Below are 115,343 nucleotides of genomic sequence, written 5' to 3'. Positions count from 1 at the left end.
GCGTAGCTACCGTAAGCCACACCGGCAATGTAGGATAGGTTATTTGGTTGTTCGCCCTTGGGGTTCGAGTAGGGTAGGTTATTTGGTTGTTCGCGTAGCGTGGCCGAAAGGCCAAGGTTGTTGTAAGAACGTTCAACCGGCAACCTGCCAACTTTCAACAATTCTTTAGAACCTTCAACGGGCAACCTACCAACTTGGCGGTTCAACAGCTTAGCTGCTCTTAGTTTGCTGACGGTGTGGTTATTGGTACCACCAGCTAACTGTACGTATCCTGGTAATCCAGCAGCGATGACTTTCTCAGCGAGTTTGATAGCAGCATGAGTTGTGCCCATGCCTATATCCCCACTCATAGGACGTCCATCGGTTTGCCAGATTAGAGGACAGGGTAAAGGCTGGATTAGTTGGTAGATTTCTTTTAGGTAGTCAATCAAATCTTTACCATCTGGGCAGCTAATGGCTAGGAGTTTGAGTTGAGCGCACCAGGGTGCGATCGCATGCCAGAGTCTTTTAAAATCTGGTAAATTCCCGACTTTGGTGTGAATTTCTATAGCATCAACGCCATTGCTTAGAATCAGGGGTGCGATCGCAAAAGGAGCTGATACGTATGACCGAGTAGTGATCAGCTGATGGGGGCAAACTGGCAGACAACGACCACAGCCATAACAGCGTTGGTCGAGCACACCAGAGTAAGCTTCACTGCCATTCTGGAAAGTAATTGCTTGTGCTGGGCAAATCTTTTCACAGGGACGAGGGCAGTCCCCTGGACACAAATCCGAGTCAAATTCGGCTTTCCGGAAATGGGGGTCTTCCCCATCATTCAAGCTCACCATCAGCCATGGTCTGCCAAGGAAGCCAAACCCTCGCTGTTTGGCTTCTTTTCCCATGGTGCTGGCGACTTGTAAGGCATCTTTCGCCGCCGAAATGACCGCCGGGTCAGCTGCCACATCAATACAATCGGCACCGGCGAGGGTGTAAGCCAAGGTTAGGCTTCTAACAGCAGGGAGGTGTTGAAAACTGGCTCCGCAAATGAGCTTGAACCAATGACCCTCCCTTAAGGAATGTAAGGGATAGTAAAGTTCAGTCACTCTTATATGCTAAATCTTTAAGCCGAAAATGGGGAGACTAATTTTACAATTCGAGTAATGAAAAAGGTTTTTTTTGAGGCGCTTACAAACCTTTCCGGGGGGGAAACTCCCTCAATTTTTTTCAAAAAATGCAGATTTAGGGTAGTTGGTTTTCTTCTTACACTAAATGTAGCGGTTGATTTTTTACAGCTGATCTCAATAAAATAATGGTGTCAATTAATTCAAAATTCTTTTGATTACAAGCCATCCCACGTGATAGTTAGTCGTGGGATGGAGTTTAAGCATTGGGAATCTTGGCGCTTATTTGGTTAATCAATAATCGCGTTCAGCAGGACCTCGGCTAAGGTCATATTCTCCATGTCTTCTAGAGTGACTGTATCCACGATGTCAAATTGAGCCCCAGCCCCTTGAAGGTCATCATCAAGTGCTTTAAGAAACCGAGTTGCCATGGCATCATTACCCACTTGGATCAGTGAAATGCCTAGTTCTTCATCCTTGTCTATTTGCCGAGATGCTTCAATGATCACTCGCATTACAGCTTTGCGGTCATCTGGCTCACCATCGGTTATCACCAAGAAGGTTTCCCCATTCGGTTTAGTTTGCCCAGCCGCTTTGCGCTTAAAGTAGTCATCGGTGGCATCCTTTAGCACACCAGCGAGATCGGTGCGACCCATGGGATCATTTTCTTGGAAAATTTGTTCTACTTTATCTGAGGTAACATTATCGTACCGTCTAAAGCGACTAGAAAACAGGTAAACCGTAATCCCATCTGGATCGAGCTGTTCACATTTTCTGGCCACTGCTAAGGTAGACTCTTGGGCAATCTGCCATCGACTTTTGCTCCTATCTTGGTAGTCTGGGCTAGACATACTGCCGCTTTTGTCGATGATTAACGTATAGTCACGGTCTTCCACGAGTGAACCTCCCACGAAAAAATTTCCTCCTTACCTTTAATTGCCACGATTTCTTAATCTAGCTTAGCTAATATTCCCACAGCTCATCTGAGTGTTTTTGCCCTAAGATTCTTGCCAGGAGTTTATGATGCCAATATCTAATTATTATTAGAACTATCCTTTAATAGCAGCACCATAGGCTTGATAACCATGAGACCTTAAGGTAGATGTATTCCCTTGACTATTTTATCTATTTACTATTCTAAACTTAGATATTAACAAATAGGGGGAGCGTGAGGGGGACGGAATTCCGCACCTTAACAGGGCAAACGCCTCTAAATTTTATTGACAAATTTTCTATTTTGTGATAATGGTGCATCTCACTTTTGCAATTAAACAAAAATTCTAATAAAATTCCCAAACTGCCTACACTACCCACCCTCCCTAAAATCCCCACGCTTCCGACACTTCCGGCACTTCCCTTGTTTTTTACAAAGATGAGATGCACCCTGTGATATAATAAATCCCGCAGCGAATTCATATTGTCAATAAACCCTGGCTTATAGTGCCGCCAAGTTGTGCTTGTTGAGAATGGATTTGTCACATATAGTGTTTTGTGGATTTAGCAAACACTATATATATCAAGTGTTCAGAAAATTAGATGCTTTCGTTTACCCTGCACTAAACGCCGGTTAAGTTGAGCACCAAATATGAGATAGTGATTTCATGACTAATTTTTAGCTGTCCGGCAAAAGAAGCCCCACATCCTAATGCGCAGCATAGGTGTGGGATGAATTTTGCACAGGGTATGCACGGAATGGGGAAACTAGCTATTAAGCTTGTGATCAATTCCGATTGAGTCATTCCTCTGAGTTCTGCTTCCTGTAGTAACTGTCTTTTTTCAAAATCGGTAAGCCTGATAATCAACTTTTTATTTGTAATTTTGACTTGTTATATGTATATACGTTTGTTATCATTATAGTAGGTCGATAAATAGGAGGCAAGTGATGAGGATAGCATATCAATACCGATTAAAACCAACCAAAGAGCAAAAAGCCACAATAGACAATTGGTTATCTATGCTTTGTTGTCAGTACAATTACCTTTTGGCTGATAGATTTAATTGGTATGAGCAAAATCGCTGTTCTATTAATGCCTGCCCCCTTGTTTGTTACCTTCCAGAATTAAGAGAAAATCCAGATTATTACAGTCAGAAGAAAAGCTTGCCAAACCTCAAAAAGACTCATCCTTGGTATAAAAACATGCATTCTCAGGTGCTTCAGGATGTGGTTAAAAGGGTGAAATTGGCTTTTGACAGGTTTATTAAAGGAGATAGTAACGGAAAACGTAGTGGAAGACCCAGATTCAAGAAGCGTCACCGGTACCGTACGTTCACTTACCCCCAAATGAAAGAAGGATGCTTGGAGGGTAACTTGATTAACCTGCCAAAATTAGGACAAATCAAGATTGTATTGCATCGTTCTATTCCTAATGGATTCAAGATTAAGACAGCTTCAATCACTAAAAAGTGTGATGGCTATTACTTGGTCTTGTCTCTAGAAGACAAGACCGTTCCCGAAGTGAAACCTGATATTAACCCTGATTTAATAGTTGGCATTGATGTTGGCCTAAAAGAATTCTTGACTACTTCTGAAGGGGAAACTATTGGCATTCCCCAGTATTACCGAAAGTGTCAAAAAAGATTAAAGGTTATCCAGAAGCGGATATCTCGACGGAAGAAGGGTAGTAACAATAGACTCAAGGCTATTAAGCAACTTGGTAGGCAGCACAAAAAAGTAGCTGATCAGCGAAAAGACTTTCATTTCAAGACAGCAAATTACTTGTTGTCCAAATATGATGTAGTAGCCCATGAAAAGCTAAATGTTAAGGGATTAGCTAAATCCCGATTGGCTAAATCTGTGTTAGATGCCGGGTGGTCACGCTTTCTGACAATTCTTTCAAGCAAAGCCTTAAATGCTGGCTTGTTGGCAGTTGCAGTAAGTCCCAAAAATACTTCGCAGAATTGCTCCAATTGTGGAAAAAAAGTTCCTAAAAAACTGCATGTTCGCTGGCATGATTGCCCTCATTGCGGATGCAGTCTTGACCGGGATCATAATGCGGCAATAAATATAAGAAATAGAGCGGCAGGGCAGTCCGTTCTTAAAGCCCAGCGCCTCCTAAGGGATGCCCGGATTGGCTGGGAAGCCTACACCGAACCTGAAAGGTCGGTGTAGGAGCTGTCACGAACGTCTTAAGTTGTCTGACAAATGACAAACGGCGTCTTGATGAAGTCGCTTATGGTTTTGGGTCTTTGTGCGGAACTTGTTTCGACACCCAGCCCGTCCATGGCAACAGCGCCAGTTGCTGATGGGGGTTCTCACGGGGCAAACAGCGGTGCTTGCATGTGACCCACGCAGCAACCTTAACCATAAACAACTATATCAAGACAATGAAACGCGCTTCGTGCCGCTATGGACAATAACTATAAGTTAATAATTTTGGTTCTTCAGTACCTACTATGCTAAATTTCTAGTTAAAAACCCCCGAAAAGCTTACTGTGTAATGGTTATGAGGCTATTTAACAATAAATTTTTCTGAATATTGCCTCTTCCTCCTGCTCCCTGCTCCCTGCTCCCTGCTCCCTTTGGCAAAGTGTTAATTTAGCATAACAAGTACGGAAGAGCCATAATTTTATAATCTACCAGTAACTAACTAGAGAATTATCAGTCAATTTTTGTCGAAGGAAATAAGCATAATAGTCCAGACTAGCCGTCTACATTGACGAGTTAAAATTTATTTCGGTAACTAATGGAGGAGGCTAGGAAAATTTTTAGTCAGCTGCAATAGCTTGATGATGACTAGCTAAAATTAAAAAATATAGCTAATGTTTTTTTGGTAAAACTTACTTAAGTTAGATGCGTTTACCCTGGATTTAAAAGTTATGTCTGAAAAAAACTATAGTAAAGGACAAAATCTGCCGATTATAACAACCGATGCGCAGCATAAGTTACTGGTTGAATGGAATGATACCCAGACAGATTATCCAAAGGCTCGGTGTATTCATCAATTGTTTGAAGAGCAAGTTGCGAAATCTCCTGATGCGATCGCACTCAGCTTTGAACATCAGCAGTTAACCTATCGAGAATTAAATGCCCAAGCTAACCAATTAGCCCACCACTTGAAATCTCTGGGGGTTGGTCCAGAAGTGTTGGTGGGGATTTGTGTGGGACGATCGCCTGAAATAGTCATGGGACTTTTGGCCATTCTTAAAGCAGGGGGAGCTTATGTTCCTCTAGATCCCACCTATCCAACAGAGCGTCTGAGCTACATGATTAAAGATGCTCAGATCAAAGTCCTATTGACTCAACAGCAATTAATTGAAAGACTCGGGCAAACTCAGCAGCAAGAAGTAAGAGTGGTTTGTTTAGAGGCTCAAAGAGATGCCATTAACCTGCACAGTCAGGAGAATCTCTCCAACACCACCACCTCAGAGAATCTGGCTTACGTCATTTATACATCTGGATCCACAGGTCAACCAAAAGGGGTTGCCGTGCCTCACCGGGCAGTTAATCGCCTCGTGATTAACACAAACTATATTCAGTTAAGCCCAAGGGACCGAGTTGCCCAAGCCTCTAATATTTCCTTTGATGCAGCCACTTTTGAAATTTGGGGAGCTCTCCTTCAAGGGGCTCAACTGGTGGGACTTCCAAAGGATATTCTTCTTTCACCCCAAGACCTAGCAGCACAAATCCAGACACAAAACATTAGCGTATTATTCTTAACTACCGCCTTATTCAATCAAGTAGCTAGAACAGTTCCCCAGGTCTTCCAGAATCTGGAGACTCTTTTATTTGGTGGAGAAGCTGTGGATCCTCAGTCAGTTAAAGAAGTCCTCAGAAACAATCCTCCCCAACGTTTACTCCACGTTTACGGGCCGACAGAAAATACGACTTTCTCTTCCTGGTATCTTGTCAAAGAAGTCCCAGAAGGAGCCACCAATATTCCCATTGGAAGACCTCTCTCCAACACACAGTTTTACGTGCTAGATCAGGCTCGTCAGTTAGTTCCTGTAGGAGTTCCTGGAGAACTATACCTAGGAGGAGAGGGTCTAGCCAGAGGATATCTTAATCGTCAGGCGTTAACGGAAGCTAAGTTTATTCCTAATCCTTTCACCACAGCACTGGAAGAAGCTCCTCAGAAACCTGAACAACAACGCTTATACAAAACTGGAGATTTGGTTCGTTACTTGCCCGATGGCAACATCGAATTTTTGGGGCGAATTGATAATCAGGTCAAAATTCGTGGGTTTCGGATTGAATTGGGGGAAATTGAAGCACTTCTGACCCAACATCCCACTATAGGAGAAGCCGTCCTAGTCGTTCGTGAAGAGCTCCCTGGGGATCAGCGTTTAGTCGCCTATCTTGTTCCCAGTGATCAACGACCCGTCCTCAGTGAAATTCGGGAATGGATAAAGGAAAAATTACCAGACTACATGCTCCCCTCAGCCTTCGTAGTATTGGAGAAATTACCCCTAACTCCTAACGGGAAAGTCGATCGCAAAGTGCTTCCTGCCCCTCCAAAAACTCGCCCAGATTTGGATGTCCCTTGGGTTGCCCCTCGTAACGGCGTGGAAGAAAAATTAGTTTCCATTTGGTCTGAGATATTAGGGTTTGAGGAGATCGGGATCCATGACAACTTATTTGATTTAGGAGGACATTCTCTAATCGCCACCCAGATTATCACCCGAATCTGGGATATTTTCCAGGTGAAGTTACTGCTTCATAACCTTTTTGAAGCAAACACAATCGCTCAATTGAGCCAACTCATTCAACAAGCACAGACCTCACAAGAAGAGTCCCAACTGCTTGCCATTCAACCGATGGTAAGGGAAGGCAATTTGCCCGTCTCTTTTGCCCAAGAACGGGTTTACTTCATCGAACAATTAGCACCCAATCGAGCTTACCAATTTCAGTCAACCCTAAGATTTAAAGGCCAACTTGATGTGAGTGTTTTAGAAAAGACCCTCACGGAGATAGTCAGACGCCATGAAATCTTCCGCACCACTCTGCCTGCTGTGGAGGGGCGACCTTTTCAAGTTATTCACCCTGCTCCCTCCATCCAATTACCAGTCGTTGACCTCCAGGCATTGCCAGAAAGCGATCAAGACTCAGAAATCCAAGGACATCTGGATGTCGAACTTCAAAAACCCTTCGACCTCACTCAACTGCCCCTCGTCCGGTGGACCCTCTTAAGGTTGAGTCCTCAAGACCATATTCTGCTTCACGTGGAACATCACATGGTTCATGATGGTTGGTCGTTTAATATCTTCCTTCGTGAATTGGTGGAACTATACAAAGCCTTCTCCACCGGTGATCTATCCCCCCTTCCCGAACCCACCCTCCAATTTGTGGACTTTGCCCACTGGCAGAGGGAGTGGGTCAAAGGAGAAGCTGCCCAACGACAACTGGCTTATTGGCAACAAACTTTATCAGGGAGTGCCCCCCTTCTGGAATTACCCTACGATCGACCTAGACCAGCAGAGCAGACTTATCAAGGAACGTCCATTAGAACTGATTTACCTTTGCACCTGTGTCAAGACCTCAGATGTCTGGGTCGTCAAGAAGGTTCGACCTTATTTATGACCATGTTTGCAGCCTTCCTGACCCTATTGCACCGCTACACCGGAAGGGACGACCTCAACGTGGGTACGGCAGTGGCCAATCGACGCATCCCTGGCACGGAAGGGTTAATTGGCATGATTGTCAATAATTTGGTATTGCGCACTGATTTATCAGGAGACCCCAGTTTCAGAACGTTACTCCATCGGGTTCGTCAAGTGACCCTAGAAGGTTACGCTAATGAAGACCTGCCCTTCGACAAGGTGGTAGACGCTCTCAATCCAGTGCGAGATCTGAGTCATAATCCCTTATTCCAGGTCATGTTTAGCTTCCATGACTCTCCCTTATCAGACTTGAAACTGCCAGGGCTGGAGATGAGTTTGTATGAGGCACTGAGTAATCAGTCTGCCAAATTCGACCTTGATGTGGTGACGATTCCTAGGTCTGAACAACGAGTGGGACAAGGTTCCACAGCCGAGGGAGAAGAAGGAATTACCATGATCTGGGAATACAACAGCGACCTGTTTGATGGTACAACCATTGAACGGATGATGGGACATTACCAAATCTTGTTAGAAGGGATTGTGGCTAATCCGAGTCAGAAACTGTCTCAAGTGCCAATCTTGTCCCCAGAGCAAGAACATCAGCTATTAGTGGAGTGGAATCAAACCCAGGCTGAATATTCTATTAACGGATGTATTCACCACCTGTTTGAAGCCCAAGTCCAAAATAGCCCAGAAGCTGTTGCTGTCAGCTTTGCAGGGCAGCATTTAACCTATGGGGAATTAAATGCTAAAGCCAACCAACTGGCGCGACACCTGCAAACCTTGGGAGTTAAACCAGAAACTTTGGTGGGATTGTGTATCGATCGCTCCTTAGACTTAATTGTTGGATTGTTAGGCATTCTCAAAGCAGGGGCGGCTTATGTTCCCCTGGATCCAGCCTATCCATCAGAGCGCTTGAGTTATATGGTCAATGATGCACAGGTGTCAGTTTTAGTGACCAAAAAGCAGTGGTCAACCCTAAAATCAGAACATCCAATGGCAGTGGTTTGTCTTGATACTCAACAGGATGTTATTAGCCAATACAGCACACAAAACCCAGAAAGTACAGTCACTCCAGAAGATTTAGCTTATGTGATGTATACCTCTGGCTCGACGGGACAACCCAAAGGGGTGATGATTGAACATCGATCGTTGGTGAATTTTACCCAAGCTGCGGTGATTACCTACAAAATCACCAAAAGCGATCGCATTCTCCAATTTGCCTCCATTAGCTTCGACACCGCAGCCGAAGAGATTTATCCTTGTCTGACTCAGGGGGCAACCTTGATTTTACGGACAGAAGAGATGATTCAATCCATCCCTGAGTTCGTGGATCAGTCCCAAAGATTACAGTTGACAGTGTGGAATTTTCCCACAGCCTACTGGCATTTACTATGTAGCGAACTAACCCAGGAGCGTCTGGTATTGCCAGAATCATTACGGTTAGTCATTATCGGTGGAGAACGTGCCTTACCGGAAAAAGTCTCACTCTGGCTAGAGTTTGTTGGGGATTCTGTAACCCTTGTCAACAGTTATGGACCCACAGAAGGAACAGTGATCGCAACCGTTAGTCAGTTGGTCAACCAACCACAGCAAGGACAACCCATTGCCATTGGACGACCAATTCCCAATGCCAAGACTTACGTGCTGGATGAATCCTTACAGCCAGTTCCTGTGGGTGTACCAGGAGAATTGCACATTGGCGGTGCAGGGGTGGCTAGAGGGTATCTCAATCGTCCAGACTTGACTCAAGAAAAATTCATTTCAGACCCTTTCAATCAAGACTCAAACAGTCGTCTGTATAAAACTGGGGATAAGGTGCGTTACCGAGCAGACGGAAACCTAGAGTTTCTGGGTCGCCTGGATAATCAAGTTAAAATTCGGGGCTTCCGAGTTGAGTTGGGAGAAATTGAGGCAGTCCTCAACCAACATTCCCAAGTCTTTCAATCTGTGGTGGTTGCCCGGGAAGAAACCCCAGGGAATAAACGTTTGGTGGGTTATGTTGTGCCCCACGACAAGGGTCAGATTGAGATCAATGCAGTGAGTCAGATGCTCAAACAGACACTTCCACCTTACATGGTTCCTTCTAGCCTGGTGATCTTAGATGCCTTGCCCCTAACCCCTAGCGGGAAAGTCAACCATCGGGCTTTACCAGTACCAGAACGCCTGAATTTGGGGAGCCTGGGAGACCTTGAGGAACCTCTTACCTGGATTGAGGGGCACTTAAGGAAGATTTGGGCGGAAGTGTTGGGAATAGCACAAGTGGGGATTCACGATAACTTCTTTGAACTGGGGGGAGATTCCATCGTCAGTATCCAGATGATTGCCCGTGCTGCACGGTCAGGGTTACAGTTTACCCCTAAACAGTTATTCCAACATCAAACCATTGCTGAGTTAGCAGAAGTGGTGGGAACCACCCGTAAAGTTGAAGCCAATCAAGGCGTGGTCACAGGGATGGTGCCTTTGACTCCCATCCAACAGTGGTTTTTCCAAGAGAATTTGCCTGATCCCCATTACTTCAATCAGTCCATCCTCTTGCACGTGACTTTAGACCTCAAAGCTGAGGTTTTGGAAAAGGCTGTTGGTCATCTACTGGTCCATCATGACAGTTTACGCTTACAGTTTGTCAAAGAAAAAGAACATTGGCAGCAAAGGAACACTAAACCCGATCAACCCACTCCCGTTGAGATTGTTGACTTATCTAAGTTAACAGCAGAAGAACAAGTTACAGCACTGAAGGAGAAAGAAGCCGAACAACAAGCCAGTTTAGATCTGTCTTCTGGTTTACTCCTTGGGGTGACTTGGTTTCAATGTGGGCAAGACCACTCTGACTATTTGTTATTGGTGATTCATCACTTAGCTGTAGATGGGATTTCCTGGCGGATTTTACTGGAAGATCTCGGAACCCTTTACCAACAGATCGATCGGGGGGAAGAGATTCAATTACCCCTTAAGACCACTGCTTTTCAAGACTGGTCAAACCAATTGGTAAATTATGCAGCTTCCCAAAAACTGGCAACAGAACTCAGTTACTGGTTATCTCAGGGTCAGGTTAACCAGCCTGAATTACCTGTGGATTATCCGGGTGACCCAGCAGAGCAAGAGAATAAAGCGATCGCATCCACCGCTAAGGTGTCCATTGCTTTGGCTGAGGAACTAACCCGCGCCCTGTTACAGGATGTGCCATCGGTCTATAACACCCGCATTAATGATGTGCTACTGACTGCTTTGGTGCAGAGTTTCGGTGGATGGACAGGGGAGCCTTCCCTCCTAATTGACCTTGAAGGACACGGACGGGAAGACTTATTTGAGGATGTAGATTTATCTCGGACAGTGGGTTGGTTTACCACCCTGTTTCCGGTACAGTTAACTCTAGAATCTTTAGAAGATCCTGGAGAAGCTTTGAAATCCATTAAAGAGCAACTCCGTCGTATTCCAAAAGGAGGCATCGGTTATGGGGTGTTGCGATACCTGCATCAGGATTCGGGGATAAAGCAAGAATTAGCAGCCTTAAAGCCAGCCCCTGTCAGCTTTAATTACTTAGGTCAGCTGGAGAGAATGCTTTCCACCTCCACTGGGTTGGGCGTGATTAAAGAATTAAAATCTGAGCAGAGTCCCAGGAGCTACCGGAGTCATTTATTAGGGGTGAGTGGGTTTGTCAGTGAAGGGAAGCTAGAGATGACCTTTGCCTATAGCGATCGCATTCATAAAAAATCCACCATTGAAGGGTTAGCCCATGGCTTTATCCAAGCCTTGGAAACCCTGATTACACACTGTCAAAGTCCCGATACTGGGGGCTATACGCCTTCGGACTTTTCAGCCAGTAATCTTAATCAAAAACAGCTTGACAAACTGATGTCCAGAATGAATAAGCGGAAGCGGAGGTAGTCTCATCATGGAGAACAAAAACATTGAAGAGATTTACGAACTGTCTTCCATGCAGCAGGGAATGCTCTTTCATACGGTGTATGAGCCGGAGTCGGAGGTGTATTTCGAGCAATTACTCTGCACAATCAAAGGAACATTGAAAGGTGCAGTGTTAGAACAAGCCTGGCAGCAAGTGGTGGCACGCCATCCTGTGTTAAGGAGTTCCTTTTATTGGGAAGAAGTGGATGACCCTTTACAAGTCGTACACAAACAGGTGGAACTCCCTTGGACATACCACCACTGGCAAGATTTGACAGCACAAGAGCAACAGTATCGTTTAGAAGGCTTATTAGACAGTGATCGTCGCCTTGGGTTTGATTTAGAACAAGCCCCCCTCATGCGGTTGAATTTGATCCAACTGGGTGATCAAACCTATCAATTGCTTTGGAGTCACCACCACATCCTCTTCGATGGCTGGTCGATGGCGATCGTTCTTCAAGAAGCCTTTGCCTTCTATGAAGCCACAATTAAAGGAGAAGCCTTACACCTAAAGTCTCCACGTCCCTACCGAGACTATATCAGTTGGTTAAAACAACAAGACCTAGAACAAGCCAAGACCTTTTGGCAGCAAAAACTCCAAGGATTTGAATCTCCCACAGTCATCAGGGTTAATCAAGGGAAACAACAAACCAAAGGCCACCAAGAACAACGCTTCTCCTTATCTCCAGAGAATACCGACCAACTACAATCGTTAGTTCGACAGCATCATTTAACCCTCAATACTGTGGTGCAAGGAGCCTGGGCAATTTTACTATCCCGTTATAGTGGAGAGTCCGATATTATCTTTGGTGCAACGGTTTCTGGTAGGTCTACAACTCTACCGGAGGTGGAATCCATGGTGGGGGTATTGATCAATACCTTGCCAACCAGGGTTGAGGTTGCCAGGGAAACTGAGCTATTACCATGGCTCAAGGAATTACAAGCCCAACAAATTGAACAAGAGCAATATGCCTACTATCCCCTGGCTGACATTCAAACCCTGAGTGATGTCCCCCAGGGAACGCCTTTATTTGAAAGCATTTTGGTGTTTGAAAACTACCCCATGAAAGAGTCCCAACAGAAAGGAAGTTTGGACGTTGGGGAGTTTCGGGGGTTTGGACATACCAATTATCCTCTGACGGTGGTGGCAGTTCCTGGTGTAGAGTTATCAATCAAAGTACTCTACGATACTGATCGCTTTAGTGCCAATACCCTTAACCGCCTTATGGAACATTTTCATACTTTATTGGTGGAGATAGGACAAAACCACCAACGGCAACTTGATCAAGTATCCATATTGACGGCAGAAGAAAGGCTCAAACTATTAGTTGAATGGAATAAAACAGAAAAAGATTATCCATGGGATCGATGTATTCATCACCTCTTTGAAGAGCAGGTGAATAAAGCCCCTAATGCAGTTGCAGTGGTGTATGAAGGGCAACAATTAACTTATTTTGAATTGAATCATGAGGCCAATCAACTAGCGCACTACTTGCAATCTTTGGGAGTAAAACCAGGGGAGTTAGTAGGAATTTGTGTTGATAAATCAGTGGAAGCGATCATTGGGATTTTGGGAATTCTCAAAGCTGGGGGTGCTTATGTCCCTCTAGACCCAACCTATCCAAAGGAACACTTAGATTATCTATTTAATGATTCTGACTTCTGTGTGTTACTGACTCAACAGACTTTAGTCAAGAATTTGCCAGACCACAAAGCACAGATTATCTGTTTGGATACAGAGCGAGACTTAATTCGCACCCATGGTCAAGACAACCTGACTTCCAGCATTGATGCTAATCATTTAGCTTATGTCATTTATACATCCGGTTCCACAGGAAAACCCAAAGGAGTCTTAGTTACACACCAAGGATTATGTAACTTAGCCCATGGACAGAAACACCTCTTCGAGATACAGCCTCACAGTCGAGTCCTGCAATTTGCTTCCTTGAGTTTTGATGCTTCCGTCTCAGAAATTTTCGTGACCTTGGTGGCTGGGGCAACTCTCGTTTTAGAGCATTCAACGTCTTTGTTGCCAGGGGCAGACCTAGTGCAAACCTTGAATCGGCACAAGATTACCCATGTTACCCTACCACCGTCAGCGTTAGCTGTTTTACCACCCGATGATTTATCAGCTTTGAAAACTCTGATTGTGGCTGGAGAGGCTTGTACAAGTCAACTGGTCAAAGAGTGGGGTAAAGGTCGTCGTTTTTTGAATGCTTATGGCCCTACTGAAGGAACCGTTTGCGCCACCGTTGCCGTGGTGAGTGGAGATGAAGAGAAACCTTCTATTGGTCGTCCCATTCCCAATGTAACGACTTACATCCTTGATTCTCATTTGGAACCGGTTCCTATTGGTGTAGCAGGAGAGATTTACATTGGTGGGGTGGGGTTAGCCCAAGGCTATTTAAACCGTCCTGAGTTAACTCAAGAGAAATTTATTTCTAATCCTTTTAGTCCAGAAATAGAAGGACGTTTGTACAAAACAGGAGATTTAGGTTATTATTTGCCAGATGGAACGATCGAGTTTTTAGGGCGAGTTGATCACCAGCTTAAAATTCGTGGCTTTCGCATTGAACCTGGAGAGATTAAAGCAGTTTTAACTCAACATCCAGAGGTAAAAGAGGCAGTGATAATGGCTTATGAAAAGCCTCCTGGTAATCACAGCCTTGTGGCTTATCTTGTTACTCAAAAATCGGAACTCGATCGGACTCAAGTCCGCAACTTCTGTAAACAGCAACTCCCTCTATACAAAATTCCTTCAGGGTTTGTATTTTTAGAAAAATTACCCCTTACTCCTAATGGTAAAATCGATCGTCGCGCTTTACCCACCCCCGACTTATCCCAGAGATATCTTGGAGGAAATTTTGTCGCGCCCCGCACCGCTACTCAAACTGAATTGGCAACCATTTGGCGTGAAGTTTTAAAGATAGAACAGGTTAGTATCAACGATAACTTTTTTGAATTGGGAGGACATTCTCTGTTAGCAACTCAAGTAATTTCAAGAGTTCGAGAAGCCTATTCTATTGAGTTACCTGTGAGTTGCTTGTTTGAATATCCAACTATTCTCGAACTGGGAGAGAAAGTGATTGAGAAGCAATTTGAAGTATCAGAACTGGATGACCTAGAGCAGATTTTAAATGAGGTTAATGAATTGTCAGATGATGAAGTGGATGAACAATTACTAATGAATAATTAGTAATTATATTACAGCGGTTTTAAATTAGGTGAGGTACTTTTTTATAGGGAGTAGGGAGCAGGGAGCAGGGAGCAGGGAAGAGGGAACAGGGAACAGATAGAAAATAATCTGTACCTTAGTAGACTATAAACCGCTAAAACTAAATCAGTAATTAATAATCATAAAACTTGTTTATATTAATTTAATTAATCAAAAAAACTGATGAGTGACTTACTAAAACGGCTGGAAAATCTCCCATTAGATAAGCGCGAGCTGGTGTTGCAAAAACTGAGGCAGAAACAAAAAAAATCAGTTATAGAAAAGGGAAAACAGAACCCCTCAATTAAACCCGTCTCAAGGGAACAACCTATTTCCCTATCTTTTGCTCAAACTCGATTATGGTTTCTCGATCGACTGGAAGAACAAAGTTCTCATTACAATGTTCCTTTATATTTAGAATTGAAAGGAGATCTTAATCCTGATGCTTTGACGAAAGCCATTACAGAGATTATACAACGCCATGAAGTTCTACGAACCAATTTTCGTATCATTGATGACCAACCTGTGCAGATCATAACGCAAAATGCACATATAAACTTGCCGATTATTGATCTAGACTATCAACCATTTTCAGAACAGATAAAAAAAGTAAAACAGTTAGCTAAAGAAGAATTACAAGAGTCTTTTAACCTCGAACACGATAGTTTATTAAGAGGTAAAATTATACGGTTGAATCACCAATATCATATCTTATTATTGGTGATGCACCACATTGTTGGTGATGCCTGGTCGATGGGTATTTTTACTCGTGAATTATCCACATTGTACGAAAGTTATTGTACAGGAACACTTCCCTCTTTACCCAAATTAGCGATTCAGTACGCCGATTTTGCTCACTGGCAACGTCAATGGCTCCAGGGAACCAACCTAGATCAACAACTGAATTATTGGCAGGACAAATTAGCAGGAATACCTCCAGTTTTAGAAATCCCTACCGATAAAACTCGTCCAGCTGTCCAGCATTTTCGAGGAAGCTCTGAATCTTTTGAAATTGATCGAGATTTAACTGAGAAGCTAAAAACCTTAAGCCAATCGTCAGGAACAACCTTATTTATGACCCTTTTGGCAGCTTTTTCAGTGTTACTATCACGGTATAGTAATCAAGAGGATTTAGCGATTGGTTCTCCCATTGCCAATCGTAATCATCATGAATTAGAAGCGCTTATTGGCTTTTTTGTTAACACTATTGTCTTCCGAATTAACCTAGAAAAAAAACCTACTTTTAAAGAGCTTTTGAGCAGGGTTAGACAAACGGCTTTAGAGGCTTATTCTCATCAAGATTTACCCTTCGAGAAGTTAGTGGAGGAATTGCAGTTAGACCGTTCTTTGAGTCATAATCCCTTATTTCAAGTGATGTTTACCTTAAACAATGCACCAATGGAAGAGTTAACCCTTAAGGGATTGACCATTCGTCCTTGGCCATGGGAAGATGTTACTACTCAATTCGATCTGACCCTATTGATGAAAGAAACCCAGCAGGGTTTAAAAGGAGAATGGGATTATAATAGCGACTTGTTTGAACCAGAGACCATTCAACGGATGGCAAGACATTTTAGCGTGTTACTCAATGGGATTGTAGAGAATCCTGAACAGGGTATTCATAGCTTTTCGTTGATGAGTCCAGAAGAAATTCAACAACTAAAAACTTGGAATTCCACAGACTGTGATTATCCCCCACAAACACTCGCTGATTTATTTGAGCAACAGGTCCTTAAAACCCCTAACGGAATTGCAGTAAGTTTTGGCAGCGATCGCTTAAGTTATCAACAACTGAATCAAAAAGCCAATCAACTAGCCCATTATCTACGCCAAAACCAAGCTATTGGGCCTAATACTTTGGTCGGAATCTGCCTGGAACGGTCTTTGGACATGATTATTGGTGTGTTAGGGGTAATCAAAGCAGGTGGGGCTTATGTTCCCATTGACCCCAATTATCCCCAAGAGCGAATTCGCTTGATCATCGAAGATGCAGCTACTCCAGTCTTATTAACTCAAACTACACTAACCAAGCATTTACCCCTGACTGAGTTGAAGCATTCCTGTCAAGTTCTTTGTCTGGATACCTTATCTTTTACCGAAGCCTGGATTGAGCCTGGAAGTGCTCACTGTGGGATGGAAAACCCCACTTTAGCAAGGACACCCCATGACTTGGCCTATGTCATTTATACGTCTGGTTCCACGGGGAAACCCAAAGGGGTTGCCATGCCTCAAGGGGCTTTGATTAACTTAATCAATTGGCAACGTAGTGTACCGGGTTTAGATCAACCTGCCAAGACTTTACAGTTTACAACCCTAAGCTTTGATGTTTCATTCCAAGAAATTTTTAGTACATTCTCGACCGGTGGTGAATTGGTGTTGATTGGGGATGAAACCCGCCGAGATGTTTCTGCATTACTGGATTATTTATCAGTACACCAGATCGATCGCCTCTATCTGCCCTTTGTGGCTTTACAACATTTGGCAGACTATGGCACCCAAGGGCTACCCTTGTCCTTAAAGCACGTCATTACTGCTGGAGAACAACTGCGCATTACCCCATCAATTCGGGCTTTCTTTAAGGCTTTACCCGATTGTCGGTTACACAATCACTATGGACCGAGCGAAAGTCATGTAGTGACAGCTTTGAGTTTACCGAAATCAGTGGAGGCGTGGGAAGATTTACCAAGTATTGGTCAACCCATTGCCAACAACCGCATTTATATCCTCGATTGTCACAATCAACCTGTGGCTGTGGGCATACCAGGGGAACTGTGTATTGCTGGGGTGGGGTTAGCCCAAGGCTATTTGAATCGACCTGACTTAACAAAAGAGCGATTCATCACCATCGACCTCTGGGATAAAACGGAGCAAGTTTACAAAACGGGGGACTTGGCCAGATGGCGACCTGATGGGAATTTGGAGTATCTCGGACGCATAGATCATCAAGTGAAGCTACGAGGCTTTCGCATTGAGTTGGGTGAGATTGAATCTGTTTTAGGTCAACATCCCCAAGTGCAAGAAGGGGTGGTGGTTGTACGGGAAGATAGCCCAGGGAATCCCCAATTGGTTGCCTATGTCACCCATCCCCAAGGCACAACCGTGACCCCCTCAAAAATACGGCAATTCCTGAAAGAAAAACTGCCGGATTACATGGTTCCCAGTGTTTTTGTGACCTTGGACTCTTTACCCGTGAGTGCCAACGGGAAGCTAGACCGTCGTGCTTTACCTGTACCAAGCCTAAGTCTTGAGGATAACGGGGGGAAAATCCCGCCTCGTACTGCTTTAGAGTTAGAGTTGGTGCAACTTTGGGAATCCCTGTTTAATGTGGCTCCTATTGGACTTCAAGATAACTTTTTTGACCTTGGGGGGCATTCACTCCTATCGGTTAGTTTGATCAGTCGTATTCAGCAACAGTTTGGTCAAAAACTACCGGTATCGGTCCTCTTTGAGGAAGGGACAGTGGAACATCTAGCCGCGCTTTTGAGTAAGGAAGGGAATTCGTCCCAGTGGTCAAGATCCACGGTAGTCCCTTTACAGCCCAAAGGAGTCCAGCCTCCCTTTTTCTGCGTTCATCCAGGGGCTGGAACTGTGGTTTGGTATCGAGAATTAGCCCGCTATCTTGCCCCAGAGTTCCCCTTTTATGCTCTAGAGTCCTTGGGATTGGATGGGGATCAAAAACCCTACGATCGAGTTGAAGACATGGCCGCCCATTACATACAAGGGATGCAGACCGTTCAGCCCCAAGGACCTTATCAGATTGGAGGGTGGTGTTTTGGTGCAGTAGTTGCCTTTGAGATGGCACAACAACTGCAAAGTCAGGGACATGAAGTGTCTAAACTCATCCTGATTGATATGAACATTGCTGACCCCATCGATCGAGAAGAGGCTCACACCATGGATGATGATGTTATCTTCTTGGTTCGCTTATTTAAAAGACATCTCCCTGATTTACCAGAGACCCTGAAAACCTTGGACAATCTGAGTCAGGAGGAGGAACTGTGCCATTTAATTGAACAGGTAAAAACAGCCCAAAAAATTCCCCCTGATTTTGGTGTAGCACAGGTTAAACGGTTACTGGAAGTGTTCAGAGGGCATCTTAAAGGTTTAATGTCTTACACCCCTAAGCCTTACAATGGCACAGGGATTCTTTTCCAGGCAACCGAAGGAGAAGCAGCCAACGCCCAAGATGCTAGTCTAGGCTGGGCAGACTTAGTAACTGGAGGCACCGAACTCCACTGGGTTCCTGGGAATCATACCACTATGTTTCAAGAGCCTAATGTTGAAGTGCTTGCCCAAACACTACGAACGACATTATTAAATTGAAGCACCCCATTGCAATACAGGTGGGGATTGCAAGAGAAATTGTGATTTAAACCGATGAGTATTTCTGTAGATAACAATATTTCTCAGACCGGACATTCTGAATCTTTCGATGGTTTACAATTCCCCACTGAGATCCATTTTATTTCTGGGCTGCCGAGATCTGGCTCAACCTTACTCTCAGCTATTCTTCGACAAAATCCTCGGTTTCATGCCACCATGAGTACCCCAGTGTTTGGTCTGATTCAACGGTTATTAGAAGGCATGAGTCGAAATGAACTGGCCAGTTTCATTTCACAACAACAAAAAAAAGACTTGTTACTGGGAGTCTTTGCTGCTTATTATCAACCTCAAATTCAGCAAGGGCAACTGGTTATTGATACCAGCCGTATGTGGTGCGCCCAGTTACCCCTAATCGATCAACTTTTCCCCCAAGCTAAAGTCATTTGTTGCGTCCGTAATGTGGCTTGGATTATGGATAGCTTAGAACGTTTAGTGCGAAGCAATCCTTGGGTTATTTCAGGATTATTTGCAGACTTTAGTGAATCTGCTACTGTCTACGACCGTACCCAAAAACTAGGGCAAAATCAGTATATGGTTGGTATGGCTTATAACGCTCTCAAAGAAGCCTACTATGGCGAATATTCAGATAAGTTGTTGTTGGTAGAATATGATTTACTAACGAACCAACCAACAGAAACCCTTCATAAAATTTATAATTTTTTAGGAGAAGCACCCTTTGAGCATAATTTTAAACATGTTGAATATGACGAACCAGAATTTGATTCCAAGTTAGGATTACCAGGTCTCCATAAAGTGCGTAAAAAAGTTGAGTTTGTGCCTCGTAATACAGTTTTACCCCCTGATTTATTTGAGAAATACGATAAACTTTCTTTTTGGCTAAAATCTAGTTAGAATAGTTCGTAGTTACGTCCCTACGGTAGACTACGCAAAGGATTTTATGGTCATAGTTGCGCTCAAACCCTTTGTTAACTTAATGTCCAAAACGTTTTCTGATTCTAAAGGTCTACAATTACAATCCCTAGGCCAAAGCACAGTTATTGCAATTGTGATCAGAGTGACAGGATTTATCCTAACTTATCTGTTACAAATCTGCCTAGCTCGTTGGATGGGAGAGACTCAATATGGAATTTACGCTTATGTTTTTTCTCTAACTTTTTTACTCAGTATATTGGCGTGTTTGGGCTTGCCTCATACTGTTTTGCGGTTTGTTTCTGAGTATAATGTTACTCAGTCTTGGGGTTTACTGCGAGGAATTATTAGATTCAGTTGGGTGATAAATTTGCTGTTAGGAATTGCCATTGCTTTGGTGGGGACAGGATTAATTTTTGGACTTAACTCCTATCACCGTTTTATCTACGCTAACCCATTAACAATCGGGATTTGGCTCGTTCCTCTGTTTGCTTTGACTTTGCTACAAAGGGAAACAGCTACAGCTTTAGGAGACATTAACCTCGCCTATACCCCATATTATATTTTTGTCCCTGTGTTGATTTTAGTCAGTGGTTTTGTTGTTTTCGAGGAATTTGGTGACCTGTCTGGTGTTCGCATTATTGATATTAATCTACTGGTCATCCTCGTTGTTGTACTAGGTCAACTGTGGCTAATTGGGGAGAGATTAAACCAGAGTGTAGAGCAAGCCGAACCAATTTATGCCTACAGAGATTGGCTGAAGGTCGGTGTTGTACTGTGGTTAATGAATGGCTTTGGCATTATCCTACAGCAAACTGATGTGATTATGGTCGGTTCCCTATTGGGGCCTCAACAGGCGGGAGTTTATGAGGTAGCAACTAAGACATCCCTTTGGGTAGGCTTTGTGCTACAAACGGTCACTATGGTCGTCGCCCCTGAATTTGCTCGATTATATAAACAGAACGATCGCCTTGGATTAAAACAGGCTATTTCCACCGCCAGTGTTTGGATTTTCTGGCCTTCCCTCCTTATCGCTGTTTTCCTCATCCTATTTGCCCCAGCAATCTTGAGTCTTTTTGGACCAGAGTTTGCCAGTGGAAATGGGACGCTCTTGATTCTGGTTATGGGGCAGTTAGTTAATTCTCTGTGTGGCTCAGCTGCTTTCCTGATGATCATGACGGGACATCAAAATCAAGCCCTGATTGTATATGGGACAGCTGCGGGTTTAAATGTTGTTTTGAATGGAATTGGTATTCTTTTATTTGGTATGATTGGGGCAGCACTATCTACTGCAATAACGTTTGCCTTGTGGAATATTTGGTTAAGTGTTCTTGTGGTGAGGTACTTAGAACTCAGTCCTATATTCTTCATTCCGCACCCTGACCTGTGAAAACCATGGAGAATTAAGCATTACTGGCCACATTCCGCACTTCAAAATGTAACAGAACTAATAACATCGATTAAGATAATCATTATAATTAAAAAAATTTGCTCTTAGGCACCTGCAGATGATACTTGAGGAGTCTTGCACTCAAGACTGAGTTTCTTTTAAGGCTTGCAAATAATCAATTGCTGCCTCCAGTTTGGAGGGATAGGAATCAGAAAATTCTTCAAACCATAAGCCTTCAGCTGAGTTTGGACTTAAGTTTTTTAGCCACTCAGTCGCTTGCTGAGTCAGGGCTTCTCGTTCTTTTTGTTTTTGCTGCTGAACTCGTTTTTGTTCAGCTTCTAGTTCCTGCTGTTGTTTGAGAGCCTCTTCTTGGTCTTTGTTCTCAAACTCTGTTCTCATCTCAGCCAGCTCCCGATCCTGAGCAGTAGATACCCAATCAGGTATTTTCGCTGGTGATTCACTGGTTGGTGGATCAGTTAGTGGCAAATCAACTAGTTGTTCCTGAAAAAGAGGTTTTTCTTGCGGTTGAACACCAGCATCTTTTTGTTGATACTCAGCTTTGAGTTGGGCTAACAAGTCATCCATTGATTCCACGACTTTGGTCTCCTATTACCTTGTTAACTGTTGAGGGATATTTTTGAAACAGTTAACTTAAAGCACCTCGAACCCTGACGGGAGAAATCCCACTAACCTATGCTAATCCTTTAGTCAATAATAGCATTGATCAAAACTTCAGTGAGAGTCATATCCTCCATCTGATCAATAGTTACGGTATCTACGATATCGAACTTAGCCCCAGCATTTTGCAGCTCATCATCTAATATTTTTAAGAATTTAGTTGCCTGGAGATCATTCCCGATTTGGATGAAGGAAATTCCTAGTTCTTCATCGACATCAATACGCCGTGATGCTTCTATGATCACCTTCATCACAGCTTTCCGTTCATCAGGCTCCCCATCAGTGACGACTAAGATAGTTTCTCCATTTTCTTTGGTTTGGCCACTAGCCTTACGTTTAAAATAGTCGTTGGTGGCATCGAGTAAAACACCAGCTAAATCCGTGCGTCCCGATGGTTCATTTTCCTGGAATATCTGTAGGACTTTATCTGCGGTTACATTGTCGTAGCGTTTAAAGCGACCAGCAAATACATAAACCGTGATGCCATCTGGATCTAATTCTTCACATTTACTGGCTAAAGCAAGGGTAGACTCCTGCATCATTTGCCAACGGCTTTTGCCAGCCAGTTGATCCCTAATCGACATGCTGCCACTTTTATCGATGATTAAGGTGTAGTCACGTTGTTCGAGCATTGCTAGTCTTACCCACTATCATCCTACACCTCTAGGGTATCAAACTTATCATTTTTGACTACTCACGGGGTTGGGTATCGAGAAATATCAGCATTCAGCTATCAGCTGATAGCTGATAGCTGACATCATTGATACTGATACTAGAAATTGGCTACAGAAATTAGTCCGGGCATTGTCTCTTTGAGGGGTTGCCAACGGAAAGCACGATCCCCTCCCATCTCTAGGATTACTTTTACTCGTGGTTCTTGCTGGGGCAATGTCGTTAAATACTCAACTTCTTGACTAGATAGAATAATTCCTTCAATAATCCACAGCACCAACCCTTTAGAGTTGGGAGATAGGGCTGACAGTTGGTAGTTTACCAAGGGCGGCAGGTAGTAAACATCACCGACTGCAGCTGATTTACCCATATTTTTCTTGCCCAGATGAGGAGGGCGAACACCGTGAATTCCAGTGAGATAAGCAGCTGGATCCCCTAGTCCTTTGGCAGTAATGGAAACGGTGGTATAGCCAGCAGCCCGCAAACGCCGCTGATAACGACCTTCAAACCCACCTTCTAATGGTGCATAAACTGCTAATGCACCAGACTTTTCTAGTGCCCGGATGAATGACTTGCCGGTGGTGATCAGTGCCATTGCTACCTCTGCTTCTCCCTTAAGTTTTGTTAACTCCTGTCAGCCTCCTATTATAAGGGACTGTTGGCAAATTACCTCCAAGGTGATGGCAAGAGGGCAAGGTATTGGAAGTGGGGCAACAGCAGCACAAATCTGACCGCTTTTCAAGAATCAATAAGGATTTCAGTATAAAAAAACCTGCTCAAAATTGCCAAATTCAAAAAAAACTATACTAGAGATAGTAGGGAAATTTACATAGATCTAGCAGATGGCATTGATAGTATCCCATGGATACATAGTATGTTTTCCGGTCCGGTGATGTCCGACCTGTCCGACGGTTCTGTTTGATAAAGCTATTATCTTTGATCGCAACTAAGTATTAGAAAACATAATTATGGCTCCCTTACCCAGCATCATGAAAGCTGTTGAGCAGCTAGACTACCGCGTCACTGTTGGGGATGTTGCTGCCCAAGTGGGTTTAAACATCCATCAAGCCGAGCAAGGTTTACTTGTCTTGGCCTCGGAAGTAGGTGGACATTTACAAGTAGCAGAGTCAGGGGATATTGCTTATCTGTTTCCCAAAAACTTTCGCGCTATTCTCCGCAACAAGTTCTTAAAGCTACGGTTGCAAGCATGGTGGGAAAAGGTTTGGGGTGTTCTGTTTTACCTGATTCGGATTTCTTTCGGGATTTTCCTAGTGCTTTCGATTGTGTTGATGATTGTTGCGATCGCATTTATTGTTCTGAGCCTCAAAGCTGGCAGTGACAATGATTCTGGCGGAGGAGGCGGAGGAGGAAATAGACGTTCTGGTGGTGGCGGCGGAATCCTGTTTTTGCCTCGTTTCTGGATTGGACCGGATCTGTATAGGTGGTTCAACCCATCTTACTCCCACAGTAATTATCGCTCGAGACGGCGAAATTCCCGTTATAACCAGGATGACGACTATGAGATGAATTTTTTAGAAGCTGTCTTCTCCTTTCTGTTTGGTGATGGCAATCCCAATAGTGATTTAGAAGAACGTCGCTGGCAAACCATTGGTGCTGTGATTCGCAATTCCGGGGGGGCTGTGGCAGCTGAACAGATTGCTCCCTATCTTGATGACCTTGGAGAAAGCTACCAGCGGGAGTCTGAAGACTATATGTTACCGGTACTAATCCGATTCGACGGACGCCCAGAAGTTAGCCCGTCAGGGGATATTGTCTATCACTTCCCTAAATTGCAGACAACTGCTGCCAAACAGAATCAACAACCGGTGCCAGCTTATCTTCGTGCCAAGATATGGGAGTTTTCTCAGGCAAGGAGTGAGCAGATTATGCTGGCAATTGGGTTAGGGAGTGTAAACTTTGTTCTAGCATTAGTCCTCGGTTCCCTGTTGCAGGGGGGTGAGATTGCTGCACAGCTAGGGGGATTTGTACTATTTGTGGAGCTAATTTACCCTCTGTTATTGGCTTATGGCGTAGGATTCTTGGCCATACCGTTGCTTCGATATTTCTGGGTTCAGTGGAAAAAGGAGCAGATTAGAACTCAGAATCGAGAACGGCAGGAAAATGCGATCGCACTTAATCAGGCGGATGTTGCTTTACAGAACAAGATTGCCTATGCGGAACAGTTTGCCGCTCAAAATGTGATTCGGGAAGAAGATTTGGTTTATAGCAGTGAGAAGGATTTATTGGATCAGGATATCGAAAGGAAAGATCAAATTGATGGGGAGTGGGAACAGCGTTTAGAGTTAGGAGCTACTCAGAATCTTGATATAAATCACTAATTACTAAGCAGACAGCCGTCAGCCGTCAGCTGTCAGTGGTCAGCTGTCAGTGGTCAGCTTTGTGGCACAGGCTTTGGCCTTGGCCTTTTGGCCTTTTGGCCACGCTACGCGAACGGCCACGCTGTGCGAACGAGGCGGTGACGTAACTCAGATTTGATTCAAAATCTGACTTCTAACTTCTAACTTCTAACTTCTAACTTCTAACTTCTGACTTCTAACTTCTGACTTCTGACTTCTGACTTCTGACTTCTGACTTGCCCGTAGCGCTATATCAGTAATTACCGGGAGATGATCGGAACCAAGATCAGGGCCAGTTCTCATCTTGATCACCTTAACATCTCGACTGACTAAACAGTGGTCTACAGGAATAGCTAACCAAGGGTTGGCTGGTGAAAATTTTGATAAAGTTGGTAGAATCCCAAACCCAGCACGAGCGTCACGCAATCCCGAACTTTCAATTAGACTTTTATAGTAGGGTGACCACATCGTAACGTTTAAATCACCAATTAGCACCACTGGTTTTTCAATTTGTCTGATATAATTCCCAATCTCCTCTTCTAAATCTTGATTGCGCCACTGCCAACCTTGCTTTTCCAAATCCCCTTGCTTACCAAAATCCCCTTGGTTTCCAAAATCCTCTTGCTTTCCAAAATAAAATTGTGGATAGGAGTGAGTAACAATGACTGAAGCGTCTGCCCCAGCAATGCTTAAATCTAATTTGACCAGACCACGAGATTTTCCGTATTCCAGAATTTCTGATTCTTGTAATGGTAAACGACTGTATACTTCAATCTGAAGTTCTGGAATACTGATATTATAGGGTAAAACCTCTCTTAAAGCTTCTAATTGTTTAGGCCAAGGGTCTTTAGCTTCTAAAAAAGCAGCAATAGTCGGCTTTTCTTCTTTCACCAGAGCAATAGCATCACCATACTGGGTATTGGAAAACGAGACATTGAACAGAAACAGACCCATGGGTTCACCGGAAGCGCCAAAGCTTAGTTTAGGTATATACCAAGGAATGATTTCTGTCAAGTTAATCAATAAGCAAAATAACGTGACTATCAACCAACGTTTGCGGCGAGTTAGGGCAAAATAACTTAATGGTAACGCCCCTAATCCCAGATATTGATGTTTAAAATTAGTAGTGAATTCTAAGTAGATGTTATCTCTAAAAAAATAGCTAGTTATGGAGAGTAAGGTAACAACAATAGTTAAGATTATGAATAGTGATAAAATCCAGTTGTTTAATACCTTAACTAATGGATTATAATTTGAGGTAGTCATAAAGTAGATAGCCGTTTTAAATAGGGTGAGTTACGAAAGTTGTGGATTGTAGGGAACAGGGAACTCAGAGGATATCTCCCAAGTTTTTTGATACTGAATTTTGCCCCCCTGACCCCCCAACTTTGGGGGAAGAGTCAATTTGCTTCTAAAAGTCCCCCAGAATTGGGGGACCAACGGGGGCTTGGATGTAGCAAATGAGACTTCTCAGACAACCTCTCAGAAGTTTCGTGATCTGAAGTTATCTACTCCCTACTCCCTACTCCCTACTCCCTATTCCCTATTCCCAGATCCGCTGTTCCCTTTGCTATTTGATATCAATCCATCTGGGATAGTTGAGCACTAGAATAATAGTGACTCAAAATTTGTAGGTAATTCAATCCCCGACGGGATAAGTTGTAGGCTCCCCACTGACTTAACCCCAATCCGTGACCATAACCACGACCGTTGAATTGGAAACCATTTTCGGTTTTAGACACCGTAAACAGCCTACTTTTCAGACCTAGGATTTTGCGTAATTCCTTGCCCTTAATAGTCTTTGTATTCCTACTGCCTTCTACTTTAAGAGTGATCACCCTGCCTCGGGGTGTCCTCTCCACTGGGGTCATGGCGATAATATTACCAACACCAGGAATCTTCTGGCTCAGTTGACTAGCAGAAAAAGTTTTTGTCCACTGGTAGACTGGTGTGCCCTGATCGTAATCAGGTACACCCTGTAGGTAAGGAATGGGTTCACTCCACCAAATATCTTCTACATTTTCTGTATGTCCTCCAGAGGCAGCATGGAAAACAGCCAGAATCACTTTATTACCATACGTCATTATCTGTCCCGCTGTGGCATTAACCGCTTGATGGGTGGTTACTGTTTCGCTATTTAGACCTTTGTAAACTTGCCAACGCTGGGTATCCCCTACATCATAGATATCACTCTTGGATTTGCTCCGCTGATGGAGCACATAGGAACGAGCCGCTACTGCTTGGGCTTTCAAGGCTTCTATCGGCCAACTGGGACTCATTTCTGCACCAATCACACTATAGAGATAGTGTTCTAAATCAACATGGTTGACTGCTGTTAACTTATTGTCAGAACTAACCAGTCGAGTGCGTCCCCGGTACCAGCGATCGCCTATCCAAACATAACCATTGTCTTTCGGTTCAATCCAGAGGGATTTCCCTTGCCACTGACCTAACTTAATTCCACTACCGTTAGTTTCCGCAGTCATACCCGCCATGGCGTTTAAGTTTCCCACGGCTTGACCTGTCCCATCTCGGACAATGGCTGTGGTGGAACTCCCCAAGGTTACCTGTTTCACACCTTGCTCAACCGCTACCCGCAGTTCTAGCGCTGCCTGAACTGGTGCGATTAGAACCATCCAGACTAAAAAAGAGAGCCACCAATGACGCCCTCCTAGAACAATGATTGACTTGAGCATAGATACAATAAAGATGGGAAAGCCTTTTGATGCCATATTCACTAATTACTGATTACTTATACGAAGACGAATCTTATTTTCCTGATTAACAGCGATTCAATCTTACTCCCAGTTGTTCCAATCAGGCTTCTGTTGTTGAGGCTTGACGGTTAGAGAAAAGTCTAATACTTAATTCCTCTAAGACTTTCAACCCTCGTAGGGAACCTCGAATTAGTCTGGTAGCAGCTATTGGTTGCTTTACCATACCGATAGCAAAGGGCAAGGGTTTCAGTGACCCATCAGCACTAATAGCTGGGGTGAGGTCTGGGATATTGTAATAGCTATCATCACTAATTACTCTTACCATTGCTACAGCAAATCCTTTGGCATTAAGTACCGATAGGGTAGCAAATCCTTCCATATCAACTACATCAGCTTGGTAGCTCTGACCGAGTTGACGCTTTTCTAAACTAGACCAAATTATGCGATCGCTACTCAATCCTCTGACTAAATTAGCCTTGTTGCCCAGTTGCTGCTGAACTAAGTTAGTCAGTTGGCTACAGCACTGTTGCACCAGTGCTTGAGGTCTATCTTGGTTTCGCTGGATAGCAACACAATCGTTATACACAACAATATCACCAACGGAATAGTTAGGAGATAAGCTGCCACACAATCCCATTAGCAGTACTTGAGGTTGGGAGTGTTGGGGCAAATTTGTTGTAGTTTGTAACCATGTTTCTAGATACTGAGTTACAGGCTCTGCCCCTATCGGAATAGATAGAATCCGAGGTAATGGACGACCAGTAATCTGCTTGATTCCTCGACAAATTGCTTGGTATTCTGCTCCTTGGGGAACAAGAATGATCGTGACCGGAATAGTTAGTTGGGAAAGGTTCATCTATCCGCCTTTCTGGAGACTCCCGCTATAATCTTTGACCCACGCGGTGAGAGGAAAGGGAGGACAGGGTCTAGTTTGTATAAGCATAACCATCCTTCCTGTGAATAAATTGGCAATATTTGTGACTAATTCCTTGTACCAGCCCTAATTTAGTTGAGATGTTGAAAGATCCTGATTTTCGAGTGGCTACTCGCCCAACGTAAGTACCGACCTTCTTTCCTTTAGTTACCACGGCGCGGACAATATCTCCTGTCTGAAAACCTTTGTGAAACTTGATTCTGGAGCAATGACGAATAGGAAAGCCATACTTGTTGGTTCTACAGAGCTGACGAGTACCGTGTCCCTTGGCAGTTATTATCAAAGGATGGGTTACTTCAACAATCAATGTTTCAACTTTTCCAACATTGGCCGCATCCAACCAATGAGTTTTGGGAAGATTTTGGCGGCACCTATTGAATTTTGTTAATCCGCCGCTACCCACTTCAACAGGCAATCCTATTGATTTCAATTCGTGGTACAACTTCCAGCGAGTTGAATTGACAGAAGCCGCATCAACCAGGGGGCGTTTAGCTTGACTCAGTATGCGTTTCAAGATACTAGGCTTCAAAGACAAGAAAAGCTCAATGTCTTGGTTAGATTTAGCCTGGTTACATGGATGACACGCAATGGTCAAATTAGAAGCCCGATCGGAACCACCTTTAGATAATGGTTTAATGTGTTCAATTTCTAGCTGAATACCTGTTGCTCCACAATAAGCACATTTGCGATTCCATTTTTCAAGTAAATATTCCCGAAGTTCGTAACCGTAAAGTGTACCCTGCTGATACTCAATCCCAGAGATTTCAGGATTTTGCAGTTTTTGAGTGTCAAATCTGACTAACTCTTGAGATATGCCTGCAACAGGACATAGTCGAGTCAGTTTTTTAACCCAAGTTAAAATATTTTGAACTCTAGACATCAGACTAGGGGGTAGCCAACCTTCTGGTCTGGTTCTATTAAGAAATCTGGGCTTGCGGTATCGAGTTTTTCGATTCCGTCTACTGCTCCTTAATTGCCTACGAAAGTTCAACGCATCTCGTATTTGAAAGCCCCTATGGGTAAGTTCGGCTCCCCAGATTACTCGTTCCCCATGGACAATAGCTAGACCGCTTGTTTTTGCGCCAGGGTCTATTTTTAATTGATGCTCGTGAGTGATTGGTTCCTTTATTTCCTCCCTCAAAACTATGGTGAATGGGTAACGACGATAGACCTTTGCTTTACCCGTTGAAAGCAAAATTCTTGCTCTTGCAGGTTTACAGGGGTCTAAAGGTTGTAGGTTCTTATTGAGTACAAATACACGCATAATTGTGCATTCTCCTATTGCTAGGGTAAGGTTAGCTTCGTCAATGTTATTTCTCGGTACTTTCCCAATTACACTGGCCTAACTCAACTACGCCTGTTTAATAATTGGGTTCTAGAGCTGGGGACTAGCTACGCATCCCCAGGTAGGAATTTAAACGCTTGAAAATAACGTAGTTCTCTAAGAACTCAGACTGGTCAACTAAGAGCTTTCACAAGCTCCCGCTATACTCGTGGGTGAGTTAGCGGTGAGTTATTGACGGAACATTGCTAGTGTTTGATGACGTGATTTTATTATAACATAAAAATAAATTTATATTATAACATATTTTTATAATTTTTGTTACAAATTTTCTAGGCAGCAGGGAGTAGGGAGTGTGGAAAGTTTGGGGATAACTTCTAGATTTGAGCCGAATTAGTGATCGTAAACCAGTAGAAAATTATGACATTTATAACATTTATCACTTTTTTTAGGGTGCTATAGAGCTATCAGCTAAAGCGCTACGCGCACGCTACGCGAACAGCTGACGGCTGACAGCTGACGGCTGACAAGATAACTAATAAAGGAAAAGAAAACGCTGACTAGTCAATCAATTTGCTCATCAATCTGATGCCAGCGGAGTTGATATTACCCATTACCAACCCCTGACAAAATAAATGCTCCCCGGTATGATAATATTAAAAAAAATACTGGTATTGTTGTGTTGAAATCCTTGACTCTATCTGTTTTCCTGACCGCCAAGAGCCAAGGAGGTCTAGATATTGTACTGAACCCCTTTGAGCTTTATACCTTACCCCTCCAGCAGTGGATTACTGCTGCAGTGAATTTCCTGGTTGACAATTTTCGTCCTTTCTTTCAAGGGATTAGTCTCCCCATTAGCATCACCCTGGAGAGTATAGAATGGCTGTTGCTATCGATTCCTCCATTAATTTTACTGATTCTGATTGCCTTGATAGCATGGCAACTGGCTGGTGGAAGAATTGCCATTTATAGTGTTGCTGCTTTGAGCTTGATTGGCTTTTTGGGAGCCTGGACCCAAGCCATGGTATCTCTTTCCCTAGTGGTGACCGCTGTAGTGTTTTGCATGGTGATAGGCATCACCTTCGGTATTGCCTGTGCCAGTAGCGATCGCATTGAGAAAGTGCTGCGACCCCTGCTTGATGCCATGCAAACCCTACCGTCCTTCGTCTATCTTGTCCCAGTAGTGATGTTGTTTGGGATTGGTGCAGTGCCTGGAGTAATGGCAACCTGTGTCTTTGCCATACCCCCCCTGATTCGGTTGACTAACCTAGGGATTCGGCAAGTGTCTACAGAAGTTGTCGAAGCTGCGATCGCATTTGGCTCAACCCCGACACAAATGTTATTTGAAGTCCAAATTCCCCTAGCCATGCCAACTATTTTAGCTGGAGTCAACCAAGCCATCCTCTTAGCGTTATCCATGTCAGTGGTAACCTCCATGATTGGTGTAGGAGGACTTGGACAGATGGTATTGCAAGGACTAGGTCGGGTGAATGTGGGACTAGCTGCTGTCGGAGGATTAAGCATCGTTCTAATCGCAGTAATGCTGGATCGGATCACTCAGATAGTCAGTCAAGGCAACAACCAAATCCCTTGGTTGAAACGAGGACCAATTGGTTTGGTGCGCTCTTCCACAGGTCAACAACTGGCTTGGGCTACTGTTGGAGCAACCATTTTACTGGCACTCCTGGGTTTTATGACTTGGCAACAACCCTCCCAAGCCCAAGTAAGCACAGACTCTACTTTAGCCATGCCTGGTAAAGGCGTCAGCGTACAATCGGTCTATAGCAGCTTGCAAGAAGAACAATTCCAAACCGAAATTGTCAACATCGGTCTGGAAAAACTTGGTTACACCATCAAACAGCCAAAACAAATTGAATACGTCACCGCTTACCTGGCTTTGGGCAACGGCGACCTAGATTACACTGCTGTCAATTGGGACATCGGTCATAGACCCTTTGTTGAAAAAAGTGGTGGTGAACAGAAGTTAGAACGACTCGGAGTAATCACCTCTGATCTCTGGCAAGGTTATCAGATTGATAAAAAAACTGCTGATAAATACAACATCACTAACCTAGAGCAACTCAAAGACCCAAAAATTGCTAAACTCTTTGACTCAGATGGTGATGGTAAAGCAAATTTGATTGGCTGTAATTCCGGTTGGTTTTGTGAAATTATGATTGAGCATCATCTTAAAGCTTACGGACTTGAAGACACGGTTGAGCAAGACCAAGGAACCTACTCAGCCTTAATTGTAGATGCCATTACTCGCTACAACCAAGGACAACCAATCCTATACTACACCTGGACTCCCATGTGGATGGCAGCAGTGTTAAAACCAGATCAAGATGTAGTTTGGCTAGAAGTTCCCTTCACTGATCTACCAGAATCGCAAAAAGACTTGACCGCAAAAGATACCTCAGTAAATGGTAAAAATCTGGGATTTGCCATCGATCGGATCCGAATCGTAGCTAATAAGAAATTTGTATCTGCTAACCCAGCCGCCAAGCGCTTGTTTGAACTGATTCATATTCCCGTTCAGGATATCAATACCCAAAATGAATTACTCAACCAGGGTGAAGATAGCTCAAAAGATATCCGTCACCATGCCGAAGAATGGATTAACAACCATCAAGACCTGTTTGATAGCTGGGTCGAAGACGCTAGAAATGCTTAGAGCGATTAATATCAATCTAGTAAAGATCGGTCTTGTGGCAAGCTCGAACTAGCCATCGGGACTATCAAGAAAGTAAGGCGAGTCCGCAAGACCTGGCACAGCAATGAGCCGTTGTGTCGGGTTTTTTGTAGATTATTGCGAGACAATAACCATTTTACTGTAAAATAAAACCCGTAATTTTGGCTAAGTGCTGACTCCAAATAGAAGTCGGAACTTTTTTCCATGCTTATCCGTAGAGACTAACCCTCAACGAGATAACGTACAAAATTTTCGGTTGTTCATTCATTCCATTTCTAGAAAAAAATGGTCAATCAATATACAGAAATTACCAAATATTACGATTTGTGGGTGACATCTGGTTACTACGATTTTCAGAGCCTAGCTAAAGAAGCCCACTCGATAGTGGGTGATGGTCGTCAAGTTCTAGAGTTGGGTGTAGGAACAGGACTACTAGCTCAAAAGTACATCGAACTCGATCCAACCTGCGAGTTTACGGGAATTGACTTTACCGCATCCATGCTTGAAATTGCCAAACAACGTTTGGGAAATCAGGTTAAATTGATTGAAGCTGATGCCGTAACAATGGACTTAAACGCCAAATTCGATGTAGGGATCTCCAATGGAGGAGTTTGGGGAATTCTTGATCAGGGAGATCAAGCTCAATGGCAATTTGGGGGTCACGTTCCCGGTCTTGAAGCCAATCGTCAAGGGTTAGCAAATGTAGCTCGCCACTTAAAAGAAGGGGGATTATTATTGCTACACCTGCAAAAACCCCATGATGACTTTGACAAATACCTAGGTGAAGGGATTGTTTATTCCCAGTGTATTACAGAAGGGGAAGATACACCAAAATATTATACCTTTGAAAAAAGGTATTTATTTAAAAAAGATGGAGAAATTGTAGCTCAAGAACAAATCACAATTACCGTTTTTAAACCGGAAACTACTCGTCAACTCTTAACAGAAGCGGGATTTGATTTTCAAGGCACGAACAATGGCGATCGCTTTGCAATTTACAAAAAGCGGTAATCTTCAATGACGGTTTATAAAATTAAAATTAAGCATCTCAGCCCTCTGGGTTTTTCTTGGCTATTACTCATCAGGATGACAGAATTACGTTAACAGTGATTCAGTCCTATTTACCATGGCTTTATCGAGGGGAAGTGGTTAAAAAATTCCCTGTTTTAACAGACTAGAACAAAACGACTATCCATGACCATTTCGATTCGACAGGTTAGCATCTCTGAGGAATTAGACTTGTGCCATCAAATGCAGGTCTCCATCTTTCACCAGGAGTTAGAGTTGTTCGGGATGCAGATACCTGATGACTACGATCCTGTCTCAGTGTATATACAAATTCTTGATTCCAACGCTGTTGTGGGAACTTACCGAATTGTCTTCCCTAACAACTCTCTTGGACTACCGATAGAGGAAAGTGGGTTTGACCTCAAGCAGTTTGATCAAAAAAAAGTCTGTGAAATGTCACGTCTGGTCGTCCTCAAAGAAAAGCGAGGAAAAATCCCCTTTAATCAGATTATTTCTTCAGCTGTTAGGGTAGCCAACCAGCATAATGCCTCGATTATGCTGGTTGCGCTTTTACCTCATAATCTTCCCCTGTTTAAAAGGTATGGCTTCTCACAGGTGGGACCACCACTATATGATCCCTCTGTTAAGTCTACCTACACCAAAGACCCGAGCATCATCCCCATGCAAATCCATATTTGATCACAATGATGTCGAAAACTTCAATTTAGATTCCCCTTGAGCTGAGGAGGTGTTTGTAAATAAATATTAACAATAATTGACAAACACCTCCTCAGCTAACTTTTTGATTTATAATAGTGATATCGGAAGAGTAAAGGAAAAGCACTCATGAACAAGTCCGTTTGTACTACTGAAGCCGCTTCTCTGTTAGGTATTTCTTCTCGACGCTTGCGTCAACTCCTCAATGATGGTCGCGTCCGGGGTGCTTATAAAAGCGGAAAATTCTGGATTATTCCCCTGTTCAACCATCTGCCTCAAATCATTGAGAAGAAGCGTGGACCAAAGGGCAAATGGCGTACCACTCGTCCTCCTGCTCTGGCCAAAATCAATGTCAACCGCAATCGGATTGGCAGCAACAATCACAAAAGTCCCGAAGAGCGTCAGCCAGTCATTTCAGTAAAACGAAGCGGCAACAATCTCTACGGCAATCAAGTCGAAATCCTCGGTCCTTGTCGGATTGTCTATCAGCCCGATAAGCCACTGGGTTGTGGCGCTCGTCTGTGGATCGAAACCTTTAGTGATATCCATTTCATTGGTGGCAGTTTTCCTGCTACTGCCTAATGGTCACTACCAAAATTAAATCATAGCGTTTCTCGCAGTTATGAGGTACAGTCTTCTGTGACGTTGATTCTGTGTCTTGATGCAACCCATCGCTATTCCCGATTCTCTCTTCCCGATTCTCTCTTCCCGATTCCCGATTCCCGATTCCCGATTCCCGATTCCCGATTCCCGATTCCCTTTGCTATCCTGAACAGGAGCAAAAGGATAGTTCCGACTAATCCCAGATGGGATGGAGAGATAAAAAACTCGCTATTAGAAAAAATAATTAAATTCACACCAATCGATATCGGAATAGAAGTGGTCAATAATCCTAGGGCAAATTCCGTATCAAATGTCGGGTGAGTACGCCGATGTTGCTCTTGGTCGAGCATATTAATCTGGGAAGCGTACAACAACGGCCATAAACTGCATCCGCTTTGGGGGAAAACTACAGCTAGTAGCATTTGTGCTAATGTATCTGGTTTAAACAAAATCAGTACTACTGCACTAAACCAGAATCCTGCTGCTGAGCGGACAAGTAAAATTAGTAAAATTTTCCGTAATTGTAAGGTTTTCGGCTTCAGAGAAATCCCTACAAAAAACAGAATCATGGGAGTAGTGCAAGCCGCTAACCGTTGCAGGGTCTGCAACACTATTTCTGGGATAAGTGTTTTACCTAGATTTAATACTCCTATGGACAAACCCAGTAACAATGCCAAATTTGCTGGTTCTTGGATCAGAGTAAGTCCAATTGTTTTGAATTTGCTGAAATTGATGTGGAAATTATCAACACTGCGTTGGTGTATATAGATAGCTAAACCATAAAGACCGATTAGCACAAAACATTTATTCCCCACATCCATCAACCCTGCTAGAGCTAGTCCTTGCTCACCTAAAAATTCCTGAGTAAACGGATAAACTGTTAAGCCAGGAGCTAAAGAGGCAAACATCAATATCAAGGAGCGGGCTTTGGCTTTTTCTTGGCTAGGAATTACCAAACCTGTCAATAACCATCCAATTCCTAACAAGAAGACATTGATAGCAAGTCCGAATGCCGGGAGCGAGAGTAAACCTTGACTTATATCAATTTTGATCGTGGATAGGAATAGAGCCGCAGGAAGTAAGGCATTGATAATTAACGTTTTAATGGCACCAACTGCAACAGGTTTTTGAAATTTCCCTTTCAGGGCATAACCAACAGCAATGAAAAGCACTAGGGGGATGACTTTATCAATAGCCAAAGTCCTCAACCTTTACTGGATTGAACAGTTTCTTGACGTAGCAGTACCAATTCTCGTTGCAAGTCATCGTAAAATCCCTGACGAGCTCTAACTGCCATGGCCACGCCCTGCCATACTTGCCAAAGGGTTTGGGGAGAATTAGCGGTCTGCTCAATCACATCTAAGATTTCCTCAGCATGGTCTTGATCACAGTCGCAGTGAACGGCAAAGAATTCTTGTCCTTTTGTGGAAATACCCAGTTTTTTCAGACCTGCTAAAATCAATTGGTTTTCATAGGGTAGGATAGATTCCGTGAAAGCCAGTATCCCCAATCCAAAGGCAGCGGGGTATTGGAAGCAAGCAGTTGTGTAGATTTGCAGGTAGCGTTGGGTTCCTGGTAGTAAATCTTGTGATGACTTTGGTAGAGGTATGGACTGACCTGGTCCTATTGCTGATAATTCTTCAAATAACTGCTGCCACATTTGAGGATGGGGTTTGCTATGGCCAGGTTTCCCCGATAATCCGTGTTCTTCATAGAGATTCTTTAATAAAGGGATTCGGGTTTGGGGTGTAGGTAACTTAGAAGCAACAGCAGTCAGCCAATTGGGGAAGCACCAACTGATCAGATAACGCTGCTTGAGCCAAGTTTCTAGGTTACGACTTACGCCAGTTTCCCTGATTAAACCGGATAATCGGGGATGATCAGCAACTAAGACTCCTAATTTTTGATCAGTAGTGGATAAATCCTCTAGGTGAGTGTGCCTTAACGGTGGATTTTGGAAACTCAGCAACCAGGGATGCTGGAGTAGAGCATGATTTCGGGCATAATGGGGAATTTGCTGGGGAGAACCCAGACTTTGGATGGTAGCGATGGAAAAGCTGTTGGCTGATTCGGCTTGGGTGGGTCTATCTAACTCCTGCGAGACCTGTAGAGTCCGCATATATTCTAGAAAGTCTTGCATGACCTAATTTCACTAGTAGTAATAGTGTTTTTACTGTTTTCTACAATGAAAGCTTAGTCCCAACAGGAAGAAGTTACAGAAGTCAGAAGTCTGAAGTCAGAAGTCTGAAGTCAAACTCTGGCGCTTACTTTGGGCTTCCACACTTATACAGCAAGCTCGAATTATGATTTCATGGCTGTTAAGTCAGATCAACGGTTTTACTATACCGATTAAGCACTGATAAATAGGGCTTGGTGATTCTGGCTATGGTTTCGCCCCCCACCCGGCCTGTCTTCAAACTTGGAGATCCCCCTAAATCCCCCTTAAAAAAGGGGGACTTTGAGAAGCCTCCCACCTGATTAAGGACTTTGAGAATGGCTCCCCCCTTATTAAGCTATGCTTTATAAACATCTTTCTTAACATAAAACTTGACAAAAAGAGTCAAGTGTGTGTTCTGGCTAGAATCGCCTCTGGCATCTATTATCACAAATATGGAACAATGGATATTGAAAGAGCTAGGAAGAACAGATTTAGGAGACAAAAGAAGAACTAAAAGGTTCATGGAAATTGTCTCTAATTTAAGCTGATAGCTGATAGCTGATAGCTGATAGCTGATAGCTGATAGCTGATAGCTGATAGCTGATAGCTGATAGCTGATAGCTGATAGCTGATAGCTGATAGCTGATAGCTGATAGCTGATAGCTGATAGCTTACATAAATGTTATAATAACGGTAATTAAATAACAACTATTGCCTCAAGTTCTATTACCATAGAATTGTAATGACTACCGTTTTATTTTGGGACATCGACAGCACTTTATTAACCACAAAACGAGCCGGGATATTTGCCCTAGAAGAGGCGGCTAGTGAGGTAATTGGTGAAACGGTTTCACTGACAAATCTAGAAACTGCAGGAATGACAGACCCAATAATTGCTGCTAATATTCTAAAGCAGTACGGTTTGTCCCCAGAACCGAAATTGGTGGATCAACTGCTGGAAGGCTACGTTAACTACTTGCCTCAAAGTTTGCCCCGCCGAGAAGGATATGTCCTGGAGGGGGTAATTGAAATTCTAGATGCTTTGCATGATCGAACTGATGTGGTTTCGATGTTGCTCACAGGAAATATCGAAGCAGGAGCAAAGGCAAAATTAAGCTATTATGGCTTGGCTGATTACTTTAGTGGTGGTGGATTTTCCGATAAAACTGAAACTAGAGTTGATATTGCCGAACAAGCTTTAGCGATCGCATCCGAGAAGTATGGTGTGATCCCATCTCAAAAGACTTACGTCATTGGCGATACTCCCCATGACATTCACTGTGGCAAAGCCATTGGTGCTCGTGTGATTGCGGTTGCCTCTGGTCCCTATGACCAGGAGTCCCTAGAGGAACATCAGCCCTGGTGGGCTATACCATCTCTGCCATCATCAACAGTGTTTATGGAAAAGATTGGCTTGAAGAATTGAGAATGTAGAATTGAGAATGTAGAATTGAGAATTGAGAATTGAGAATTGAGAATTGAGAATTGAGAATTGAGAATTGAGAATTGAGAATTGAGAATCCTACATTTTACCTTCTAAGTTTTCCCTCCTACATTCTCCCTCCTAAATCTTTAATTCACCATTCACCATTCTCCCTCCTAAATCTTTAATTCTTAATTCTTAATTCTTAATTCTACATTCTACATTCTACATTCTACATTCTACATTCTACATTCTACATTCTTAATTCTACATTCTACATTCTACATTCTACATTCTACATTCTACATTCTTAATTCTACATTCTTAATTCTACATTCTTAATTCTACAACTATCCCATCCCTGCTGATTGCAACGCCATCTCCATCAAAATCTGATGAGCCGATTCTTCTTTAACCCCTGGAGCTGGCTGTCGTTGGATATAGGTGCCATCAGGCTGTAAATCCCAAGCTTGACGGTTATCTGCTAACATAATTGCCAGGATTTCTTCCAAATCTTTGGTAATTTCTGGGTCTTCCACTGGTGTCACTGCTTCTACCCGTCGATCCAAATTACGACGCATCCAGTCCGCACTGCCAATATAGACTTCGTCTTGACCCTGATTTTGGAAGTAAAAAATCCGTGAGTGTTCTAAAAAACGACCCACGACACTCACCACACGGATATTTTCACTGACTCCTTTAAGACCAGGACGCAGACCACAAATTCCCCGCACAATCAAGTCAATTTTTACACCAGCTTGTGAGGCGTTGTAGAGGGCGGCAATAATCTTGGGGTCTAGTAGGGAATTCATTTTGGCAACAATACGACCTGTTGCCCCGTTGCGGCAATGTTCAATCTCCCGCTGAATCATTGCGATCATGCGATCGCGTAAACTAAATGGTGCGACCAACAACTTTCGATAAGACTTTTGCCGTGAGTAACCGGTCAAAGAATTAAACAAATCTGTCAAATCTGCCCCTAAGTCATCACGGCAACTCAATAGTCCTAAATCAGTATATAGTTTGGCAGTCTTAGAATTATAATTCCCCGTCCCAATGTGAACATACCGACGAATTTTATCTGCCTCCCGACGCACCACCAGCACAATTTTAGTGTGAGTTTTTAAACCCACCAAACCATAGATCACATGAACTCCAGCCTGTTCTAACTTCCTTGCCCAAACAATATTATTTTCTTCATCAAAACGAGCCTTTAGTTCTATGAGCACCGACACTTGCTGACCATTTTCTGCTGCTCTAATCAAGGCATCGATAATTGGTGAGTCACCAGATGTGCGATATAAGGTCATTTTGATGGCTAGAACATCTGGATCTTGAGCGGCCTGGGTAATAAAGCGCTCTACCGTTGCGCTAAAGGAATGATAAGGATGGTGTACCAGCAAATCCCTACTGCGAATCACGCTGAAGATATCTTCCACATTCTCTTCCCCGATAGGAAAGCGCAGGCGTCGGGGCACCACTGGTTCCCACACAGGGTTTTTCAATTCTGGCCGTGGCAATGCCATCAACGACATCAAGTCACCCAGTGCCAACAGACCGTCGAATTCATAGACATCGGTTTCTTCCAGTTCCAGCTCTCGCATCAGGGTTTTCCTGACTAACTTGGAGGTGGTCACAGGAATTTCCATGCGCACGGCAGAACGTCCAAACCGTCGTTTCCGTAGTTCCTCTTCAATCGCTATCAGCAGGTCATCTGCCTCGTACTCCTCTACTGTCAAATCAGCATTGCGGGTAATGCGGAAGGGATGACACTCCTGAATCTTCATCCCTGGAAACAGAGACTCCAAATTATGGGCAATGATTTGTTCGAGAGGAACACCAGTCCAACTAGTCGTTTTTCCATTCTGTTGTTGCTGCAATTTTTCCGGGAGGGGAACAAAGCGCTTTAAGACTCTAGGAACTTTCACCCGAGCAAACAATTCTGCTCCCGTTTCCGGGTCTTTGACCACTACCGCCAGATTCAGGCTGAGATTGGACATGTAAGGAAAAGGATGGCTGGGGTCTACAGCCAGGGGAGTCAGAACTGGAAAAATTTGCTCGGAATAGTAGTTTTCCAGGTAATTCCGCTGTTTCTGGTTCAAGTCCACGTAGTCCAGAATGTAAATCCCTGCTTTGGCTAGCAGGGGTCGCAGTTCCTGCTCACAGTGTTGATGCTGTTGAGTTACCATCGGTAACAGCCGCACTCTGATCGCATCGAGTTGTTCACTAGGTGTCCGACCATCGGGTGTCCGTTTACTAACTTGTGCTAGCACCTGTTGTTTTAAACCAGCCACCCGCACCATAAAGAATTCATCCAGGTTAGAGCTAAAGATGGCCATGAACTTCAGACGCTCTAACAGAGGCGTTCGGGGGTCCGTTGCTTCATGTAATACTCGGTTATTGAACTCCAACCAGCTCAGTTCTCGATTGAAGTAATAGTCAGTGTCACTCAGATTAAGCTCAATAGTGAGCTGTTGAGATTCAGACGTATTCTTTTTAACTTCAAATATTGTCTGTTTAAATTCAGAATTATTCTTTTTAACTTCAAATATTGTCTTTTGAGATTCAGATGTATTATTTTTGAATTCAAATGTCGTCTGTTCAGATTCAGACTTATTCTTTTTAGCTTTACCCATGATCCTCAGAGTTAACCCACCTGATCAGGCTGTTTTGTCCCAGCGATAGAATAGTCATCCAGATTCTATCGTTAAACGAACCTCAAGGATTGAACACTTCGTCTTCTCTACCTACCCACCATTGACCTAAATTCATCAAATCCTGGTGAATATCTTCTAGTTCTCTGATATAAGCTTCCGATGATAGGGTGGCGCGGCGCTCCTGAAGTTTCTTCAGACGCAGTTGCACCAGTAACCAGGGTTTGGAGATGCCGTCAGTAGCTTCTATATATTGCGCTAACTCTTTACTATTCATGAATTTAAGTTTAAGTTTGTCTAATTTTATAATTAAGGTAACACAAAATATTAATAAATGTAAATTTATTTTTATTTCGGATTGTTATTTGGTATAATTAAATGCTTTTACAACTCAGTGAAGTCAGTGCGTCCGCAAAACCCTCGCGCTAAATTAATTAGTTGCGGTTTAAATTAGTGCGATGTTCCTTTGGAGCCGCTACGCTAACGCTAAACTCGATGAGATCCCCTCATCTCCCGACTCCCGATTCCCGATTCCCGATTCCCCACTCCCCACTCCCTATCTTCAAATCCACTATCGATTTAGGACACAAATTGCTATAACTTACTATGGGTAGGGGGGGGATGGAATAGATTGGGCTAACTAAGTTAGTTAACTAACTTGGTCTAGTCGGTTGTCAAAAACCCTGATTAGCCATTGGCTATCCTGGGCTATTCCTCTCTTACCGATATTTACCACGTGCTCTGACCACAAGCGAACTCTAAAAAATATGTTGAAAAAAGTTATTGCCCAGCTCAAAGACTGGTTCCCTGCTCCAGAAGTCCATGCCCACTGCGATGGACCTTGCGGGGTGTATGACCCAGCTGCTGCACGTATCACCGCTGAGGCAGTACTCTCCATGACCAAGAAGATCCTTGATCTTGAGCCACCTGCGAGTAATGATCCAACGGCAGTAGTTGCTTACCAAAATACCCTATCCCGGTTCATTGCTATTAAGGAAGAGCAGGCTCAGAAGACCAAAGAGGAAATACTGATCCTGTGGACAGACTATTTCAAGCCAGTACACTTGGAGCAGTTCCCAGACCTACACGATACCTTCTGGAAAGCCGCAAAGTTATGCTCTGCCTGCAAGGTGGAAGTTAGCCTTGAGCACGCCAATGAGCTACTTGAGGCAGTAGAGACTATCCACAAGATTTTCTGGGCAACCAAGAATCGCGATATCGTCTGGTATAAGGCTAGCTAAACCTCAGAATGGTGAATTAAGAATGTAGAATGCAGAATGCAGAATGCAGAATGTGGGATGTAGAAGGCAGAGTGTAGAAGGCAGAGTGTAGAAGGCAGAGTAGTGTAGAAGGCAGAGTGTAGAATTCTTAATTCTTAATTCTTAATTCTACATTCTTAATTCTACATTCTTAATTCTACATTCTTAATTCTACATTCTTAATTCTACATTCTTAATTCTACATTCTTAATTCTTAATTCTTAATTCTACATTCTTAATTCTACATTCTTAATTCTACATTCTTAATTCTACATTCTTAATTCTACATTCTTAATTCAAATGCTTTCTATCAAAAACAGTATTCCTGAGCTACTACTTTGGATATTGCGAAAACGGTTACGTTTCAGAGTTACAGGAGTATCCATGACTCCCCTGTTCAAACCAGGAGAGGAAATCTTAATTGATCCAAGAGCTTATCAGCACATTCCGCCCAAGATTGGTGACATTGTTGTGGCTAGACACCCTTACCAAAACCACTTGCGATTAGTGAAACGGGTAACTTTGGTGCTCGAAGATGGACGTTGTTTCCTTAAAGGAGACAACCGATTAGAAAGTACCGATAGCCGCTCGTTTGGTTTAGTGGATTCTCAACAAATTATTGGTAAAGTAACCAGTCGTTTTTTTTAATCGTTTTCTGTAACATCTTAAAGTTATCCCTTGGAATGCCTTTTTGGTTTTACCCACGCTACTCGCCCAAGAATTAATAAGCCAATCGCTGAAGGAGAACCGACGAACAGATGAAGCGCCTGCTCTCCGGTAATAATCAGAGCCATACCAAAACCAACGGCAATCAGATTTGCGAATAATGGGAATAGAAAAACTCGCCAGTCCCTCATAACTACGTACCAGTTATATACAAAAATGATCGAAGGAACTAATTGCACCAACTGCATTAATCCTTTGCCCTCTTGCACACCATAAAGTAGGGGTACAGCAACCATGCTGGCAACCAATATCACATCCAGAAAGCGGGATTTTTTCAGTCCCAGGGCAATCAAGCACATGCCAGCAGTAATGAAGGTATAGAATAACCGATTGAGATCAGAAATTTGGCTCACATAAACCCAGTCATCCCCGATGTGTTCAGCGATTTCGTAGGAGTTAGCGATCGCAAAACAAGCGTAGCCACAGTAGATCAGTGGTAGCGATCGCACCTTGACTACAGAAGTATAGAATTGACTCCGATAAGAAAATATCCAGATGCTAACCGCAGCAACCAGATAAACCAATAGATGGGCGGCAATTATTGCCAATTTCAACAGCGTGGGCATTGATTAGAATAATGTGATATTGTCTCTAGGAGCATAACTATCATAGTAATAATTCAGCTATCAGCAGTCAGCTATCAGCAGTCAGCAGTCAGCTAATTCGCTAGGCCCACGCTACTGAAGGTGTTTATGGAAGTAAAGTCCCAGCGCTGGTGGGGTGAATAATCCGGTAGTAAAGTTCTAAAACTTCACGCTATTGTGAGATAACCCATTAAGCTAATCGGCGATAAAGTTCTGAATTTTTATCCAAAACGTATGCTGTAGCATCATGAAAAGACAGTTCTGACTGAGTTAAATATTGCTCAACACTCATCAACACTAACTCTTCTATCGAAACATTCAGGTTAGCTGCAATGTCTTGGAGTTGTTGCAAACGCTCATCCGGTATCGTAATCTGGATAGAACTCATAGCTATTAAAGCTTAATCGGGTATCACAATTATACCATTTATGAACGGGTAGGTAACATTGTCTTCCACACAGCTACCGTACACCCGGTCACCCTTTTTGCAGTTTTCGTACTTAATTTCCTGACTTCACAAATTGCAGTTCATAGAGATAAGCATACCTTCCACCTTGAGCAATTAATTCCGTATGGGTTCCAGTTTCCACAATCTCACCTTTTTCCAGAACTACAATTAAATCAACATCAGCAATAGTAGACAATCGATGAGCAATCACTAAGCTAGTGCGTCCTTTAAAAAGCTGTTTAATAGACTCTTGAATCAGTTGTTCTGATTCAGAATCTAGAGCAGAGGTGGCTTCATCTAAAATAACAATTTGGGGATTTTTGAGCAAAACTCGGGCGATCGCAATCCGTTGTCGCTGTCCTCCTGATAGTTTCACACCCTGCTCACCAATAATGGATTGATAACCATCAGGGAAACCGATAATAAAATCATGGGCATTGGCAGCTTTTGCTGCTGCTTCAATTTCCTGATCTGTGGCATCTAGCTTACCGTAAGCTATGTTTTCTTTTACTGTGCCGTAGAGCAGTAAGGTTTCTTGGGGCACGATGCCAATATGCGATCGCAAGGAACTTAAACTAATATCTTGTAGATCATGTCCATCAAGTAATACTCGTCCCTTTTGGGGATCGTAAAACCGAGCGGCTATTTTAGCAATGGTACTTTTTCCTGCACCAGAAGAACCGACTAAAGCCACTGACATGCCCGGTTGAATGTCTAAATTGAAGTTTCTGATCACTGACTGATTGTTGTGATAAGCAAACTCCATCCCTTCAAATTTGAGATTGCCCTGTATCGAAGTCAAGTTAATCGCATTTTCCTTCTCTTTAACCTCTATTTTGGTATCTAAAATCTGAAAAATTCTTTTGGCTGATACTCCTGATCTTTGGATAATATTGACTAATCCATTAAACCGATTAATAGGTTTATTTAAAAGAGTGACATAGGTTAACAGGGCTGCTAATTCCCCAATAGTCAGATGGCTAACCATCACTCCCCAAGCACCGAAAACTAATGTCAGTAAATTTCCGAGTTCATTAAGAGTATTAATAATCGGTACGAATATAGACCAAAACCGAGTTGCCTTAAGATTTTCTTCCCGATAGTTACGACTAAATTCAGTAAATCGGTTAATTTCATACTGCTCGTTACCAAAAGACTTAATAATTTTGATATTCGAGATAGTATCTTGTAAGTGATTACTAATTAAGTCAGCTTGATCGTTAACCGATTGATAGATTTTTTGTAGTCTTTTCTGAGAAAATTGTAAAATATAAATGATTAAAGGCCAGGTAAGGGCAATCATGATTGCCAGCAGCCAGTTACTGACAAGGATATAAATGAAAACGACAATAAACGCAAAACTATCGATTAATATAGCAATTAAATTAGCAGACAGTAATTCCCCGACTATCTCCACATCCCTTGCCAACCGTGACATTAATTCGCCGGTGCGTTGGCCTTCAAAAAAACTAATGGATAGACCTTGAATATGTTGATATAAATCTAGGCGAATGCTCTCAATGGTTTTTTGTCCGAATACTTTGACTGCATAGAGTTGAAAAAAGAGCAAACCACCAGCTGCTAAGGTCATAGATAGGATAATTACTCCTACCCAAGGCAGCATATTAAATTGTTTTTCGGGAATAACTACATCTATAACATAGCGATTAACCTGGGGAATAAAGAAGTTGATAAATGAAGCACAGATAGTTAATGCGATCGCGAATAAAAATGGTGCTTTATGCTGCCAACCATAGTCAAATAGACGCCGGTATAAATGCGTCTCTAGTTCTTCCGGTACTTTCTCTATTTCATTATCTGTATTCTTATCTGTATCTTTATCTTGAACATTATCAAGCTTTTCTTCTGATTTTTCTAGATTATTATCTAATTCTTCTTGTAACTTTTCTGCTTCATCATTAGTAACTTGAGGGATTTGATCAGCTTTCATTATGACCCATGGGTGAGGAGAATTTCAGCAATAGCTTGAGAAATGGGAAAATGGGGTGAAAACGTCTCCAACCAGAAAAATTCCCCAACCGGGTTAACTTCTAGGAATACATACCGACCATCAGGGGTAAGAATAATATCAATGGCTCCATAGTTTAAACCAAAATAAGCCATCAGTTGGAGCAACTTTTTCTCAATATCTTCGGGTAAATCATAGGCTTGCCAAGACTTAACTAACGCTCGGCCTTCCTTGCGCCAGTCGAAAGTAGAGCCTTCTAAGCTCTGGGAATCCACCGCAGCAGTAAATATACGGTGTCCCACGATCGTGGTTCGTAATTCTAGAGCCTTGGGCACTTTTTCCTGAAAGGTCATCGGACAGAAACGCAGTCCTTCGAGATGCTCTAAATCCTCCGCTGTGACTGGGTTTGTGAAAACAACCTGTTCTTGCCCTTGCTCCCCATAGATAGCAAAGGAAGATAGCATTTTGGTAATGATACCCTGGTCTTGACATTCAGAAGCAAATTGCTTCACTGCCTCTGGATTGTTGGTACTCAGGGTACGGGGCGTAATCAAGCCCACCTCTCGTGCCACTTGGAGCTGTAGTTGCTTATTGTTAGCGACATCAACATTAGACATTTTGTCGAAGTGGAATGCCTTGATGCTGGCAATCATACCCCTAACCGTGACGCGACATTCCTTAATTGCAGCGTTTAGATACTGCTTATCCATGGTGTCGGGAATTTTTTTCCCATAGCGCATCCGTCGATACCAAACCGAAGAGACTTCACTCAAATCTAGCTTCTGTTCCCCATCCGTAATAGTTACTCCCTGAGAATTGCCCTCGTAAATATCTAGCTGCACTTCGGTAGGATATCTATCGGTATCAAAACGAAATGCTTTTCCTCCTTGAGCTTCAATCGCTTTGATAACTAGAGGAATACTCTCGTTGTCTTGGCTAAATGTAATGATTAATACTGTCATGTCTAGGGATGTGTTCGATGTTCGGTGTTAATGCTTTTTAAGGCAAAAGGCAAAAGGCAAAAGTTGCGTAGGGTGCGTTAGGGGCGGAAAGCCTCTGATTTTTTGCCTCGTAGCCAGGGTTGGGATAGTGCGCCCCGTAACGCACCACCGGGTCTATAGCCTCTGATTTTTTGCCTCGTAGCCAGGGTTGGGATAGTGTGCCTGGGAATTGTAACGGGCAAGATGCCCGTTCCACCCACCGGGTCTATAGCTTCTAGGAAATCAGAGCTTCTGCGATCGCATTAGAAATGGGGAGTTCCAAATCTCGTTCTAACATTCCCCATTCCCCTCCGGGATTAACTTCTAAAAACACATAGTCTCCCGATGGTGTCACGATAAAATCCAAGGCTCCATAAAGTAAGCCAAAGTAATCCATCAAAGCTCTTATTCGATCTACAATTTCATCAGGCAGCTCATAGTGTTGCCATGCCCCTACTTCAGCATTAGGTTGACGCCAATCAACTGTGGATTTTTCATAAATAGACGAATCTAACGCTCCTACAAATACCTTGCCCTGAACAAATATTACTCGCAGTTCCAACTGCTTAGGAATTTGCTCTTGAAACACCATCGGACAATAGCGCAGGGATTCAGCATCCAGCAAATCCTCTTCTTTAACAATACTGGTATAAAGGAAAAAAGGAGTATATTCCATACTGTAGGACAAAGCCTTTAACAGCTTTGTTACCATTTTCCCCTTCACTTGTTGGAAAAACTCCCTTACAGCTTCTGGATCATTGGTGATTAAAGTCTTAGGAATCACAAGACCCACCTCAGAAGCTACCCGCAATTGCCGCTGCTTATTGTTAGCAGCTCCGGCTTTTGCTAAATCATCAATCCATCGCACTCCTCTGAGACTATCCCAAAGTCCTGATAATGTTGCTAATGATTCCCGGATACAACTTTCTTGGAACTGGGGATCAAGATTTTCACCTAGGTTAGGTTGCCATATACGGCGCATCCAAACTGCTTTTACGTCCTCGCTACTGATCACTTCAGCGCCATATTTCAGCCTATAGCTGCTCTGGGATTGATCAAACTGTGCCCTGAGTTGCACCTCTAAGGGAAACTTATCTGTGTCGAAGCGAAATGGTCGCGCCCCTTTTTTTGACAAGGCTTCTGCTACTCTATCTATTGTGAAAAAGTCACCACTGTGGGTAAGTAATAAAATTAAGTCACCGGACGAAGACATAAAACTTTTTCTTTTCCATTGGGAAAGCGCAATCGTTATATTTTTAGACTTTTAATCAAATTCAGTGGTCGTATTTTTTTTATAAACACGACCACTGTCTATAGATTCTTGAGTCCTTTATTAAAGGTTACAATTCTTCAAAAGAACCTCTTAATCTTCCTTATTAACCTTCTTCCCAATCAGAAGGATACTTCTGGGTTTCAACTTCTTCATAATCAGAAGGATACTTCAGGGTTTGCTGACCATGAGTATCTTGAGATTGGTCAGGAGCGGCTTGTTGCTCTTCTAGGAATTGAGCGAAGAATGGTTTGACTTGAGTATTGGATTCTTGATTTTGCATATCGAATCATCCTTTACGGTTAACAGTTTAGTGGCTGTCAATTTATTCAATTAACACATCCACCATAATTAGATTACCAGACTTTTTTTTTGATCAGCACTTATTGTATACAATTCTTTACTTTTTTTTTGGCATACAGAGTTCTGTCGTCACCACTTCATATAGAACACTATTTGTCAATACCTTATTTATTGATTTTTTATAAAACTTGAATCTCTTGCTGTGATTGGCATTAGAGAGCCTCCGCTTCTTCAATTCATACATAACATTATTTGTCAAGATATTTTTAATTACTAGTTACCAAAGAAAGTTTTAAGCTTTTGCTGTGATTGACTAGGGAGTTTTTTCTAACGGAAGAATATCTAATTTAAATGCAAAACCGCTTAATAATTATAATTAAGTATAGGCAAGGGAGTAGGGGTACATCTCATTAAAGCTGTTTGACCAGGTGGCTGGAATGGCCATTTTGGTGGAACGGGCATCTTGGTGGCACGGGCATCTTGGTGGAACGGGCATCTTGCCCGTTTCCTGCCGCAACCTTCAACCTGACAACCTTCAACCTGACAACCTACCCTACTCGAACGCCAAAGGCGAACAACATTTTTGAATTAAGAATGTAGAATGTAGAATGTAGAATTTAGAATGTAGAATTTAGAAAAGGACTTACGCATTTGGTCCCCACGGGGGCAAATGCGTAAGTCCTAAAATCAATAGGAGTAGGGTGGGCATCCTGCCCGCCGGAAAAGATTAGGAAGAAGCAAGATGCCTATTCTACAAGACTCTTCAATTCATTCCATTATTAAGTAATGCCAAAATAGGAACAGGCAAGATGCCTAAAAAGATTAGAAGCAAGATGCCTATTATACAAGACTCTTCAATTCATTCCATTATTAATTAACGCCAGCTCACTAGCACCAACTAAATGAAAAACTCTGTTTTATCGAGTTCCACTCTCGAACTAGGTGGGTTTCACTTGGCCTTAACTTACGCCCCTTTAACTCAGGGTGACTAGCATAGAATACCGCATCGATTAATGCTGTAATTGTCTCCCGGTAATCCTTCAAGTCATAATCATAGGTTACATCATCAGCATAACAGCTAGGTATTTCCCTCCAGACAATCCTGTCTTTCAAAACTTTTTTAATAGCTAACCACTCTTTTTTGTACTGTGTTTGATGAGACTTGATATTCTTGTCTGACATTTCTGGATTAGCCTGCCAAAAATAAAAGTTAGTAAACCGGTCTAGTACAGACTCGGGAACACACGCAAGTGCTTGACTATGGAAAACAACGGAGGCGGAAATAATCGATAAGCCTAGAGATTTAAATTTGAGCATTGTCCGAAATCGTTACACTTATTTCTTTAGTCTTCTTTCTCTATAGGGGGTCTTCAGTATCTTTTGTGCATTAGTTCCAGTGCGATGCTCCTTTGGAGCCGCTACGCGAACGCATTTGTAATCACTCAAAAAAACTGTTGCACTGACACACTACTTGTGATCCGGCCTAGGTGTGAAACAGATTTAATCCTGACTTAAAATAGTTTTAACCAACTCAATAGCAGCCTCTGGACTTGTTGCCAGAAATACATTCTCCTGGGACAGACTACAGAAAAACTCTTGACTCTCTGGATGGTCACTCAACAAAACAACCTTTTTCCAACTTTTGAGAGCCAGAGCAATTTCCGAGGCTGTTCCTATTCCCATTCCACAGGCAATCACCACATCACTGGAGAGTACATTAATCGTATTGCGAGCATTGCCCATATCCGTAACGATGGCAATATCGACAGCATCAGACATGGCCCTAGTGTCGTTGCTGGGTAAAATCCCGATAGTTAACCCACCAACCATTTTGGCTCCCCGACTGGCAGCATCCATCACTCCCACATTTCTGCCACCGGTTAGCAGTACCCAGCCATTATCAGCAATGAGTTGACCGAGACGATAAGCACGATTAATGTCAGTAGCAGTGGCCTTGTCACCGGGCCCCATTACCCCAACCACTATTTTTCTCATCGGTTATTTAAGTCTCAGAGACTGTTAATAAAGTAACTCTTTTGACAGCTATAGTATGAAGCTTCTGTAAAAGTTGTGTAAAAATTCGGTAAAGGTGTGCCTAATTGTGAATTGAATCACACCAATAATTGCGACTTATCTGCTAATAATTTCGTTTGCAAATAATGTCGTTAACAAAACCGCGTGAGCAATAACTGATTAACCCATTTTTTAAAAATTATTAGATATAATTCCTAGCGATATCTAATAATTAGATATTGACTACTGTTCCCTACTCCCTACTCCCTACTCCCAGATCAGCTGTTCTCTGTTGCCTTTGGAAATGTTCCATCGACTCAAACGATACTTTCTGACTAGTTCGGCATCCCCCAAACATGGCCTGCTGCCCTCAATGGCAGAAGATACCTTGCTCACTCCCCATCGACTCCATTATCACCATTGGCATGGGAATAATGGTCATCTCCCCCCTGTTGCGTTAGTTAACTGGTTATCGACATCAGAAGCATCTAGAGAACAACACAAGAATCATCACAGTAATCAGCCTACGCAACTAGAAACTATTCCCTTAGCAGGAGAACAGAAAACAGCAGAATCATGTATAAATCATGGGGATTACCTGTGGGCAAAAGGTCAACTAAATGAAGCAGTGACCCAGTATCACAAAGCCATTGAACTAGACCCTAAATCGAGTCTGGGTTACCAACGCCTAGGAGCAACCTTGAAGCAACAAGGTCAATTCGATCAAGCCACTGCTTACTATCGCAAAGCAATTAAATTGGCTGGACTAGAAACCATCGAGTTGGATCAGTCACAATCAAGAGAACCATCTATAGGTCAATGTGTTCCTAGCTCTAGTGAGCGCCACTGTAAACAATATCAGTCAGGAGGTCTTTTGGAAGCAGTTACGGTTTATCTACAACAGGCGCAGACTTACTTGAAGCAAAGACAATGGCAACAGGCGATCGCAGCCTGTGAGCGAGCCATTAAAATTGCCCCAGATACAGCCCAGGTTTACAAGATTTGGGGAAATGCGCTACAGTTCATGGGTCAGACTACTGAAGCTATGGGTTACTATGGCCAAGCTTTGGAAATTGAGCCGGATTTTGCCGAAGTTTATGCTAATCTCGGTAGCTTGTATGCCGGTCAGCAGGATTGGCAACATGCGATCGCATATTATCAAAAGGCGATTGAGCTAAAACCCGATTTGGCTGGAGCTTATCGCAACTTAGCTAAAGTATGGACTGAGGTGGGAAACCAAAAGGAAGTCCTTAAATGCTGTTATCATCAGCTGATGCTAGAGTTGGATAAAGCTAAACCAGAGGACTACCTTAATCTAGGACATCAGTTATTTAAGGAAGGTCTGGTAACAGAAGCGATCGCTTGTTACCGCCAGGTAATTGAGCGGAATCCCCAGTCGGTGGTAGCTTACCAAAACCTGGCAGAAGCCTTGAATCGCCAGGGGAAATGGCAAGAGGCAAATGTTTACTATCGTAAATTACTCCAATTCTATCGGACCGGTTCTCAGTTACCAGCTTCTGAGTTAACAGCTTCTGAGTTACCAGCTTCTGAGTTACCAGCTTCTGAGTTACCAGCTTCTGAGTTACCAGCTTCTGAGTTACCAGCTTCTCAGATAAATGGTCAGATAAATGGTCACACCCACAATCAAGCTAACTCCTCTGATGCCCTGAAACAGGCTATTGTTCCTGAATTGGTAGACAACCAGAAGCAGCAGCAGGTGTCAATCAATCCCCCTAAACGTTACAGAGGAGGGGCGATAAAAGCATCAACTGTTGCCATCGTGCCTAGCCCATCTCAAATCACGGTTAATCCCACCAATGAAACGGTAAAGCCTATCCCTACTGCTCCAGAACGATTAGACCGAGAGCAATTAAAGCCAGAGCAATTAAAGCCAGAGCAATTAGACCGAGACCAATTGGACAGGATTCGCGATCGCACACCACGACCCTCTCAAAGCAATCATCTACCTCAACTTCCTGACTCTAGAGCCTCTGAGTCTAATTTAGGCGTTGCTGATTCTGGGTATGATTTTGCCCCCCTAGCCCCCCAGCGAGCAATCCCTCGCTGGGGGGAACAAAACTCTCAAAGTCCCCCAAATTTGGATCTCCCAAATTTGGGGGATTTAGGGGGCTTGGCGAAAACTAAACAATCGCGCATTCATACTTCAATTCAGCAACGCCCTAATTTAGACCGAGATCAAGGGCTTGAGTCGTTTATCAAAGCAGCTCAACAAAATCCAGATTCAGCTAAAGTCCAGGCAAATTTAGGCAGTGCTTATGCTCAGCGGCAACAGTGGCAAGATGCGATCGCATGTTATCAAAAAGCGATCGCAATTAATCCCAGCTTTGCTGGAGCTTACCGTAACTTAGCAAAAGTTCTAACTCAAACCAATCAACCAGAAGCAGCAGCAGATTATTGGTATCAAGCCCTGACATTGGAACCGAATACGGTATCGGCTGAAGAACACTTGAATTTGGGTAATACCTTAACCGCCCAAGGGAAATTAACCCAAGGGATAGCTTGTTATCGTCAGGCAATTCAATTGAAACCTAATTTGTCTGAAGCTTACCATCGACTAGGGGATTTGCTAAAAAAACAAGGACAAGGACAAGAGCAAGAGCTGCTAACCCTTTATCAGCAAGCAGTTCAAAACAATCCCCAAGATGCTAAAGCTTACTTCTATTTAGGAAACCTGTTCACAGAGGAAGAAGCATGGGAGCAAGCTGACCCTTGTTATCTCAAAGCCACTCAACTGCAACCGAATCTTGCACAAGCCCATCATAATTTAGCAGATACCTTAGTTAAGCAGCAACGGTGGGAAGAAGCAGTAACAGCTTACCGTCGAGCCATTGAGATACAGCCAGAGTTTTCCTGGTCTTATAACAACATGGGCGATGCCTTGCTTAAATTGGAACGGTGGCAAGAGGCAGCCGATGTGTTCGGAAAAGCCATTGAACTCAAGCCAGATTTCCCCTGGTCTTATCAAAATTTAGGTGATGCTCTACAAGCATTGGAGCAATGGGATGAAGCAATTATTGCCTATCGCCATGGGATTGAGGTGAAATCCGATTGGCCTTGGTCTTACTATAACTTGGGACAAGCCTTAGCAAAAACTGGACAGTGGCTTGATGCGATCGCAGCCTATCGTAAAGCTATCGAACTTGACCCGAATTTTGCTAAAGCCTACAGTCATCTCGGTGAAGCCTTAGCCAGAATTGGCGAGTGGGATGAAGCCATTATCTCTTACGAACAAGCCATTGATATTGACCCCAGTCTTCATGTTTCCGTATACCAGAATTTAGGGGAAGCCTTAGAACGAAAAGGATATAGTAATTCAGAATATAGTAATTCAGAGCTTAATAATTTAGAACTTAGGACAAAAGACGATAGCTCTAGGTTGCTCTTTGAACCAATCAATTCAGAGCTTAGGACAAAAGACGATAGCTCTGAGTGGCCTCACGTTTTCCTTCAACCCTTTCATCCCCCCCAAACTCTCCCCGATGGCAGCCCCTGGCCAAAGATATCGATTGTTACCCCTTCGATGAATCAAGGTGAGTTTATCGAAGAAACTATTCTATCAGTGATTCATCAGCACTATCCCAATGTCGAACATATCCTAATTGATGGGGGCTCTACTGATGAAACCATCACCATTGTTAATCAATACCGAGACCACCTTACCTATGTGGTTAGTGAACCGGATAGTGGCCAAAGTGAAGCCTTGAACAAAGGATTTGCGATCGCATCTGGGGAAATCTTGACGTGGCTTAATAGTGATGACCGATTAGCCCCAGGAGCATTATATAGGGTAGCCCTAGCATTTTATACCAGTGGTGCTGATGTGGTAGCCGGTGTCTGTCAACTGTTTAAGGATGGCATAGCCCTAGAACAACACTTGACATCCTGTGCTAATGGACTGATGTCCCTTGAAGAAATCTTAGATGTAGAAAGGAATTGGCTAACAGGGAAATTCTTCTATCAGCCAGAAGTTATGTTTACCCGCACCATTTGGGAAAAGTGTGGGGCATCAGTAGATGAAGCCCTCTTCTACAGTATGGATTACGAGTTGTGGGCGCGATTTGCGGCTATTGGAGCCACCTTGCAGGTAATTGGTTATCCCGTAGCTCAATACCGTATCCATGAAAACCAAAAGACTAGCACTAAAGATAAGTATGAGCCGGAATTACTATCGGTATCAGAGGCACTGCGGACTAAATTCAACTGTCCTAAGTCTAAGGCGACAGAAGAGCCTGGGCAACGCCACAGCCTCCGCATTGTGTGCTTCAACGATACCGGATTTCTCGGAGGGGCTGGGATTGCTCACCAACGCATTGCCCAATCCTTAGCCTTAGCAGGACATCAAGTAATTCCCGTTGCTGGCACATTAGACTGGTCATTAACTCCCGTAGACTGCACAGGGTCAGAGGTTTATCAATTAATTGCTAGTGTCAATCCGGATTTAGTCGTAGTGGGCAATATCCATAATATGACCAATCCCTTGGAGATTTTGGAAATACTTACCAGTAATTTCCCCACCATCTTTGTGATGCACGACCAGTGGTTACTGACCGGACGCTGTGCTTATGTAGGGGATTGTGAGAATTATACCACCCTATGTGATCACGAATGTCCCACTAGCCATGAATACCCGAGCTTAGCATCAGAGAAAATAGCCGATGCTTTTCGTAAAAAACACCGGCTTTTAGGGAGCTATAAAACTTTGTTAGTGCTAGGGGATAGTCACTGGACGACTAATTGGGCTCGTTATGCCTTTGACTATCACCACCCTCGAAGGAATTTCCAAGAATGCGAAAGCAAATTTCAGAGCATTTACTATGGCATCGATTTAGATATCTTTCGGCCCTTAGACCAGGCAGAATGTCGGAGCCAGCTAAATTTACCTCACGATAAATTTATTATACTCACTGGTAGTCAATCTGTAAAGGATCAGCGCAAAGGATTTAAGTATCTACTCAAAGCCCTAGACATTGCCAATCTCGATGATATCCTACTGGTTAGTTTTGGTCATGGCTCTGCGATCGCAGAAAACCTTGATATTTGGAGTACAGGATATATCGAGAACCCCTCTATTCTAGCATGTTACTACAGCGCTGCGGATGTATTTATTGGGCCATCCCTTCAAGAAGCATTTGGTCAAACCTTTATAGAAGCCGCAGCCTGTGGCACACCAGCCATTGGCTATGGAGTAGGTGGTGTCAAAGAAGCCATCTTGAATCGAGTCTCAGGACGAGTAGTGACCCAAAAAACCCCAGAAGCCTTAGCTAAGGTAATCAAAGAATTATACTATGACCCCCACAAATTAGACCTGTTGGGGAAAACCGCAGCTATTTATATAGCCAACCACTTCTCCTTACAGTCGAGCTATCACAGTTTTATGGTGGCCTTAGACCAAAGCGGTTGGGTCGATCAGCTCCAAATTCCGAGGGCAAGTAAATTTTTAGTAGACTCTCCCAAACTTACTCAACCCCTAGCCATTAAAAGCGGCATTCCCAAAAACAACAGTAGTATTATCTCTGGGGTTGGTATTCAAGGTTATACCCGTCAGGGTTTTGGAGCATTAGAACCACCCTTGCCAGAAATTGGTCTTTTTCGTCCCAGCCAGTGGTTACTTTGGCCAGAGGGAGAGTTTGCCATCATTGCCGATAATCCCAGGAAAGGTCAGCTAGTCATTGCCTGCCGTAACGTCTCCCAGGGTCAGTTCCTTGAAGTTTGGCAACAGGGTAAGTTAGGATTGCGGGTGGCAGTGCATCACTCTGGGATCGATCAAGTTAATGTATTTACCCTACCGATTTCGTTACTTGAAGGCTTCAATTTATTTTCCCTGAAGACCGAGACCTATCATGTTGATCAGTCCAATCGTCATTTAGGGGTACTGATTGAGAGAATTACCTTTACAGAGCAACTCGATTGGGAACCGTTGCGGGAACACAATGAATTATCTATCCTTATGGATGACCATCTCAATGGGATCGGTTGGTTATCACCTGAAACATTAAATGGCACACCAGTTCGCTGGATGGAGAAAGTAGGTAGTGTGATTATTGACGGTATTAATACTATCAAGCCGCTTCAAGTGCGAGTTTCAGGAATGATGGCGATTGAGAAACGGTTTATTAGGGATATGGTAGTTAAGATAAATGGCAACGCTATTGATGGAGAGGTTCAGGAACAATCCGATAAATCTTGGGTGTTTGAAGGAATTATTCCCTCTGGCCGCCTAACCTTAAACGCTCCATTTGTGCTATCGATTGAATCACCAGGGGTGGGTCAGTTATCATCCATTGATTCGAGATTAGCTAGCCTATTAGTGAAATCAGTTACGATTGGAGCAGCTGAAGGTTAATGGTAAGCATTCAGCCGTCAGCCGTGAGCTTTTAGCTCACGCTGCGCGAACAGCCGTCAGCCATTCCCGTAGCGTGGCCAAGGCTAACGCTACCGGAATGGCTTATATTATTCAAAAGCACAATTAGTGTGCGCTATGGGCATAACCCGTAGCCTAGCCACAAGTTTTTGGCTGATAGCTGATAGCTGATAGCTGAATGCTTACGGTTAATGGGATATTCTTCAGTACCTAGTATAATAAGTTAAATCTTGACATAGGGAGTAGGGAGTAGGGAGTAGGGAGAAGAGTTTAAAGAGGTTTAATGGAAAAAATTATATATACACGAGACAATCAGAAAGTTTCTCTTGAGGTACCTCCCCCTGGTGATATTCCTAGTTTCTTCGTGTTCGCGCTCCACAAATCAGGGAGTGTGATGCAGGACAAAATTATTGAAGATATCGGTTTTACCTTAACTATACCACTGATTAGTGTTGCCAAGACTTCCTTTAATCAAGGGGTAGAAGAAAGTGCCTTTGGTAAGGAGATATGTGACCTTTTTGTCAAAACTGGATATGGCTTTTACGGCTCTCGATATCTCCCTGCCTATCTTAATCATTTCGATTTGAGTGGTTTCAAAAAAATCTTACTAATCCGGGATCCTAGGGATATTGTAGTATCCCATTATTTTTCCATGAAGAACAGTCATGTTATTCCCCCAGGTAAGGTAGGTGATGCCCTTTGGAAAAATCGCCAGCGACTACAAGATATGGATATAGACCAGTATGCGATTCAACAAGCACCTATATTTCGCAACATAATTCAAAAGTACAGCAAGATTGAAGATCAGTTATTCAAACTTTTTAGGTATGAAGATATCGTTTTCAATAAGCGTCAGTGGGTTGCGGATATTATCACGTTTTTAGAATTAGAGCTTGAGGATAGCAAAATAGAAGAAATAGCTAAGAAGCACGATATTTTTCCAACTAAAGAAAATCCCGCCTTACACATCCGTAAAGTCACCCCAGGAGATTATAAGGAAAAGTTAAAGCCCGCTACTATTGATAAGCTTAATGAATGTTTTAAAGCTATTTTTATCAAGTATGGATATGAGAATTAAGAATGTATAATTAAGAATGTAGAATGTAGAATGCAGAATGTAGAATCTAGAATTTAGAATTTAGAATTTAGAATTTAGAATTTAGAATTTAGAAAGCATAATTCCCGATTCCCGATTCCCGATTCCCGATTCCCGTTCCCCTCCTGGGAGGGGTTAGGGGTGGGTTCCGATTCCCGATTCCCGATTCCCTACTCCCTACTCAAAACGATAAGCTCTAGCTTTTAATTTTTGCATCCATCCCTTGACTGCTGGTTGCTTAAAGATACTATCAATCACCTCTTTCATATCTTCAGCAACTGGACTAGACTGTTCCGGAATAGTATTACTTTGCCCAAAATAGCTACAAGTTGCTTCTGGCAACCAGAGGGCTCGGCTTCCTCTCAAAAATACTAAATTTAATACTATTTCTACCATCGCAGCCTCTTGATTTAATTCCGTATTGAAGCCCCCTACTAGGTCTAAACGACTGCGACGAAACATAATATTACTTTGACGCAACGGTTGCCACAGTTTCTCTAACTTCCAGATGTGTAAGTCTTCTAAATCTGGTAAGTCTTGCCATGGCGTGACCTCGGTGATCTTGTCTCCCTCAACCAGTTGCCACCCACTCAATAGTAAATCCAGGGTAGAGGATTCCCGATCAAATGCTGCTACTTGTTTCTCTAGGGCATCTGGTAGTAAAACACTGTCACTATCGAGAAAGGTTACAAATTCTCCTTGGGCCATCTCAAGACCGCGATCGCACAACGCCCCCCATTTGCGATTGGCCGTTGGCCACGCTACGCGAACGCATCCCCCATCCCATCCCGCTAGATAACCCTCTTTAATAACAATTCCCCCCTTATTAAGGTTCCTACTTCCTGTTCCCCCCTTATTAAGGTTCCTACTTCCTGTTCCCCCCTTATTAAGGGGGGTTAGGGGGGATCCCTGCCTGCTCCCTGTTCCCTGTTCCCTGTTCCCTGTTCCCTGCTCCCTACTCCCTACTCCCTGATTAACCGCTCTATCCACCACAATAATTTCATAGTCGGAATAGTTTTGAGCCACCACACTCTCCAATGCTCGGTTAACTAACGCGCTAGTACTATTAACAACAGGACTTACGCGGTTAAGTTGATTTCGCCCCCCTAGCCCCCCAATTCTGGGGGGAATGATCTCAAAGTCCCCCAAATTTGGGAGATCCAAATTTGGGGGATTTAGGGGGCAAATGCGTAAGTCCTGGACAATAATAATCACACTAACTCGTGGTGAATCCTGATCATGCCAGGGTTTTAGCTGCCAGGTGCTGTCAGCAATCGTTCCTTGTGCTTGCACATTGCCAATGGTTTTATTCTGTTGCGCTTCTTTGCCCATATGGGCCTCATTTTTGCCCCCCATCAGATGAGCGTAGGTATGATTTTGATGCACTGCCATCACCACTTCGCTGGCATCGACTATGGGGTAGCCCCTCATAGCAGCAGTAGTTACCATCCAGGTATCCCAATATCCCCGTCCTACCGCAAACTTAGGGATACTACGAAATAAATATTTAGGAAAGATAAAGTAATCCTTGGCATCATGAGCACCTAAACAACCGGTCTGATAGACCTGTTGACTCAGGGTGTCTTCCCAGGTGGGAGACTGAAATTCTATGGGATTGGACAAGTCAAGATTCCAGCGTCGTCCAATGATTAAAAATGTGTTTAGCTGTTGGCAGACCTGTTCAATGGCTTGGGTAAAATCCTTCAGTAAAATAATATCAGCATTGATGTAAGTGATGATATCGTAAGTTGCTTGCTCCTGGACTTGGGCAAACACACTATCCAGTAGAGGAGTACCATAGCTATTGCACTCGATATCAGGAACATGATTAACTCCTAACTCTTCAGCAATGGAGGCTGTACCAATTTCATCACCAAATAAAATGATTTCTGGCTTAGGTTTGAGCAAAGTCCAGCTGGTAATGGCGTTGTGCTGGATGATACCAATCATACCTATAAAAGGCTTAGGCACCGTGAAAATGCTGATGCCTAGGGTTGGTTGAATCTCTGGCTTGATATACAACAGTTGGGCCATTGTGCTGATTGCTAATCGTTGATATTGATGGTATTGTTATAGAGTTTGTAGATGAGTTGTAAACACACTTCTTGCCGAAAAAGCCATGGATCCAAGAGCCAAAAGGCAAGAGGGTAAAGAGAACCTCAGTTTTATTGTCCAAGAAAAAAAGACCTTAAAGGTTTACATCTCCAATACAAACGCTATTTTAGATAAGAAAATCGAATTGATTAGCTATAATCTTATAGCTATAATATTATAGCTATAAGATAGTCTTGGTGGAATCATTAAGATACCACAATCAATTCGATTAAAAACTGCTAGCTCGAATACAAGTTTTTAACAATCGTTAAATAACAGTATTAAGAAACAGTATTAGAATGCGCTCCCAAATAGAACTAGCTATGGTTGAAACTTCTGTAAGTATTGCAAATCAATTGAGACAGCAAGGACAACAGAGTGAAGCAATTGCAGCATACCAGGAAGCAATTGAGTTACAGCCAGATAATCCAGGAATTTATCACCTTTTGGGACAATCTCAGGCTCAGCAGGGGGATTTAGAAGGTGCAATCGCAAGCTACCAAAAATCAATTGCCCTCAATCCCCAACAGTCGTTTTGGGTCTACAAACATCTCGGGGATGCTCTGAGGGCCCAAGGAAAACTGGATCAGGCGATGGTGGCTTACCAGGACGGGATGCAGTTCGAGCCAGACCATCCGGATTTCTATCACAATTTAGGACAAGCTCAAGCACTACAGGGAAATTTAGAAGACGCGATCGCATCCTACCAAAATGCGATCGCACTCAATCCTAGCCATCCGTTTTGGATCTACAAAAATCTCGGGGATGCTCTGAGGCAAACCAATCGAGTTGATGAAGCAGTTTGCGCTTACCAGGAAGCAAGTCAGTGTGACCCAGAAAATGGGAAAGTAGTATATCCTAACTTGGCACAATGTCAGCAGCAACAGGGAAATTTAGACGATGCCATCGCCTCTTACCAAAATGCGATCGCACTAAATCAAGACCAGCCAGCTTGGGTTTACCAAAATCTCGGGGATAGTCTGAGCTTGCAAACTCGATGGTATGAGGCCATTACCGCTTACCGTAGCGCTATAGCCATTAACCCCAGCATAAATCGGGTTAAAGAGAGCTTAGCGGATGCTCTGCGAGAAACCAAACAATTGGAGCAAGCGATCGCAGCCTATCGCGATGGTATTGAAACCAATCCCGACCGCTTTGAGTCTCACCATTGGCTAGGGGATTTATATCGAGAAAACAAGAATTGGGAGCAAGCCGCAGCAGCTTACCAATCCGCCATAGCACTCAATTCCTACAATGCTTGGACTCACCATAATTTAGGCTTAGCCTTAGCCCAACAAGGGAAGCTAGAAGAAGCCGTAGCTGCTTATCAAGAAGCCATAGCCCTATCCCCTAACCAGTTCTTTGAGTTTTACCACAAATTAGGGGAGGCTCTCACCCAACTCCAGCATTGGCAGGAAGCAGTTACCGCTTATGGTCGTGCCATTGACCTCAGCCCAGAAAATCCTGAGTTATACTACCCCTTGCGCAAAGCATTGGAAGAATTGGGACAGTGGCAAGAACCAGATTATGAACCCCCATCACAAGACCCTTGGCTAGCCGCTCACCAATGGGCAGATAGTTTGCGAGAACAGGGAAAAATAGCGGAAGCGATCGCAGCCTATCGCTATGCTCTCGATATCAATCCCAACTGTTGTGAATCTTACCATTGGTTAGGGGATTTACTCTTAACACAACAGAATTGGCATGAAGCAGCAACAGCTTACCAGCGAGCCATAGAACTCAATCCTTATAATCCCTGGTCTCACCATAATTTAGGGCTAGCCTTAACCGAACACGGCAAATTAGACGAAGCAGTAGCTGCCTTAAACCAAGCCATAGCCCTATGCCCCAACCAGTACTTTGAATTTTACCAAAACTTAGGAAATGCCCTCAGCAAACTCCAGCGTTGGGATGAATCCCTTACCGCCTATGGCAGTGCTATTGAATTAAATCCAGGCCATCCTCAGTTACACAGTAGTTTAGGAAGTGTCTTGGTTCAATTGGGAAAGTCCGATCAAGCAGTAGCGTCCTACCGTCGCTCTATACAGTTAAAGCCAGATCACCCCGAGATACACGAAAAATTAGGAAATGTGCTTCGAGAAAGAGTCCAGGTAGATTTAGATCAAGCAATCAGCTGTTATCGTCGAGCCATTAGGACTAATCCAGATAATCTCGATAATTATCACAAAGCATTAGGGATACAATCCAACGATCCTGAACTGTATCTACAGTTAGGCAATACATTAGTCAAACAAAATCAGTTAGACCAAGCCATCATTTTCTACCAAATCGCCCTCCAGATCCAACCCGAAAATTATGAAGTAAAGGCTCAGTTGACCAGGGTTTTGGAAAAACAAGGCAAGCTAGGGAGTAGGGAATAGGGAATAGGGAACAGGCAAGAGGCAAGAGGCAAGAGGCATGCATGGCTATTGGCAAGAGGCAAGAGGCAAGAGGCAAAAGGCAAGAGGCAACCTTCAAGCTACCCTTCACCGAACGCCAAAGGCGAACAACTTTCAACCTTCTAACCTTCAACCTTCTAACCTTCAACCTTCTAACCTTCAACCTACCCTACACCGAATCGCCTACGGGAAAGCCAAAGGCGAACAACCTTGATATAGATTTTTCGTAGGGTGGGTTAGGCGCGGCCAGGATTTTGAAGGATTATCAATCAGTTTTTATCCGCGCCGTAACCCACCGTCTTCAAATTGATAACTGACTACTGACTAGTGTAATTATAGCGTTTCTGATACTTATAAGGTACAGTCAATTTTGTTACCCCGACTCCCGACTCCCGACTCCCGACTCCCGACTCCCGACTCCCGACTCCCGACTCCCGACTCCCGACTCCCGACTCCCGACTCCCGACTCCCCAAGACAAAACTACCTCACCAAATTGATAACTGCTATTAAAAATGAAAACTGAAAAATCCTATAAAGGCACATTCCTATATTTCGATTATCCCATAAATCAAAAATCGAGATATGGGCATGGTAAGCCTCCTCATCCCAAGCTGTATGAAATAATTAATCGAGGTAGAGACACTTACAAAACTTATCTCAATAGCTTTTTGCAATACCAGGAAAATCTGCTGAAATTCGCCAATAAAGCCATAAAAGAGCAATCCCCAGAGCCATCATTATTCAATCCCTGGCTCCCTGGTCTTGATGCCGTCTCCCTTTATAGTATTATACGCTTGAATAAGCCTAAACTCTATTTTGAAGTTGGGTCAGGAAACTCTACAAAATTCGCTAGGCGAGCGATTAAGGATGGTGGGCTAAACACTAAGATTATATCTATCGATCCTCAGCCGAGAGCAGAAGTTGATTTAATCTGTGATGAAGTGATTCGAAAGCCCGTAGAAACTGTCGATATTGCTATTTTTGATCAACTGGAATCTGGGGATATATTATTTGTAGATAATTCCCATCGAATATTTATGAATTCCGATGCTACAGTAATATTTTTAGATATTTTTTACAAGTTGAAGCCTGGGGTTATTGTAGTATTTCATAATATATTTTTACCCTATGATTATCCTCAAAAATGGGAAAAGCGTCATTATTCTGAACAGTATGTATTAGCCGCCTACCTCTTGGCAGAAGGTAGTAAATTTGATATTATTTTGCCAAACGCTTTCATCGGGTACGATCCATACTTAAAAGCCATAATGTCATCCCTTTGGCAATCCCCGGAAATGACTGGTGTTAATAAAGGAGGCGCTTCCTTTTGGCTTAAAATGAGAGAATTCTCTTGAGGATTATAGGGAATAGGGAATAGGGAATAGGGAAAAGTTTGAAGGCAAGAGGCAATAGGCAAGAGGAACCCACCCCTAACCCCTCCCAGGAGGGGAAGGCAATAGGCAATAGGCAAGAGGAACCCACCCCTAACCCCTCCCAGGAGGGGAAGGCAATAGGCAATAGGCAAGAGGAACCCACCCCTAACCCCTCCCAGGAGGGGAAGGCAATAGGCAATAGGCAATAGGCAAAATTTTTTTTGATAAAGTCTTAAATAATAAACTAGAATAATGGCATCTAGTTTTAATAAACTAAACTAAATAAACTAGACTAATTTATGACTCTTGCCTTTTGCCTTTTGCCTATACTTTAGGTATTAATTTATCATAACGACTCTAGAAAAGCCCAGGATTTTTTCCCGACTCCCGACTCCCGACTCCCTACTCCCTACTCCCGACTCCCGACTCCCGACTCCCGACTCCCTACTCCCTACTCCCTACTCCCTACTCCCTACTCCCTGCTCCCTATTCCCTGTTCCCTTTAAAACTTAACTATGGCAATCAAATTTTGGAATGGTATTGCATTAATTGAAAATGACACCTATAGGACTCAATTAATACCAAAAGTAGGACGCTTAGATCACGATCAATCACTGTTGAGGGGGATTTTACCTCATATACCAAGGGGTGGTGTTGCCATAGATGTTGGTGCCAACATTGGCGATCACACCATTGCTTACCTGAATAAAGTTGGGATAACTGGTCGAGTGTTAGCATTTGAACCCCTGCCAGAAGCTTATGAATGTCTCAAATTAAATGTACCAGGGGCAGAATCCTATAACTATGCCCTTTCAGACCAAGAAGAAACCCTGAATTTGGTGATTAGACCAAACACAGGAGAGAGTTTTTGCTCCTATTCCGATAACTCACAAACCATTCGAGCGGTTCCATTAGATTCCTTTGAGTTTACCCAGCTAGACTTGATCAAGTTTGATGTAGAAGGTTGGGAGTTAAAAGCCCTCAAAGGAGCTGAAGAGACGATATATCAACATCAACCTCGGATGGTGATTGAGATTAATGAGCAAGTATTTAAACGAACCCTCGGGAATCGACATCAGATTTACGATTTTCTGAGGCGACATGATTACGAGTTACAACCAATACAACCAAAGACCAGCCTCAACACTGAGAGAATTGATTTACTGGCAATACCAGAAAAGGCACAATACTTCTGCGGCTTTCAGCATAAATTAGGGGAAGCTTACACAGAAAATAGTCAGCTTGACCAAGCTATTATCGCTTACCGTCGTGGGATTGGGCTTAACCCCAAGATATCTTCGTCTCATCACAACTTGGGGGAAGTCTTGGAGAAACAAGGTCATCTCGAAGCTGCGATCGCATTTTACCGTAAAGCCATTGACCTCAACCCTGATCACCATCAGTATCATATCACCTTAGCCAAAGCCCTAGCCCGAAAAGCCATGGCAGCTGAAGCAGTAGCCGAGTATCGCTTAGGGATGTCCCTTAACCCTAACTTCCAGTGGTCAGAGGATAATTTTGGCGAGGCTTTATTAGAAGGTCTGTATAAACACCATAGTAAAAACCATAGTAAAGGTTTCCAGGAAAACCCTAGTCAAAAGAATGACTTGATGTCCTCAAGCCACGACTGTGGTGTAATTTATTTAGCGATTGGGGAAAAATTTAAACGAGAATTTCTTAATGCTTATAAATTTTTCAAGAAATCCAATCCTACCATCCCGATATCCCTATTTACCGATTGCGCCATTGGGGAGTTAGATGGCTGTACAGTCTATCCTTTAAAAAGAAACAAAAATCCTCATAAACTCAAAGCAGATATCTTGAAAATGAGTCCTTACGAAAAAACCTTATTTATGGATACAGATACCTTGGTAATTGGGGATATTTCCGATATTTTTGTGTTTCTTGATGACTGTTATTTATGTATAGCAAAAGAACCTAATGTTGACTATAGTAAACAACCCTATAAATTTATTGGCTATAAATCACATAAACACATTAATACAGGAGTATTCGCCTTAAAAAAATGCCAATTCATTACTAAAATGATTGATGGCTGGATTACTCTGATGTCAGAACAAGATGACTCAGATATGAGAGCAGGACATTTTGGTGACCAGTACTATTTCAACCAGTTATTACAATCGGGTTTCTTCGAGCAAGAAGGAGGCAAAGTAAAGGTCATAGACAACAATATTTACAATGTCAGACCTCAGGCTCTGCCTCACTTAATCAAAGATGGCTTGTTTAATCAAGCCAAGATAATTCATCTACGACTCTCTGCTTTTGTCCCATCATTAGTTTCTCTTAAAAAGAAATAGGGATTAGGGAATCGGGAGTAGGGAGTCGGGAGTGGGTAATAAAGCGATAGTAAGCATTAACGCTAGTTGGTATGCAACAATCGCTTTTTTCAGATTCTCTTGCCTATCACCACGGATTCTGTCATTATGGGCAGACCAAGGTTGTTTTGAGGGTTGCTTTGAGTCATTGCCCAAGCCATGGGAAAGTCTTGTGTGGTGCGAACGGACGAAGCTTGTTGGAATGCTTCAATAGCAAGTTCTAGATTTTTAGCCCTGTCCCCACGGATTCTGTCACTGTAGGCATTGCCCAGGTTAGTTTGAGTCTGTACCCACTCCATGGGGAAGTCTTCTTGGGTGTAAACTGACAAAGCTCGTTGGAATGCTTCAATGGCAAGTTCAAGATTCTCTGCCCTGTCCCCACGGATTCTGTCACTGTAGGCATTGCCCAGGTTAGTTTGAGTCTGTGCCCACTCAATGGGGAAGTCTGATTGAGTGTAAACTGACGAGGCTAGTTGGTATCGGGCAATAGCTTTTTCCAGATTCTCAGCCCTGTGGTCGTGGATTCTGTTTCTGTAGGCATCGCCTAGGTTGATTTGAGTCATTGCCCAATAGATAGGGAAATCTGATTTGGTGTAAACTGACAATGCTCGTTGGTATTGGGTAATGGCAATTTCAAGATTCTCAGCCCTGTCGCCACGGATTCTGTTTCTGTAGGCTTCCCCCAGGTTGGTTTGAATCGCTGCCCAACTTTCCCGCTTACTCTCACGGGTAAAGACCTTTAGCACCTGTTTGTAACCAGCAATGGCGATTTCGATGTTATTGGCTTTATTGCCTAGAGGAAACTGCTGGATCAGATTGCTAAATTCCCAAATAACTTTAGCGATGTATTCTGCTTGAGCTTCTGAAAATTTAGCACTTGCCCAGGTTTGCAGGATATCAATAAAGTTATCATCCAGTTTGTCTAGGTTGGCTCCCAACAGTGGGTAGACTACTTTGGGGTTGCTATCGCTGTTGTCAGTTGCCAGCAATACCTCTGTCAAGAATTGCAGATAGTCTTGGCATGAGGGATTAGCTGAGCTAGGGGTTTCTGAGATTCCCAGGATTTCTAACAGCTCACTCCTCAGACCCAGTAAAACCTCAGCACGGTTTTGCTTGCCCTCTGCTCTCAGTTGTTCTGCTACTTGTGCCATTACCTGCAATAACTCTGCATCCACTAACTCACGGTTGCTCTCAAGAATTTTGAATTCTTCACCGCTGGGACTCCCTAATCCCTACGGTGCGCGTTCCCTAAAACCCGGAACGAAAGTAACTTACCAAATTAATAATTACCTTAACTATAGCAATAAAAAAAATCGGTCAAGTTTTGGTTAACCCCAATCCTTGACCGAATTCTATTGTGTAAACGTCAACAATTACAGCTTAACTGAACTCAAATCTGAATAACTACTGATCAACTAATACATTCGTCAGTGGTCAGTGGTCAGTGGTCAGTGGTCAGTGGTCAGTGGTCAGCCATTGGCCTTGGCCGTTGGCCACGCTACGCGAATGGTTGATAGCTGATACGCGACACGCTGATAGCTTAAAAATAACCTCCACAATTCCTGGTCGCCAGGGCGTCAAACCCTGGCAAAACCCTATCCTAGTCTACGTAGAAATATCGAATCAAGGTGGTCATAACCTCACCAGGGTTTTCGGTAGGTTCGGGAGTGCTCCACTCGTCGGGATAGGCGTATTTAAGAGCATAAATGGCATAAATAGTATGCCGAACTTGTTCAGGAGAACCGATCAAGATGTGCTTGACTTTCTTAGGTTTCCGACCAGGGTTTTCAGGGTTCTGATTTTCATCGGAGTTAGGCGGAAGATTTTTCGTCATGACCAGTTATTCATTAATTTTGCTGACATTATTAATATATCAATAAATTAATAAAGTTGTCAAGGGGTTTAGATTTTTTTTTATTACGAAATATTGAGATAATGGAGACCGTGGCTAGGTTGATAATTGTGGATAGTTTTGGAATATAAAATCGTTTTTATTCGTGTATATTTTTGATAAAATTAATCCTAGATAAAATGAATCGTAGGGTGGGCAGTGCTTACGAGCAATTACAAAGCTTAGAGTAGCTTTTATAGGCACTGCCCACCGACAGGAACGTAATTAAAAGAATCCTCAGGTGGGCAGTGCATAATACCAATTTAAAAGCTGAAAATCTCGAAGGTAAGCACTGCCCACCCTACTCCCTATCTAGATAATGCGATCGCGCTGCTGATCAATCCAAACCAGAACAGCAATTACAGCATCTGGTACAAAACATCGAAGATGGTGGGTTACGGTGCGGATACAAATTGATTGGTAATCCCTCAAAATCCTGGCCGCCCCTAACCCACCCTACGCCTACGCCATCCCAAACTTATAATTTCCATACTTAATGTCATACCAAAATAAATTAGCAACTCTATCTATAGACTCCTGATTATAATAATTAGTGTAATCATCCCGTTTGTGTTGCTCTATCTTAGGACAATTCAGCTTTAGTCCTAGCATAGACTCCAAGAAAGTTAAGTCTGATTCTAGATTTTCAAAACGGATAACATAATCCACAAGAAACGTGTTATCATCATCTAGTGCCGAGTAAGACAGTGAGTAAGCAGACAAATCAGTTAAATGCTTCCCTGCCTTGATGTCCCATGATTTTCCCTTAGTGATCCACTCTGTAAATGGCATTTTTTTGTTGGGATTATACTGTTGTTTCTCCCAAAAGTAGAAGCCATTTTGATCAGGATTTCCAAAGGAGTATACAGAGACCAGCATATCCCAGGGATTTCTAACAGAAGTGAATTTGAAGTAGCTATTCCAGTCCCAACCCATGCGTTTAAAATACTGTTTCAAGATAGATGCTGGCACATGGGGATGGTTGTGTCGTCCTTTATCTGTACTAACACTATCACTGTAAGGATCTAGTGCTTGTCTAATCATAGTATCACCAGACCTAGGCTTGCCAATGAATAGGAATTTATGCTTGTGTGATAGTCTCATTTTATAGCAGTTATTAATTTCAGGTAAAAAGTTCTGGGTTTTAGGGAGTAGGGAGTAGGGAGTAGGGAGTAGGGATAAGCATTCAGCATTCAGCATTCAGCAGTCAGCGGTCAGCCTATTTTATTCAAAAGCACCTCAAGTAGCGTGGCCGTAGGCCAATGGCTGATAGCTGAATGCTTACGAGTAGGGAGTAGGGGTAATAAAATTGACTTTATCTCATAAGTCTGAACAACGCTATAAATTGGATATTATTCAGTTATAAAACAAACCGTCAAACCCTATACCCCTGTTGGTTATCCCCCTATTACCTATTACCTATTACCTATTACCTATTACCTATTACCTATTACCTATTACCTATTACCTAGTTTAAAAAGAATACTTTCCGTAATTGATATCATACTCAAACAGCTTCGAGACTATTGCTTTGGACTCACTATCATAATACTGACTATAGTGGTCGTGCTTGCTGGTATTTATCTTCAAAGAATCTAGCTGTAGTCCTAGCTTTGACGAAACAAAATCTAAGTCTTCCTCTAAGTGTTCAACACGGATAACATAATCCACTAGGAAATTATTCTGATCATCAAAAACATAGTAAGGAAGGGTATAGGTAGACAAATCATCAAGATATATTTGCTGCTTCAAGTCCCAGGATTTTCCTGTCTTAATCCACTGCTTGAATGGCATCCTGGTGTTTGGGTTATAGGGGTATTTTTCGATAATGTCTTCGGATACACGGATTGCTCTTGCTGTTTCCCACCAATAAATACCTCGGTGATCTGGCTTGGCATAGAAGTACAGAGAAACCAGCATATCCCAAGGGTTTCGGATACTGATAAACTTGAAGTAGCTGTTCCAGTTCCAACCCATACGGTCAAAATGCTGCTTTAACACAGATGCTGGCACATGGTGATGGTAATGTCGCTTCTTATCCGTACTGGAAATATCGGTGTAAGGATCCAATGCCTTGCGAATACTAGTACTAGCACACTTAGGTTTGCTGAGGAATACAAACTTATGCTTGTGGGATATTCTCATGATAACTGTTTATAGATTTCCGATTTAACAATGGATTTTAAAAAATAATTGCTGGTCAGCTTTTCTTTAATCGGGTGCTGCTTCAGGTAGTGGTGGGTTTCCTCAATTAAAGCAAAATCATCAGCTTTGGCCGCTGCTTCTTGTCTAGACTGGAAGTAAAGGGGATAGTCTTGGCCCAAATACTCTTTTACAGCTGGCAGCGGATTGACTAAAACCGGGGTATTTCTGACGATGCACTCAATGATCGCGTTATTGGCACTGGTGTCATACAACTCCAAATAAGCAATATTCTTTGACAAGACTTCATCATACTCATCATTGGGCAAATAATCAACTATCTGCACATAACTGTAATTGGGCTGTAAATTAAATACTTGTTTTTCAGTGTGTAACATCTCCCCGGAATAGGGTTTACGTAACACCATCTTTTTGTAGTTTTTTACCGGTAAATAGTAGATAGAGTGCATCTTCCGCAACCAAATCCCAATTTGGATAATAGTTGGCTCAGGATTTGACAAAAACTTATCCATCGAAAAGATAACATCTGGGGTTTCCGTAGGATGGATAACGCTAACAATTGGCACATCTAGCTGCTTTTGGAGCCATCGACGAGAGTCTTCAGACAAACAAAATAGACCTTGACAATACTTAATACTTTCTTGCCACAACTGACTTGCAAATATTGCCTGAGGTGACAGGTGTTCTTGAAACCATTTAGGGACATAGGGAGGGCAATGGATGAATCCAATCCAAGGCTCTGTATAAGCAGTTGGGGTGTTGTTACAATCTCCAGGATCCGAACCCCAGGCGAATTTCTTTTCTATGAAGCCATCCACCAAGATTCCAGCATCATTGTGTAAGGCTTTCAAGCTATTCATCGCATAAGACCATCCAGAGCGATGCTCCCCGTAATGATACTGTAAAGCAGAAGCAAGATCGAGTTTTTTCGGATAATCCCCAGAGTCTTCAAACCCTGAATCCTGCTCTTCAGTTTCGGAGACATCAAGGCTTCCGTTACCATTGGATTCCTCAGTTAGCGGTACATAATACTCCTGTAGAATTTTTTTCTCAAAATCAACCGTTGACTCAAACCGCCTGTTATAGGATTGAGGGTCTTCTAGGTAAATTCCTAAAGGTTCCCTCAATAGCATGAATTTAGAACCATTGGTTGAACAACGTAACCAAAATTCCCAATCAGCACTCGCGCCATACTCAATTTCATCGAAATAGCCATTTTTTTCATGGACACTCTTCCGCCATACCGGCATACAATGGGGAAGATTTTGGGAGCCGATCTTACCTTTTTCCTCCCCTTCAGCCCACCACTTTTCTTGAAAAAAGTCTTCAGTTCCAAAATACTCCGGAAATCCCACATACCAGACTGCATGAGCGGTATTATTATCCCAGGTTTCATTGGGTTGCATCGTAACTTTCAGAGGAGCGCAAACCACGTCCACATCAGGATGCTCATCCAAGGCTCTCATATGTTCTTCGATATGTCTGGGCGCTCTGCGGTCATCGAGATTAGCGTTTGTAATATAGTGACCACGGGCTAATCTAATGCTCATGTTCCAAACTTCATAAAGCCCTGGGTCTTCATCCAATTTTATATAGATAATATTCTGATACCTGGTCATATACTTTTTAATCACAGGCTCTTCATTTCCAGGAGAATTGGGATTAACCAATATTAATTCACATTCAGCAAAAACAGTCTGCTGGGTAATATCCTTAAGGAAGGGTTCAATATACTTATCCCCTTTAAATACTGATGTGATTATCGATACTTTTGGTTGCCATTGATAGGTACTAAATGGTCGATTAAGCAGAGTAGATCGTATTAGATATTGCCATTCCGTTAGGTTACTGAATGCATAAGAATTGAATGGAGAATTATGAGCAGCTGAAAATGTAGTAAATTGCTCTATCCAATCAGAAATTGTTTCTGTTGGTTGGTAAGGGGTAATGGTTAGGGAGTTTTTTAACTGCTCAGCCATAGTGGTAAAATTACCAGCATGATAAGAGCTCCATGCTAACCAAACTAAGGAATTATAATCGTGATTTTTAGTATTGGTATGGCTATAGACTGGATTCTGAGCATCAGGTAATCGGGGTTTGTAGATAATCGGTTGCTTACTGTTTTGATAAATTGTCAAAAATTGGTTAACGATATAATTATCCATGTGACCAATTAGGTCATAATCTACTTTATTTATATCAGCTTTTTTCTGATAGGATTTATAGCGAGCTGGGGCAAATATTTTTGTAAATTTAAGGGCAGATTTTTGCCAGATTTCGTAGCTATAGTTGGTAGAGTGCTTGACATGATAAGCAACGGGAGAGACTAAGTCTTTTATGGTTAACCCCTGTTGCCAAGCAATCACTGGTACCCAGAAATCCCAAAAGGGAATACCAAGGCAAAAGTCAGAGGATGGAAATTTTTCCAGCAGTTCTTTTTCAAAAAAGAACACATCAACCCCAACATCGTAAATCTCACCGTTGATTGATTCAGCAGTATCAATATCGACTCGTGAAGCGAGCAGAATAGAGTCTTGAGTCTGCTCTCGAATAAATTCTGTAAAATCTTGATCAGCTTTTAAGATAATATCTGCGTTAACAATTCCACAGATTTTGCTACCGTACTCACGCAAATAGGATAAGAGGTCATCAATGTAAACATAAGGCTTACCATAATGCTCTCGTCCATCTCGAAATACTCTGTGAAATTTAATGTCTTGATATAAAGGCTGGAGTTTCTCAATCTCTTCTATAATATTTAAAGAAACAACCTCAAATCCTAGAGTAAGCCAGCTATTAATAGCGGCTTGTTGCTTCTTAACATTTCCTGGTGCAATACTGGTTACGATGACAAGGGTTTCAGTTGTCATTAGTCATTGGTCCTTGAGAATAGGGAGTAGGGAGTAGGGAGTAGGGAGTAGGGAGTAGGTAAAAAATTCTGTGTACCTCATGACTCGTAAAATTGCTATATATCGATGCTTATCGGACTTAATAGTATTTTTCTGTTGATAGTAAACCGAGTAACCACAGAAAAATTTAAATTTTCTATAAAGTTATCGACAATTTTATATTAAGTTTTCTGAAAAGCAACGTAAGCATTCAGCTGTCAGCCGTGAGCCTTTGGCTCACGCTACGCGAACAGCTGTCAGCTTATTTTATTTAAACCTAAGACCCCACACCCCTCACCCCAAAGGGTCTATCCCATCACCCCTGACCAAAACATAGTTTGACTTATTTGTCAATCTGTAAACTCTGATATAGCGTTTATATTTGAGTTGTGAACATAGGATTGATGGGAAAAGGGACTTCGGAGCAGGCTCTTATGAGCAGTAGGAAAGAGTTTGGAGGATTTTTTGGTGTGCTTAAAAATCCGTAAGATTGTTCATGACCTATTTATAAACGCTATACAAACTTCTCCCTTTCGCCCTGTTGGGATTGCCTGTGGATCTCAAGCCTAGCCAAGGATAGACACCAAACGCTCCATGCCATCGCTCTTCACCAACACATGTTTTGAACTGTTTGTCAATTGTAAATTCTGATACAAATTTCTAGGACGATAAGGAATTTTCGTTCTCGGTAAAAAAATCTTGACTACCTAAAAATCTGTAGTATATTTAATTTTGTAAGCCTAAATAAGGGTTACATTACACCCGACAGCAGTTTTTTTTAACAGGCTGCTATGGGTTCGAGATGCTAGTTATTTGTCAATTTTTGGAGTTAATGATCATGAAAAGTCTTTTGAAGACAGATTTTCAGAGGATCTTTCAATAGTGATCGCAACTCAAGAGGTCTGATAATGCCTAATTTCCCTATCCTTGGTTGAGCAATTTGTCTGACAATCCTGGTGGCGCTACACTCATGGCTTTTGTTTCCCATCAGTGAGGATGCAGATTGGCCGTCTGGCGTCACCCTTGAGCAGGGGCGTCACCCTTGAGGAGGGGCGTCACCCTTGAGGAGGAAGTAGCCCCATGCTCGGTATCATGCCTAGAGCCAAGCCCTCCGACGGCAGCTCCCCAAGTGCTGCCCATCCAGGTGAAGACAGCAGCCCAGGAAAAGGATTCTGGCAGTAAACACCCTCTGGTGGATCAAGACACTCTCAATGTCACGAAATAAAAGTACAGGAAACCGAAGATGACTATCTTAAAAAATTGGGCAATCACCGGCCTGAAAGCCATCGTTTTGAGCGCTCTGCTCTTGGTATGCACATTGACCATTTCTGTCTCTAGTGCTTCAGCGGAGGTGAGCATGAATCGTTACTGTAACCATCTGCACCAATTTACAGGAAACAATACAACATATCCCATCCCTGAATGCTCAGGCGGTGATTTCGATCTTATCCAAGCTACATTCTGTACCCACTTACACAAGTATGCGCTCTCGAACACTACCTATCCATCTGGTGAAGCTCAAGCTTGGTGCGGGCAAAATCCAAATCCTGGAGAAATCGTACCTGAGAGTATTTATTGCACACACCTTCATCAATGGGGAGGCAATAACACCACCTATCCCGTCGATCCATCTTGTTAATAGAGAGACCCCTCTGTTAATGGGTAAAGCCTAGGGGAAAAGATACCAAAGAGTAGTTAATATCATTTCCCGCTAGATTGGAATAATTAAACAAAAAAAGCGCTCCCCATCTGGAGAGCGCTTTTTTCTAATCAAGTAGATTAAGCCAAGTTGAAATTAACCGTTGATTGCTGGAGCAGTCAAAGCTACGGGAGTAGCTTCAGCCGCAGCTAGGTCTAGAGGGAAGTTGTGAGCGTTACGCTCGTGCATTACCTCGAAACCTAGGTTGGCACGGTTTAGTACGTCAGCCCAGGTGTTGATCACGTGACCTTGTGAGTCAATGATGCTCTGGTTGAAGTTGAAACCGTTGAGGTTAAATGCCATGGTGCTGATGCCCAGTGCAGTAAACCAGATGCCGATTACAGGCCATGCACCCAAGAAGAAGTGCAAGGAACGGCTGTTGTTGAAGGAAGCGTATTGGAAGATTAAACGACCGAAGTAGCCGTGAGCTGCCACGATGTTGTAAGTTTCTTCCTCTTGACCGAACTTGTAACCATAGTTCTGAGACTCAGTTTCGGTGGTCTCACGTACTAAGGAGGAGGTTACCAAAGAACCGTGCATTGCAGAGAACAAAGAACCACCGAATACACCAGCTACACCTAGCATGTGGAACGGGTGCATTAGGATGTTGTGCTCAGCTTGGAACACGAACATGAAGTTGAAGGTTCCGCTGATACCTAGAGGCATTCCATCGGAGAAAGAACCTTGTCCAATTGGGTAGATCAAGAATACGGCGCTAGCAGCTGCAACGGGTGCGCTGTAAGCGACGCAGATCCAAGGACGCATACCTAAGCGGTAGCTTAGTTCCCACTCACGACCCATGTAGGCGAATACACCAATTAGGAAGTGGAACACTACCAGCTGGTAAGGACCACCGTTGTAAAGCCACTCATCTAAAGAAGCAGCTTCCCAGATCGGGTAGAAGTGTAGGCCAATGGCGTTAGAAGAAGGAACAACAGCACCAGAGATGATGTTGTTTCCGTACATCAAGGAACCAGCAACGGGCTCGCGGATACCATCGATGTCCACAGGAGGAGCAGCGATGAAAGCGATGATGAAGCAGGTGGTAGCAGCTAGCAGGGTTGGGATCATTAATACACCAAACCAGCCTACATAGAGGCGGTTGTTGGTGGAGGTGACCCAATTGCAGAACTGAGACCACACAGAGGTGTTGCTCTGTTGTAATACAGTAGTCATGTTCTTATGATTGCGGGTATGAATATGAAGTTATCGAGGTTCGTCCGGCTTGTTTGTGCCTTCATGTATATATATTAAGCAATATACTAAGTTTTGTAAAGGGTTTTCGGAGTAATTTGCCGTCAGGTTATTAAATAATGTAAATAAGTAAAACTTATATTAAATAAATCTTGACAAAATTCTAATATTCTGTTAATAGAAAACAAAAATAGGCAAACAAAAATAGCGATCGCTACCAGATCAAATGCGATTGACCTTGGCCTATTGGCCACGCTACGCGAATGGTCACGCTTCGCGATCGCTACCAGTACTTCCCCCATTACCCTCTCCCTAGGGTTACACTAACGGATGAACACTATACCGATAGGGTTTTATCGGGTTTTTGGGATTAATGATCAAACCACCCGATTATTGTGAATACACTCGGAATACCACTCAAAACTCGCCTTAGGAATACGCTGTTGGGTTGGGTAATCAATATAAGTAATCCCAAAGCGCCGATCATATCCCCAATACCACTCAAAGTTATCCATCAGACTCCAGAGGAAATAACCATTAAGAGGATACCCTTCACTAACAGCGCGATGGGCTGCTTTAAAGTACTCTCGGAGGTACAGAATCCTGTCCGTATCAATCACCTCACCCTTAGCAGTCAATTCATCCTGTGCTGCACAGCCATTCTCAGTGATAAACATCGGCAAATCTGAACGCCCCAGGGTTTCACTGACATGACGAACCCCCCAATAAAGGGAATCTGGTAGGATATTCAGCCAAGGCAGATGCATGCGAGGGTAGCCTTTGGGCATACCAAGGAACTCGTACCCCTGTGGATTGTCAGCAGCCCGGACATAGGTACCAGTGTAAATATTAAGACAAATCCCATCCAGAGGCTGATGAATGATTTGTAGGTCACATGGTCCGATGTCTGGTGCATTGTCTCCTAACACTTCCAGTAATTCAGGACTATAAGCACCAGTCAGAGCAGGGATAATGATACCGCCATTTTGCCCACATAAAGGGAAGGCCTTTTTTGCTGCTGCCACATGGTACGGTGACTCATTGATTGGCACCGTGACGGACAAGTTATCCACAAAGGCGATAGAACAGGGAACCCGGGAAGCACTACGGATGGCTTGACAGCCCAAACCATGAGCTAAAAGGGCATGATGAGAGGTTTGCCATACCTGTTTGATGGATTTAACACGCCTACCGGGAGCATGGATCGGGTCCTGGTCAACCCCATAGCCTAAGTGAGTAAAACACATGATCTCATTAATGGTCATCCAATTGGTAATGCGATCGCCTAATTGAGTGACCACAGCGGTAACATAATCCGCAAAGTCAAACGCCATCTGGCGAGAAAGCCAAGACTTGTATTTGTCTTCTAGGGCTTGGGGAGAGTCCCAATGAAATAGAGTGGCATGGGGAGTAATGCCATGATCTAACAAGCAATCCACCAAGCGCTTATAGAAATCAACCCCTTCCTGATTGACTTTGCCACGCCCGTCAGGAATAATCCGAGGCCAAGCAATGCTAAAGCGATAATCCTTGATCCCTAGTTTGACCATCAGCTCTATATCTTCTTTGTAGCGATGGTAGTGGTCACAAGCGACAGCACCGGTATCACCGTTAAGTATTTTTCCAGGGGTACCACTGAAGGTATCCCACACACTAGGTTTGCGTCCTCCTTCACTTACTGCTCCTTCAATCTGATAGGAAGCGGTGGCTACTCCCCATATGAAGTTGTCTGGGAATTGGTAACTGATTCGATCGCCGTTAGTCATTAGTGATTTGTTATTAAGAAAGGGAGTTACGTACTAGCTCATCCCACGTACTTGAGTCCTGGGACGAGTTAACCTGTCCGCAATCAACGAAGAATCTTAACAGGAATGATAACTTTTGATCCACAGCTTCTCAGGAATTGGGTAGGGTCTTTTAGGGTTGGAAGTCCCCTGTCACTGAGCCGAAATCACTGATATATCAAGCCAGGGACCTTGAGGCCGATCAATTTAACCGACTACCGGTAGCCCTTAACAAGCCACCAACAACCCGGCTTTATGATCCAGATTCACAGACCTTTACCAAGATTTTTAATGAAAATTTAAGATTTTTGACATTTTCGGTTATCGACAGGGATTTCGCCTAAGGTAGAAAGTGCCAAGTCATACTTTGGCTCTGGCTTTTAACTCACCTGCTTATGTGGTTAAATTTTATGAGCATTTTGCCAAACTTTCTCCGTTCTTTGGTAATAACAATCCTTCTGAGCTTTATGGCTCCAGTGGCACTAGTTATTGGTTTACTGGCCGGTTTTGGTATAATAGGATACATTCCGGGCTTAACAGGGTTTGGTCTTACTGCCACAACTGAGCTATTGAAATTTCTGACTATTTTTGGTAGTGGATCCCCCATTCAGGGAGTATTAGTGATTGCCTTTACCTGTAGCCTAGTTGGAGCATTATTTGATCTCTACGCCTGCGCCCGCTACCACAACCTGAATGATAACTAAGGACAATCGTACTCAAATTTGTTCAAACTCCCCTGAGGTATTGGGGATATGGTTGAGATTCAAATTATCTATTATTTATATCTGTACGGGAATTAGCCTAGTGGTTTAGGAAGGGAACCGAACTCAAAGACCTTTTCGGGGTTGATAGATTGATAACAGGTTAAATCAAATCATCCAAGCGGTGACGTTTCGCTAACCGTTAACAATCCTCAGTATGGGTGAAAAAAGTGGATCTAAACCGTAAGGATATGTCACTAGACGGAGGCAAACGATTATGGCACTTATTCGTTGGGACCCTTTCCGAGAATTCACTAACTTACAACGGGAAATGAATCGGCTATTTGATGAATTCACCCCATTTGAAGATCGTGGTCTGAAGGGAACAAGTTTTATGCCAGCGGCGGAACTGCAGGAGACAGCAGAAACCCTGGAATTAAAGCTTGAGATTCCTGGGATAGATTCTAAAGATCTCGATATTCAGGTGACAGAGCAAGCCGTGTCTATTAGTGGTGAGCGTCGGTCTGAAACTAGTACTGAAGAAAATGGGATGACACGTTCAGAATTCCGTTATGGTAACTTTCAGCGGGTGATTCCCTTACCAACACGGGTTCAACACGATCAGGTTAAAGCTGATTACAATAACGGCATCTTGAGCCTGAGTTTGCCCAAAGCAGAATCAGAAAAGCAAAAAGTCTTTAAAGTTAATCTCAATTAGTGTTGGGGTTAATAGCCTAGTTCAGTTAGTCGATAAATTGCTGGTTTGATCAGCGGATTTTTATGGCTAACGATTTCGTAAGCATTCAGCACTCAGCCGTCAGCCGTCAGCTAAAAGTCCAAGTAACTCAGCATTATTCCAATGCTTACCTGTTTTTTTCAAAAGCTGTTCGCCTAGCGTGCGTGGCACAGGCTTCGACGCTGAGATTTAGCTCATTAGCTGATACGCGACACGCTGATAGCTGAATGCTTACACGATTTCGTCAAACCCCAGCGGTGTAAATAAAATTCATAAAGATTGACAGTAAACTTTCTAGTGGAAGACTTGACCTGTCAATCTTTTTATAAGCATTCAGCTATTACCACTTAGATTTAAGGTAAGATGGAATATGATATTTTGTAATATCATGTCCGGATAATTAGTGATAAAACACCATTACCGATTAAACCTTACTCCTTTACTTCTACCTTCTGCCTTCTGCCCTCTGCCTTCGATTCGGGCAAGCGTGTAAGTATTCAACCGGACATGATATAAGTGGCTGCTTAAGCTAGCTCGGTATAGGGTTAGTAAACAGCTAGAGAAAATGTCGCAGAGTCTACCAAAAACTCCTGGGGGGGTGACATGCAAGCTGAAATCCTTACTGGGTAAAAATTTCAGCCGATAATTCACAAAAATATACATTCTGTTTTGGGCAAACATTGGACGTAGTTATAAGGGTTTGAGCTTCCAGAAAATGAATTGAGGGTTAATTTCCGACTGTATCTTCCATGATACCATTGGCATCAAAGCCTTATATAGTAAGCTTTTTGGGGCTCATGTCACCCCCTCAGCAAAAACTCTTATTATTTGTTATAATTAAATTAGGGTAACACCGACAGGGATTATTATGTAACTTAAATTAAAGCCGAAAACCAAGGGTTTAATAGTTGCGCTCTCTATCCCGGTGGAACCAACTTTGGGGTTGACATTTTTATGGCGCTCGCGGGATATTCCGTCAGAGCTTTGGGAGATACCCCCTGGATGTGAAAGCATCTTGCATTGGCGAGCCAGAATTTGCCTTTGGTAGATTTTGGTAGCTAAAAAGTATCGGAGTATATCTAGACTCATCCTTAAGAGCAATTCCTCTCTCGTTATACCCGTAGGGTTAGCGAGAGAGGAATTGCGTCTTTAACGATAGATGTGCGCTTATTGAGGGTGGTCAATGACCCACCCGAGACGTTCGCGTAGCGTCGGCTTTGCCGATTGGAAACAGATGCGCCTATACGAGCGAAGTCCAGTAAACTGGCGGCGCAGCAAAATCGGTAGACTTTGAAGTTACCGTAAGGATAGTGGAGTCTTTATGGTTGGCAGGTTATGCAGAGAAGGGTAAAAATTTATTAATTAAGACTCCACTATCCTAAGGTTTCGTCTCTAGGGAAAAGATGACAGGGCAATGGAAGGCCAACCCTCGAATCATGCATTACATCAAGACTTTTCTTGAAACTCGACACATGAGAACCGCAGGACTTGCGGGGATAGTCTGGGTCGCGAACGTAAGACCATAAAACCCCGCTTAGGGTGGAGGCTGTTGCATTGAAGCACCAAACCAAATCGTGAGGTTTAGGAATCCCAGCTCCTTTGGAGCCGCTACGCGAACGTTATAATCTTTGATTTAACGATGGGAGGATGTCAAAAGCGGCCTCTTGACCGTAGGAAATTTCTACATGGTGTCCATCAGGATCCCTTAGATAGGCTGCGTAACCAGTTGGAGGACCATAATCCTTAGGTCCGTCAAGTAAACAACCCTCTTTGCGAGCAAGTTTGCAGAGCTGATCCACTTGTTCGCAACTGACACAAGCAATACCAATATGACTCGGGGGCAAGATCGGCTTGGCCTCTTCTTCCTCAAGTAGAGCTAGGGCAAAGGGTCTAATGTTGTCGGACATCCAAACTGTACCTGGTTCTACGCGCAAGCGCACTACTGACATCTGACCATACTTAGCGTAGAAAGCAATACTGGCATTAAGGTTCGTAACAGCTATAGCTAAATGAGTGAAGGCTGTTGTTTTAGTCATTGCAGATTCTGTAGTTTTATTGAGACTGTCCAAAACATATTGAGCAAACACGGGCAATCCAAAGTCAGGTCGATAACCGTGAATGGCATCAGGAGCAAGCTGCTTCATTAGGAAGACTATCGCCCCAGTTACAACTTGACCAGGAACTAAAATCGGGCAACCCGGTGGGGTAGGAATAATGAATGTAGATGAAACCAGTTCTCGCCCAGACGCCATTATCTCATCTATTTCATTGTCTAGCTTCAGGTATTCTATTTTTTCTTCGTCCAAACCCAGGAAGTAGGCGCTCCGTAGGTTCCCTTGCCCAGTTGCCGGGTGAGAACGGAAGCCGGAGTAAAACTCGCTGAAATGAGGCAAAGAAGGCAAATTCAGTGTTAGCTGTTGCAGCTTGTTTTCAAATAATTTGATTTCCACTTGATTGTATTGGCACAATTCCTGCTCCAACCCCTCAGCAATTTTATGCAGGCAATCAAGCAAATATGTTACCGAACCCCAGGTTGTCCCGATATTAGTCATTAATAAAACCGTATTGAGGGAAACCTTGTTAACCTGAATATTAAACTGTTCCATCAGTACAGAATTTTGGAAAGTATAGCCATCGATGCCTGTCTTGCCAATGTACAAAGTCAGCCGCGTGGGGTCGAGAACAAATTCATCATCCTCCCAGGCTTGCTCGATACACTGGAACTCTACTTCTGGATCTTCCTGAGTTTGGTAACTTTTCAGACCTGATGGGCGATAGGTTTCCGGAATCAACTCTTCAGGAGTAAGTATCTTGAAGTATTTTCCTAGCAATGGATGAGTGTTAACCTTCTCCCGCACTATCATTGCCATATCAATCTGGGAATGAACCAATTTGAAGCCTTCCAAATCAACTTGTCGCCGCGCTAAATCCAGAGAAGCCAGAATTTGGTAATTGGGGGAGGTGGTGGTGTGGGTCATGTAAGCCTCTAGAAAATCAATTTCCGACCTACGGTTGAACTCCTCGTCCCAGATGTGAATCATGGATGATTGACGCATGCCAGACAGAGATTTATGTGTTGATTGGGTTGAGTACACCCGAATCTTGACTTGATCTGGATCGGGTAAGAGGTGCTGGTTCAGCCAGGTGTCATCATCCTCTGGGTCAAGCCGATCAAATTGTTCCTTAAAGGCTGCATACTCCTTTCGGTATTGGGGACTGTGATAGCGAGTATGAAGGTCAGTGGCAGCTTGCATTGCTGTACGTTCTCGATAGGTTGAGGTGCAACCAGCAAAGGCAAACCAGGCTTCGTCCCAGAGGAAAACCAGATCTGGCTTGATTGCCAGTATTTCTTCCATGACTCCCTTAACGTTGTAAACAATGCCATCAAAGGTACAGTTTGTGAGTAACAGCATCTTCACCTGCTCCAATTGCCCCTCCCGCTTGAACTTGAGCAATTGTTGCTTGATTTCCTTTAAAGGCACAGCACCATAGATACTATATTCTTTGAGGGAATAGGCATTGAGGTAAAGGGGTTGAGCACCTACTAAGACGATGCCGTAATGGTGAGATTTGTGGCAATTCTGGTCAACCAAGACAATATCACCTGGGCTTACAATTGCTTGCAAAACAATTTTATTGGCAGTTGAAGTCCCATTAGTCACGAAAAAAGTTTGCCTAGAACCAAAGCTTTTCGCTGCTAAATTTTGAGCCTCCTTTAGGGGACCAGTAGGATGTAGTAATGAGTCTAATCCTCCACTGGTTGCTGAAGTTTCTGCTAAAAATAGATTTTGACCGTAGAACTCTCCCATATCCTGAATCCAATCAGACTTAAAGATGGAATTTCCCCGGGAAATGGGCATGGCATGAAATACCCCTGTGGGTTCTTTGCTGTAATTTCTTAAGGCATCGAAGAAAGGGGTTTCGTAACGTTTTTCGATGCCTTGAATAATACTTAAGTGTACTTCAAGATAGTCTTCCTGATTGTAGAAAACGCGGCGGAAATTCTGATTCGTATCAGCATCCACATCAACCACGGATACATCGCTCAACAAGTATAAATCCAACTCTGGACGTAACTTATGTATAATCGCACCTAAAGTAAGACCTCTCGGTTGGTAATATTCCCCAGCTAATTCAGCTTGTTCTAACCCACTCATGTATGTTTCGAGCAGTGACAAACAGTTGTTTGAACGCAGGGGAAAGTCGTAGCCGATAACACAGCATTGAATGCTGTGATTCAACATCAAAGCTGTTAGGGCATCCTCAAAGTTAGAAATGACGATGAGCTGATAAATAAAATTGTCTGTTTTCGAGGCTATTTCTGCCAGTTTTTGGCGTAATTCTTTTTCTTTTTCCGGTGTCATGTCGTCTTCGACAAATAAGACGGTAAAATCGAGTTGATTAGAGTTTTGATTGTACTTATCGACCGATATAATTTGCTGTCCATCTTTCTGTTCGCTTGCAAAAATCTGATCCATGTATGCTTGGGCATACAGTTCAGCACGGCTAGACATCAAACGTATAATTTGAGTCACTTCCCAGGAAAGTCGGGAATATTCCTGGCGCTCAAAGTGCTGCTGCAATCGTCGAAATGCATTTATCCCTGGAAATTTCCAGTAGAGTTCGATGGGTTCGAGAATTTTGAACCCAGCTGCAATTTTTTCCTTTAAGGTGGAGATATCCTGGCCACAGGCGTGAAGAGATTGCAAGCGGTCTGTTGACAATTTCAGTTGGTTCCAGATGTCAACACGCATTGGTAAGGTATTTTTATAGGTGCTGATATACAAGCAATCAAGAATGCGAGTACATGAGTTTTTGGACACAGTTATATTGGATTTAGTTATTACGTCTGTTATTATATATCAATTGGTATTATAGCGTTGTAAGCATTCAGCTATCACCCAAAGGCCAAGGCCAAGGCTGATAGCTGAATGCTTACCCTATTGATAATGTATTGATAATGTCTCAATGGCTGAGAGCTAATAGCTTAATAATGCTGACTACTCTTGGATGCTAACCTCGCAACCACTTTAACTCCAAATTCCTCTTCAAATACCGATTTTTTATAATCCAAATTCCACAGTTCCAAAGCACAATCATCATTGGTCAAAGCGGGAACTAGATCTAGATAAAGTGCCTTATCATCGGAGCGATAATCCGACTTAACATGCCGAATTGCTCCAATATGTCTACGGTCTAAAGCAACAGCTAACCGTAACAAAGCACTGAGCTGACTCACCAACAGCCGATGCTCTTGATTGGCCAGATTATTGTAATTCTCATGCTTTTTCTTCGGAGGGCTCTTGCGATGGTAACGGGCCAGATTAGCAATGATTTCAATTTCTGGCTCCAGAAACCCCAACAGTTCAGCATTGCGAATTAAGTAATAAGAATGCTTGTGGTGGGACGAATGACTAATATACACGCCACAGTTGTGTAAAACTGCTGCTGCCCAAAGTAATTCCCGTGCCTGTGTTCCCCAATTGTGGAGTTTTCCTTGGGTTTGGTCAAATAAGCTCAGGGCAAAGTTAGCCACCCGCTGACTATAATCCAGGTTGACCTGATATTTCCCGGCCACTGCGATTACACTCCTTTCCCTGACCTCATCTTGGTAGCGTAGCCGGTCTTCAATCAATCCATGGGTAAGCATCCAGTCAACGATTAAGCCTTCCCGGAGTGATCGTCCACAAATTATGATCGACTCCATTCCCAGAAGCTTCATGGCTTCTAATAAAATGATTGCGCCAGCAACAATAATTTCTGAACGCCTCTCGGACATCTCTGGCAGGGTTGAGCGTTCAGCCAAACTCATAGCAGCTAAGCGCTTGAGCATTTTTTCCAAATCTTGACGAGTCAGCTCATAACCCGTTAGGGGATTAGGTAACATACCCAGATGTTCATAGGCGTGCATCTTGGCTAGGGTCTCAATAGTGCCAGATGTCCCCACTAAACGAGGCTGTTCACTGAGTTTCAAGTTACCCTGGATGTCGTCAACAGCTCGCTCTAACATTCCCCTGATATAGGCTTGCAAATAGAGAAACTCACTTTGGCTGATGGGGTCTGTAGTTACAAACTCCTTTGTAAGACGAACGGCTCCTATTTTTGTGCTACTTAGGGAACGGGGGTTGTGACTATCCCCGAGGATCAATTCCGTTGAACCACCGCCAATATCAATAATGATATGGGGCTGGTTGTTGAATTCCATAGCCGACAACACACCTAGGTAGATGCGTCGTGCTTCCTCCTGACCAGAAATTAGGTTGACCAATAAACCCAATTCTGTATATACCTGCTGTAAAAAAGCCTGGCCATTCCGAGCTTCCCGCACAGCACTGGTTGCTACAGCAACGATGTTTTCAGCATTGAGGCTGGCTGCCAGTTCCTTGCAGCGTTGTAGAGTTGCGATCGCTCTGTTCATGGCTTCGGGGGTCAACTCACCGGTCCGGGGGTTGCAATTTCCTAACCTGACCGTGTCCTTTTCTTTACCAATAATCGTGAATGCCGGGAGTTTGGGATCAATTCGCACTACCACCATGTGAATGGAATTGGTACCAATATCGATGGCAGCAATAATGCGCTCTTGCTCTTTGTCAGGAGTGGAAACATGTAGGAAAATGTCTTGGGTCAGTGAGTTAACCATATTGATGTATCCTGCTTACAGATATCAACCCGAAACCTATCAATAACGATATCTTTAAGGAGACTAACAAAAAATAGGCACTATCTCCTATTGTGAAATTCCTCTGATTCGAGGAAACAATCCGGAAAATTACCTACAAACAAAATTACCAACAAACGAGTCACCATTCCTGCTATGCTTACCCAGCCAAACCCCAATCCCATACCCACCTGGCTAGCCATTATGCGACTGTTGCGATGGGACAAGCCAACTGGACGATTGATTTTAATGGTGCCAGCACTGTGGGCAGTTTTTTTAGCAGCCCAAGGGAAACCACCGATTCCCCTGGTTAGCGTGATTATTCTTGGAACCTTAGCCACCAGTGCTGCTGGCTGTGTAATTAATGACGTTTGGGATCACAATATTGATTCCCAAGTGGCGCGAACTCGCTCACGCCCTTTGGCATCCAAAGCCCTATCGGTCAAAGTTGGTGTAGTAGTTGCCTTAGTTGCTATGGTCTGCGCTGGGGTGATTGCCCTGTATCTTAATGCTTTCACCTTTGGGCTTTGCGTGGCCGCTGTACCAGTAATTGTGTTTTACCCATCTGCCAAGCGAGTGTTTCCTGTACCGCAACTGGTTATGGCCATTGCTTGGGGTTTTGCTGTACTGATTAGTTGGAGTGCCATTACTACTACTCTAGAACCAGCTACCTGGTTACTCTGGGGAGCAACGGTACTTTGGGCATTGGGATTTGACACAGTCTATGCCATGCCAGACCGGGAGGATGACCAGAGGATTGGGGTGCGCTCTAGTGCCTTGTTTTTCGGTAAGTATGCTGCTGATGCCGTAGGTGTGTTCTTTGCTGGTAGTGCTAGCTTGCTTGCTGGCCTGGGAGTTGTGGTGGATCTCCAACTGGGCTTTTGGTTAGCGCTAGTGATAGCGACAGTAGTCTGGATTTGGCACTATACTAGACTACGAAAGCCCAATCATCCCACATCTGTCTATGGAGATATTTTTCGCCAAAATGTCTGGATTGGCTTTGTGCTACTGGTCGGGATGATTATTGGTAGTAATTAGGGACTTGCATCTAAAAAAAATACCAATTAAAGTGGGGTGGGCGAAGTAATCTCAAGAAAGTTGCTAGTTATTCCGTGAGCATTCAGCAGTCAGCGGTCAGCCGTCAGCTTATTTTATTCAAAAGCTGAAAGGTAAGCATTCAGCCGTTGGCCTTGGCCGTTGGCCACGCTACGCGAATGGCTGATAGCTGATACGCGACACGCTGATAGCTGATAGCTTACGTTATCCTGATAACTTTTAGCTTTTGATACCAATAATCGAAAATTGAGTATCTAGGAATACTACTATTTGGTGTGTGGAAGGGATTTTGAGGTAATTTTTGATAATTACTCACTGATAACTAGCAACTGAGATAATCTAATCTAGACCTACCCTACAAGCTAAAAACTGGTATTGTGTTTCTTGGCTAGTCTTTTATTCCTTTGGAAATTGCTAACAGTTAATTGTTGATTATCTGTTTTGTCTGGGAGCATGTCAGTTTTGTTAATCCCTGATTCAGAACCCCCTAAATCCCCCTTAGTAAGGGGGACTTTTGAATCTCAATCTCCCTTAGTAAGGGTAAATTTTGAATCTAATTCCCCCCTTGTTAAGGGGGGTTAGGGGGGATCTATATACATAATTACAAAGGTGACATGTACAAAGGTGACATGGTTCCGTTTTGCATGTTCCCTGCAAGCCTTTTGCCTAATGTTTCTTTCAGAGAAAAGATGGGAAACCTAATAGTGTGCAATTGTTAAAATAGTCCGAATGGGCTAATTTCTGTAGAGGTTAAAAAGCATGAACATCAAACGATACCAGCTATCAATTATCAGTGCCTGTTTGTTTGCTCTCGTCAGCCCAACCGTGGGTTATTCCCAAGAACCTGAGACTATCCTCCAAAAACCTGGAACTATTTCTGAAGAAGCTGAGACTATTCCTCAAAAACCCTTGACTATCCCTGAAGAGGCTGAGACTATCCTCCAAAACTCTGAGATTGGCTATACACCAGAGTTTGTCAATTTTTACATGGGGCAATGTGTTGGGACTAAGGGCTCAGAGGCTCAGGCTTTTTGTCAGTGTACCATTGATAAAATTCAAGAAAAATACCCCTATGAAGAGTTTCTAAGTATTGGTCTGGAAATTACTGGTGGTGCGGAACCTCCTGAAGATTTCAATAAACTGATTAAGTCCTGTGAAGCTGGGAATTAGTAATTAGGTAAGCTATCAGCTATCAGCGTGTCGCGTATCAGCTATCAGCTGATGCGCTATGGGCAGGGTTGAGGAGGAAACCGTTAAGAATAAAACAGGTAAGCATTCGAATAATGCTGAGTTACGTCTCCTGATCAGCTTTTACCCAGACTTTCAATTCTCATTAATCTCGAACTATTAAATTTGACCGTTTGCGTATCGGCGCACGCTACGCTGGGTTTATTTTAAGCTGTTCGCGTAGCGTGAGCCTTGGCCTATGGCCACGCTTGGCCTATGGCCACGCTGCGCGAACGCGAATGGCTGACGGCTGACGGCTGTTCGCGCAGCGTGCGCGTAGCGCATATGCTTACGTTATTACTCACTACAAAATGGGCAATTTTTGATTGTTAATTGCCATTCTTATTATGCCAGCACCCCCAGGGCTGTTTCATTTCGATCGGTTCAGCGAATCGAACAATCGAGAATGAAACAGCCCTGGGTTTATCTTGGGGGTAATCCATTGACTCAGTTGAGTAGACTTCGCGGCAGTTGTCGGGAACAGCGGATCTGGGAACAGGGAACAGTGGACAAGAATTGAGGTAAACACTATCAGAAAAATACTTTTGCAAGAGGTCTAGTATACAGTTGACTATCGAGTAGGGGGTTGACGGGAAATTTGAGTCATACCATGTCACCCCCCTGCTTGTCAGCTCTATTTTACTGAGATGTCTCTCTTAGTAATACTTTCAGGAGTTTTCTGCACCAGTAAGACAAATACTTCATCATATCATAGGATCAGCTCATAAAAAGTACCCTTAAGGGTACTGCCAAGCTAAGGTTAGATTTGATATTCTATAAAAGGTGTTCATTGAAATTTATTACAGCAAAAGCTAAAACCTATGGCTTATAAATACTAGAATCCCTGTGTCTTTCAAGTTCCGATCAAGTTGCGAGCAGGTCAAAGTTCTAGAACAGATGAACTATGTACGATCAGAGCAAGCTAAAACTAATGAGGGTGCTATAGTTTTAGTACAAATGCTCTGCATAAGTGACATGTTCCTGTTTGAGGTGGTCAAGTTAAACACGGTGCTTGAAACTCTCTAGGGTGTTGGATTATCCTAAAACTTGATTATAGGTATGGGTAACTCTAAATAGAAGTCTATAGAGTTAACCACTAAGAAAGAATCTCCATAGTTATAGTAGTTGAAGTGTGCAAATCTCGTTTCAAAGTACACCAATTATTGACAGGGTAAATGCATCTAAATTATAAAACCCTTACTCAGAAATAAATTCCAATTCATACATCAACCAAAAATCAGATTAATTCCAGCTCTAGTAGGCATTTAAAACTTGGTGCATCTCACTTTTGTAAAGGTGCATAGTTGCGTAGTGGACTGGCACACCTTAAATGTTGCTTTATAAAAATACTAGGATCTAGTCGCACCTAAATGTTGCTTAGGGTGCGTGATAAGACGGGTTCGCCCTCATTTTCTCGGTAGCCAGTGTTAGAACAGTCCGTCCGGAAATATTGATAACGGGCAAGATGCCCGTTCCACCAAGATGCCCGTTCCACCAAGATGCCCGTTCCACCCACCGGGTCAAACAGCTTTAATGAGATGCACCCTTTAAAACTTCAATCCAGCAACGCCAGTGATCTTTATCAAGCCATAATTTTGAGTTCAATTAAAAAAGTATGTTGAGTAATTTTTTGCCAGATGACGTTAGTGAGCCAACTGAAGTTAAAACATCTTTTTTAAAGATTAGAGGGAAAAGTTTAATATTTGGTAATGTTGTTTACCAAATTCATAATATTACAAGTATCGGATTAGTTGATTTGAGCAGTAATGCTACATATAAACAGCCAATGAACAAGCTTTCTATTGTTTTATTTATTATAATGATAATAGCTTTGGCTACTGTATTGTATGGATTTTTTTCAAACATAATTGTAGTTATAGCTATTGGAGCTTGGTTAATTTATGACTCTAAGAAAACTATAACTAAAAAAATAAACAAATATGGGATGACTATTTATACAAATAATGGCATAAACAAAATTTTAGTAAGTAGGGATAAGGAATTTATTAAAAAAGTTATTTGGACTTTGTCTGATGTGATGAATAGCAATGAACCCAAAGCTATTACTTTTAACTTTGAAACTTTGGATATGTCTGATAAATCAATAGAAATTGAAAGAAATATTGGTTCTCCTGTGGTCTCAGGCGATATTGAGGGGGATATTGTGAACTGGGTTTAAAAATTATCAAACTCTGATTATTGTCAATCTATTCAATGGATTAAGGAGCTTAAAGGTGGCAGATAAATCGATTAAATTTACTGGGACTAATAATAATAGCCCTATATTGTCAGGTAATGTCAAAGGAAATATTTATAATAATACATATAATTCAGAACAGAAAAGGAATCTTGCTGAAGCTGCAAGCGAGATTCAACAACTTCTAGAACAGCTAGAAAAGTCATATTCCACCCAGACAATTACTGGAAAGTTGAACATTGCAACTAAAGCCATAGAACATATTGAAAGCAACCCAAAACTGTCCGATAAGATAGTTAATGCCTTAAAAGCAGGAAGCATTCAAGCTTTGGCACAACTCCTCAATCATCCCGCATCCAGTTTTGTTATTGCTGCTTTGGAAGAATGGGATAAAAACTAGGGCAAATGCATCTAAACCAGAACGGGCTTTGGCTCCCTCACCCCTAAATTTTAGGGTCAAGAATGACACAGCCCCCCAAGCGAGCAATCCCTCGCTTGGGGGGCTAATAATAGCATTTCATCCAAGTATGAATGCCTTAGACTTTAGTAGTAAAAGCTGCGGTTACCAACGGCTGCGGCTAACACCGTCATTAGGCTTGTGAATGATGAAGCTGAGAACTTGGCACTGCTTAACGTTATCAAAACCCACAACCCGGATATAGCAGTCGCGGTATTCAGAGCGACACTCATCCACTTCCGCTAGCACATCTTTAGGTGAGGTAGCCTTGAACAAAGGCAGTTTCCATAATGTCCAGTAGTACTGCTCTGGTTCAGAGCTTTCGTTGAACTCGATCGCGGGAATGTAACCTTCCGCTAAGATGTACTCCACTTGCCGCATAATCTGAGTGTCACTCAGGGGAGGTAAGTAGGAAAGGGTTTCGTAACGACGCTCTTTTGGTAATGTTTTCATAGATTTTGATGCTCTGTTTGATTCTCTGTTGAAGTATAGGTATGAAATTTGGGGGATACCAGGTCACGTCTTCGGTTGAACCAATTAGTTATCCGAATCAGTTTGCTGCTCAGAATTAGTCGGGTTATCTGGAATAGTGAATTGCGTGATGCGCTCAAGATGCCGACGCCGATGTTCTATATTCGACTGCCGAATAGTGGTGCAAACCATTTCAGGCAAGAACTCGGCCACTTCCTCCGCTATATGTTGCCGCACAGTCATAATCCGCAACGCAAATTCAGGTTTAGCCCGCAGTAATTCCTCAAGATAAACGTCTCCATCTTGGATACTTTGTTGTGAGGAAAAAGACTGTAGCCAAAGCGCTCGGGGAGGGTCGGTTTCTCTTAACTGGTTTACCACTGTCCGCAGTGCTTGATAGGTCATATAGCTAGCCAGCACCTTGGCTGTATCTTTCGCAACTCGTTTTAAATCCATGGTTGAACCCAGTCGTTTGGAAAAAGTATGAAGTCTAAAGTATGGCGTTTCATACTTCAAACTTCACAGCTCAAACGGCATCAGACTGTATCCATTGCCTCGAACTCGAACTTGATTTCCTTCCAAAGTTCGCAAGCAACTGCCAACTCAGGACTCCACTTAGCAGCTTCCCGGATAATGTCACCACCTTCACGCATCAGGTTACGACCTTCGTTACGAGCTTGGATACAAGCTTCTAGAGCTACCCGGTTTGCAGTAGCACCAGGAGCATTACCCCATGGGTGACCTAGAGTACCACCACCGAATTGTAGGCAGGAATCATCACCAAAGATTTCTACTAGCGCAGGCATGTGCCAAACGTGAATACCACCAGAAGCCACTGGCATTACACCAGGCATGGAAGCCCAGTCTTGAGTGAAGTAAATACCCCGTTCGCGGTCTTGCTCAATGTGGTCTTCCCGCATCAGGTCAACGAAGCCCATGGTGATACCTTTTTCACCTTCAAGCTTACCGACTACAGTACCGGAGTGGAGGTGGTCACCACCGGACATGCGCAAGCACTTAGCCAAGACGCGGAAGTGCATACCGTGGTGTTTCTGACGGTCAATCACAGCGTGCATAGCGCGGTGGATGTGCAGCAGAACGCCATTATCACGGCACCAACGAGCCAGAGTGGTGTTGGCGGTAAAGCCACCAGTGAGGTAGTCGTGCATGATGATAGGCATGTCCAGGGACTTAGCAAACTCAGCCCGCTTCATCATCTCCTCGCAGGTGGGAGCAGTGACGTTGAGGTAGTGACCTTTGATTTCGCCAGTTTCAGCTTGGGATTTGTGGATTGCTTCTGCTACGAACAGGAAGCGATCGCGCCAGCGCATGAAGGGCTGGGAGTTAATGTTTTCGTCGTCTTTGGTGAAGTCGAGACCACCGCGCAAGCACTCATATACTGCACGACCGTAGTTCTTAGCGGATAGACCTAGCTTGGGCTTAATGGTACAACCGAGCAAAGGACGACCATACTTATTCAACTTGTCCCGCTCTACAACAATCCCGTGGGGTGGTCCCTGGAAGGTTTTGAGGTAAGCAATGGGAATCCGCAAGTCTTCTAAACGCAGTGCTCGCAGAGCTTTGAAACCAAATACGTTACCCACGATGGAGGTCAGCATGTTGGTGACTGAGCCTTCTTCAAACAGATCCAGTGGGTAGGCAATAAAGCAGATGAACTGGTTGTCTTCCCCACGTACTGGTTCGATGTCGTAGCAACGACCTTTGTAACGGTCTAGGTCAGTCAGCAAGTCAGTCCAAACTGTTGTCCAGGTACCCGTAGAAGACTCAGCTGCAACCGCTGCACCGGCTTCTTCCGGAGGTACACCAGGCTGCGGTGTTACGCGAAACGCTGCCAAAATATCCGTATCTTTTGGAGTATAATCTGGCGTATAATAGGTTAATTTATAGTCTTTTACACCGGCATCGTAGCCAGCTTTTGTCTGAGTCCTGGTTGATGAGTAAGACATGCGTTGCTTCCTTAGGAACTACTGAATGTTGCTATCGCTAGAAGAGATTTTCTTTTCTTAGTGTTGTGTGTTGCTCCTAGCTAAGAGAACACACAACCCATCTAGGCTTGTTTTCTAAGCCTGAAGAAGGGCACAACACCGATTCCACAATCACCTGTTTGTGGCTAATGTTGGGGATTACCTGTAGCTTTACTTACTTACCCGACTGCTCCGCTGATTGGTAAACGGTTGCTAGTGGGTCAAGTCGCTAAGGCAATTCAGGATTTCTTAATCATTTTGAAATATAGCAGGTAATGGGATCACTTAAACCTCAAATATTCTTTAGGAATGTATCAGCTCCTCTTATAACATGACGAAATGTAACAATTAATCACATATTTGTCACAAAAATTCTAAAATTGACTATAATAGTTGCCTTGACAAGGTTTGGCAGCGGGGTTACAAAACAAAATCAGATAAATAAAACTTGAACAGTTGCGCTACAGATCGTGAGGCTGCAACCATTGCGCCCCGACAATCGCCCCTAAAATTAGGATTGAGCAACGGATGCAAGGGTAAGTCCTGATGGATGCATCTCATTTTTGGTGTTTGACCCCGTGGTGCGTTACGGGGCAGACCTTCCCAAGGCTGGCTACGAGGCTGAAAATGACGGCGAGCCCTTCGGTGGTGCGTTACGGGGCTACTGGCTACGAAGTTGAATATGATGGCAATCCCCCCTAACGCACCCTACGCACCCTACGCAACATTTTCAAATATGAGATGCACCCAGTCGTGATCAACTAAAGACTTAATCAAGATGCTGGAAATAATGGCATGGTTAACTAACCGCTTAACTAACTGCTTAACTAACCGCTTAACTAACCGTATCGGTCTGGTAGTCAGTGCTACACTGCTGGGGCAAATCTTACCTGTGTCAATCCCAGACAGTGAGCCAAACAACCATTTCTCATATTCCTCAACAGCGTACGCTCAGACACAGTTATCCACTGACTCGGTAAACCAAGAGGTATCCCCCCCCACGTCCCTTAGAAACCCTCCGCCCCCAACTAGACCTTTGCCTGATCAACGCCTCAGGCAAGAAACCCAGCCCCTACCAGCAGATTTTCGGGTGTCTGCTTTGCAACCGGATTTTACTGGTGAGCTTTGGGTGGGCTCTTGGCTAGGATTAACTAGAATTGACCCTAATACTGGAAAAATCCGCACTCGCCTAAGTCTCCCCAATTACACTGTTGGTGCGATAGCTCAGGATCGGGTAGGGCGGATTTGGGTAGGAACCTATGAAGGACTATTGCGTATAGACCCCCGTAATAATGAAATTAATGCCCAAAACTTTACCTTACCGTCTAATAATGTGTTGTCCCTGTTGATTGACACTCGTGGCTATCTTTGGGTGGGAAGCGATCGCGGTCTGGCTTTGATTAGCCCTGACCAGGGATTGTTGATGACAACGTTACAAAAATTACCCGGTGTCAGTGCCAATGCTCTGACTCTAGATCAAGAGGGTCAGCTGTGGGTGGGCACTCTAGAAGGGCTAGTGCGAGTGGATACTGCTAGTGCTTTTGTGATCGCTCGCATCAAGGATTTACCAGGAAACACCGTGCAAACCTTGACCAGAGGACCAGAGGGAATGCTATGGGCTGGCACTCCTAATAGTTTACTGGTGATTAACCCAGACACTTACGAAGTGTTCAGGTCTGTAACTCCCCTAAGAGGACGTAATGTCACTGCTGTCCAGTTTGATCTAGATGGTAATGTTTGGGTTGGTACGGATAATGGCTTATTTAAAATTAAACGAGACAGTGGAGAAGTGTTGGCTAAACTAGGCAAGCTACCTTCTAGTCGTATTCTGGCATTAGCTCCTAATACTGGTAACAAGTTGTGGATCGGAACTTCGGAAGGACTAGCTTGGGTGAGCATGACTACAGGTCGCATCGAACCCCATTTGGGCTTTGTTAGAGAGATTCCAGGTAGCTTTTAGCTGCCAAAGCATCGGCTCATAGTGATCGGCCCATAGTGAGTGCGATCGCAAAAGCGCGGAAGCTGAGGCCGTAGGCCACGCGGGGCGCGTTCGCTTCATTGCGAAGCGTGAGCAAAGGTCAATCGCAAACCTTTAATTAAGGCTTATTCAGCTGAGAGTGCATCACAGTTAATGTTTCTGCTAGTTGACTGAGGCGGTCTTCGAGGTATTTTTTCCGAATTAACAGTTGTCGCAGTTTTTGATAACGAGCGATGGCCATGCTCACACTGGGAACCTGATCCGCTGGACAAGACCTTGACCAAGATTGACCCTGCTCATCCAAGCCACAAAGACGGTAACCAGTACGAGGAGATTGATACGTAACATTAGTATTCGATTGCTCAACTCCTTCATCCACATAGTCCATCATCCGGTCACCATTGGCTAGTCTTACTGTCCCCATGGCATCTTGGGGTTGACTCGCTTGAGACTCTAACCAGCCATCAACAATTGGTCCTTCTAGGTATAGGTCTTGAATTTGAAGGAGGATTTTGTGCAGTTCCTGCTGCCAACCCAGAACAATTCCCTCAATGTCTTGCAACAGATTCATGGCCAAAGCTGGGTTAGCACCATGGCGATGGTTTCCCAGTTTAGGGTATTTCAATCTAGGCAGAGTTGGTATCTTCTGTTCATCCTGGCGAGTGGGAAACGGTTGTACTGCCATAGAGAAAGAAGGTTCCTTTTTATGTCTACGACTTACTACACCTGCTTGTTGCTGATTAGTTTGATCAGCCACAGCTGGGGATGGTTGTGATGAATCAGTGGCACTAGCTTTTGCTAACTGATTTAGTGTTGTCTCGATCCGTCGCAATTTTGATTTCATGAAGACTGATTTTGTGAGTAAATATAGTTGATTTGAAGGGGGAAGATGCCAATTATTCTGAACTATAAGCTCTGTTAATTTTCGCGCAATGGCAATATAAGTCCCAATAGCCTTGAATAGTACCCAATTTACTAGTACCAAATTTACCAGTAATTTAATTTTAGTCACCGGACCATCCAGGTCTGGCAAAAGCGAGTGGGCAGAAACCCTGGCAATGCAGACTGGGAAATCGGTAGTATACGTCGCTACTGCCACAATCAACCCGGATGATCCAGAGTGGCTGGCCCGCATTGAAAAACATCAGCAGCGACGCCCCAGTTCATGGACAACCCTTTTGGTACCACTGGACTTGCCAGCAACAATTACCAAATATTCTGACATCAATCACTGCCTGTTAGTAGATTCTCTAGGAACCTGGGTTGCCAATTGCCTAGAACAGGATGATACTGTTTGGCAGCAAACGTTACAAAGCTTATGGAATAGTTTGACCCAGGTTAAAGGTTCTGTAATTTTTGTTGCAGAAGAGGCTGGCTGGGGAGTGGTTCCAGCTTATCCTATGGGTAGGGCATTTCGCGATCGCCTCGGAAATGTAGTGCGTTATTTGGGGCACTTGGCTAACCCAGTCTACTTAGTCACCGGTGGTCATGTGCTTAATCTCAGTACTCTGGGTCAACCATTACCCTATAATGGTACTGTTGGCGAATCACCTCAAACCTAATCCCATCCATGGCAAGAGGGTAAAGATACCGCCAGTGTGGAAGAAGCTTCCTAACTCAGTTGTTTATTCAACGGGTTAAAACTAACTATTAATAACAAACTACTAACAAACCAATGGCATCTGAAGCACAAGTCAAACGCTATCTCACCTACTGGTTCCAGTTAGGGAAAAAAGTTGTGATGCGCAATGGTTTTTCAGCTATGCAGCCACAATCACTTACAAATGGCAAGCACTACAGCCAAGAATTTGAAACGATTTGGCAGCTAGCGATTTCACCAGAGACTGGTGATTGTTACCTGGAAGGAACTGATGAAACAATTGCGGATTTATTAACACCCAAGTGGGATATACTTCCTTGTTCCCGTTGTGATATGCCTGTACCCATTAAAAGTGCTGGGATACCACCAAACTGTTGTCCCTGTTTTGATTTATCCACATGGCCCAACACAGAATTGCCAGCACCACGAGATCCAGTGTGTAGTCAAACCGAACTAAGAGGGATTTGCGATCGCTTAAATAGAATTACTGAGAATTGAATTACTTAAGAGGGTAGAAAAAACAATAAAATACTAGTTTTTAGCTTGTAGAGTCGCCCAAAAAAAGTTTGGTTATTTTGATAATAGCTAAAGAGCTACTCTTATTTAAATGAAACTGAAAGATTTCAGTAAATACGATTAGTTTAATTGCTGCATATGGGTAAGTTTATCTGCCCCATATGCTAGTGCTTTAGAAAGTCCAGGAGATCACAAAGTTTTCAGATATTCAATCAAGGCTTTCTTATCCTGTTCAGGTAAATCAGTGCCATAAATATGTCCTTGGTTACCGTTAGCTATAACGCTAGTATCGTATCTGAAACCCTCCTTCTCAGCATTTGCGCCCTCCGAGACAAAGCCGACTTCTTCGGGATCATAGACATCATATCCCCGGTAAAATACCTTCGTCCGGTTTTCAGGAGTTTCCAGTAAGTTTGTTAGATTAGGCACCGAACCATTATGGAGATAAGGAGCTCTTAGCCAAAGTCCATCAAGGGCTACTGCCACATAACCATTAGTCTTACGCAGGTAGTCAAAGTCCCATTCATAGCCTTCAGCGTACTCATTATAAGCATCAGCTGCTTCCTGAGTCCACATATCTAAGCGGTTGCGGTCAGTACCAATCTCATCGATAGGAATAACAGTTCCTGTCCGTTCTCCACCAAAAGCATGGCAGGATGCACAGGTATTAGCAAAAATCTCACTACCTTTTGCTGCCAATGTTTGATTAACCTCAAAAGGATATGGGGGAGGAGGTAATTCAGTAATATAATCTTCTACCCGCTTTAAACCTTCGATATTAATCGACTTCCTAGTAGCACCATCCCCGATTGCCCCAGTCTGGATGGTTTCCGTTAGTGACGTTTCTAAGCCATCCCAATGATAGGCAAATCCTTCATGCATCTTTTGATTCCAAATCGACATCATGTCGGAGTTGTCAACAGAATCATCTAGAGGCTGTTCTAAGTATCGAAACTTGCCAGGGTTGAATGGAGAGATTCGACCAGGTCCCCAGTCCGGACGGGAATCCATCCAAGCATATCCTTCCCCAAGTTCCAGAATTGATTTCCTGGTCTGAGGAATAATTACATAGCGATAAAGTAGTTTATCAAACCAAGAAAGTTCATAATTGTATCCAATTTCTCCAAGAATATAGTCTGCTGTAAATCGTGGGTCATTGGCACAATCTTGCAGAAATCGGAGGTAGCCTTGAGAATCAAACTTACTTGAGGGTCCTCCTAAAATAATGGTAGGTTTATCTTTAGGATTTTCGCGAAATGTAGCCGTATGACAGGCAGCACAAGTTATGCCCTGACGGGGAAAACCAATAGTTTTTTTAGAAAAGCCAATGGGCAATTCTTTCCCCTCTTCCCAGGTAATTCCCAAAGACGTATAACCACCAGGTCCTGGTAGTTGGTCTGGAAATATCCGGGGAAGCACCAGCCAAATTAAATACGGTACACCTTCAGCATTTTCTGTGCCAATGGAACCATACTTGAAGTGTTCTTCTGGCGACTCATAATCGTAATAAGTGGGAGGATTGGGGTCTTCTCGAAATAGATTGTACCATCCCACATAGGCTACAACTCCAGCCAGCAAGAAAATACTAATCACAATCGTTATTAGTATTGTCCCTAATTTCGTCTTCACCATTTCCATAACGTTATTGTTCTCCCTACTGCTAGATAGTGGTGAGTGCAGTGCTAGGTGATAAGTATTACTATTCCCTAAAAGTTAGGATAATCCCTTGGCTGTTTCTAAAATAAAGGGTTGTTGAGTTTGCAGGGCAAGGAATAATAGAATTCCTTGGATAACTGCGAAGACAAGGTCAACCAAAGCGATACTCAGAAATCCCAGATCTTGACCAAATAACAAGACAGCCGTTATAAAAAACGTAGCTCCACCACCTCGTGTGACCAATATCGACATCCAAGCTGTTGCTTTATAGCGATAGGGATCCATGGCACCAGGAATGTATAAAATACTGATTTCCAGCAACAGCAACCCTGCAGCACGTACCCAGATAATCGGCACTGGAATTTGCATTTTTAATAACGAAAGCATGACTTCTGGGAAGAACAATAAGGGAATGACAAAAAACACCACATTGATAATGATGCCAAGCCATACCACACGACCAAACCATTTAGCGTAAGTGTTCATTTTACCTCTTGCTTGAATCTGTTGTTTTAATCTCTTTGTTTAATGTATTGGTTGATTTTTGTTGTCCATAATTGTTGACATTTATCCCTTACTAAAGAGTCTTCATGTACTCTACTAAGGCATCTTTTGCTTCTGGAGAGAGGTCAGTTCCATACAGGTGACCACTCTTTAAATTGCCAGGAATTGTTGTATCAATCTTAAAGAATTCCTTGGTATTATCCTCGGCTACATCGGAAACAAAACCAACCTTTTGCTGATCGAAAACATCATCACCTCGATAGAATTCTTTGGGTCGGTTTTCGGGGGTTTCTAACAAGTCTCTGAGAGTTGGTACTGAACCATTGTGTAAATAGGGAGCTCGTAGCCAAATTCCATCTAGGGGCACATTGGCATAGCCATTAGTCTTGCGGAAATGTTTGAAACGCCTTGGTGTGCCAACAAAGAGGGTATTTTGGTTAGAAAGTAGTTCATAGGTGTAGGAATCCAGGCGATATCGGTCTGTACCAATTTCTTCAATAGGTGTTACCTTGCCAACCTTTGAACCACCAAAAGCATGGCAACTGGCGCAGTTGTTTTCATAAATTGGCTTACCCACTGCTGCCAAATTCTGGTTAATTTCATAGGGATAGGGCGGGGGTGGTAATTCCCACAGCCAATCAGCAACCCGTTGAATCCCATCCAAATCTACCGTGGTTGGTGTGACCCCTGCACCCAAAGCAGCGCTCAGGTTCCGCTCATCCACCGAGTCGTTATCACCATCCCAGTGCAACTGCAAACCCTCACGAGGCTTCTGATTCCAGATGGAGGGAAAATCTGCACCACCAATCAGTTCATCAGGATCTAAGTGATCCATTGGGAAGCGAAATTGCAGGGATTTATAGGGATTAAAAGTATCCACCCGCCCAGGACCGCGATCAAGTTGGTTATCTAAAAAGGCGAGTAGGCTACCCTGAGCAATTAAAGCATCCCGAGTCTGGGGAATAACCAGGTAGCGATAAATCAATTTCTGGATCGGGTTGAACTTTTCCCCTTGGGCTGCAATCTCTGCCAAAATCCGGTCAGCGTTGAATCGTGGATCAAATGCTACTTCGGAGATTAACTTGATGTAGCCCGATAGATCGACCGTATTGGAAGGCATGGTGGTGATTACCCGGGGTGTACTATCGCGGGTATCTCGCACTGTACCAGCATGGCAGACTGCACAATTTAAACCAACACGGTCAACGAACATCCGACGCTTTGAAAAGCCGATGGGTCTGTCTTGTCCTGGTTCATAGATAAAGCCTAATGAAGCATAACCCTCACCGGGTAGCTTATCTGGGAAAATTGCTGGCAGTACTTTCCAGATCCAGTAGGGAACTCCATTCACTGGCTCGCTGCCGATGGAACCATACTTAAAGTGGTCATTAATATCTGCATATCTAACTGGGGAGTTGGATATCAACGGCCAAGCTATCACTAGGGTGATGACCAGTACAACTCCGATAATAAGAAGCCAAAACCGCTTTAAGCTTTTGAAAGCACCCTTGAGTAGGGTTGGGTTTTCTGATTCACTCATAAGTTTCTTAGCTGTGATCTATAAAATAGTGCGTCAGTGTTCAGTGCTCAGTCCTGAGTAGATCAAGACTTACCCTTGTATCCAAAAATGAACGCCATTTGTAGGGGTACACAGCCGTGCCCCCTCAACCTATGTACCGTAACATCCTAACTCCTATAGAAAAAAGCGTTCGAGGAAAGCGATTAGCCCGAAGGGCTACGCTACGCGATCGCATTCTCTATGGCATTTTCTATAGATGTAAAGAAACAGAAATGTTTCTTAGAAGAGGTTTTTACTCTTCGTTGTTGACAAAGATAATTAAGAATTAGGAGAATGGCGGTGGATCAAATACAGTCATCACCTGTTCAATCATTTTGTCGTGGTCATCATTGTATCGGCGCACATCGTAGCAGCCTAGGGGGTTTTGTAGGGCATTGAGCAAGCACCTGTTGCAGTAGGTGCAGGGTCGGTCTGGCAGGTCTTTTCCTTGCTGAAACTGCTGGACTAGGTCATTATTGGCAACCAGAGGACGGGCGATACTAACTGCATCACAGAATCCTTCACTAATCGCCTCACGGATGTAGGATGCTTGCTGAAAACCTCCCGTGCAGATGACTGGGATATTCACATGCTTTTTGATTTCCCGAGCATCACTGATGCTAATACCTTGGTATTTATCTAGGAGTTCTTGCATGGTTTGACTTGATACAAACTCCCGGAAGGAGTCGTCCAAGGCTTTATCCTGTACATCTTTGCCGATTATCGGCTGAGTCGAACCCTTTCTGTAAACTCGGTTCCACAAGAACAAGAAGATGGGAAATAGGAATCTATACCGGAACAGTAAGTAATTGCGGAAGGTATAGATACCGCTTCCGAGCATGATCTCGTACCATCGGGATGCTTCGTCCCGGGGAAACTCACCGGGTGGGTTCAACGGGTGGGGAAATAAGCTTCCAGTGGATATATGAAGGGCATCTGCTCCAGCTTCCTCGACCCACTTGCAGATTTGGATAGAGTCTTCCAGGGTATTCCCAGGCTTATCCCAAGGAATCACAGCATCGTTGTATTCCACTGCACTGATTTTTGCCTGGAGGTGAAAATCGTTTCCTACCTCCTTGCGTATTCCCTGGATAATCTCCAGCAAGAAACGAGCTCGATTTTCCAGAGAACCGCCATACTCATCCTTGCGGTCGTTGATGCCTGAACTCAGAAATTGGGTAATCAGATAGCCATTGGCACTGTGAAGTTCTACCCCATCAAGTCCTGCCTCACGAGCTCGTCTGGCACCATCAGCGAATGCCTGAATCATTTCCTTGATTTCCTTGCGTGTCATTGCCTGACACTCCAGCCCATGAAATGACTCAGTTTCACTGGTTGAACTAAGACCCTTATTATGCAAATTCTCCACACCACCAACATCCCGCTGACGACCAGAGTGGCTGAGTTGCATCAAAAACTTACAGTCATACTCATGAACTTTCTCGCCCACTTTGCGCCAGAAGGGAATTCGATCATCCCGGTCAATCGTGGCATAGTTAGGTAAAATTCGTCCTCGGATTTGGACGGGTGTAAAGGAAGAGACGATTGCACCGACGCCGCCTCGGGCAAATTTCTCTTCCCAATTGATCCGTGCCTGGTTACCGGAACCATCATAGTTGTCAAATCGACCAGAGATATTAGAACGAAAGATCCGATTCTTTAGGGTCAAGTTCCGGAACTCCAAAGGTTCAAAAATTATATCCTTTTCCATTTGATTTAGTTGAATCTTGGCTTTTGTTGGAATAAAGCAAGCTACAAGCTCAATGCCTAGCATTCCAGATGCTGGCCGAATATTTTTTTAGGAAAACTATTTAATGCTCTTATTGATAGTAAATAACAATAAGGATGTCATTTGTCTTTTGTCCTTTCTATTTTGTGACGCTTATTTGGTCTGATGCCCGATTCTCTGCTATGCGCTGTCCCTAGGCTAGGAATAAATTACTGTCAGTGACTATCCCCTTTGACCCCATCCCCTTGCTTTAGGTTGGGGGAGGAGTCATTGAACTATCACAAATTTGTATAAGGGCGTTTGTTCGCCAATTTTGGGTCAGTCCTGACAAAATCTTGCTCCCCAGTTGGATGTTGTTAAGTCTCTCCTCGAAAAACTATAATTTCCAACACTTTCCATTATGACTTAACAACCATTGATATTTCATGATTATTAAGTTTTTTAACAACAATCCGGTTTTGGAAAAGCTCCCTGTGAGGATAACTATCAAGGCAATAGAGAGATTTTTGGCAGCTGAACCACCTACCTCAGCTAGCGCCCCCATTCTCCCTAAATTTCTCAAAAGTATGCTATACCTCAACTAGAGTCCCTTTGCTTGCTTTATTGGCTTGATTTTTGATTGCCCTAGGATCTGGTGATCTGCTTAAAATGTAATTTAAGTTACAACTACTAGTGGATAACTATAACCTACATAGCATTTCCATTTGATTTGTGAACATAATCCCTTAGGGAAAGGCAAAAGGCAAGATTCAAAAGGCAAGAGCTAATCAAGTGTCTAGGGATTTTTTGTAATGAAAAAAACTGTCATACTTGTTTCCAATTCCTTTGGAAAGGCTATCGAAATAATTCTTCAAGATTTTCTGGGTTAATTTTTGTAAACATACACCTCAAATGAATCAAAAAAATCAGGTAAAGGATCGTCCGAAAACGGCTCTGATTACTGGTGCATCCAGTGGAATTGGTTATGAATTTACCAAGTTATTTGCTCGCGATGGCTACAAGTTAGTGTTAGTCGCCAGAAGTGAGTCGAAACTATCTCAACTAGCCGAGGGTTTTAGGGAAAAATTTGGGACATTCGTCAGGGTTATTCCGAAGGATTTGTCAGTTCCAGGAGCTGCACAGGAGATTTTTGACCAGCTCCAAGAGGAAGGTATCAAGGTTGATGCACTAGTCAACAACGCTGGATTCGCTACCTATGGAGCTTTTGCTGAAACAGACCTGGCTACTGAACTAGCCATGATGCAGCTAAACATAGTAGCCCTGACCCATTTGACCAAATTATTTCTGCCAGCTATGGTGCAACAACAGTATGGAAAAATTTTAAATATTGCCTCCACAGCAGCGTTTCAGCCTGGTCCGTTGATGGCAGTATATTATGCCACGAAAGCCTATGTCCTATCCTTTTCCGAGGCAATTGCCAATGAACTCAAGGGTTCAGGGGTGACGGTAACTACTCTGTGTCCAGGACCAACAGAATCGGGTTTTCAAGCTCGGGCAAACATGGAAGACTCTAAGCTGGTTAGTGGACAAAAGATTATGACTGCTGAAACTGTTGCTAGGATTGGCTATCTTGGTCTGATGAAAAATCGAACTGTTGTTGTGCCTGGTCTCAAAAACCAGTTGCTTGCCCTCAGTATAAGATTTATGCCCCGAAATCTAGTAACCCAAGTGGTGAGAAGCATGCAAGAAAGTAGCCACTAGTTCTGATTAGGGAGTGGATTGAGAAATTCTGGCTTAAGCTGATAGCCTTAAGGAAAATAGAAGCAATGGATATGGTAAGCATTCAGCTATCAGCTATCAGCTATCAGCTATCAGCTATCAGCTATCAGCTATCAGCTATCAGCTATCAGCTATCAGCTATCGGCTCTCAGCTTTTGAATAAAACAAGTAAGCATTGGTTTAATCTCTGTTACGTCAGCTGACCGCACCTCAAGTAGCGTGAGCTTTTAGCTCACGGCTGACGGCTGAATGCTTACTGGATAAGTCTCAGTAAAGCCTCAAGTAAGATTTGTCAACGAAACAATGAGCAATGAATAATGAACACCTACCCTTCTACCAATGTACTCGACTTGTTACGGCTTCTGGGTAATCTAGCCAGTGGCTTTATCCGTAACCCCCGTGGTTTCGACCTTGAAAAAGTATTAGGGGGTTGGATTGGTGATGTCATCAAACGCTATGGTAGTAAAAATGTCATTCTAAACTTTCTTCTCAAGAAAGTGTTGCTAGTATCTGGGCGTGACTTATCAGACCACATTTTACAAGACCCACCGGACAGCCAAGGCTATATCGAAGGCAATCTCAAGAAGGATGGTATGTCTTTCCTTGCTCCCAACGCCCTCACTATCAGCCATGATCAACAGTGGCAGCGCCTGAGACCTTATAACGAGGGAGTGCTTGGCACAGGTTGCCAGCACCAGTACCAACAGGCTTTCCTCGAACAGGTACATCATGCTTTTTCAAAGCCAGTATCCAACATTGAGGATATCCGGAAATGTATGGGTGAGGCAATGCTTGGCATCGTGTTTGGGGAAAATGTTGCTCCTGGACGGTTGGTCAAGGATATACAGGTGTTATTCTCAATGGTGGGAAATCCGATCAAGCGGATTGTATTGGGAAGGTTTGAAACTAAGCGTTTAGAAAAATTTTATGAAACTCTTGAGCAGCTTTGGGAAGGCAGCGAAGCGTCTGAAAAGCCCTCTCTGTTGTCTATGGCTCATGGCATAAAGCCCTACACTACCGAAGAGGAACTCCTACAACAAATCCCCCACTGGATGTTTACTTTTACTGGTTCAGGGACTGACTTGCTGGCGAGAACCCTGACTATGATTACCTCTAGACCAAAGGTGCTCGAACGGGTGCGACAGGAAATCAAGGAAGCGGGTTCCTTGGAGCAAGCCTCAACCATTGCTAAACTCAGCTATTTAGAAGCTTGTTTGTTGGAAACTGGTCGTTTGTTCCCTCCAGTGACCAGAACCTTTCACATTACAACAGCTGGCGACAGGTATAATAACACCCGTATTCCGCCAGACATGGAAATTCTGCACTTTTTCCCAATCATGCAACGGGAAAAATCTTTAGACCCATCCACGGATTCGTTTGTACCTCAACGGTGGCTAGATCCGAGGGATCAGGACAATTCGACTTACTCCAATTTGTTTCTGAGAGGGTCTCGTACTTGTCCCGGAAGGGATTTGATCCTGTTTGTGTGTAAGAGTGCGATCGCAATTCTCCTCGACCAGCAGCAGCTGACATCCAAAACCAATGTACTCTCCCGAGACCCTCTACCAGGGTACTTCCCAGAAAAGGATATCCAATTTGTTAACCCTTGACCCTTGACTGTGAAATTTATTGACAGTTCAGTGATCAGCAAAGAGTACCCCAGATGGGTACTGTCAATTCTAGACAATTAGACAACACTAAATTTATTAGGTCATCCTCTTTAATTTATAAATTAATGAGTTATGATGAACATAAAAAACTGAGAAATAGAAAGAGCTAGACAACGGTGAATTAAGATCATGCCCAGTCTTATTCACCTAGGCTTAGGAGTGATTAGTAAGCTCCCACGAGAATTCCTGACACTCCAAACCTAAAACATTAAATCCCTCGGTAATAACTAAAGGAATTAGCACAATGACAAAGAAACCTTGGCATGAGTTCCCTACTCCTCTAGCCCTATTAAAATTAAATAAATTCCGGGATAATATGCGGGAAGAAAACCTGCACGATACTTCCCAATTACCCACAAAAGGGGAGCCCCCTGAACCGACTCCTAGTCCTGATGGTCGCCATCTGAAAATTCGCACAGCAGATGGTTCATTTAATGACCCCAATGATCCTAAAATGGGTATGGCTGGCACCCGCTTTGGACGCAATGTAGCCCTGAAATACGCCTACCCCGACGAAAAGAATTTACTCAATCCCAATCCCCGTACTATCAGTCGGAAGTTATTGACGCGGGATGAATTTGTACCAGCTTCGACCTTAAACCTAACAGCTGCAGCATGGATTCAATTCCAGACCCACGATTGGTTTTCTCATGGCTATAATGAATCCCAGGAGAAAATCGAGATTCCTCTGGAACAGGATGACCCCTGGCCCGAAGAGCATCGACCTCTGGAAATCGAAACAACTCCAAAAGACCCCACTCGTTCTGAAGACGATACCAACAATCCCCCAACCTTTATCAACCGAGAAACTCACTGGTGGGATGCTTCCCAAATCTATGGCAGTTATCAGGAAACTATCGATAAGGTGCGTAGCCATGTCGATGGTAAGATGATCATTGGTGATGACGGTTTGTTACCTGTCAACCCAGAGAACGGAATCGATATTGTGGGCTTTGACGATAACTGGTGGATAGGACTGAGCATGTTGCATATCCTGTTCGTCAAAGAGCACAACACTATCTGTGATCATCTGAAAAAACAATACCCTGACTGGACAGATGATGACCTGTTCGACCACGCTCGACTGATTAATGCTGCCTTGCTAGCTAAAATTCATACTGTGGAATGGACTCCGGGCATCCTGGGGCATCCCGCCGTGCAAGTTGCCATGAGAGCTAATTGGTGGGGTCTATTAGGTCAGGAATTCAAAAATCGTTTTGGGCGTCTTGGGGACAGTGAAGCAGTCAGCGGCATTATCGGCTCATCTACTGACCACCATGGTGCTCCCTTCTACCTCACCGAAGAATTCGTTTCTGTGTATCGGATGCATCCCCTCATCCCCGATGAATTCCCGTTTTACTCGGTTAAAGACGGTAAAGAGCTGCTGACAAAAGACTTTTTTGAAGTGTCTGGCAAGCGCTCACGTGCCATTCTAGAACAGGTAGATATAGCTGATTTATTCTACTCCTTTGGAATCAGCCACCCAGGTGCTGTCACCCTTTACAATTATCCAAAGAAATTGCAGCAGCTACTAAGGGACAACGGTGAAGTATTTGACTTAGCTGCTGTAGATATCCTCCGAGATCGGGAGCGAGGGGTTCCCCGTTACAACCAGTTCCGGGAACTAATTGGTCGCGATCGAGTTAAATCCTTCGAGGAAATCACTGAGAAACCAGAATGGGCGAAAGAATTGCGGGAAGTTTACAACAATGATATCGATAGTGTAGACCTAATGATAGGTATGTTTGCCGAAAATCCTCCCAAGGGATTTGGTTTCAGCGATACCGCCTTTCGGATATTCATCCTGATGGCATCCCGACGACTGAAAAGCGATCGCTTCTTTACCAAGGATTACACTGCCGAAATCTATACTCAATTCGGTCTGGACTGGATTGAAAAGAACACTTTCATAAGTGTTGTGCTCCGACATTACCCCAGCTTGGCTGCTAGTCTTAAAGGTGTTGAAAATGGCTTTGCTCCCTGGAAGCGCATAGTCAAGTGACGACCCAGTTGAACCTTTGGGTTAATGTTGACACTCCCCGCTCGCTCAGAGACGGGGATTCTTGCTTCAACAACGAACCTTGCTGTTTTTGGTTTGCACGGCTGACAGTAGAGATCAAATCTCCCCCCTGATGCTCACACTTGAAACCTGACTCACGCCAAGCCTCTATGTCTACATCCGTGAGTTGGATTAGATCAGAGCATCGGGGTTGAATGACTTGAGACAGTAGCGCCCAAACCAAGCTGCGAGCAATGTCTATCCCAGTTTTGAGAGGGGATTCTGAATTACCAGGAATACCTTTCTCTTGCACCAAATCTGTCTCTACCCAAATCCCATGAGCTCCCAGTAGAATTTGCGCCATCCACTGAGCCCGTGGTACATGGGTGCCAGAGGTAATTAACTTGACCTTACGAACACCCCACCGCTGGAAAATTGGGATACTAAAGAAAAAGTTACCAAAGGTAGAATTGGCACACTTTTGTGACATACTCCCACACGCTCATCGAAGATTACAGTGTGGGCTTCTTACCAACTCCAGCCATCACTATCGGCTTTCGCCGACGCGGGGCGCGTTCGGATACACGGGTTACTTTATTAACGACACGGGATGCCCCGACCCACCGGAACAATACAATGAGTTCTATTTTTTAGGCACGTAAGTGGCTGACAAACCAGCATTTAAGGCCGTAGGCCACGCTACGTCCTGAACTACTGCTGACTTTTTCAGCTGGTCACCCACCAGGAGGTATTGACTCAAACTATTACTCTGACTAATTTGTCAGTTTTACTGAGATCTAGTCTACCGTACTTTTAAAAGAGCCGCACCCAAATGAATTCAGGAGCCTGTATCCGGTCTCAACAATTCAAAATTAGAAAGCTATACCTGTTTTAATTCTTAATTTTGCCTTTTGAATTCAAAAATGGTTAGGGAGTAGCCAAAAAATAAAATACCAGTTTTTAGCTTGTAGGGTGGGCAAAACAGTTTGTTTATTTTGATTATACTATATAATATTACTTTGCCCACCCTACTTTAATTGGTATTTTTTTTACACGCAAGCCTTTTGCCGTTCCCAGTCAGTTTTTAGCTTGTAGGGTGGGCAAAACAGTTTGTTTATTTTGATTATACTATATAATATTACTTTGCCCACCCTACTTTAATTGGTATTTTTTTTACACGCAAGCCTTTTGCCGTTCCCAGTCAGTTTTTAGCTTGTAGGGTGGGCAAAACAGTTTGTTTATTTTGATTATACTATATAATATTACTTTGCCCACCCTACTTTAATTGGTATTTTTTTTACACGCAAGTCCCTTAGGTTGAGATCAGGTCAATAAATTTCCTTTCCCTATTACCTTTTGCCTTTTGCCTTTTGCCTTTTGCCGTTCCCAGTAGGGTGGGCAAAACAGTTTGTTTATTTTGATTATACTATATAATATTACTTTGCCCACCCTACTTTAATTGGTATTTTTTTTACACGCAAGTCCCTTAGGTTGAGATCAGGTCAATAAATTTCCTTTCCCTATTACCTTTTGCCTTTTGCCTTTTGCCTTTTGCCGTTCCCAGTCAGTCGCTGCTTTTCTTGCCAAGCCACAAATGCAATTCCCCAAAAAAAACTCAAACTGACGACTAATCCTGAAGGATTACCAAGACTGAGTAACAGCAAGACGAAAAAAAAACTACCAATTTGAGCGGTTTGCTGGAGTAGGGAATTCAATCCAGCTTTGGCTTCCTGCTCTAAAGTAAGTTTGTTACGGCTTAACTTCATTCTAAAACCAACAAGGAACATACCTCAGGTGCGACCCAAGGCCGGGTTCCCCGGCCTAGGAGGCGCGCACCTTAACCGATTTAAAACTGTTATAATTAAAGGTTATTCTAGATTAGAAATTATTGAAATGTGCCCACAAACGACCAATTATGCGACCCGCAATTAGGATCCAGAGCAAAAAATTAGCGGCACCGATGATTAAGCTGGCATAAAATTGGACACCAATGGTACTATCTAGACAAACACTAAAATCTAAGAAGCTGTTGGAGAGAATTAACTGCCCGATTAAACTAGGAATATAGAGGATTACAAGCAGAGCGATCGCATCCTGAAGGCTCAGGTATACACTTCTCCACATATGCCCTAGTAAAGCTTTACCAAGCTTATCCACAGAAGTCCATATATGTTGCATCAGTTTCTTGGAAGCACAAATGTAATCTGGCCGGTTTTGACACTAAGCCAGTATTCATTTCCACCGAACCGAGATCCGGATACTGATGTATGGTGGTTTGTTGAAGGTTGAGCGTGGTTTCCACTCCAGTTGCTGATCTGACTCCCCATCTCCCCATTTCCCCATCTTCCCACACTTCCCACACTTCCCACACTTCCCACACTCTCTCTCCCCTTTCCCTACTCCCAACCCCAAGGGCGAGGTATCTCACCCAACAGAGAACTGCCATAAGGTATGATTACCCTGTTGCGGTTCGCTCTAGGCTGGATTAATCTAGAAGCATCATTTCCCGGTAGTCTAGATGTCTACTAAATCCAAACTTCCGAGAACTACCCAAGTCAGTCACTGGTCAATTGAGCAGTTGCCCGGATTAAGTATTCAAGATCAATCAAAACTCAAAGAATTGGGCATTACCACCACTAGGGAATTGCTCCAAAAAGCAAGCACTGGCCAAGCTAAACAAGCGCTAGCTAACCAGTTAAAGGTAAAGACTCAGTACGTCAATAAATGGGTAGCCCTAGCAGATTTAGCCCGTATCCCTAGCATTGGCTGCCAATATTGTGGACTAGTATTACATGCAGGAATATGCTCTTTAACCCAACTAGCTCAGACTCCCCCTCACCGCTTGCACCAAAATATTTTACGCCTACAGGTAGCAACCATGAAGCGCCGAGACCTTTGTCCTGGTGTTGATCAGGTGGCACGATGGACTAAACAAGCACGAGATTTAGTTAGTCACTAGACATCTCCAGAAACTCGGTTTTGACCCAGGCAGTGCAAGGGTTTGAGGTTAATTTTTGGAGATGTCTACTAGTAATTTCTTGATTGTTAATTGTCATTTGGCATTTTCAATTTGCTATTTTCAGGCATTCCTTATCTATTCTTTAACCAACACTCCATTGAGGAAAATATCAGCAATGCCTTCTGCCATTTCCTGAATCTCTTTGGGGGAGGCATCTGAATCGAGGATGGTATTGTGGCTGAAACCAGCAACGGCAAACATGCCCAAGAACACCTGAGCCAAAATTTTGGGGTTCATAGGGCGATAAATGCCTCGCTCAATGGCGGTTTCAAAAAAGGCTTCAGCCACATCCGTCATTTTAATAATCACTTCTGACTGAATGCGATCGCGCAATTCTGGGTGGAATTGGGCTTCCATAAAGCATACTCGCATCAGATCCGCATTCTCACCCATACGCATCATTCGCCGCCGCATCATCTGTGCTACTGCTTTATAGCTGCCCATTTCACTGAGTTCTGTGAGCAAATCGGTGAGAATGTCTATCCAACCCTGGGTGGCGACTTCAATCAGAATGGCCTTTTTGTTTTCAAAATGACGAAATAGGGTACCTTCAGCGACCCGAGCAGAACTGGCTAACTCCCTGGTGGTTGTCCCGTTATAACCTCGACTGGCAAACAAACGTCGTGCTGCTGTCAGGATACGTTGCCTGGTCTCTGTCTCTGACTGAGTTGGCTGATTTATTATTCCCATGGGTGTCAAAATGAAACTTGTAGCGCTATTATCCAAATTGTCCAACACTTCACCCCATAATTGTCAAATTTGAGACAGAGTTGGCTTGAGCTTCTAGTAGTAGGTGATGGTAATCATGCCTTGATTGTGACCAAAAATTTGGGTTTCAAGCTGGCCTTTGGCCACGCTACTTGAGGTGCCCATAAACGGGCGATTTTTCCGGAATTTGTCAAGGCAAAGGTTTATAATACAATAATTGCGTAGAAAGCGCACAGGTAGGATTCGTCGGTACTACCTGATTCAATAACGACCATTGCGATGCTAGTACACGAGGCGCGAAAAACCTCGCCGGTGCGCTTTCCGTCGGCTAATTAAATTCGCCACGGGTCGCACCGCTAAAACCCATGGGTCTTAACGGATACCGAAAACCAGTAAAGTAGCAAATTCAAAATATATAACGTACCGTGGGGCACACGGGAACGAGGGAAGGGAGAAACAGTTATATTAGACACTCCTAGTACCTAGCGCTTAGGGAGATAAGCCCACTGGGATTAGTTAAGTTAGGCTTGATGCTTGGTTGCTGATTGAACGGGTATTTGGCTTGAATATTGCCTTTCAGGATAGCTAATTTTAAGGCGTGTCGTAGAACTAAGAATCCCCGTTCTTACTTCGGCGGGGAGTGTCAAACACTTGATGAAGAGACGCTAGCTTATTAGTTGTTAACCTCACGCCGCCTAAAGGCGGTACCACTAAATCCCACCCTAGAAAGCGGTGGGCGTTGTGGGAGAGTTCTGTAAGTTCGTTACTGCCACCCTTGTATGACTAAACAGAATGGATTGGTCGTGTTTCTCCAGCGTGTTGCTGATCACTTAAGACCACTTCGGTGCTTATTCAAGACAGGATCTATCAAGTCCCTATCGATTTTATCTTATCTGGGGGCGGCAATCCTAATCTGGGGAACATTCTCGACTATCGCATTAGCCCGTACTGAAACCCCAGCATCACCCTCAACCTCAATCCAACCCTATCTAGACCGGGTGATCCAACGGGTAACTGAGTTTACCCTGGATAATGGCATGAAGTTCATTGTCCTAGAAAACCACGAAGCACCAGTAGTTTCTCTTCTTACCTATGCCGATGTAGGGGGTGTGGATGAACCGGATGGCAAAACCGGTGTGGCTCACTTCTTAGAACATTTAGCATTTAAAGGTACCACCCGGATTGGTACTACCAACTATGAGGCAGAAAAAAGTCTGCTGGACAAGTTGGACGAGTTGAAGAAACAAATTAAAGAGTATCAAGCCACTGGCAATGAAGCAGAGGTGGCTAAGTTAAAGGAAGAGTTTGCCCAAGTCGAAGCTGAGGCAGCTAAGTATGTCAAGCAAAACGAGTTGGGTCAGATTATTGAGCAATCAGGAGGCGTGGGCTTGAATGCGGCAACGTCTACGGATTATACGGTGTACTTCTACAGCTTGCCATCAAACAAATTAGAGCTGTGGATGTCCTTAGAGTCGGAACGCTTCCTTGAGCCGGTATTTCGCGAATTTTATAAGGAACAAGAGGTAATCCTGGAAGAACGTCGTCTGCGCACTGATAACTCTCCGATCGGTCAAATGATTGAAGCGTTCTTGGATACTGCCTATACCAAGCACCCTTATCGGCGTCCGGTGATTGGCTACAACAAAGACATTCGCAATCTTACTCGCCAAGATGTCCAGGAGTTTTTTGACACTTACTATAGTCCGAATAACTTAACTGTAGCTATTGCGGGAGATGTGGATCCAAAGCAGGTGAAACGGCTAGCTAAAGTCTACTTTGGACGCTACAACCATCAAAGGGAAATTCCTAAAGTCACTACAGTAGAACCACCACAGTCCGAAACCAAGGAAGTTACCTTGAAATTACCCTCCCAACCCTGGTACTTGGAAGGATACCATCGACCAGGGATTACCCATCCTGACCATGTGGTTTATGAAATTATGGGCAATTTGCTCAGTGATGGTCGCACCTCTCGCCTATATAAGTCTCTGGTAGAAGGGAAACAAGTAGCCCTCTCGGCGGCAGGGTTTAGTGGCTTTCCTGGTGATAAATATCCTAATTTAATGTTGTTCTATGCCCTAACTGCACCAGGACACACGGTGGAAGAGGTGGCAAGTGCATTGTCAGAAGACATTGAAAAGCTCAAAACTGAACTAGTTTCACCCCAAGAATTAGAACGGGTAAAAACTCAGGCAAGGGCTAGCCTATTGCGATCGCTTGATTCCAATATGGGTATGGCCAGAAATTTGGCAACCTATGAGGTCAAAACGGGTGATTGGCGTAACTTGTTTAAGGAAATAGAAGATATAGAGGCAGTGAGTGCAGCAGACATTCAGCGGGTGGCTCAGGCAACCTTTAGACCAGAAAACCGTACGATTGGACGCATTTTACCAAGTCAGTAGCTGAACGGTTCAAGGTTGTCGGTCAGAATGCAGAATGTAGAATGCAGAATGTAGAATTCCAAATTCGCGCATTAGACATTCTACATTCTTAATTCAAAAATGTTGTTCGCCTTTGGCGAACAACTGGTTAACCTTCAACCTTCAACTGATTAACCTTCAACCTTCAACTGGTTAACCTTCAACCTTCAACTGGTTAACCTTCAACCTTCAACTGGTTAACCTTCAACCTTCAACTGGTTAACCTTGGCCAAAAGGCCACGCGATCGGTTTCAACCTGGTAACTTTCAACCTTCAACCTTCTAACCTTCAACTATTGATCCAATTAGCAATGACCAATCTAAAATCGAAAAGCCAAAATCCCAAATACCTGAAATGGATCGGGCTACTATTGGTGACAATGCTAGTGGTAGTGCTTGTGTCTCGTCTACCAGCAATAGCTGATACCCCACGCCATTACGATGAATTAGACTTTGACCCGTTACCACCAATTCAGCTACCGGACTACACTCGCTATCAGTTAGATAATGGGATGGTGGTCTATCTGATCGAAGACCATCAACTGCCTTTGGTAAGTGGTACCGCAATAATTCGCACGGGCGATCGCCTTGAGCCTGCTGAAAAAATTGGCTTAGCCACTATGGCGG

The 115,343-nt window shown here is 43.4% G+C and carries 91 protein-coding genes and 1 pseudogene (2 of these 92 running past the window's edge); 44 read left to right on the top strand and 48 right to left on the bottom strand.

All coding sequences use genetic code 11. The features are described from left to right. Both ldpA and F6K64_RS03120 read right to left on the bottom strand, forming a co-directional pair. Positions 1–1,085: the 5' portion of a circadian clock protein LdpA gene (gene ldpA / locus F6K64_RS03125; protein ID WP_008190735.1), read on the bottom strand. 199 nt of this gene lie to the left of the window's left edge; the window shows 1,085 of its 1,284 coding nt (coding positions 1–1,085); its start codon is at positions 1,083–1,085; the stop codon falls past the left edge of the window. 308 nt (positions 1,086–1,393) lie between these two features. Next, positions 1,394–2,014 (bottom strand): vWA domain-containing protein, encoded by a 621-nt coding sequence (locus tag F6K64_RS03120; protein ID WP_071986975.1) that lies wholly within the window; start codon positions 2,012–2,014, stop codon positions 1,394–1,396. A gap of 971 nt (positions 2,015–2,985) precedes the next feature. On the opposite strand from F6K64_RS03120, the gene F6K64_RS03115 reads away from it, so the two are divergent. The 6 genes from F6K64_RS03115 (at position 2,986) to F6K64_RS03090 (ending at position 21,403) form a co-directional block, all read left to right on the top strand. Continuing rightward, the gene (locus F6K64_RS03115) at positions 2,986–4,212 is read left to right on the top strand and encodes an RNA-guided endonuclease InsQ/TnpB family protein (RefSeq protein ID WP_008190732.1); all 1,227 of its coding nucleotides are present in this window, start codon (positions 2,986–2,988) and stop codon (positions 4,210–4,212) included. A 707-nt stretch (positions 4,213–4,919) separates the two neighbouring features. Next, positions 4,920–11,528: a non-ribosomal peptide synthetase gene (locus tag F6K64_RS03110; protein WP_008190729.1), complete on the top strand. Its 6,609-nt coding sequence runs from the start codon at positions 4,920–4,922 to the stop codon at positions 11,526–11,528. 7 nt (positions 11,529–11,535) lie between these two features. Further along, the gene (locus tag F6K64_RS03105; protein WP_008190728.1) at positions 11,536–14,742 is read left to right on the top strand and encodes a non-ribosomal peptide synthetase; all 3,207 of its coding nucleotides are present in this window, start codon (positions 11,536–11,538) and stop codon (positions 14,740–14,742) included. A gap of 201 nt (positions 14,743–14,943) precedes the next feature. After that, the gene (locus F6K64_RS03100) at positions 14,944–19,083 is read left to right on the top strand and encodes a non-ribosomal peptide synthetase (RefSeq protein WP_008190726.1); all 4,140 of its coding nucleotides are present in this window, start codon (positions 14,944–14,946) and stop codon (positions 19,081–19,083) included. 54 nt (positions 19,084–19,137) lie between these two features. Further along, a complete protein-coding gene (locus F6K64_RS03095; RefSeq protein WP_008190724.1) occupies positions 19,138–19,995 on the top strand; it encodes a sulfotransferase family protein in 858 nt (285 codons plus the stop codon). 46 nt (positions 19,996–20,041) lie between these two features. Further along, positions 20,042–21,403, top strand: a complete 1,362-nt coding sequence (locus tag F6K64_RS03090; RefSeq protein WP_008190722.1) for an oligosaccharide flippase family protein — start codon at positions 20,042–20,044, stop codon at positions 21,401–21,403. Positions 21,404–21,544: 141 nt separating this feature from the next. On the opposite strand, the gene F6K64_RS03085 is transcribed toward F6K64_RS03090, so the two are convergent. The 3 genes from F6K64_RS03085 to F6K64_RS03075 form a co-directional block, all read right to left on the bottom strand. Further along, a complete protein-coding gene (locus F6K64_RS03085) occupies positions 21,545–21,988 on the bottom strand; it encodes a salt stress protein, Slr1339 family (protein ID WP_008190720.1) in 444 nt (147 codons plus the stop codon). 119 nt (positions 21,989–22,107) lie between these two features. Next, positions 22,108–22,713 (bottom strand): vWA domain-containing protein, encoded by a 606-nt coding sequence (locus F6K64_RS03080; protein WP_008190718.1) that lies wholly within the window; start codon positions 22,711–22,713, stop codon positions 22,108–22,110. A gap of 140 nt (positions 22,714–22,853) precedes the next feature. After that, on the bottom strand, positions 22,854–23,348 hold the full coding sequence (locus F6K64_RS03075) for an NAD(P)H-quinone oxidoreductase subunit N (protein WP_008190716.1): 495 nt from the start codon (positions 23,346–23,348) through the stop codon (positions 22,854–22,856). A gap of 373 nt (positions 23,349–23,721) precedes the next feature. Here F6K64_RS03075 and F6K64_RS03070 point away from each other — a divergent pair, with 373 nt between their 5' ends. Further along, entirely contained in the window at positions 23,722–25,092 is a 1,371-nt protein-coding gene (locus tag F6K64_RS03070; protein ID WP_008190711.1) for a hypothetical protein, read from the top strand. A gap of 186 nt (positions 25,093–25,278) precedes the next feature. On the opposite strand, the gene F6K64_RS03065 is transcribed toward F6K64_RS03070, so the two are convergent. Further along, the gene (locus F6K64_RS03065) at positions 25,279–26,376 is read right to left on the bottom strand and encodes an endonuclease/exonuclease/phosphatase family protein (protein ID WP_008190710.1); all 1,098 of its coding nucleotides are present in this window, start codon (positions 26,374–26,376) and stop codon (positions 25,279–25,281) included. Between the two features lie 181 nt (positions 26,377–26,557). Here F6K64_RS03065 and F6K64_RS03060 point away from each other — a divergent pair, with 181 nt between their 5' ends. Further along, the gene (locus tag F6K64_RS03060; protein WP_154659976.1) at positions 26,558–26,719 is read left to right on the top strand and encodes a hypothetical protein; all 162 of its coding nucleotides are present in this window, start codon (positions 26,558–26,560) and stop codon (positions 26,717–26,719) included. Here F6K64_RS03060 and F6K64_RS03055 read toward each other — a convergent pair. The 3 genes from F6K64_RS03055 to iscB form a co-directional block, all read right to left on the bottom strand. Then, positions 26,691–27,842, bottom strand: a complete 1,152-nt coding sequence (locus tag F6K64_RS03055) for a SpoIID/LytB domain-containing protein (RefSeq protein WP_008190706.1) — start codon at positions 27,840–27,842, stop codon at positions 26,691–26,693. The two genes, F6K64_RS03060 and F6K64_RS03055, sit on opposite strands and share 29 nt — an antisense overlap. Before the next feature lie 85 nt (positions 27,843–27,927). Next, positions 27,928–28,683, bottom strand: coding sequence for a 5'-methylthioadenosine/S-adenosylhomocysteine nucleosidase family protein (locus F6K64_RS03050; protein WP_008190705.1), 756 nt, complete (start codon positions 28,681–28,683; stop codon positions 27,928–27,930). Positions 28,684–28,753: 70 nt separating this feature from the next. Further along, positions 28,754–30,025 carry an RNA-guided endonuclease IscB gene (gene iscB / locus F6K64_RS03045; RefSeq protein WP_008190703.1) on the bottom strand — a complete coding sequence of 424 codons (1,272 nt, stop codon included), beginning with the start codon at positions 30,023–30,025 and terminating at the stop codon, positions 28,754–28,756. Positions 30,026–30,734: 709 nt separating this feature from the next. Here iscB and proX point away from each other — a divergent pair. The 4 genes from proX to F6K64_RS03025 all read left to right on the top strand — a co-directional run bounded on the left by proX (position 30,735) and on the right by F6K64_RS03025 (position 35,042). Further along, a complete protein-coding gene (gene proX, locus F6K64_RS03040; RefSeq protein WP_229414765.1) occupies positions 30,735–32,717 on the top strand; it encodes a glycine betaine/L-proline ABC transporter substrate-binding protein ProX in 1,983 nt (660 codons plus the stop codon). Positions 32,718–33,020: 303 nt separating this feature from the next. Beyond that, positions 33,021–33,746, top strand: a complete 726-nt coding sequence (locus tag F6K64_RS03035) for a class I SAM-dependent methyltransferase (RefSeq protein ID WP_008190699.1) — start codon at positions 33,021–33,023, stop codon at positions 33,744–33,746. A gap of 183 nt (positions 33,747–33,929) precedes the next feature. Next, complete coding sequence (locus F6K64_RS03030) at positions 33,930–34,442, top strand: N-acyl amino acid synthase FeeM domain-containing protein (RefSeq protein WP_008190697.1); 513 nt, start codon at positions 33,930–33,932, stop codon at positions 34,440–34,442. 147 nt (positions 34,443–34,589) lie between these two features. After that, the gene (locus tag F6K64_RS03025) at positions 34,590–35,042 is read left to right on the top strand and encodes a helix-turn-helix domain-containing protein (RefSeq protein ID WP_008190695.1); all 453 of its coding nucleotides are present in this window, start codon (positions 34,590–34,592) and stop codon (positions 35,040–35,042) included. Positions 35,043–35,134: 92 nt separating this feature from the next. On the opposite strand, the gene F6K64_RS03020 is transcribed toward F6K64_RS03025, so the two are convergent. Next, positions 35,135–36,262: an AEC family transporter gene (locus tag F6K64_RS03020; RefSeq protein WP_287264809.1), complete on the bottom strand. Its 1,128-nt coding sequence runs from the start codon at positions 36,260–36,262 to the stop codon at positions 35,135–35,137. A 5-nt stretch (positions 36,263–36,267) separates the two neighbouring features. Continuing rightward, positions 36,268–37,203: an iron-containing redox enzyme family protein gene (locus F6K64_RS03015; RefSeq protein ID WP_287264808.1), complete on the bottom strand. Its 936-nt coding sequence runs from the start codon at positions 37,201–37,203 to the stop codon at positions 36,268–36,270. Positions 37,204–37,673: 470 nt separating this feature from the next. On the opposite strand from F6K64_RS03015, the gene F6K64_RS38050 reads away from it, so the two are divergent. Then, positions 37,674–37,769, top strand: coding sequence for an IS4/Tn5 family transposase DNA-binding protein (locus F6K64_RS38050; protein ID WP_353813585.1), 96 nt, complete (start codon positions 37,674–37,676; stop codon positions 37,767–37,769). On the opposite strand, the gene F6K64_RS03010 is transcribed toward F6K64_RS38050, so the two are convergent. Next, positions 37,756–37,929, bottom strand: coding sequence for a hypothetical protein (locus tag F6K64_RS03010; RefSeq protein ID WP_287264806.1), 174 nt, complete (start codon positions 37,927–37,929; stop codon positions 37,756–37,758). The genes F6K64_RS38050 and F6K64_RS03010 overlap by 14 nt on opposite strands. 34 nt (positions 37,930–37,963) lie before the next feature. Between F6K64_RS03010 and F6K64_RS03005 the strand changes: the two genes are divergently transcribed. Continuing rightward, the gene (locus F6K64_RS03005; RefSeq protein WP_287251832.1) at positions 37,964–38,647 is read left to right on the top strand and encodes an HAD hydrolase-like protein; all 684 of its coding nucleotides are present in this window, start codon (positions 37,964–37,966) and stop codon (positions 38,645–38,647) included. Between the two features lie 347 nt (positions 38,648–38,994). On the opposite strand, the gene F6K64_RS03000 is transcribed toward F6K64_RS03005, so the two are convergent. Both F6K64_RS03000 and F6K64_RS02995 read right to left on the bottom strand, forming a co-directional pair. Continuing rightward, a complete protein-coding gene (locus F6K64_RS03000; RefSeq protein ID WP_287264804.1) occupies positions 38,995–41,280 on the bottom strand; it encodes an RNA degradosome polyphosphate kinase in 2,286 nt (761 codons plus the stop codon). 82 nt (positions 41,281–41,362) lie between these two features. Beyond that, a complete protein-coding gene (locus tag F6K64_RS02995) occupies positions 41,363–41,575 on the bottom strand; it encodes a hypothetical protein (protein WP_008181887.1) in 213 nt (70 codons plus the stop codon). A 181-nt stretch (positions 41,576–41,756) separates the two neighbouring features. Between F6K64_RS02995 and F6K64_RS02990 the strand changes: the two genes are divergently transcribed. From F6K64_RS02990 to sodX, 3 genes are all read left to right on the top strand, one after another. Next, complete coding sequence (locus F6K64_RS02990) at positions 41,757–41,912, top strand: hypothetical protein (RefSeq protein WP_154659736.1); 156 nt, start codon at positions 41,757–41,759, stop codon at positions 41,910–41,912. 153 nt (positions 41,913–42,065) lie between these two features. After that, the gene (sodN, locus tag F6K64_RS02985) at positions 42,066–42,539 is read left to right on the top strand and encodes a superoxide dismutase, Ni (RefSeq protein WP_008181886.1); all 474 of its coding nucleotides are present in this window, start codon (positions 42,066–42,068) and stop codon (positions 42,537–42,539) included. A 318-nt stretch (positions 42,540–42,857) separates the two neighbouring features. After that, on the top strand, positions 42,858–43,205 hold the full coding sequence (sodX, locus tag F6K64_RS02980; protein WP_287251840.1) for a nickel-type superoxide dismutase maturation protease: 348 nt from the start codon (positions 42,858–42,860) through the stop codon (positions 43,203–43,205). A gap of 23 nt (positions 43,206–43,228) precedes the next feature. Here sodX and F6K64_RS02975 read toward each other — a convergent pair whose 3' ends face one another. From F6K64_RS02975 to F6K64_RS02945, 7 genes are all read right to left on the bottom strand, one after another. Further along, positions 43,229–43,849 carry a hypothetical protein gene (locus F6K64_RS02975; protein WP_287264802.1) on the bottom strand — a complete coding sequence of 207 codons (621 nt, stop codon included), beginning with the start codon at positions 43,847–43,849 and terminating at the stop codon, positions 43,229–43,231. A gap of 208 nt (positions 43,850–44,057) precedes the next feature. Next, positions 44,058–44,255: a hypothetical protein gene (locus tag F6K64_RS02970; RefSeq protein WP_008181880.1), complete on the bottom strand. Its 198-nt coding sequence runs from the start codon at positions 44,253–44,255 to the stop codon at positions 44,058–44,060. Between the two features lie 112 nt (positions 44,256–44,367). After that, entirely contained in the window at positions 44,368–46,266 is a 1,899-nt protein-coding gene (locus tag F6K64_RS02965; RefSeq protein WP_287264800.1) for an ABC transporter ATP-binding protein, read from the bottom strand. After that, on the bottom strand, positions 46,266–47,246 hold the full coding sequence (locus F6K64_RS02960) for an MvdD family ATP-grasp ribosomal peptide maturase (protein ID WP_008181878.1): 981 nt from the start codon (positions 47,244–47,246) through the stop codon (positions 46,266–46,268). Before F6K64_RS02960 ends, F6K64_RS02965 begins: the two co-directional genes overlap by 1 nt. Positions 47,247–47,283: 37 nt before the next feature. Next, on the bottom strand, positions 47,284–47,481 hold the full coding sequence (locus F6K64_RS02955) for a hypothetical protein (protein ID WP_287251848.1): 198 nt from the start codon (positions 47,479–47,481) through the stop codon (positions 47,284–47,286). An 18-nt stretch (positions 47,482–47,499) separates the two neighbouring features. Continuing rightward, the gene (locus F6K64_RS02950; protein ID WP_287264799.1) at positions 47,500–48,477 is read right to left on the bottom strand and encodes an MvdC family ATP-grasp ribosomal peptide maturase; all 978 of its coding nucleotides are present in this window, start codon (positions 48,475–48,477) and stop codon (positions 47,500–47,502) included. Between the two features lie 163 nt (positions 48,478–48,640). Next, positions 48,641–48,817: a microviridin/marinostatin family tricyclic proteinase inhibitor gene (locus tag F6K64_RS02945; RefSeq protein WP_008181876.1), complete on the bottom strand. Its 177-nt coding sequence runs from the start codon at positions 48,815–48,817 to the stop codon at positions 48,641–48,643. A gap of 457 nt (positions 48,818–49,274) precedes the next feature. Between F6K64_RS02945 and F6K64_RS02940 the strand changes: the two genes are divergently transcribed. Next, on the top strand, positions 49,275–49,424 hold the full coding sequence (locus F6K64_RS02940) for a hypothetical protein (RefSeq protein WP_287264797.1): 150 nt from the start codon (positions 49,275–49,277) through the stop codon (positions 49,422–49,424). Positions 49,425–49,725: 301 nt separating this feature from the next. Here F6K64_RS02940 and F6K64_RS02935 read toward each other — a convergent pair whose 3' ends face one another. Together F6K64_RS02935 and F6K64_RS02930 are read right to left on the bottom strand one after the other, a co-directional pair. After that, the gene (locus F6K64_RS02935) at positions 49,726–50,154 is read right to left on the bottom strand and encodes a hypothetical protein (protein WP_008181875.1); all 429 of its coding nucleotides are present in this window, start codon (positions 50,152–50,154) and stop codon (positions 49,726–49,728) included. A gap of 183 nt (positions 50,155–50,337) precedes the next feature. Further along, entirely contained in the window at positions 50,338–50,832 is a 495-nt protein-coding gene (locus F6K64_RS02930) for a TIGR00725 family protein (protein ID WP_287264796.1), read from the bottom strand. 322 nt (positions 50,833–51,154) lie between these two features. Here F6K64_RS02930 and F6K64_RS02925 point away from each other — a divergent pair, with 322 nt between their 5' ends. From F6K64_RS02925 to F6K64_RS02915, 3 genes are all read left to right on the top strand, one after another. Next, the gene (locus F6K64_RS02925; protein ID WP_287264794.1) at positions 51,155–57,214 is read left to right on the top strand and encodes a tetratricopeptide repeat protein; all 6,060 of its coding nucleotides are present in this window, start codon (positions 51,155–51,157) and stop codon (positions 57,212–57,214) included. Then, positions 57,195–57,341, top strand: a complete 147-nt coding sequence (locus tag F6K64_RS02920; protein WP_154659734.1) for a hypothetical protein — start codon at positions 57,195–57,197, stop codon at positions 57,339–57,341. The genes F6K64_RS02925 and F6K64_RS02920 overlap by 20 nt, the downstream gene beginning before the upstream one ends. A gap of 174 nt (positions 57,342–57,515) precedes the next feature. Then, on the top strand, positions 57,516–58,310 hold the full coding sequence (locus F6K64_RS02915; RefSeq protein ID WP_008181871.1) for a sulfotransferase domain-containing protein: 795 nt from the start codon (positions 57,516–57,518) through the stop codon (positions 58,308–58,310). A 195-nt stretch (positions 58,311–58,505) separates the two neighbouring features. Here F6K64_RS02915 and F6K64_RS02910 read toward each other — a convergent pair whose 3' ends face one another. Then, positions 58,506–60,362, bottom strand: a complete 1,857-nt coding sequence (locus F6K64_RS02910; protein WP_008181870.1) for a glycosyltransferase family 2 protein — start codon at positions 60,360–60,362, stop codon at positions 58,506–58,508. Positions 60,363–60,745: 383 nt separating this feature from the next. On the opposite strand from F6K64_RS02910, the gene F6K64_RS02905 reads away from it, so the two are divergent. The 4 genes from F6K64_RS02905 (at position 60,746) to F6K64_RS02890 (ending at position 64,177) form a co-directional block, all read left to right on the top strand. Further along, positions 60,746–62,803: a tetratricopeptide repeat protein gene (locus F6K64_RS02905; protein ID WP_161603145.1), complete on the top strand. Its 2,058-nt coding sequence runs from the start codon at positions 60,746–60,748 to the stop codon at positions 62,801–62,803. 37 nt (positions 62,804–62,840) lie between these two features. Further along, entirely contained in the window at positions 62,841–63,035 is a 195-nt protein-coding gene (locus F6K64_RS02900; RefSeq protein ID WP_287264792.1) for a hypothetical protein, read from the top strand. Between the two features lie 156 nt (positions 63,036–63,191). Next, the gene (locus F6K64_RS02895; protein ID WP_287264791.1) at positions 63,192–63,332 is read left to right on the top strand and encodes a hypothetical protein; all 141 of its coding nucleotides are present in this window, start codon (positions 63,192–63,194) and stop codon (positions 63,330–63,332) included. Between the two features lie 2 nt (positions 63,333–63,334). Continuing rightward, positions 63,335–64,177: a class I SAM-dependent methyltransferase gene (locus F6K64_RS02890; RefSeq protein ID WP_008181867.1), complete on the top strand. Its 843-nt coding sequence runs from the start codon at positions 63,335–63,337 to the stop codon at positions 64,175–64,177. Here F6K64_RS02890 and F6K64_RS02885 read toward each other — a convergent pair. Further along, positions 64,155–64,394: a hypothetical protein gene (locus F6K64_RS02885; protein ID WP_287264790.1), complete on the bottom strand. Its 240-nt coding sequence runs from the start codon at positions 64,392–64,394 to the stop codon at positions 64,155–64,157. The two genes, F6K64_RS02890 and F6K64_RS02885, sit on opposite strands and share 23 nt — an antisense overlap. Before the next feature lie 316 nt (positions 64,395–64,710). Here F6K64_RS02885 and F6K64_RS02880 point away from each other — a divergent pair, with 316 nt between their 5' ends. Then, the gene (locus tag F6K64_RS02880) at positions 64,711–66,516 is read left to right on the top strand and encodes an FkbM family methyltransferase (protein WP_287264789.1); all 1,806 of its coding nucleotides are present in this window, start codon (positions 64,711–64,713) and stop codon (positions 66,514–66,516) included. An 89-nt stretch (positions 66,517–66,605) separates the two neighbouring features. On the opposite strand, the gene F6K64_RS02875 is transcribed toward F6K64_RS02880, so the two are convergent. The 5 genes from F6K64_RS02875 to F6K64_RS02855 all read right to left on the bottom strand — a co-directional run bounded on the left by F6K64_RS02875 (position 66,606) and on the right by F6K64_RS02855 (position 73,458). Next, a complete protein-coding gene (locus F6K64_RS02875; RefSeq protein ID WP_287264788.1) occupies positions 66,606–67,709 on the bottom strand; it encodes a tetratricopeptide repeat protein in 1,104 nt (367 codons plus the stop codon). 425 nt (positions 67,710–68,134) lie between these two features. Beyond that, complete coding sequence (locus F6K64_RS02870) at positions 68,135–68,368, bottom strand: hypothetical protein (RefSeq protein WP_071986844.1); 234 nt, start codon at positions 68,366–68,368, stop codon at positions 68,135–68,137. Between the two features lie 519 nt (positions 68,369–68,887). After that, positions 68,888–69,625, bottom strand: coding sequence for a sulfotransferase family 2 domain-containing protein (locus F6K64_RS02865; RefSeq protein ID WP_287262876.1), 738 nt, complete (start codon positions 69,623–69,625; stop codon positions 68,888–68,890). A gap of 273 nt (positions 69,626–69,898) precedes the next feature. After that, the gene (locus tag F6K64_RS02860) at positions 69,899–70,570 is read right to left on the bottom strand and encodes a sulfotransferase family 2 domain-containing protein (protein WP_008181859.1); all 672 of its coding nucleotides are present in this window, start codon (positions 70,568–70,570) and stop codon (positions 69,899–69,901) included. Next, complete coding sequence (locus F6K64_RS02855) at positions 70,567–73,458, bottom strand: glycosyltransferase (RefSeq protein ID WP_287264786.1); 2,892 nt, start codon at positions 73,456–73,458, stop codon at positions 70,567–70,569. The genes F6K64_RS02860 and F6K64_RS02855 overlap by 4 nt, the downstream gene beginning before the upstream one ends. A 1,060-nt stretch (positions 73,459–74,518) precedes the next feature. On the opposite strand from F6K64_RS02855, the gene F6K64_RS02850 reads away from it, so the two are divergent. Beyond that, positions 74,519–74,701: a hypothetical protein gene (locus tag F6K64_RS02850; RefSeq protein WP_287264784.1), complete on the top strand. Its 183-nt coding sequence runs from the start codon at positions 74,519–74,521 to the stop codon at positions 74,699–74,701. An 18-nt stretch (positions 74,702–74,719) separates the two neighbouring features. Continuing rightward, on the top strand, positions 74,720–75,115 hold the full coding sequence (locus tag F6K64_RS02845; protein WP_287264783.1) for a hypothetical protein: 396 nt from the start codon (positions 74,720–74,722) through the stop codon (positions 75,113–75,115). Between the two features lie 156 nt (positions 75,116–75,271). On the opposite strand, the gene psbA is transcribed toward F6K64_RS02845, so the two are convergent. Continuing rightward, positions 75,272–76,351: a photosystem II q(b) protein gene (psbA, locus tag F6K64_RS02840; protein ID WP_070393396.1), complete on the bottom strand. Its 1,080-nt coding sequence runs from the start codon at positions 76,349–76,351 to the stop codon at positions 75,272–75,274. Positions 76,352–76,746: 395 nt separating this feature from the next. Further along, positions 76,747–78,135 carry a GH1 family beta-glucosidase gene (locus F6K64_RS02835; protein WP_008183561.1) on the bottom strand — a complete coding sequence of 463 codons (1,389 nt, stop codon included), beginning with the start codon at positions 78,133–78,135 and terminating at the stop codon, positions 76,747–76,749. Between the two features lie 485 nt (positions 78,136–78,620). Between F6K64_RS02835 and F6K64_RS02830 the strand changes: the two genes are divergently transcribed. Next, positions 78,621–78,857 (top strand): hypothetical protein, encoded by a 237-nt coding sequence (locus tag F6K64_RS02830; RefSeq protein ID WP_287264781.1) that lies wholly within the window; start codon positions 78,621–78,623, stop codon positions 78,855–78,857. A 274-nt stretch (positions 78,858–79,131) separates the two neighbouring features. Next, a complete protein-coding gene (locus F6K64_RS02825; RefSeq protein ID WP_008183559.1) occupies positions 79,132–79,572 on the top strand; it encodes an Hsp20/alpha crystallin family protein in 441 nt (146 codons plus the stop codon). Between the two features lie 1,637 nt (positions 79,573–81,209). Here F6K64_RS02825 and F6K64_RS02820 read toward each other — a convergent pair. Beyond that, a complete protein-coding gene (locus F6K64_RS02820) occupies positions 81,210–84,413 on the bottom strand; it encodes an aminotransferase class I/II-fold pyridoxal phosphate-dependent enzyme (RefSeq protein WP_161603156.1) in 3,204 nt (1,067 codons plus the stop codon). Between the two features lie 164 nt (positions 84,414–84,577). Further along, positions 84,578–86,230, bottom strand: a complete 1,653-nt coding sequence (locus F6K64_RS02815) for a Ppx/GppA phosphatase family protein (protein WP_287264780.1) — start codon at positions 86,228–86,230, stop codon at positions 84,578–84,580. Between the two features lie 174 nt (positions 86,231–86,404). Between F6K64_RS02815 and F6K64_RS02810 the strand changes: the two genes are divergently transcribed. Further along, on the top strand, positions 86,405–87,286 hold the full coding sequence (locus tag F6K64_RS02810) for a 4-hydroxybenzoate solanesyltransferase (RefSeq protein ID WP_008183556.1): 882 nt from the start codon (positions 86,405–86,407) through the stop codon (positions 87,284–87,286). A 777-nt stretch (positions 87,287–88,063) separates the two neighbouring features. Then, positions 88,064–88,474 (top strand): hypothetical protein, encoded by a 411-nt coding sequence (locus tag F6K64_RS02805; RefSeq protein WP_008183555.1) that lies wholly within the window; start codon positions 88,064–88,066, stop codon positions 88,472–88,474. A gap of 1,423 nt (positions 88,475–89,897) precedes the next feature. Here the strand turns inward: F6K64_RS02805 and F6K64_RS02800 are convergent. Then, complete coding sequence (locus F6K64_RS02800; RefSeq protein ID WP_158026681.1) at positions 89,898–90,047, bottom strand: hypothetical protein; 150 nt, start codon at positions 90,045–90,047, stop codon at positions 89,898–89,900. Positions 90,048–90,146: 99 nt separating this feature from the next. On the opposite strand from F6K64_RS02800, the gene F6K64_RS02795 reads away from it, so the two are divergent. After that, the gene (locus tag F6K64_RS02795; protein WP_071106156.1) at positions 90,147–90,710 is read left to right on the top strand and encodes a DUF6232 family protein; all 564 of its coding nucleotides are present in this window, start codon (positions 90,147–90,149) and stop codon (positions 90,708–90,710) included. 55 nt (positions 90,711–90,765) lie between these two features. Then, positions 90,766–91,128 carry a hypothetical protein gene (locus F6K64_RS02790; RefSeq protein WP_071106155.1) on the top strand — a complete coding sequence of 121 codons (363 nt, stop codon included), beginning with the start codon at positions 90,766–90,768 and terminating at the stop codon, positions 91,126–91,128. 162 nt (positions 91,129–91,290) lie between these two features. Here F6K64_RS02790 and F6K64_RS02785 read toward each other — a convergent pair whose 3' ends face one another. The 3 genes from F6K64_RS02785 to F6K64_RS02775 form a co-directional block, all read right to left on the bottom strand. After that, positions 91,291–91,638: a ribulose bisphosphate carboxylase small subunit gene (locus F6K64_RS02785; RefSeq protein WP_071106154.1), complete on the bottom strand. Its 348-nt coding sequence runs from the start codon at positions 91,636–91,638 to the stop codon at positions 91,291–91,293. Between the two features lie 84 nt (positions 91,639–91,722). Continuing rightward, the gene (gene rcbX, locus F6K64_RS02780) at positions 91,723–92,112 is read right to left on the bottom strand and encodes a RuBisCO chaperone RbcX (RefSeq protein ID WP_071106153.1); all 390 of its coding nucleotides are present in this window, start codon (positions 92,110–92,112) and stop codon (positions 91,723–91,725) included. A gap of 80 nt (positions 92,113–92,192) precedes the next feature. Beyond that, a complete protein-coding gene (locus F6K64_RS02775; RefSeq protein WP_071106152.1) occupies positions 92,193–93,623 on the bottom strand; it encodes a form I ribulose bisphosphate carboxylase large subunit in 1,431 nt (476 codons plus the stop codon). Positions 93,624–94,419: 796 nt separating this feature from the next. Here F6K64_RS02775 and F6K64_RS02770 point away from each other — a divergent pair. Then, positions 94,420–95,601, top strand: coding sequence for a ligand-binding sensor domain-containing protein (locus F6K64_RS02770; RefSeq protein ID WP_071106151.1), 1,182 nt, complete (start codon positions 94,420–94,422; stop codon positions 95,599–95,601). A 136-nt stretch (positions 95,602–95,737) separates the two neighbouring features. On the opposite strand, the gene F6K64_RS02765 is transcribed toward F6K64_RS02770, so the two are convergent. Continuing rightward, entirely contained in the window at positions 95,738–96,463 is a 726-nt protein-coding gene (locus F6K64_RS02765; protein WP_071108008.1) for a hypothetical protein, read from the bottom strand. Positions 96,464–96,575: 112 nt separating this feature from the next. Here F6K64_RS02765 and cobU point away from each other — a divergent pair, with 112 nt between their 5' ends. Beyond that, positions 96,576–97,181: a bifunctional adenosylcobinamide kinase/adenosylcobinamide-phosphate guanylyltransferase gene (gene cobU, locus F6K64_RS02760; RefSeq protein ID WP_071106150.1), complete on the top strand. Its 606-nt coding sequence runs from the start codon at positions 96,576–96,578 to the stop codon at positions 97,179–97,181. A 113-nt stretch (positions 97,182–97,294) separates the two neighbouring features. Continuing rightward, on the top strand, positions 97,295–97,717 hold the full coding sequence (locus tag F6K64_RS02755) for a hypothetical protein (protein ID WP_287264777.1): 423 nt from the start codon (positions 97,295–97,297) through the stop codon (positions 97,715–97,717). A gap of 207 nt (positions 97,718–97,924) precedes the next feature. Here the strand turns inward: F6K64_RS02755 and F6K64_RS02750 are convergent, their stop codons facing one another. The 4 genes from F6K64_RS02750 to F6K64_RS02735 all read right to left on the bottom strand — a co-directional run bounded on the left by F6K64_RS02750 (position 97,925) and on the right by F6K64_RS02735 (position 103,164). Next, entirely contained in the window at positions 97,925–99,373 is a 1,449-nt protein-coding gene (locus F6K64_RS02750) for a c-type cytochrome (protein WP_502708022.1), read from the bottom strand. 75 nt (positions 99,374–99,448) lie between these two features. After that, on the bottom strand, positions 99,449–99,877 hold the full coding sequence (locus tag F6K64_RS02745) for a hypothetical protein (RefSeq protein ID WP_071106144.1): 429 nt from the start codon (positions 99,875–99,877) through the stop codon (positions 99,449–99,451). Between the two features lie 91 nt (positions 99,878–99,968). Next, positions 99,969–101,435, bottom strand: coding sequence for a c-type cytochrome (locus tag F6K64_RS02740; RefSeq protein WP_287264774.1), 1,467 nt, complete (start codon positions 101,433–101,435; stop codon positions 99,969–99,971). 304 nt (positions 101,436–101,739) lie between these two features. After that, entirely contained in the window at positions 101,740–103,164 is a 1,425-nt protein-coding gene (locus tag F6K64_RS02735; RefSeq protein ID WP_287264773.1) for an NADH:flavin oxidoreductase, read from the bottom strand. Between the two features lie 909 nt (positions 103,165–104,073). Here F6K64_RS02735 and F6K64_RS02730 point away from each other — a divergent pair. From F6K64_RS02730 to F6K64_RS02715, 4 genes are all read left to right on the top strand, one after another. Continuing rightward, positions 104,074–104,883, top strand: coding sequence for an SDR family NAD(P)-dependent oxidoreductase (locus F6K64_RS02730; RefSeq protein ID WP_008187946.1), 810 nt, complete (start codon positions 104,074–104,076; stop codon positions 104,881–104,883). 65 nt (positions 104,884–104,948) lie between these two features. After that, the gene (locus F6K64_RS02725; protein WP_287252331.1) at positions 104,949–105,104 is read left to right on the top strand and encodes a hypothetical protein; all 156 of its coding nucleotides are present in this window, start codon (positions 104,949–104,951) and stop codon (positions 105,102–105,104) included. A 114-nt stretch (positions 105,105–105,218) separates the two neighbouring features. Then, positions 105,219–106,511, top strand: coding sequence for a cytochrome P450 (locus F6K64_RS02720; RefSeq protein WP_287264771.1), 1,293 nt, complete (start codon positions 105,219–105,221; stop codon positions 106,509–106,511). Between the two features lie 304 nt (positions 106,512–106,815). After that, positions 106,816–108,573 (top strand): peroxidase family protein, encoded by a 1,758-nt coding sequence (locus tag F6K64_RS02715; RefSeq protein WP_008187949.1) that lies wholly within the window; start codon positions 106,816–106,818, stop codon positions 108,571–108,573. Here F6K64_RS02715 and F6K64_RS02710 read toward each other — a convergent pair. From F6K64_RS02710 to F6K64_RS02695, 4 genes and pseudogenes are all read right to left on the bottom strand, one after another. Further along, positions 108,566–109,054, bottom strand: a pseudogene (locus F6K64_RS02710) (YdcF family protein); the annotation flags it as partial. The gene F6K64_RS02715 and the pseudogene F6K64_RS02710 overlap by 8 nt on opposite strands. Before the next feature lie 1,039 nt (positions 109,055–110,093). Beyond that, positions 110,094–110,336 carry a hypothetical protein gene (locus F6K64_RS02705; RefSeq protein ID WP_008180619.1) on the bottom strand — a complete coding sequence of 81 codons (243 nt, stop codon included), beginning with the start codon at positions 110,334–110,336 and terminating at the stop codon, positions 110,094–110,096. A gap of 112 nt (positions 110,337–110,448) precedes the next feature. Then, positions 110,449–110,748 carry a hypothetical protein gene (locus F6K64_RS02700; protein ID WP_044492383.1) on the bottom strand — a complete coding sequence of 100 codons (300 nt, stop codon included), beginning with the start codon at positions 110,746–110,748 and terminating at the stop codon, positions 110,449–110,451. Beyond that, the gene (locus F6K64_RS02695; protein ID WP_008180614.1) at positions 110,720–111,016 is read right to left on the bottom strand and encodes a hypothetical protein; all 297 of its coding nucleotides are present in this window, start codon (positions 111,014–111,016) and stop codon (positions 110,720–110,722) included. The genes F6K64_RS02700 and F6K64_RS02695 overlap by 29 nt, the downstream gene beginning before the upstream one ends. 72 nt (positions 111,017–111,088) lie before the next feature. Between F6K64_RS02695 and F6K64_RS02690 the strand changes: the two genes are divergently transcribed. Next, positions 111,089–111,529, top strand: coding sequence for a DUF4332 domain-containing protein (locus tag F6K64_RS02690; protein WP_008180612.1), 441 nt, complete (start codon positions 111,089–111,091; stop codon positions 111,527–111,529). 135 nt (positions 111,530–111,664) lie between these two features. Here the strand turns inward: F6K64_RS02690 and F6K64_RS02685 are convergent, their stop codons facing one another. Further along, positions 111,665–112,279, bottom strand: coding sequence for a TetR/AcrR family transcriptional regulator (locus tag F6K64_RS02685; RefSeq protein ID WP_008180610.1), 615 nt, complete (start codon positions 112,277–112,279; stop codon positions 111,665–111,667). Between the two features lie 797 nt (positions 112,280–113,076). Here F6K64_RS02685 and F6K64_RS02680 point away from each other — a divergent pair. Together F6K64_RS02680 and F6K64_RS02675 are read left to right on the top strand one after the other, a co-directional pair. Beyond that, the gene (locus tag F6K64_RS02680; protein ID WP_008180609.1) at positions 113,077–114,699 is read left to right on the top strand and encodes a M16 family metallopeptidase; all 1,623 of its coding nucleotides are present in this window, start codon (positions 113,077–113,079) and stop codon (positions 114,697–114,699) included. Positions 114,700–115,027: 328 nt separating this feature from the next. Then, a protein-coding gene (locus F6K64_RS02675) for a M16 family metallopeptidase (RefSeq protein ID WP_008180608.1) crosses the window boundary here: on the top strand, positions 115,028–115,343 show its start. The gene runs 1,172 nt beyond the window's last position; the window shows 316 of its 1,488 coding nt (coding positions 1–316); the start codon lies at positions 115,028–115,030; its stop codon lies beyond the right edge, outside the window.

The sequence above is a fragment of the Moorena sp. SIO3A2 genome, assembly GCF_010672265.1.
GTDB lineage: Bacteria > Cyanobacteriota > Cyanobacteriia > Cyanobacteriales > Coleofasciculaceae > Moorena > Moorena producens.
The sequence above is the reverse complement of the archived record's forward strand: the minus strand, read 5'-3'. Positions and strand labels throughout refer to the sequence as shown.

Coding starts and splice junctions, on each gene's coding strand:
- F6K64_RS03115 (WP_008190732.1), top strand. CDS start 2,986: ATGAGGATAGCATATCAATACCGATTAAAACCAACCAAAGAGCAAAAA.
- F6K64_RS03110 (WP_008190729.1), top strand. CDS start 4,920: ATGTCTGAAAAAAACTATAGTAAAGGACAAAATCTGCCGATTATAACA.
- F6K64_RS03105 (WP_008190728.1), top strand. CDS start 11,536: ATGGAGAACAAAAACATTGAAGAGATTTACGAACTGTCTTCCATGCAG.
- F6K64_RS03100 (WP_008190726.1), top strand. CDS start 14,944: ATGAGTGACTTACTAAAACGGCTGGAAAATCTCCCATTAGATAAGCGC.
- F6K64_RS03095 (WP_008190724.1), top strand. CDS start 19,138: ATGAGTATTTCTGTAGATAACAATATTTCTCAGACCGGACATTCTGAA.
- F6K64_RS03090 (WP_008190722.1), top strand. CDS start 20,042: ATGGTCATAGTTGCGCTCAAACCCTTTGTTAACTTAATGTCCAAAACG.
- F6K64_RS03085 (WP_008190720.1), bottom strand. CDS start 21,988: ATGGATGACTTGTTAGCCCAACTCAAAGCTGAGTATCAACAAAAAGAT.
- F6K64_RS03080 (WP_008190718.1), bottom strand. CDS start 22,713: ATGCTCGAACAACGTGACTACACCTTAATCATCGATAAAAGTGGCAGC.
- F6K64_RS03075 (WP_008190716.1), bottom strand. CDS start 23,348: ATGGCACTGATCACCACCGGCAAGTCATTCATCCGGGCACTAGAAAAG.
- F6K64_RS03070 (WP_008190711.1), top strand. CDS start 23,722: ATGGCTCCCTTACCCAGCATCATGAAAGCTGTTGAGCAGCTAGACTAC.
- F6K64_RS03065 (WP_008190710.1), bottom strand. CDS start 26,376: ATGACTACCTCAAATTATAATCCATTAGTTAAGGTATTAAACAACTGG.
- F6K64_RS03055 (WP_008190706.1), bottom strand. CDS start 27,842: ATGGCATCAAAAGGCTTTCCCATCTTTATTGTATCTATGCTCAAGTCA.
- F6K64_RS03050 (WP_008190705.1), bottom strand. CDS start 28,683: ATGAACCTTTCCCAACTAACTATTCCGGTCACGATCATTCTTGTTCCC.
- iscB (WP_008190703.1), bottom strand. CDS start 30,025: ATGCGTGTATTTGTACTCAATAAGAACCTACAACCTTTAGACCCCTGT.
- F6K64_RS03035 (WP_008190699.1), top strand. CDS start 33,021: ATGGTCAATCAATATACAGAAATTACCAAATATTACGATTTGTGGGTG.
- F6K64_RS03030 (WP_008190697.1), top strand. CDS start 33,930: ATGACCATTTCGATTCGACAGGTTAGCATCTCTGAGGAATTAGACTTG.
- F6K64_RS03025 (WP_008190695.1), top strand. CDS start 34,590: ATGAACAAGTCCGTTTGTACTACTGAAGCCGCTTCTCTGTTAGGTATT.
- F6K64_RS03015 (WP_287264808.1), bottom strand. CDS start 37,203: ATGCAAGACTTTCTAGAATATATGCGGACTCTACAGGTCTCGCAGGAG.
- F6K64_RS38050 (WP_353813585.1), top strand. CDS start 37,674: ATGGAACAATGGATATTGAAAGAGCTAGGAAGAACAGATTTAGGAGAC.
- F6K64_RS03005 (WP_287251832.1), top strand. CDS start 37,964: ATGACTACCGTTTTATTTTGGGACATCGACAGCACTTTATTAACCACA.
- F6K64_RS03000 (WP_287264804.1), bottom strand. CDS start 41,280: ATGGGTAAAGCTAAAAAGAATAAGTCTGAATCTGAACAGACGACATTT.
- F6K64_RS02995 (WP_008181887.1), bottom strand. CDS start 41,575: ATGAATAGTAAAGAGTTAGCGCAATATATAGAAGCTACTGACGGCATC.
- F6K64_RS02990 (WP_154659736.1), top strand. CDS start 41,757: ATGTTCCTTTGGAGCCGCTACGCTAACGCTAAACTCGATGAGATCCCC.
- sodN (WP_008181886.1), top strand. CDS start 42,066: ATGTTGAAAAAAGTTATTGCCCAGCTCAAAGACTGGTTCCCTGCTCCA.
- sodX (WP_287251840.1), top strand. CDS start 42,858: ATGCTTTCTATCAAAAACAGTATTCCTGAGCTACTACTTTGGATATTG.
- F6K64_RS02975 (WP_287264802.1), bottom strand. CDS start 43,849: ATGCCCACGCTGTTGAAATTGGCAATAATTGCCGCCCATCTATTGGTT.
- F6K64_RS02970 (WP_008181880.1), bottom strand. CDS start 44,255: ATGAGTTCTATCCAGATTACGATACCGGATGAGCGTTTGCAACAACTC.
- F6K64_RS02965 (WP_287264800.1), bottom strand. CDS start 46,266: ATGAAAGCTGATCAAATCCCTCAAGTTACTAATGATGAAGCAGAAAAG.
- F6K64_RS02960 (WP_008181878.1), bottom strand. CDS start 47,246: ATGACAGTATTAATCATTACATTTAGCCAAGACAACGAGAGTATTCCT.
- F6K64_RS02950 (WP_287264799.1), bottom strand. CDS start 48,477: ATGTCTTCGTCCGGTGACTTAATTTTATTACTTACCCACAGTGGTGAC.
- F6K64_RS02945 (WP_008181876.1), bottom strand. CDS start 48,817: ATGCAAAATCAAGAATCCAATACTCAAGTCAAACCATTCTTCGCTCAA.
- F6K64_RS02940 (WP_287264797.1), top strand. CDS start 49,275: ATGGCCATTTTGGTGGAACGGGCATCTTGGTGGCACGGGCATCTTGGT.
- F6K64_RS02935 (WP_008181875.1), bottom strand. CDS start 50,154: ATGCTCAAATTTAAATCTCTAGGCTTATCGATTATTTCCGCCTCCGTT.
- F6K64_RS02930 (WP_287264796.1), bottom strand. CDS start 50,832: ATGAGAAAAATAGTGGTTGGGGTAATGGGGCCCGGTGACAAGGCCACT.
- F6K64_RS02925 (WP_287264794.1), top strand. CDS start 51,155: ATGTTCCATCGACTCAAACGATACTTTCTGACTAGTTCGGCATCCCCC.
- F6K64_RS02915 (WP_008181871.1), top strand. CDS start 57,516: ATGGAAAAAATTATATATACACGAGACAATCAGAAAGTTTCTCTTGAG.
- F6K64_RS02910 (WP_008181870.1), bottom strand. CDS start 60,362: ATGGCCCAACTGTTGTATATCAAGCCAGAGATTCAACCAACCCTAGGC.
- F6K64_RS02905 (WP_161603145.1), top strand. CDS start 60,746: ATGGTTGAAACTTCTGTAAGTATTGCAAATCAATTGAGACAGCAAGGA.
- F6K64_RS02900 (WP_287264792.1), top strand. CDS start 62,841: ATGCATGGCTATTGGCAAGAGGCAAGAGGCAAGAGGCAAAAGGCAAGA.
- F6K64_RS02890 (WP_008181867.1), top strand. CDS start 63,335: ATGAAAACTGAAAAATCCTATAAAGGCACATTCCTATATTTCGATTAT.
- F6K64_RS02880 (WP_287264789.1), top strand. CDS start 64,711: ATGGCAATCAAATTTTGGAATGGTATTGCATTAATTGAAAATGACACC.
- F6K64_RS02870 (WP_071986844.1), bottom strand. CDS start 68,368: ATGACGAAAAATCTTCCGCCTAACTCCGATGAAAATCAGAACCCTGAA.
- F6K64_RS02865 (WP_287262876.1), bottom strand. CDS start 69,625: ATGCTGAATGCTGAATGCTTATCCCTACTCCCTACTCCCTACTCCCTA.
- F6K64_RS02860 (WP_008181859.1), bottom strand. CDS start 70,570: ATGAGAATATCCCACAAGCATAAGTTTGTATTCCTCAGCAAACCTAAG.
- F6K64_RS02855 (WP_287264786.1), bottom strand. CDS start 73,458: ATGACAACTGAAACCCTTGTCATCGTAACCAGTATTGCACCAGGAAAT.
- F6K64_RS02845 (WP_287264783.1), top strand. CDS start 74,720: ATGACTATCTTAAAAAATTGGGCAATCACCGGCCTGAAAGCCATCGTT.
- psbA (WP_070393396.1), bottom strand. CDS start 76,351: ATGACTACTGTATTACAACAGAGCAACACCTCTGTGTGGTCTCAGTTC.
- F6K64_RS02835 (WP_008183561.1), bottom strand. CDS start 78,135: ATGACTAACGGCGATCGAATCAGTTACCAATTCCCAGACAACTTCATA.
- F6K64_RS02830 (WP_287264781.1), top strand. CDS start 78,621: ATGGCTCCAGTGGCACTAGTTATTGGTTTACTGGCCGGTTTTGGTATA.
- F6K64_RS02825 (WP_008183559.1), top strand. CDS start 79,132: ATGGCACTTATTCGTTGGGACCCTTTCCGAGAATTCACTAACTTACAA.
- F6K64_RS02815 (WP_287264780.1), bottom strand. CDS start 86,230: ATGGTTAACTCACTGACCCAAGACATTTTCCTACATGTTTCCACTCCT.
- F6K64_RS02810 (WP_008183556.1), top strand. CDS start 86,405: ATGCTTACCCAGCCAAACCCCAATCCCATACCCACCTGGCTAGCCATT.
- F6K64_RS02805 (WP_008183555.1), top strand. CDS start 88,064: ATGAACATCAAACGATACCAGCTATCAATTATCAGTGCCTGTTTGTTT.
- F6K64_RS02795 (WP_071106156.1), top strand. CDS start 90,147: ATGTTGAGTAATTTTTTGCCAGATGACGTTAGTGAGCCAACTGAAGTT.
- F6K64_RS02785 (WP_071106154.1), bottom strand. CDS start 91,638: ATGAAAACATTACCAAAAGAGCGTCGTTACGAAACCCTTTCCTACTTA.
- rcbX (WP_071106153.1), bottom strand. CDS start 92,112: ATGGATTTAAAACGAGTTGCGAAAGATACAGCCAAGGTGCTGGCTAGC.
- F6K64_RS02775 (WP_071106152.1), bottom strand. CDS start 93,623: ATGTCTTACTCATCAACCAGGACTCAGACAAAAGCTGGCTACGATGCC.
- F6K64_RS02770 (WP_071106151.1), top strand. CDS start 94,420: ATGCTGGAAATAATGGCATGGTTAACTAACCGCTTAACTAACTGCTTA.
- F6K64_RS02765 (WP_071108008.1), bottom strand. CDS start 96,463: ATGAAATCAAAATTGCGACGGATCGAGACAACACTAAATCAGTTAGCA.
- F6K64_RS02755 (WP_287264777.1), top strand. CDS start 97,295: ATGGCATCTGAAGCACAAGTCAAACGCTATCTCACCTACTGGTTCCAG.
- F6K64_RS02750 (WP_502708022.1), bottom strand. CDS start 99,373: ATGGAAATGGTGAAGACGAAATTAGGGACAATACTAATAACGATTGTG.
- F6K64_RS02745 (WP_071106144.1), bottom strand. CDS start 99,877: ATGAACACTTACGCTAAATGGTTTGGTCGTGTGGTATGGCTTGGCATC.
- F6K64_RS02740 (WP_287264774.1), bottom strand. CDS start 101,435: ATGAGTGAATCAGAAAACCCAACCCTACTCAAGGGTGCTTTCAAAAGC.
- F6K64_RS02735 (WP_287264773.1), bottom strand. CDS start 103,164: ATGGAAAAGGATATAATTTTTGAACCTTTGGAGTTCCGGAACTTGACC.
- F6K64_RS02730 (WP_008187946.1), top strand. CDS start 104,074: ATGAATCAAAAAAATCAGGTAAAGGATCGTCCGAAAACGGCTCTGATT.
- F6K64_RS02725 (WP_287252331.1), top strand. CDS start 104,949: ATGGATATGGTAAGCATTCAGCTATCAGCTATCAGCTATCAGCTATCA.
- F6K64_RS02720 (WP_287264771.1), top strand. CDS start 105,219: ATGAACACCTACCCTTCTACCAATGTACTCGACTTGTTACGGCTTCTG.
- F6K64_RS02715 (WP_008187949.1), top strand. CDS start 106,816: ATGACAAAGAAACCTTGGCATGAGTTCCCTACTCCTCTAGCCCTATTA.
- F6K64_RS02705 (WP_008180619.1), bottom strand. CDS start 110,336: ATGAAGTTAAGCCGTAACAAACTTACTTTAGAGCAGGAAGCCAAAGCT.
- F6K64_RS02700 (WP_044492383.1), bottom strand. CDS start 110,748: ATGCAACATATATGGACTTCTGTGGATAAGCTTGGTAAAGCTTTACTA.
- F6K64_RS02695 (WP_008180614.1), bottom strand. CDS start 111,016: ATGGCAGTTCTCTGTTGGGTGAGATACCTCGCCCTTGGGGTTGGGAGT.
- F6K64_RS02690 (WP_008180612.1), top strand. CDS start 111,089: ATGTCTACTAAATCCAAACTTCCGAGAACTACCCAAGTCAGTCACTGG.
- F6K64_RS02685 (WP_008180610.1), bottom strand. CDS start 112,279: ATGGGAATAATAAATCAGCCAACTCAGTCAGAGACAGAGACCAGGCAA.
- F6K64_RS02680 (WP_008180609.1), top strand. CDS start 113,077: ATGACTAAACAGAATGGATTGGTCGTGTTTCTCCAGCGTGTTGCTGAT.